This window comes from Kluyvera sp. STS39-E (assembly GCF_040932435.1).
Taxonomy (GTDB): Bacteria; Pseudomonadota; Gammaproteobacteria; order Enterobacterales; family Enterobacteriaceae; genus Kluyvera.
Window position 1 is genome coordinate 172825 of record NZ_JBFQGA010000004.1, and the last position, 115343, is coordinate 288167.

The following is a 115343-nucleotide window of genomic DNA, read 5'->3' on the forward strand; positions in this document are numbered from 1 at the left end:
TTTAAGACCGTTTATGCTGGCGAAGGATAAATCGCTAACGGCGTGATGATTGTAGGCCGGATAAGGCGTTTACGCCGCCATCCGGCAATGTGCACCCAACGCCTGATGGCGCTGCGCTTATCAGACCTACAAACATAACCGGTATGTACGCAGGCACGTGGCTATCCGGCAATGTGCTTGATGATTGTAGGCCGGATAAGGCGTTTACGCCGCCATCCGGCAATGTGCACCAACGCCTGATGGCGCTGTGCTTATCAGGCCTACAAACATAACCAATATACCGCCATCCGGCGATCTACCTGATTAACGTGGTTCCAAGCAGTTATCTTCTTTCCAGCCATACAGCCACTCGATGCCACGGTAAAATTCGGCCTGGGTTTTGCCTTTCCACAGCAGGTTACGCACCTGACGTTCAACTCCGGCCGCATGGTACAAACGTCCCATTTCACGGGTTGACCAAACGATACGCGCCGTGCGTGGAATACGCACCGACTCATACAGCGCAAACGCGTTTGCCGCATCGCCGTCGCATTGAGCCAGCGCTTTGCCGAGCGTCACCGCGTCTTCCAGTGCCATACAAGCGCCCTGCGCCATATACTGCGCCACCGGGTGCGCCGAGTCGCCGACGAGGGTGATACGTCCGTTGCCCCATTGTTCCACCGGCTCGCGGTCGGCGGTTGACCAGCGACGCCAAGAGGTTGGTTTATCCAGCATCTGACGCGGGCGCGGGTGAATGCCTTTAAAGTACGACATCACTTCTTCTTTACTGCCATCGCGCACGCCCCACTGTTCCGTTTCACGGCTGTGGAAAGTCACCACTAGGTTGTACTGCTTGCCGCCGCGCAGCGGATAGTGCACCAAATGGCAATGCGGGCCGGCCCACAGTACCGGCGCATTGATGCGCAGATCTTCTGGCATATCGTCACGTTCGATAACCGCGCGATACACCACATGCCCAGTCACGCGCGGGTTGTCCCCGAGCAGACTCTGGCGCACCACTGACTTCACGCCATCACAGCCGATAAGAATATCTGCCGTCCAGCTATTGCCCTTGTCGTCGTATACGGTGACGTCATGCTCCGTTTGACGAATATCGGTGACGTGGGTCGAAGTACGGTACTTCACCCCAGGGTGCTGCAGCGCGGCTTCCCAAACGGTGGCGTGAATATCAACACGGTGAATAACCGCGTACGGGCCGCCGAAATGATCGCGGAACGCCTGTCCGGTTTCGATGCTGATCACTTCTTCACCGTTCACGGCATCCATCATGGTGATATGGTCGGTAAAGACCGCACGCTGACGGGCAACCTCGCCGACGCCTAAGCTATCGAGCGCGGAAAACGCGTTCGGCCCAAGTTGGATGCCAGCGCCAATCTCACCGATTTCATGCGCCTGTTCGAGCAGCATGACTTGGATGCCCTGGCGAGCCAATGACAGCGCGGTAGCTGCGCCACCGATACCGCCGCCAACGATAATTGCACGGGTTACTTTAGCCATGGTATTTCTCCTTTTTGACTACGCCGGGATTTTGTCCTGCTGATTTTCGGGTGCGGCGGCAATAAACGCCGGTAGCGCGGTGCAGGCGTCATACACTGCCTTACAGCGCGGGAACCCGCTCAGATCGCAGCCAAAACGCAGTGCGTTAGCCCACTGCGGCACTAAGCAGCAATCGGCAAGCGTCGGCGTATCGCCAAAACAAAACTGCCCGGAATCGCTGCGGCGCAGCAGCTGTTCCACCGCGCTCAGCCCCTGCTGGACCCAGTGGGCATACCAGCGGTTTTTATCTTCTTCGCTCACCTTCAGCTCGTCGCTTAAGTAGCGCAATACCCGCATGTTGTTAATCGGGTGGATGTCGCAGCTGATGGCGTAGACAATTTCCAGCACGCGCATGCGCTGGGGATCGTTTGCCGGGAGCAGCGGCGTCTGCGGGAAATGTCTGTCCAGCCAATCAATAATCGCCAGCGACTGCCCCAGCGCTTCACCGTCATCGGTGATAAGCGCCGGCACCAGCCCTACCGGATTGAGGCGACGGTAATCCAGCGCGTTTTGCTGGCCTATCCGAATATTGACGCCCACGGTCTGGTAGTCGATGCCCTTCAGCGCCAGCGCGATACGCACGCGATAAGAGGCCGAACTATTATAAAAACTGTACAGCTTCATCATTCACCTCAAACAATTTTCACGGCGATCGGCGTTAAACCTTCAACATTGCCGGTGATAGTTTCACCTTTCACAACCGCGCCAACGCCTTCTGGCGTGCCGGTGAAGATAAGGTCACCCGGCTGCAACTCGAAGAAGCCGGACAGGTAGCTGATGGTCTCTTTCACGTCCCAGATCAGGTGTTCAATGTCGCTGCGCTGGCGGTCTTCGCCGTCAACCTGTAGCCAGATTGGCGCTTTCTCAAGCGACTGTACGTCGGCCACTTTATGCAGCGGGGCAATCGGCGCGGAGAGGTCGAACGCTTTGCCAATTTCCCACGGACGCCCCATCTGACGCATTTCCATCTGGCGGTCGCGGCGGGTCATGTCCAGACCGGTGGCATAGCCCCAGATATATTCCTCGGCTTTATCCAGCGGAATATTGCTCCCTTTTTTGCCAATGGCGACCACCAGCTCGATTTCATAGTGATAGTTATCAGTCTGCGCAGGATAGGCCAGATTCAGGATTTCGCCCGCGGCGACTGGCACCACGGCATCGGCAGGTTTGCAGAAGAAGAACGGCGGCTCGCGGTCGGGATCAAAACCCATTTCACGGGCGTGGGCGGCGTAGTTACGTCCCACACAGTAAACGCGGCGTACCGGGAATTGCTCATCGCTGCCCACCACTGGAATCGCGACCGGGGCCTGCGGTTCAAATACGTATTTGCTCATCTTTCTTCTCCTAATTAATAGCGTGCTTCGCGGAACAGACCCAGGGCATCCTGGACAGGTCGATCCGAGAAACTAAATAGCACGGTCTCTTCTGGCGTGTTGAAGGACACTTTGTGCCAGGTTGGCACGACAAAAATATCTTTCGCTTTAAAGCTGTAGGTCAACTCACCAATGGTGACTTCACCGCTGCCTTCCACCACGTGATAGATGGTGCTGTCAGTGGTGCGCGCCTGGCGCGATTTGAAGCCTTTTGGCAGTAGTTGCAGGAACGCGCCCATTGATGGCATCGGGTAGCCGCCGGTCACCGGGTTGACGTAGCGCATCTTGTAGCCGTCCCACTCATCGGCATCACCCATGCGGGTGAGGTCGTGCAGCGCATCGCGGCTGCGGTCGTAGCGGTAGTTGAAAATCGGCGATGAGTTGCCGGCCTGATGGCGCAGCGGCAGCATGTTGGCGGCGTAACGCGGCAGATAGTCGCCCTCTTTACGCGTCACCGGCTGCTGATCTTCCGGGTAGTCTTCGGCAAAGCCGCAGCCGAGATAGTTGACCAGCGGCAGATCCAAACCATCGAGCCAGATAACCGGTTCGTCGCCAGGGTTGCCGTGATCGTGCCAGCGCCATTGCGGGGTGAGGATAAAGTCGCCGGGACTCATCGCGGTGCGTTCGCCGTCAACGGCGGTAAACGCGCCGTGGCCTTCCACCACAAAACGCAGCGCCGATTGGTTATGGCGATGGCTTGGCGCGACTTCGCCCGGCATGATCAGCTGCAAACCGGCATACAGCGAAGAGGTGATCGATGATTGACCGCGCAGGCCAGGGTTCTCCAGCACCAGCACGCGGCGCACCGCCTCTTTCGCGCCGATCAGGTTGCCGCTTTCCAGCAGCAGCGGACGAATTTCCTGGTAATTCCAGTAGGCCGGAGCACAGTTGGCGTTCGGCGTCTTCGGCACCAAGTGATGCAGAGACTCCCACAGCGGGGTCAGGTTTTGCCCAGAAATGTGCTGATAGAACTGTTGACGATCGTGTTTTACATCCGAGGTCATTATGATTCTCCTTAACTTTTCACCGCGCCGGTTACAGGCAGCGAGTCGGGTACGCGAGGTGTTTGTCGTACTACCAGAGTCAGCAGCGTCAACATGATGGCGCTAACGGCGGCGGGGACGGCAATCACAAAGAACAGAGTATTGAATGAGAAATTCATCGCCATCATCATGCCGCCGGAGACGGAGCCGACAATGGCACCGCAGCGGCCGATTGCGTTAGACCAGCTCACGCCGGTGGCGCGGCTTTGTGTTGGGTAGAGGGTGGCGGTCAGGGCATTGAGCCCAACCTGCGAGCCGCTAATACCAATGCCGGTGCCGAAAATCGCCAGCGCCATCAGCCACAGACCGTCACCGCTCAAGCCAATCATCACGATGCAGACCGCGCCCAGCGCATAGCTGACCGCCAGCACCCAGAACGGATTGAACTTATCCATTAAAACGCCCAGCAGCAGCGCACCCAGCGTGCCGCCAATCTGGAATGCGGCAGTCACCCAAGAGGCGTGCTGGAGATCGATACCGCGATGGTTCAGCAGCGTGGGCATCCAACTGGAGAGCAGGTAGATGATCAGAAGGCTCATAAAGAACACCACCCACAGCATCAATGTGATGGTCAGCTGACGTCCGGCAAACAGTTGGCTAATGCTGCCCTTTTGCGTCGCCGCCGGTTCATCAAGCCAGAACTCGGTCTCTGCATAACGTTCACCGGTCATCGCACTGACCGTTCGCACCACCTGCGCCTGTGGACGCTGGCGACGCACCAGCCAGCGGGGTGATTCCGGAAGCACCGCCAGCAGGGCCACAAAGAGCATCAGCGGCAGTACGCCACCGAGCACCAAAATACCGTGCCAGCCAATCACTGAGACCAGCTGAGCGCTAACGATGCCCCCTAGCGCAGAACCCAGCGTGAAGCCGCAGAACATTAAGGTCACCAGCGCGCCACGGCGGCGTGACGGCAGGTATTCAGAGGTCATGGTGATGGTATTCGGCATCGCACCGCCTAAGCCTAGGCCGGTTAAGAAGCGCAGAATGATCAACATGTCTAGATTGGGAGAGAAAGCTGAGAGCAGGCTAAACAGGCCGAAAAGCGCCACGCACCATTCAATAACCCGCTTACGCCCGAGTTTGTCGGAGAGCGGGCCGCACAGCAGTGCACCGGCGGTCAAGCCCAAAAGACCGGCACCAAACAGCGGCGCGAGGTCGCCCGCGCTAAGCTGCCAATGCTCACGAATTGCCGGGGCGATAAAGCCAATCGCCGCGGTATCAAAACCGTCCAGCATTACCACGAGGAAACAGCAGAGAATGACACGCCACTGCATCTTGCCGATGGGTGCGGCGTCGATTAGCGCTTGTAGTTCAAGTCGTTGCGTCATAGGGAGGAGCCTCTGTCAGTGCAGGTTATCCACGTTGCCGTTGGCGTATAGGCCAAAGCGACTCAGAGTAAGATGTTTATTTTTTTGCTTTTATGTTGCCATATTGTGATGAATGAAATGAGTTGTACAATGGCATTTCATGCTTATCCATAACCTGGAGGTTATATCTAATGGCAGACTGGACGCAGAAGCTGAAGCTTCATCATCTACAAATGCTGGTGGCACTTGGCGAGCAGGGAAACCTCACCCAAGTGGCAAAACGCATGCATATCACCCAGCCCGCGCTGTCAAAGTGGCTCACCCAGTTTGAGGAAGAGCTGGGCATTGTGTTATTTGAGCGACACAGTAAAGGGCTGCGGGTTTCCGAAGGCGGTAAACTTCTACTGCAACACGCGCAGCGGCTGATTAACGACATTGAGCGATCGCAGTTTGAAATGGAGCGTTTTAAGCAAGGCGGGCTGGTGGGCAGTTTGAAAATCGGCTGTTCGCCGGTGGCGACGGACTGCGTTTCCCAAGCGATTTTCCCGCTGCTGGCGGAGATGCCGACGCTACACCTCAATATCGAAGAAAAAGTCATGACGCCGCTGCTGCACGATTTGCAGTCCGGGGTGGTGGACGTAGTGGTAGGACGCATCGGCGGCCGAGCGCTGGAGCTGCCGCTAAACTACGAGGTGCTCTATACCGAACCGGTGTGCTTTGTGGCGCGACCCGGGCACCCGCTAGCCAATCGCAGCAGCCTGACGTGGAACGATTTGGCCGCCTGGCGGTGGATTGTCTGGCCTAACGGGACGCCCATTCGCCAAAGCATCGACAATGCGTTGGTCGAAAATGGGGTCATGCTGCCGGAAAATATCATTGAGTCGGCATCGATGAACGTCAGCGTCAACCTATTGCAAAGCAGTGAGATGATTTCGATTCTCTCTTTACGCCTAGCCGAGCGTTATGCCAGTCAGGGGCAGTTGTCGATACTTGCCCTGCCGCGTATTGAGCAAAAAGGCAGCGTCGGCGTGTTCTGGCGTAAAAACAATCTGCCTTCTCTGGCGCTGAGCCGGTTTCTCTACTATTTGTCACATCCTGTACAGAGTGATGAGTTTTCCCGGTCAGATGCCTGATGTTCCGCTTGTCTATATCGGGTATGCTCAGAATTCATGGTGTGATCGGTAGCACACTTTAGGGTTTAATTGTATGATGAATGCATTCCACGAAAGGTGAATCCCATGCTCAAATCACTGAATATCATCTGGCAATACCTGCGTGCATTCGTCCTTATTTACGCCTGCTTGTATGCCGGTATTTTTCTTGCGTCGCTGCTGCCTATTACGATTCCTGGTAGCATTATCGGTATGCTTATTCTCTTCTTACTGCTGGGGCTGCAAATTCTGCCCGCCAAATGGGTTAACCCCGGCTGCTTCATTTTGATTCGCTATATGGCGCTGCTGTTTGTGCCGATTGGCGTCGGCGTGATGCAGTACTTCGCCCTGCTGCGTGCGGAGTTTGGCCCGGTAGTCGTTTCCTGCACGATCAGCACATTAGTGGTATTGGTGGTGGTGAGCTGGAGTTCACATCTGGTACACGGTGAACGTAAAGTGGTCGGTCAGGATGGAGCGGATAAATAATGTTGCATAATATCTGGTGGTCGCTACCGCTGACCTTGGTTGTCTTTTTTGCCGCCCGTAAGCTGGCTTCGCGTTTCAAGATGCCGCTGCTCAACCCTCTGCTGGTATCGATGGTGGTCATCATTCCTTTTCTGATGCTGACCGATATTCCGTACGAAAACTACTTTAAAGGCAGCGAAGTCCTCAACGACTTACTGCAACCGGCGGTCGTCGCCCTCGCCTATCCGCTGTACGAACAGCTACACCAGATCCGCGCACGTTGGAAATCCATTATTACCATCTGCTTTATCGGCAGTGCGGTGGCGATGATAACCGGGACCTCCGTGGCATTGATGATGGGTGCATCGCCGCAAATCGCTGCCTCTATTTTGCCTAAATCCGTCACGACGCCGATTGCGATGGCGGTCAGCGGCAGCATTGGTGGGATCCCTGCCATTAGCGCCGTATGCGTCATTTATGTCGGTATTCTGGGCGCGGTTTTTGGTCATACCCTGTTAAACCTGATGCGCATTACCACCAAAGCCTCTCGCGGCCTGTCGATGGGGACCGCTTCCCACGCCCTCGGCACCGCTCGTTGCGCCGAAATGGACTATCAAGAAGGGGCGTTTAGTTCACTGGCGTTGGTGATTTGCGGCATCATTACCTCGTTGATTGCGCCGTTTTTGTTCCCGGTTATTCTGGCCGTGGTGGGTTAAAACGCGACAAATCACACATTTTTAAATGATGTTACATACGTTGCATTAACAATGAGATATTGATCACCAATTTAGCCGTGCGCACCCCGTACACTACGATCCCATTACATTGTTATGAGGCACAACGCCATGCATCCACGTTTTCAATCTGCTTTTACGCAACTGGCGGCAGATCTGCAGACCGCTATCGCTCCGCTGCTAGCCGATCCGCACTTCTCTGCCGAACTGAGCGCCGAGCAGGTCTCATCGCTGCAAAAGGCGACGGGGCTGGACGAAGACGCGCTCGCTTTTGCGCTTCTCCCCCTCGCCGCAGCCTGCGCGCGTGCGGACCTCTCGAATTTTAACGTCGGCGCCATCGCCCGTGGCGTCAGCGGCACATGGTATTTCGGCGGCAACATGGAGTTTCTGGGCGCAACCATGCAGCAGACGGTTCACGCCGAACAGAGCGCCATCAGCCACGCTTGGCTGTGCGGTGAAAAAGCGCTGCAAGCTATTACCGTTAACTACACGCCGTGCGGCCACTGCCGTCAGTTTATGAATGAACTGAACAGCGGGCTTTCACTGCGTATTAATCTGCCGGGCCGTCAGCCGCATACGCTGCAGGATTACCTCCCAGACGCCTTTGGCCCTAAAGATCTGGATATCAAAACGCTGCTGATGGATGAACAGGATCACGGTTATGAACTGCGAGGCGATGCGCTGGCACAAGCGGCTATCAAAGCGGCGAACCACAGCCATACGCCATACAGCAAATCACCATCAGGCGTGGCGCTGGAACTGCGTGACGGGACTATTTTTAGCGGCAGCTATGCGGAAAATGCCGCCTTCAACCCGACTCTGCCACCGTTGCAAGGTGCGTTGAACCTGTTGAGCCTTAACGGTTACGATTACCCTGACATCCAGCGCGCTATTCTGGCCGAACGTGCCGATGCGCCGCTGATTCAGTGGGATGCCACAGCCGCTACATTAAAAGCGCTGGGTTGCACCAATATCGACCGCGTATTGTTAGGTTGATTATTGTAGGCCTGATAAACGCAGCGCCTTCAGGCAAGACTGATCAGAGCCGGATGGCGGCTTTGCCTTATCCGGCCTACAACTCAGACCGTCACAATGTCTAAATTTCCCGCAATCAAGCGATGGTTTCTTGCGCTTGCCAGGCGGGTAAAGTAGCCTGATGTCTTCCTCGTCCACTATTGAGTCAAGTTCATGTTAAAGCGTGTGTTATACAGCCTGTTAGTCCTGTGCGGCCTGCTGCTGATAACCGTGCTCGGTCTTGACCGTTGGATGAGCTGGAAAACCTCCCCCTATATTTACGACGAACTGCAGGATCTGCCCTACCGGCAGGTTGGCGTGGTACTCGGCACCGCCAAGTATTACCGCACCGGCGTTATCAACCAGTACTACCGTTATCGTATCCAAGGCGCGCTAAACGCTTACAATAGCGGCAAGGTGAATTATCTGCTGCTGAGTGGTGATAATGCGCTGCAAAGCTATAACGAGCCGATGACAATGCGCCGTGACCTGATCAAAGCCGGCGTTGCGCCGGAAGATATCGTGCTCGACTACGCCGGTTTTAGGACGCTCGATTCCATCGTCCGCACCCGCAAGGTGTTCGATACCAACGATTTCATCATCATCACCCAGCGCTTCCACTGCGAACGGGCGCTGTTTATCGCACTGCATATGGGCATCCAGGCGCAGTGCTACGCAGTGCCTTCACCAAAAGATATGTGGAGCGTGCGCTTGCGTGAATTCGGCGCTCGCTTCGGCGCGCTGGCTGACCTTTATCTCTTCAAGCGCGAGCCTCGTTTCTTAGGTCCGCTGATCCCCATTCCTGCCCAGCAGGAAGTTCCGGAAGATGCGCAAGGCTATCCTGCGGTAACGCCAGAGCAACTGCTGGAGTTGCAGAAGAAGAAGTCATAGTCTGCGAATTCAGATAACATAATTTAATCGATTTTCATTGCGTTAATCGTTCCTATTTGCATATTAGGTATTCCTGCGATCGCCCAATACCCACACGTATTACATGGCTAATTGTGAACCCTTTCACAACGCCTTCTCCCGCATACGCATAGCCTTTCAGATAACCGTTTCACTTCATTTGCCTTAATTAAACTAATCATTTAAGGGATCCGCTATGTCGCAACACGATTATCTGGATGAGCTTATTCCCGCCTTTACGCCGTTACTGGCGATCAAAGAGGCTTCACGCTGCCTGCTGTGCCACGATGCGCCGTGCAGTCAGTCCTGTCCGGCGCAAACTGACCCGGGGAAATTTATCCGCTCGATCTATTTCCGTAACTTCAAAGGTGCTGCCGAAACCATTCGAGAAAATAATGCACTGGGCGCCGTTTGTGCCCGCGTTTGTCCGACCGAAAAGCTGTGCCAGCGCGGCTGTTCTCGTTCCGGGATTGATACGCCAATTGATATCGCTCGTTTACAGCGGTTTGTTACCGACTTTGAGCAGCGGACAAACATGCAGATTTATCAGCCGGGGCGCAAAGATAAAGGCAAGGTCGCCATTATTGGGGCCGGTCCCGCCGGGTTACAGGCTAGCGTAACCCTCTGCAATCTCGGCTATGACGTCACTCTATTTGAAAAGGAAGTCCAGCCAGGCGGCTGGCTGCGTCACGGTATTCCTGAATTCAGGTTACCGCAGTCGGTGCTCGATACCGAGATTGCACGTATCGTCGAGATGGGGGTAAACCTCCAGTGCGGGTGTGAAGTGGGGAAAAATATCACCTTAGCGCAGCTCAAATCCGAACATCAGGCCGTGTTGCTGACCGTGGGTCTGTCGGAAGGGTCTTCGTTGCCGCTGTTTAACGACGCCAATACGGTTGAAATCGCCGTCGACTTCTTGCAGCGTGCGCGTGGCAACGGCGGGAAGATTGCTGTGCCGCAGAGCGCGCTGGTTATTGGCGGTGGCGACGTGGCGATGGATGTCGCCAGCACCCTGAAAATTCTGGGCTGCAGTTCCGTTACCTGTGTGGCGCGCGAAGAGCTCGCCGAGTTTCCGGCAAGCGTAAAAGAGTTCACCACCACCCAAGCGCTGGGCGTATCAATTATTGATGGCTTTACACCCACCGCCGTAACGGGCAATACGGTGACCTTTAAGCACGTTCGCCTACCGGGTGAGCTAACCCTTACAGCTGAACACATCATCCTCGCCGTCGGTCAACATGCGCAGCTTGATGCATTTACTGATATTCAGGTACAGCGCAATACCGTAGACACGCACCATTACCAGACCGCAGACCCCGCCCTATTTGCTGCAGGCGATATCGTCCAAGGTGATAAAACCGTGGTCTACGCCGTGAAAACGGGGAAAGAAGCCGCTCAGGCGATTCATCACTATTTAGAGGAGGCGTAATCATGCTCACCAAGGATCTCTCGATAACTTTTTGCGGCGTGAAGTTCCCCAACCCGTTCTGCCTCTCCTCTTCCCCGGTCGGCAACTGCTACGAGATGTGCGCCAAAGCCTACGATAGCGGCTGGGGCGGCATTGTGTTTAAAACCATCGGTTTCTTTATCGCCAACGAAGTGTCTCCACGCTTTGATCATCTGACCAAAGAAGATACCGGGTTCATCGGCTTTAAAAACATGGAGCAGATTGCAGAGCACCCGCTGGCGGAAAATCTGGCAGCTATTCGCCGGCTGAAACAGGATTATCCCGATAAAGTGCTGATCGCCTCGATCATGGGAGAAAATGAACAGCAGTGGCAGGATCTGGCAAAGCTCGTAGAAGAGGCTGGCGCAGATATGATCGAGTGTAATTTCTCCTGCCCACAAATGACCTCCCACGCAATGGGCAGCGATGTCGGGCAAAGTCCTGAGCTGGTGGAAAAATACTGCCGGGCGGTAAAACGGGGATCGTCTTTACCGATGCTCGCCAAAATGACGCCAAATATCGGCGACATGTGCGAAGTTGCTCTCGCCGCCAAGCGCGGCGGCGCTGACGGAATTGCGACCATCAACACCGTAAAATCGATTACCAACATCGACCTGAATCGTAAAATCGGTATGCCGGTAGTCAACGGTAAATCCAGCATTTCCGGCTACTCCGGCAAAGCGGTGAAACCTATTGCCCTGCGCTTTATTCAACAGTTGCGAACCCATCCTGAGCTGAAAGATTTCCCGATCAGCGGCATCGGTGGGATTGAAACCTGGGAAGATGCTGCCGAATTTTTACTGCTGGGTGCCGCCACGCTGCAGGTGACGACAGGCATCATGCAGTACGGTTATCGCATCGTTGAGGACATGATTAGCGGCCTGTCGCATTATCTTGCCGATCAGAATTTTGCCTCGCTCGACGAGATGGTGGGTCTTGCCAATCGCCATATCGTTCCGGCGGAAGACCTCGATCGCAGCTACATTGTTTATCCACATATTCAGCAGGATAAGTGCGTGGGCTGCGGACGCTGCTATATCTCCTGTTACGACGGCGGTCATCAGGCGATGGAGTGGAACGAAGAGACGCGAACTCCGCACTGCAACACCGAACAATGCGTCGGTTGCCTGCTGTGTGGCCATGTCTGCCCGGTTGCCTGTATTAGCCTAGGAGAAGTGGTGTTTAAACCCGGCGAGAAAGAGCACGCTGTCGCCCTTTAGCGCCCCAACTTCCGGCCCGCCACGCGGGTCGGATGGACAACACGATGAGTACACTTATCGCCATTGCGCTAACCACCGGCGTTTTGTCCGGTATCTGGAGTTGGGTTGCCGTAAGCTGGGGCTTACTTAGCTGGGCTGGATTTCTTGGCTGTACGGCTTACTTTGCCTGCCCGCAGGGCGGCCTAAAAGGACTGGGAATCTCGTTTTGCACGCTGCTTAGCGGCGTATTCTGGGCACAGGTGATTATCTATGGCAGTTCGCTGTCGCCAGCATTAACCTTTGTCGGCTACTTTCTAACCGGCATCGTGGCTTTTGCCATGTGCTTTCAGGCCAAAAACGACTGGCTCTCTTTCGTTCCCGGCACTTTTATCGGTGCCTGCGCTACTTTTGCTTGTGATGGTGACTGGCGCGCGGCATTACCCGCGCTGCTGGTTGGGCTGGTTTTTGGTTACGCCATGAAAAACAGTGGGCTGTATATTGCGGCACACACTCAGCGTTAGCCTCAGGTCACAAAAAAGCCCGGCATCAATGCCGGGCTTTATATCCTGCGTGAAATTACTTCTTCCGCGCGTACTTCAGTGAATCCAAGGCAACGGCGAAGATAATAATCGCGCCCTTGATAATGTACTGCCAGTACGGGTTAACGCCGATGTAGGTCAGGCCGTAGTTGATAACGGTGAAGATGATAACACCGGTCACCACGCCGACTACCGTGCCCACGCCGCCGCTGAACGATACGCCGCCAACCACGCAGGCCGCAATCGCATCAAGCTCATACATAAAGCCGAGGTTATTGGTTGCCGAGCCGATACGCCCTGCTTCCAACAGGCCGCCGAATGCATAGAACACGCCGGACAGGGCATAAATTACCAGCAGGTTCAGCGCGACGTTCACGCCTGATACTTTTGCCGCTTCCGGGTTACCGCCGATGGCGAAGATGTTTTTACCAAAGCGCGTTTTATTCCACAGTACCCAAACAAAGGCGACGGCAATCAGCGCGTAGAAAGTAATGTAGGACAGACGGAAACTGCCCAGCGCAATAAAGCCCTGCGCAAACGTCGAGAAGCCGCTGTCGAAACCTGAAATCGGTGAAGCCCCCACGAAGTCGTAATACAGGGAGTTGATCCCGTAAACGATAATCATGGTACCCAGCGTAGTGATGAACGGGGTTACATTCAGGTAAGCAATGATAATCCCGTTAATCAGGCCGATAACCGCGCCAATTGCGCAGACAATCAGCACCACCACAAAAATCGGCATGGTTGCCATCTCCGGGAACACCTTGTTGGCGTTCTCCATCGACTGCAGCAGCGTTGCCGCAATAACCGCCGCCAAGCCCACCTGACGACCAGCTGACAGGTCGGTCCCCTGGGTGACGATAAGACCGGCTACGCCCAGCGCGATAATGATACGCACGGAGGACTGAGTGAGGATGTTACTGAGGTTCAACAAACTTAAGAAAGTCGGGTCCTGAATAATAATAATGGCCAACAGAACCAAAAGAACGACGTAAATGCCGCCATCTTTCAGATAGCTGAGAAAGCTTTTTTTATTTAACGTACTCATGTCGAGCCCCTGCGATTAAAGATGCAATGACGCAAGACGGAGAATTTCGTTTTGCGTTGTTGTTTTCGTTTCGACAATTCCAGCAACCAGGCCATTACTCATGACAAGGATGCGGTCGGTAATTCCCAGCAGCTCAGGCATTTCAGAAGAAATAATAATAATCCCTTTATCTTTCTTCGCCAGCTCAGCGATTAATTGATAAATTTCAAACTTCGCGCCAACATCAATGCCGCGAGTTGGTTCATCAAGCATTAAAATTTCAGGTTGCGTTAACAGCCAGCGACCGATAATGACTTTTTGCTGGTTGCCACCCGATAATGAGCCAATCTGCGTGTGGTGCCCCGGTGTTTTAACACGCATAGAGTCAATAACCCATTGGGTATCGCTTTTCATGCGAGAAGTGTCGAGCAGTCCGACTTTATTTTTATAATTCTTAATATTGGAAATTAACGAGTTAAAACCAATATCAAGATAGGCGTAAATACCGGTAGAACGACGTTCTTCGGTCACCAGCGCAAAGCCGTTGTTGATGGCTTCATTGGCGCTATGGTTATTGATTTTTTTGCCGTGCAGCGTGATGGTCCCGCCCGACTTTTCACGCACGCCAAACAGCGTTTCGACGATATCGGTACGTTTTGCTCCCACCAGCCCGGCAATGCCGAGGATTTCCCCTTTGCGCAGCTGGAACGATACGTCGCGGATCGACGGCTGGCGCAGCGAGGTCAGGTGTTGTACATCCAGAATCACTTCACCCGGCGTGTTCTGCCGGTCTGGGAATCGCTGGTTCAGAGAACGGCCGACCATCATGGCGATGATCCTATCCATATCCAGCCCTTCCAGCGGCTGGGTGGCAATCCACTGGCCATCTCGCAGAACGGTGATTTCATCGCACAGCTGGAAGATCTCTTCCATTTTATGTGAGATATAAACAATGCCGCAGCCGCGATCTTTGAGCTTACGGATAATGGTGAACAGATGGTTCACCTCTTTTTCCGTGAGCGACGAGGTCGGCTCATCCATAATCACGATTTTGGCGTTATAAGAGAACGCTTTCGCGATTTCAATCATTTGCATCTGCGAAACGGATAACGTCCCAACGCGGGCGCGCGGGTCAATATCAATATCCAGCTCATCAAAGATGGCTTTGGTATCGCGATACATTTTGTCCTGATCGACAAACATGCCTTTGGTGGGATAACGTCCCAGCCACATGTTATCCATCACCGAACGTTGTAATACCAGGTTAAGTTCCTGGTGGACCATCGAAATCCCATTTTCCAGCGCTTCTTTGGCTGAATGGAAATCTATTTCTTTACCCTGAAATAAAATACTGCCGGAATCTTTTTGATAGATTCCAAATAGACATTTTAATAACGTTGATTTGCCCGCGCCGTTCTCACCCATTAATGCATGGATAGAGTGCGGACGAACTTTCAGGTTAACATTATCGAGTGCTTTTACGCCCGGGAATGACTTGTTGATCTGGCTCATTTCCAACAAGAATTCACCAGACGGCTCTCTATTATTGTTGTCCATAGTAATTGTACCTGGCTGCGATATTTCTGCGTCAGTATTTATATGGCGCACAAATGTGCGCCATATATATTTAAAGATTACTTACCGGTGAATTCGCTAAGGTTGTCTTTATCTACGCCCACGTAAGGTACGCGAACGATTTTGTTTTCAATTTTCCAGTTGGTGCCGTCAGCCGCGCCTTTACCGTCAGCGAGGTTTTTCGCCAGGTCAAAGGTCGCTTTCGCTTGGTTGTTAGCATCGTTCAGCACGGTACCGGCCATCGCACCGGATTTCACCAGCGCCAGCGCTTCTGGCAGGGCATCAACACCGAAAACAGGGATAGAAGATTTGTTGTGGGCTTTCAGCGCTTCAACCGCACCCATTGCCATGGCATCGTTGTTAGCGATAACCACTTCAATTTTGTTGGCGTTCGGGCCGGACAGCCATGCGTCCATTTTATCTTTAGCCTGAGCGGTATCCCACATTGCGGTATCCAACGCCAGCTGCTGGGTTTTCAGGCCCTTGTCGTTCAGCTCTTTGATAACGTAGGTGGTACGTGCTTCAGCATCTGGGTGGCCCGGCTCGCCTTTCAGCAGCACGAACTGCACCTGACCATCTTTGTTCAAATCCCAGTTCGGGTTTGCCGCCCAGTGTTTAGCAATCAGGTCGCCCTGAATAATGCCAGACTCTTTAGAATCAGTACCGACGTAGAACGCTTTGTCATAGCTATCCAGCGCTTTACGAGAAGGTTCTTTGTTGAAGAAGACGATTGGCACGTTCTGGCCGCGCGCTTTCTCAATCACCGTGCCCGCAGCAGCCGGGTCAACCAGGTTAATCGCCAGCGCTTTCACGCCTTTTGCCAGCAGCACGTCAATCTGGTCGTTCTGCTTGGATTGGTCGTTCTGGGAGTCGTTCATCAGCAGTTGAACGTCTGGTGCCGTTTTTGCGTCTTTTTCGATAGCTTTACGCACTACAGACATAAAGTTGTCGTCGTATTTATAGATCGTCACGCCAATACGGGTATCGGCTGCGTGCGCTGCGGCACCGAAAAACATGCTGGCCATCAGGGCAGACAGGGTTAACACCTTCTTATTCATGGTATCTCCGGTTTTATTATGCAGGGTAGTTCGGGTGATAACCGTCGGCGGGCAGCGTTAATTAAATGTTACCAGCCAACGAAATTCACTAATAAAAAATCTGTTCTTCCGTGTACAGTAACGATCCAGGCTACGCTTTAATCTGTGTTTATCGCCGAAAGGCGTTATAAAAAGTGATTAATCACCGTTACATCCTGTTCCAGCCTGATAAACGCTGCCACTATAGCCATCGTGATGTTAACAATCTGTGAATTTACTCACAGATTGAAAACGGTTACATCGGATTAACAGATGAGTTCGTGATGGGATGCACAAATTGCCGCTGAGCCACCGAATGGCGACGAACCAGCGTTGGCATAAAACAGTGAGTCGCTTCACCATCTAGCTTCCCAGCCGCCCCCAGAAGCGCCAGTTCAGTCGCTTGTTTTGCCATAGAAACAATTGGGTAGCGGATGGTGGTGAGCTGCGGATCGGTATAGCGGGCGATAGGAATATCATCAAAACCAATCACGGAAACCTGCTGTGGCACGGCAATGCCGTTGTCTTTTAGTGCACTGAGTGCCCCGGCGGCCATGTTATCGTTATAGGCAAAGACAGCGGTTAGCCCAGCGTTGCGCCCGAGCAGTTCAACCATTGCCGCCTCGCCACCCGGCATATCCGGTGAACCGGTGCCCACCCAGCTATCTGGCGCCACAATGCCCTGCTCTTGCAGCGCGCGCATCCACCCTTCCCGACGCAGATCGTTATCTTCAATCTTATGGCTGGAAGCGAGATAGCCGATGCGCTGATGTCCATGATTCAGCAGCATACGCGTGCCCATTAGCGCACCGCTGATGTTGTCGAGGCACACGCAGCGATGGGCGTAGCCCGGCACGACTCGGTTAATCAATACCATGCCCGGCATATGTGCCATAAATTCACTGAGTTCGCGGTCGCTTAAGGCCTTTGAGTGCACGATAAGTGCGCTGCAACGCTGGCGGATCAGCACCTCTATCGCGTGACGTTCTTTTTCCGCTTCGTGATAGCTATTGCCGATGAGGACATACTTTTGATGCTGCTGCGCCACCATATCCACGGCTTTCACCAGTGCACCAAAGAAGGCATCGGACACGTCCATCACCACGACGCCAATCGTGTCGCTGACCTGAGTTGCCAGCGCTTGTGCGTTGGCGTTGGGGCGATAACCTAATGCAGTAACCGTTTTCATCACCACATCACGGGTATCTTGGCTCACTAACGCGCTGTTGTTCAGCACGCGTGAGACGGTGGCAACCGACACCCCCGCCTGACGGGCGACATCACGAATGGTTGTCATACTGACCGTCCGGTAATAAATAGCCGCTATTCACGTTGCACCCCCTAGTCCAGCAAAAGCGCTATTCTGGCAGCGTCTATGCGGCAACTACGTGAGAGAGGTCACATGGCTGGAAACGGTTACACCCGTTTTGTTAATGGTTGTGATCTTGATCGTTATCTAAATGTACTGCGAAATGATATCCCTGACGCACGTGCGGTCAATTGACGCCACAGCCATTCCACCGGCCCCTGACGGAAATTGCGCAGCCAGAGCCACGAGAAAATGAGGTTAACCAGCCAGACCGGTACGACAAACGCCAGCAACGTCAGGCGGTCATACTCCATAAACAGGCCGAAGTGATAGAAGAGCGTGGTGCAGATAAGCGTTTGCAGCAGGTAGTTGGTGAGCGCCATGCGGCCTACGCAAACCACCGCCGCCGCTAGACGAAAGCGGCTAATTTGCGGCCAATAGCCATAGGCCAGCGCCGCATAGCCTAACGTCTGAATTGGGGCGCTGATTTCGCGCGGTGCTTGCAGCAAAAATGCGCACCAGCGATAGTCCCAATTAAGATGCCATTGCGCCACGATTGCCGGGAGATTAATCAACATCCCCAGCGGAATACAGATGGCCGCGCAGCGCCGGTAGTGACGGAGACTGAACTGGCCGGCCAGCCAACCGCTGCGCATTAACGCTGCGCCAATCAGCATCATTCCGGCAAGCTGCCAGCCGTACTGTGCACCCAGCGCCAGTAGGTTCGCCGACAGCATATCGCTGCGGTTGCTGATGGCTTCCATACCGCCGTTAAGTTTCCAGTAGTGTTCATACAGCAGGCTGGAGGCATCCGGTACCCATGAGCGACTCTGCCCGCTATCGGCAATAATCCCCAGCAGTATCAGCACAGCAACGCCCACCGCATAAAGCAGCACGCCGGTATTGAAAAGCGATTTGACCTCTTGCGCTTCACGCACCAATCGCCAGCACACTAGGCCGACCAGCGCGTAGGCCAGAAGAATGTCGCCATCCCAGAACAACAGTCCGTGGATAAATCCCAGCAGCGCCAATAGCGTCAGACGGCTTTGGATCCAGCGCGTCCCTCGCGGCAGCAACAATTGCAGCCCCGCACCAAACAGAAGAGCAAACAGGGTAAGGAATTTGACCTGCGCAAAGAGGTCGAGAATCGCCCACGTCCAAGCATCGCGAGAAGTGATTTCGCCATACCAAGCCGGGTTTAGATAGGCCGCCTTCGGCAGGCCGAAGGCGCTGATATTCAGCAGCAGGATACCGAGTATGGCAACGCCACGAATAAAATCTAGCGTGACGTTCCGCGCCATGTAGGTACCCTGCTTGGTGATTGATTAATTGTGGTGACGTACCGCGCGCAGGAACTCCTGGCGGGTATTCTGGCTGGATTTAAACAGCCCGCCCAGCGACGTGGTGGTAGTGGCGCTGGTCGCGTCACGAATACCGCGCGCTTTGACACAGTAATGCACCGCATCAATAGAAACCGCGACGTTGTTGGTGCCAAGCAGCGTTTGCAGCGCGGTCAGAATTTGCTGCGTCAGACGCTCCTGAACCTGCGGGCGCTGCGCAAAGAATTGCACGATGCGGTTAATTTTCGACAGGCCAATAACCGAATCTTTCGGAATGTAGGCCACCGTCGCTTTGCCATCGATAGTGACAAAATGGTGCTCGCAGGTGCTGGTCAGGGTGATATCACGCACCGTCACCATTTCATCCACTTTCATTTTGTTTTCAATGACGGTGATTTTCGGGAAATTGGCATAATCTAGGCCGGAGAAAATCTCATCCACATACATTTTGGCAATGCGCTGCGGCGTTTCCATCAGGCTGTCATCACTTAAATCGAGATTCAGCAACTGCATAATCTCAGTCATATGACCGGAAATCAGGCTTTTACGAGTTTTATTATCCATTTCGCGCACCGGCGGGCGCAGCGGCGTTTCCAGGCCACGGGCGACCAGCGCTTCATGTACCAGTACCGCTTCTTTACTCAGTGATGACATTTTTTATCTCCTGCAGGTGTGGCGCTTTGCTTTATTGGGGGGCAAAGTTTGTACTCATTGTGCGTGAGGCGACGCACAGAATCCAGTATTCGTAGTGATAATTATTGCAATCGTTATTTTCTGTCAGAGTGAGGTCGTCAGACAGTATGAGGACGGCAATGGCAAGCGGTATCACCACTACAAATGTAAACGCAAAGTTGTCTTTATGATGCAGCATATGATGGTGATGCGGAAGTGAAAGTTACTCACCGCCCATGAATTATCTGTATGATGGAATGACTAATTCTGACAAAAAACGCGAGGATCACGCATGGAAATGCTCGAAGAGCACCGCTGTTATGGCGGCTGGCAGCAGCGCTGGCAGCACCATTCCGCCACGCTAAATTGCCCGATGACCTTCAGCTTGTTTTTACCGCCTGAAGGCAAGAAATCGCCGCCGCCGGTGCTGTATTGGCTTTCGGGTCTGACCTGCAATGATGAGAACTTCACCACCAAAGCTGGCGCACAGCGGGTGGCCGCCGAGCTTGGCATAGTGTTAGTCATGCCGGATACCAGTCCGCGCGGCGAAGGCGTTGCCAACGACGCCGGTTACGATCTTGGTCAAGGCGCAGGATTTTATCTCAACGCGACCCAAGCCCCATGGTCTGCGCATTTTCGCATGTACGACTACCTGCGCGACGAACTTCCGGCGCTGGTTGAAGCACAGTTTAACGTCAGCTCCCGCCGCGCTATCAGCGGTCACTCGATGGGCGGCCATGGGGCGCTGATGCTGGCGCTGAAAAATCCCGGCCGTTATTGCAGCACTTCGGCTTTTGCACCTATCGTTAACCCAAGCCGGGTGCCGTGGGGACAAAAAGCGTTCAGTGCCTATTTGGGGGATGACAAAGCCCATTGGGCTGAGTGGGACAGCACGGAGCTGCTGCTGGCCAGCCAGCCTGCGGATGGGATTCCTATGCTGATTGACCAAGGTGATAGCGACCAGTTCCTCGCCGATCAGCTACAGCCAGCGGTGTTTGCCGAAGCCGCGCGCCAGAAAGACTGGCCGCTGACGCTACGCATTCAGCCAGGCTATGATCATAGCTATTACTTTATTGCTTCGTTTATTGAAGATCACCTGCGCTTCCACGCTGAGTATCTGCTGAAATAACGCGCGACGCCGCCCTGTCGGCAAGCGTGCGCGTAGGCCGGATAAGGCAACGCCGCCATCCGGCACCTGCTTAGGGTGCCGGATAGTGAGCCAATTAGAAGCGGTAGTCCACCGCCATAAAGTAGCGGCGGCCCTCTTCGGTATAGCTGTAATCGTCACGCTTCAGGTCTTTATCACCCAAGTTCAGCACACCGGCACGTAGCTTGACGTTTTTCGTCGCCTGCCATGCACCGCCGAGATCCCAAGTGGTATAGCCGCCAGGCGTTTTTGCCGTATCGCTGGTCGCACGCTGTTTACCGGTATAGCTTGCCGCCAGATAGAACGACCAATCTTCTACCGGCGTCCAGTCCAGACGACCATTCCCGGTATGGAACGGCAGCTCTTGCAACGGTTTATCGCCGCCGTTACTCAAATCGCGGCCATCGTTGTAGGTGTAGTTCAGCGTCATTTTCCACTCATCGCCAAACGGGACTTTCAGCTCTGATTCCACGCCGCGAATCCGCGCCTTGTTGACGTTGTAGTAGGCAAACACCGGAACACCGCCGTCAAAGCCAACAAAGTTCGGGTAGCCAGGCGCGGCATTCCTATCACGGGTGCGGCTGATGTTGATCATATCGTCAATATCGTTTTGGAAAGTGGTGACGTTCGCCTGCACGCCGTCCAGCCAACCTTCTTCACCCTGATAATACAGACCAATTTCATAGCTTTCGCTGGTTTCCGGTTTCAGGTCCGGGCTACCGACGATACGGCAACCGCCGCGGCAGGAGTTCGTCGCCCAGTCCGGGCTAAGCTGTAGCAGCGATGGCGCTTTAAATGCAGTAGCCCAGCCGCCTTTGACCGTTACCGTGTCGGTGGCGTTATAGACCAGATAAGCACGCGGGCTCCAATGGTCGCCATAGGTCTCATGGTCATCCATACGAATACCGGTGGTCAGCGCCAGCGGCTCGAAAATACGCCATTCATCTTCAATAAACAGCGCATATTGGCTGGCCGACGTTTCGCTGCTGTTGCCGCGCGTCAGGTTCACCGGATCGCTAAGCTTATCGTGACGCCATTCGCCACCGAAGGTGACCAGTTGGTTAATCACACCCAGCGGCAGCACGTATTTGCCATCGATGGTGTTGCTTTCCGAGGTAATTTCGCTGGTGTTCCCCGGGTTCTTGTTAACCACTTTTTCACCATAGTATTTCAGCTCGCTGGTGCCCAGATCCCAGCGTCCATTATGGCTTAATGAGTAGTTTTCACGCTCTAGGCGGTTACGGTCGAGCGAGTCAGAATCACGGTCCTGGCGGTCAAAGCCGTAGCCGGCGGTGATGTCGTTATTCTCGTTTGGCGTCCACGCAAACTCGACGTTACCGTCGCGGCTGGTGAAGCCTTCGATACGCGGGGTATCGCCCGTCGCCGTGGTGTTGGAAGTCTGCGGGTCATCTTTCTCGCGTTTGGCGAGGCTACCAAAGGCTTTCATCCCCAGCAGGCCGTCAATCAGCGGGCCGGAGGTATAGAACTGGCCGTTCCAAGTATCGCCGCGGTCACGATGCTCCTGAATGGTGCTGTCAGCGGTGATAGTCCCCGTCCACTTCGCACCAATTTTTTTGGTGATGATATTCACCACGCCGCCTAAAGCATCTGATCCGTACAGCGAGGACATTGGGCCGCGCACCACTTCGATACGCTCGATAGCATCTACCGGGATCCAGTTCAGGTCGAAGTCGTTGTGGCGGAATACGGCGTTACGCGAATTCACGCGCTTGCCATCGATAAGAATCAAGGTATAGCTGCTGTCAAGGCCGCGAATGCTGACGCCCTTACGGTTGTCCCCTTCATTCGTGAGCTGCACGCCCGGAACTTCCTTCAGCACGTCTTTGAGGTTTTGCACCGGTTTACGCTGCAAATCTTCTTGGGTGATGACGCTGATGCTGGCAGGCGCGTCCTTCACGCTTTGCTCGGTGGCAGCGGCTGTCACAACCATAACTTCATTATCATCTGCGGCGCCGACGGGCAGCGCCAGGGACATTACGGACGCGCACAGTCCGCCCCGAACCAAGGGGTTTAACCTAAACATTCCATTTCTCCATGAGGTTAATACTGAATTAAAACAAAGAGGTTTTACTCACACGTGCTGCTTTAAAGCCGTTGACCGACGGCCTATTTTTTTGCAGATGTGGCTAGTCCCCTCGGCCTATAATCCAATAAGGAGAGGAAGTGGCTTCATCCATTTGTATGGGCAGGATGATAAACGTAATGATAACAATTATCAATTAAGGTTGTTTAAAGTTATGTCAAGACGTAATAAACAGTATCTAGATCATAGACAGCGAGCATAAAAAAACCTCTCCGAAGAGAGGTTTTCGCTATTGCAGGTGAACGCTGAATTATTTCTTAAAGCGTTCCGGGAAGTGCATTTCGCTATAGCTAACGAAGTGCGTCCCGCGAGACAACTTATAGCCGAACCAAATAATCAGGAACAGCGGAATACCGATGTAGGTTGCCATGACGCCGCCCCAGTCAATGGTGTCAGCAAGGAACGCTTCATAGTTCTGACCCAAGGTGATAATCAGACACAGAACGAAGGCAAAAATCGGCCCCAGCGGGAAGAACCCGGAACGGTATGGCAGATTGTTCAGATCGTGCCCTTGCATCACGTAGCCGCGACGGAAGCGATAGTGGCTAATAGCAATCCCCAGCCAAGCGATAAAGCCGGTCATCCCAGAGGTATTCAACAGCCACAGGTAGACGGTTTGGTTACCAAACATCGACGTCAGGAAGCACAGGCCAGCAATCACCGTAGTGGCATACAGCGCGTTACGCGGCACACCGCCACGGGACAGTTTAGCGAAGATGCGCGGCGCTTTGCCGTCACAGGCCAGAGTGTAGAGCATACGGGTAGAAGCATACATCCCGGAGTTACCCGCCGACAGCACCGCCGTCAGAATAACCGCATTCATCACCGCCGCCGCTGACAGCAGACCCGCATGCTGGAAGACCAGCGTGAACGGGCTGACCGAGATATCCTTCACGTCGTTGCGCAGCAGGCTCGGATCGGTGTAAGGAATAATCAGGCTGATAATCAAGATGGCAAACACATAGAACAGCAGGATTCGCCAGAACACCTGACGCACCGCGCGTGGGATGTTTTTCTCAGGATCTTCAGATTCACCTGCGGCAATACCAATCAACTCGGTTCCCTGGAAGGAGAAGCCGACGATCATCGCGACACCAATCATCGCCGAGAACCCACCGGCAAACGGCGCATCGCCGGTTGTCCAGTTGCTCCAGCCGACCGGCTGAGCGCCTTTGAAGATACCGAAAATCATCATCACACCGACGATGATAAAGATAATAACGGTGGCGACTTTAATCAGTGAGAACCAGTACTCCGCTTCGCCGAAGCCTTTAACAGAGATGTAGTTCAGCAGGAAGATGACGCACAGGAACAGTGCACTCCAGATCCAGCCCGGCGTGTCCGGGAACCACCAGTTCATGACCAGCTGCGCGGCAACCAGGTCGACGGCAATCGTCACCGCCCAGTTGTACCAGTAGTTCCAGCCCAGCGCGAAGCCGAAGCCTTCTTCAACATAATTCTGACCGTAGGTCGCAAAAGAACCGGATACCGGCATATATGCCGCCAGTTCGCCCAGACTGGTCATCAGGAAGTACACCATCAGGCCAATCAGGATATAGGAAAACAGCGCGCCGCCCGGGCCCGCCTGAGAAATCGTTGCGCCGGAGGCAACAAACAGACCTGTACCGATAGAACCGCCAATGGCGATCATCGTCAGATGGCGCGCCTTGAGTTCGCGACGTAGCGCGGGCGCTTGTGTGGTTTTTGTTTCAGAACCCATGTGAAAATGCTATCCATCCAAAAAATGAGGCGCGATTGTAACAGACGATCCCGCCATCTCACGGCAGAAATGCGCAGTTATAAGAGAGCTTCATGATCGCTCTCATATTATAAGTAAACCAGTCACACCCCGATTGAGATATAGCGCTTAGGTGTTGCAGTAATGCAAAAATCGGTTTAACGCGTTGGAAAGATGCTTCTGCCGATGATGAATGCGCCATAGGGTGCGGCTTAGCGTCGGCAGTGGGATCGTGACTTCAACTAACGAACCCGCCGCCAGCTGCTCCGCTATCACGCGGCGAGACAAACAGCTAATGCCCAAATCGTGGCGTACCGCGTGTTTAATCGCCTCTGAGTTGCCAAGCTCCATCCCCATATGGAACTGTGGCAGATGAGAAAGCAGTAAATAGTCAACGATCTCCCGGGTACCGGAGCCTTTTTCACGAAGGATCCACGGCGCGGCCGCCAGCATATCCAGCGTCACCTCACCCGATAGCCAAGTACTGTTTGGGGCGCAAAAGACCACCAGCTCATCTTCAAGCCACGGCTCAGCGATGATATCTGCCGAGTGACAAGGCCCTTCAATCAGCCCGATATCCACCCGGAAATCCGCCACCGCGTTAATCACGTCTTGGCTATTGCCGACGCTCAGTTCCAGCGGCAAAGTCGGGAAATCTTTGCGATAACGGGCAATCACTCCCGGCAGAATATAGTTGCCGATAGTGCTGCTGGCATAGACGCGAATAGCGCCGTTATCTTCGCGGAACAGCTGTTCTATCTCGGTGGCCTGTTCAAGCAACGCCAACGCTCGCGGGTACAGCAGACGACCGTGTTCATTGACTACCAGTCGTTTACCGACGCGATCAAATAACTGCACGCCAAGCTGACCTTCAAGGTCAGTCAATGCCGCGCTCACCGCCGACTGCGACAGCGCAAGTCTTTGTGAGGCCTGTGTGGTCGAGCCGCTTTTTAGCACCTCGGCAAAAACTTCTAACTGACGCAGCGTGATATGCATAGTTCATCGGCCCGCTTGAGCCGCCCTTACCAGTTATTACGATTAATTATAAATATATAATCAATTTTATCTTTAAACCAGCAAAGCGTAATCTTTTACCCAGACAGAGGAGAAGGTTATGGCACAGGTCACCTTAGATACGCATCATCATCGCGGTATTAAACATTTTATTCCTGGACTGGCGCTGAGCGCCGTGATTACCGGCGCGGCGGTATGGGCTGGCAGTATCCCTGCCATTGCCGGCGCGGGGCTGAGCGCATTAACGCTGGCAATCCTGTTCGGGATGATTATTGGCAACACCGTCTATCCAAAATTATGGCAGTCCTGCGACGGCGGCGTCATCTTCGCTAAGCAGCATTTGCTGCGCCTGGGGATCATTCTGTACGGCTTTCGTCTGACGTTTTCGCAGATTGCTGACGTTGGCGTCAGCGGCATCATTATCGACGTACTGACGCTCTCCAGCACCTTTATGATGGCCTGCTGGTTAGGACAGAAAGTGTTCGGCCTTGATAAACACACCAGTTGGTTGATTGGTGCGGGTAGCAGCATCTGCGGCGCGGCAGCGGTGCTAGCCACGGAGCCGGTGGTTAAGGCAGAAGCCAGTAAAGTGACGGTCGCCGTCGCCACCGTGGTTATCTTTGGTACGCTGGCTATTTTCCTCTATCCGCTGATGTATCCGCTGCTGGCGCACTGGTTTAGCCCAGAAACCTACGGCATCTATATTGGCTCCACGATGCACGAAGTGGCGCAGGTGGTTGCCGCCGGTCATGCCATCAGCCCGGAAACTGAAAATGCAGCGGTAATTGCTAAAATGCTGCGCGTCATGATGCTGGCTCCGTTCCTGCTGATTCTGGCCGCGCGTGTTAAACAGCTGGCACCGGCCAACGCCGAGCAAAAAAGCAAAATCACCATTCCGTGGTTCGCGCTGTTGTTCATCGTGGTGGCTATCTTTAACTCGTTCCACCTGCTGCCACAAAGCGTGGTGCAGATGTTGATTACGCTAGATACCATTTTGCTGGCGATGGCGATGGCAGCGCTTGGCGTCACCACTCACGTCAGCGCGCTGAAAAAAGCCGGTGCGAAACCGCTGCTGATGGCTCTAGTGTTGTTCATCTGGCTGATTGTCGGCGGCGGCGCGATTAACTTCGCTATCCACACGATGATGGCATAATCGAGCACGACGCTCCCCGGCGAACCCGCTATACTCTCCCCTTTTGAGTATGGCGGGTTTAACTATATGAAATACATTGGAGCGCACGTCAGCGCCGCTGGCGGTCTGGCTAACGCCGCCATTCGAGCTGCGGAAATTGAAGCGACCGCATTCGCCCTGTTCACCAAAAATCAGCGTCAGTGGCGCGCCGCGCCGTTAACCACCGAGGTGATTGACGACTTCAAAGCCGCCTGTGAAAAGTATCACTACACCCCGGCGCAAATTTTGCCGCACGACAGCTACCTGATTAACCTCGGGCACCCGGTCGAAGAAGCACTGGAGAAATCCCGTGAAGCCTTTATCGACGAGCTGACGCGCTGTCAGCAACTGGGGCTGACGTTGCTGAACTTCCACCCTGGCAGCCATCTACTGCAAATTGATGAAGACAAATGTCTGGCGCGGATTGCTGAATCTATCAACATTGCGCTGGCGCAAACCGACGGCGTCACGGCGGTGATTGAGAACACTGCCGGTCAGGGCAGCAACCTTGGCTTTAAGTTTGAGCACCTGGCAGCGATTATTGACGGCGTTGAAGATAAATCCCGCGTGGGCGTATGTATCGACACCTGTCACGCCTTTGCCGCAGGTTACGATCTGCGCACCACCGAAGCCTGTGCCGAAACCTTCGCCGAGTTTGAACGCATTGTCGGTTTTCAGTATCTACGTGGTATGCACCTCAACGATGCCAAAAGCGAATTTGGTAGCCGCGTTGACCGCCACCATAGCTTGGGCGAAGGCAACATCGGTCACGATGCGTTCCGCTTTATCATGCAGGACAACCGCTTTGACGGTATCCCACTGGTACTGGAAACCATCAATCCGGATATCTGGGCAGAAGAGATTGCGTGGCTGAAGGCGCAACAGACGCAAACAGTGGAAGCCTAATCATGAATGACAGGGAAAAGCAGATACTCAAGATCCTGCGTCGCAACCCGCTGATCCAACAAAATGAGATCGCGGATATTTTGCAGATAAGCCGCTCTCGCGTGGCGGCGCATATTATGGATCTGATGCGTAAAGGGATGATCAAAGGTAAGGGCTACATCCTCACCGAGCAGGAGTACTGCGTCGTAGTGGGCGCCATCAATATGGACATTCGCGGCATTGCGGATATTCACTATCCACAGGCCGCCTCTAATCCAGGCAACATCCGCTGTTCCGCCGGCGGCGTGGGTCGCAACATTGCCCACAACCTGGCGCTGCTGGGCCGCGACGTGCATCTTATCTCCGCGGTCGGCAGTGATTTTTACGGCGAAACGCTGCTGGAACAGACCCGCCAGGCCGGTGTAAATATCTCCAGCTGTATTCGACTGCATGGGCACAGCACCGCCACCTATCTCTCCATTGCCAATCAGCAGGAAGAGACGGTGCTGGCGATTAACGACACCCATATCCTCGAGCAGCTCACCCCGCAGCTACTGAACGGCTCGAGAGAGCTGATTCGTCACGCGGGCGTGGTGCTGGCGGACTGCAATATGACGCCGGAAGCCATTGAGTGGGTCTTTACCATTGCCGATGACATTCCGGTCTTCGTCGATACCGTGTCTGAGTTTAAAGCCGCCAAAATCAAGACCTGGTTCTCGCGCATTCATACCCTGAAACCGACTCAGAAAGAGCTGGAGATCTTATGGGGTCAGCCTATCGTTTCCGAGGCCGACCGCATTCAGGCCGTTAATAGTCTGCATCAGCAGGGCATTCAGCATATTTTTGTCTGCCTAGAAGATGAGTCCGTCTTCTGCAGTGAGAAAGACGGCGAGCAGTTCGTCTTGACGCCACCAGTCCATCCCGTCGTCGATAGCTTTGGTGCCGATGACGGCTTTATGGCGGGACTGATTTACGGTTTTCTGGAAGGGAACGAGTTTCGCGAGCGTGCGAATTTCGCCATGGCCTGCGCTGCGCTGTCGCGTGCCAGCGTCAGTATCAATAACCCCACGCTCTCCGCTGACAACGCAATCTACTTATTGCAAAACGCCCAGGCATAACGCTTGGGCTTTCGCGGCTGTAATAATTACGACAGCCCGATAAAGAACCCGGCGATGGTGGCACTCATCAGGTTAGAGAGCGTCGCCGCCGCCAGCGCGCGCATCCCCAGTTGCGCAATTTCTGGTGCCCGTTGAGGGGCAACGGCAGAAAATGCGCCCACGACAACCCCGATAGAACCAAAATTGGCAAATCCACACAGCGCGAACGAGATAATCGCGATCGTCTTCACATCCAACGTACCGCCAGTCTGCAGATACGGCGAGAAGTTGAGATAAGCGACAAATTCGTTGATCGCCAGTTTCTGCCCAATCAGGCTGCCTGCCAGCGTCGCGTCGCTCCAGTCAACGCCCATCAGCCAGGCCAAAGGGGCAAGAAGCCAGCCAAAGATCCCTTCGAGCGTAGCGTGACCAAAGCCGAACCAACCACCGATGCCACCGATAATACCGTTGATCAGCGCAATAATCGCCACAAAAGCCATCACCACCGTCGCCACACCGGCGGCGATTTTCAGACCCGTCATCGCGCCGCTAGCTGCCGCTTCGATGATGCTTTTAGGCGGGGTTTCCGTAAACGACAGATTTTCAAACGTCACCTGCGTTTCTTCCGTCGCTGGGCTTAACATACGGGCGAACAGAATTCCTCCGGGGATCGCCATTAAGGATGCAGCCAACAGATAATCAATGGGTACGCCCAGACCGGCATAACCGATCATGGTTGAACCGGCAATGGAGGCCATCCCACTGCAAATAGCGGTAAATAGCTCATTACGATTCAAGCGGTTCATAAAAGGCTTAACAATCGCCGGGATCTCGTTTTGCCCGAGGAAAATGGTGGTGACCGCCACAAATGATTCGATCTTACTGATGTTCAGCGCTTTCTGGAAAATACCGCCAAGAATGCGGATTAATCCCCCCATTACACCGATGTAATACAACAAACTTACCAGCGCGGTAATAAAAATAATCGCCGGGAGTACGCGAAAGGCAAACACAAATCCAGCGCCATCAAAAACCCGATCCATTTTCGGCCCCACCAGCGAACCAAAAATAAAAGCGCTCCCGGCGTCGCTATAGGTCATGACCCTATGTACCCCCAGCGCCGCCTGCTCGGCCAGCCATTTGCCTGGCGGAAAGTAGAGCATTACGCCACCAATGGCAAACTGCAGCACCAGCGCCGCTCCAACCGTACGCAAGCTGATATGCTTTTTATTTACCGACAGCAGAAACGCAATTGCCAGTAATACCGCCATCCCCAGAACACTTCTCATTATGTCCATAATGATATTCCCATTAGGCCAGGTCTGAACTCGTTACGGGCTACTGCTCACTGCCCATCGGTGTTAACTGGCCTGTACCCTCAGATACAGACCCGATTTACAGTCAGAGATAGCGACGCACGCACGCTTCCACGAGATCCCAGAACCAGGCGGTATCAATGGTAATGCCGACCTTCGTGTTTGCAGGTTTTCCCAGTACCCCTAGCTCATCACAGACGGTACGGCCATAGCACGGCCCACTGTTAACATCGACTTCGACGTACATGTCCTGTGTTTTGATCCCCTGAGGATTAATGAGATAGCCGATACAGGTTGCGTCATGTACCGGGCCTCCGGCCAGACCATAGTTTTCGAACTGTGTTTTGAGGGTGAAATTCATGATGTCGCTGAATAACTGCCCCGCCGGACCACCTGCTTTCTCCATTCTGGCAATCACATCGGCGGTACAAACGGTCTGGTTAGTCAGGTCAAGCCCCATCATCACCAGCGGCACACCGGAGGTGAAGACCACGCGCGCGGCCTCCGGGTCAGCGAAAATGTTGAATTCGGCGGAAGGCGTAAAATTGCCCGTCCCGTAGGCACCGCCCATCAGGACAATCTCACGGATTTTCGGCAAAATGGCAGGCTGCATTCGCATCGCCACAGCAATATTGCTTAACGGACCAACCGGAACCAGCGTAATATCACCATCGCTTGCCATCAACGTGTCAATAATATATTTCACTGCATGGGTCGTTTCTGCTTCACGGGTTAGTGGTTCAAATACCGGGCCGTCCAGACCCGATTCACCGTGAATATTATCTGCGACAATCTGTTTACGCATTATTGGTTGCGGCATCCCCGCATAAACTGGCACATTAATATTGAGTTTCTGACAGACATTTAACCCATTCACTAGTGTCTTATCCAGCGTCTGGTTTCCAGCAACAATGGTAATACCCAGCAAATCAATTGCCGGGTGCCTTGCTGCCATCATTATTGCAATAGCATCGTCGTGTCCTGGATCGCAATCAAGAATAATTTTTCTTCTTTCCATTTCTTATTTCCTCTGCTCGCTGGTAGGGTATTTTCGTCTTATTAAAAGAACAAAAGCATGACGATGCTAGAATCATAACGACAGAAATCGTATGCTGAATATGAGAAATCTCATACTAGGAAAGCACAGTGAAAGAAATCCAAAATGACGTTCTCAGGCAGCAACTGATCGGCTGTTCCGGCTATACGGAGTGCTTCTCTGTTGATGTAAGGAGTGATACCCGCTTATTCCATATTGCAGCCGGAGACTACATTGTGCGGGAGGGAAACCAGCCGTCTTATCTGTTCTACTTGGCGCGCGGACGAGCCAAGCTGTACGCGACATTATCCAACGGCAGAGTGTCGTTGATTGACTTCTTTGGTGCGCGATGTTTTATCGGTGAAATTGAATTGGTTGATACCGATCACCAACCTCGCGCGGTTCAGGCAATTGAAGAATGTTGGTGCCTGGCGTTACCCATGAAACAATATCGTCCCCTGCTATTAAACGATGCTGTTTTTCTGCGCCAGCTTTGTGTCGCATTGAGCCATAAAAACTATCGTAATATTGTCTCATTGACGCAGAATCAGTCATTCCCATTAATCAACCGCCTGTCGGCCTTTATTTTACTGACACAACATGATGATCTTTATCACGAAAAACATACACAAGCAGCAGAATATATGGGGGTAACCTATCGCCATCTATTATATGTTATTGCACAATTTACGCGAGAAGGCCTATTGGTAAAACAAAAGAATGGCTATGCCATTAGAGATAAAAAGAGAATGATCGCGCTGGCGCTTGAGATGGAGCCAGAGAATAAATTTATTGATTTACTGAATTAATAATGGCGCGCCAACAGAAGTTAACGCGCCTTTATTTTATGCCAGTCCGATAAAGAATCCGGCGATGGTGGCACTCATCAGGTTAGAGAGCGTTGCCGCCGCCAGCGCCCGCATCCCAAGCTGGGCGATTTCCGGCGCACGCTGCGGCGCAATGGCGGAAAATGCCCCCACCACCACGCCGATAGAACCAAAGTTGGCGAAACCGCACAGGGCGAACGAGATAATCGCAATCGTCTTCATATCCAACGACCCACCCGCCTGCAGATACGGTGAGAAGTTGAGATAGGCCACGAACTCGTTGATTGCCAGTTTCTGCCCGATCAGGCTGCCAGCCAGCGTCGCATCGCTCCAGTCGACGCCCATGATCCAGGCAAGCGGCGCCAGCACCCAGCCAAAAATCCCTTCAAGCGTCGCGTGACCGAAACCAAACCAGCCGCCAATGCCGCCGATAATACCGTTAATAAGCGCAATAATGGCGACAAAAGCCATCACCACCGTTGCGACGCCTGCCGCAATTTTCAGGCCGGTCATCGCCCCGCTCGCCGCGGCCTCAATGATGCTTTTTGGCGGCGTTTCGGTAAATGATAGGTTCTCGAAGGTGACGGTTGATGCCTCGGTTGCCGGGCTCAGCATACGGGCAAACAGGATCCCACCGGGAATAGCCATCAGCGATGCCGCCAGCAGGTAATCAATCGGCACTCCCATACCCGCATAGCCAATCATCATCGACCCTGCGATAGACGCCATACCGCTACAAATTGCGGTAAACAGTTCATTGCGGTTCAGGCGATGAATAAACGGTTTGACGATCGCCGGGATCTCATTTTGCCCGAGGAAAATGGTGGTCACGGCCACGAAGGACTCAATTTTGCTGATGTTCAGCGCTTTCTGGAAGATACCGCCGAGGACGCGAATCAGCAGCCCCATCACGCCAATATAGTAAAGCAGGCTGATAAGCGCGGTAACAAAGATAATGGCAGGCAGCACGCGGAAGGCGAAGATAAAGCCCGCGCCGTCAAAGAGAACATCCATCTTTGGCCCCACCAGCGAGCCAAAAATAAAGGCGCTGCCTGCATCGCTGTAGGACATCACCTTATGAACGCCCAGCGCGGCTTGCTCAACCAGCCATTTTCCCGGCGGGAAATAGAGCATAATGCCGCCGATGGCAATTTGCAGAACCAGCGCAGCGCCAACGGTACGCAGGCTGATACGTTTTTTATTCACTGACAGCAGAAACGCGATTGCCAGCAATACCACCATACCCACAAGACTTCTCATTATATCCATAATGATTTTCCCTTCATGCCCGGAAACCCGGCGTAAACGCCAGGTTTTGGTATGCTTGATATTCGCGGGCGACCGCAGACTGCCCGTGAAGTTAAGTTACGCGAGGCGCTGATATTCCTTCGCGATGTCACAGGCCAGTACGGCGTTGTTGAAGACCAGTTGAATATTGGATTTCAGACTATCGCCTCCAGTGAGCTCCGCCACGCGAGCCAGCAGGAACGGCGTGCTCTCTTTGCCCACAACCCCCTGCTCTTCCGCTTCCTTCACCGCCCTGTCGATGGCGGCATTGATCTCTTCTTCCGCCATCGCAAACTGTTCTGGGATAGGGTTAGCAACCACCAAGCCACCGTTCAGGCCGGCCTGCCATTTCACCGCCATCGCCCGGGCAATCTCTTTAGCGCTGTCGAGACGAATGCTGACTTCAAACGGGCTGGTGCGGCAGAAAAATGCTGGCAACGATTTGGTTTGATAACCAATAAGCGGCACCCCATAGGTCTCCAGATATTCGGTGGTTAACCCCAGATCAAGAATAGATTTTGCCCCCGCGCAAATGACCGTGACGTTGGTATGCGCTAATTCTTGCAAATCTGCAGAAATATCAAATGAATGTTCCGCTCCGCGGTGGACGCCACCAATACCACCCGTTGCAAATACTTTAATTCCCGCCAGTGCGGCAATAATCATGGTTGAAGCCACGGTGGTTGCTCCATTTTTTCCGGCAGCGACAACGAATGGTAAATCACGGCGACTTACTTTTGTCACGTTGTGACCTTCACGGCCTAATAATTCAATTTCCGTCTTACTCAATCCGACTTTCATTATGCCGCCAATAATGGCGATGGTGGCTGGAACTGCGCCATGCTTACGAATTGTTTCTTCCACCTCAATAGCAGTTTGCGCATTTTGTGGGAAAGGCATGCCGTGAGAAATAATCGTCGACTCAAGCGCGACAATTGGTTTCTTGCTATTTAAAGCTTCCTGTACTTCAAGGGAAATCTGTAATAATTCAGATGAAAGCGTTAATTCAGACATTCTATGTTCTCCACTAACGATGTAACGTTCGAAATAGATAAATTAGGATTATTGGTATACTCACTAGCCAGCGCCATTGCGGCACAGCCCTGAGCAAATCGAACAGAGTCAATAAATGGCACGTTGTCCACCCAGCAAGAGGCCAGCCCGGCCATCATGGCGTCACCGGCGCCGGTCACATTGATGACGTTGGTTTTTATAGGGCGCGACCAGCCAGTTTCACCATGAATATCGCTGTAATATACGCCGTCGCCTCCCATGCTGAGCACCAGCCGATTAAGCCCGCGTTCATGGAACCATGCTGCGACTTTCCCAACATCTTCTCGCCCAGACAGCGCGATGCCGCTTAGCGTTTCGGCTTCCAGTCGATTGGGTTTCAGCGTGTGGATTTGGCCCAACCGCTCGCGGATTTTGACGCATTTCCATGCTGAAACCGGATCGACAAACACCGGCGTCGAGCCCGCATTTTCCACAACCCATGCCAGTGCCTCTTCGCTAATATTGCAGTCGGCGACAATCACCTTTGCACCGCGAATAAAATCAGCATGCTGCGCTAAAAACGCCGCAGAAATATGGTCGGTGATATCCATATCATTAATGGCGACCAGCATTTCACCGGTATTATCAAGCAAGGATAAATAACTTGATGTATTTTCACCGGAAACAATCTGACATTTATCAACATGTACACCTGGCTGACGGGTTTGGGCCAATAATGATTGCCCATAAAAATCACTGCCAACGGCTGTTAATAACCATGATGGTTTTCCCAGCAGCGCGAGATTATGTGCGATATTGCGCCCGACGCCGCCGGGAGTGAATTTTATTTTCCCAGGATTTGAATCCGCATAGTTTAATGACGCATGCGAATAACCAGCCACATCTATATTGGCAGAACCAATAGTGACAACATATTCCTTTTTACACATGGCACGTCCTCTGACAATAAATTGTCATGATAATGAGTTCGTTAGCAACGTTGGTATCGAAGATAGATATTAGAGCAAATGTTCATTATTAAACATGTGTTCATGATAGGCGTGTTTTAGATAAAGTAAATCCATCTCACTAAGCGAAAGTGAATAGATATGAGAGGGGTCACAGATTTTGGCTGATACTGGCTGAAAGCGAGGAGAAAATTGAAAGATAGGGCGCAAATTTTAAAAATAAAAAAAGGGCAGAGATAACTCTGCCCTTAAGGTCGAGATGAACTTACGCTTGGTTAGCGACTGCTTCCGGGCGTTTCAGCACCGCGTAAGACAGACCCGCCACCAGCGTACCGACGACAATCGCCACCAAGTAGCCCAGCACCGGCGTAATGGCGCCTGGAATCAGCAGGACAAACAGACCACCATGTGGTGCCATCAGTTTTGCACCGACCAGCATCGAGATTGCGCCGGTCACCGCACCGCCAATGATACAGCATGGCAGAACGCGCATCGGGTCACGAGCAGCGAACGGAATCGCACCTTCGGAGATAAAGCACAGGCCCAGAACCAGCGCTGCTTTACCACCTTCACGTTGACCTTTGTCGAACTTGTTGCGGGCAACCAAGGTCGCAATACCCATCGCCAGCGGTGGCACCATACCGGCCGCCATAATCGCCGCCATCGGCGCGTAGGTTTGCGTACTCAGCAGGCCAACACCAAAGGCGTATGCTGCTTTGTTCACCGGACCACCCATATCGGTACACATCATCGCACCAAGGATTGCGCCCAGCAGTACCGCGTTCGCCGTACCCATGGTTTGCAGCCAGTGGGTCAGCCAGTTCAGCAGTGCCGCAACCGGGGTACCAATCAGGTAGATCATCGCCAGACCAACAACCAGACTGGAAACCAGCGGGATTATCAGAATGGGTTTGAGCGCTTCCATGCTTGGCGGCAACTTCAGTTTGGTACTGATAAATTTCGCCGCATAACCCGCGAGGAAGCCTGCAATGATACCGCCAATAAAGCCGGAACCACCGCTCACCGCCAACATACCGCCGATAAGACCTGGGGTCAGACCCGGACGGTCAGCGATGGAGAAGGCGATGAAACCGGCCAACACCGGCACCATCAGCGCAAAGGCTGAACCACCGCCGATCTGCATCAACGCTGCTGCCAGCGTACCTTTCACTTCAAAAGCTTTAATGCCGAATGCGAAGGAGAGCGCAATACACAAACCACCCGCCACCACCATTGGCAGCATGTAAGAAACACCGGTCAGCAGGTGACGATACGCCCCGCCGCCGCTCTCTTTCTTCGCGCCTTCTGTCGATGCTTGCTGTCCGGTTGGCTGATATGGCTTAGCTTCAACCATCGCCTTATCCAGTTCCTGCGCGGTTTTCTTCAGCGCAAGGCCTGTGGTGGTGCGATACATTGGCTTACCGGCAAACTTCGCCAGATCCACTTCAATATCCGCCGCCACAATCACCAGATCCGCATCCGCCACTTCTTCCGGCGTAATCGCATTCCCGGCGCCCACGGAGCCACGGGTTTCCACTTTCACCCACAGACCGCGTTTTTTGGCTTCGGTTTCAATCGCTTCCGCCGCCATGAAGGTATGTGCCACGCCGGTTGGACAGGCGGTGACGGCAACAATACGCTTCACCGCACCGGGAGCCGTTGGCTCGGCCTGAGCCGGGGCTTCATACGGTTTTGCATGCGCTTTGGCTTCGCTCAGGAACAGCTCCGGGTGTGAAACCGCGCGGTTGATGTCGCCTAAGTAAACCTGTTTACCCACCAGCGCACTGTCCGCCGGTAAAGTAGAGCCCAAAACGACCGCCAGCTCAGCGTCATTCGGGTTATCAATCAACTCCAGACGCGCTTTTGGCGCGGCTGTACCCAGCAAGGTCTTCGCCATGTAAGCACGAGCCTGCCCGAGTTTAGCATCGATAATCAGCAGCGTTTTCATACGCCTCTCCCGCTGTTAGTTAAAGGGTTTCAGGTCGACACGCGCCATCATCGCGGCCAACTGGGTACGGTCGGTGATGCCGACGTTGCTCTGGCTAACAGCCAGCGCCGCGACTGCCGTTGCAAGACGGAGGGTATGCTCACTGGATTCACGCATCAGCAGGCCATAAATCAGGCCGCCAACCATCGAATCCCCAGCACCAACCGTACTGACAACTTCCATTGAAGGCGGTTTGGCAATCCATTCACCTGAAGCATTAACCCACAGCGCGCCTTCAGCACCGAGTGAGATAACGACGTGGGCGATACCCTGCTCACGCAGCGCGTGTGCGGCTTCAATGACATCTTTCATTTCAGGCAGCTTGCGGCCTGCCCAGATTTCCAACTCGCGACGGTTCGGTTTCACTAACCACGGCGCAGCTTTAAGGCCCGCCACCAGCGCTTCACGGCTGCTGTCGAAAATAATGCACGGACATTGGCTGCGCAGACGCGTCATCCAGTCGGTGAATGCTTCCGGGCTAACGCCAGCCGGCAGACTGCCGCTGACGCACACCATATCGAACTGACCCAGCCAGCTAAGGGAGTCGTTAACAAAACGTTCCCAGTCGGACGGCGTGACTTCAAAGCCAGAGAAGTTGAAATCGGTCACTTCGCCATCTTTTTCGGTCAGCTTAACGTTAATACGAGTACGGCCCTGTACGACCTGAAAACGGTTAGCAATGCCCAGTTCGCTGAACAACTGCTGAAAACCGTCCTGATTATCTTTGCCAAGGAAGCCGCCGACGGTCACGTCGATGCCTAAATCCTTCAGCACTTTCGCCACGTTGATGCCTTTACCTGCCGCATGCAGTCCGGTAGTGCGAACCAGGTTCACTTCCCCGCGTTCAACTTCTGGCGTAAACCCTACCAAATCATAGGCTGGGTTTAAGGTAATTGTGGCTACTCTTCTGCTCATTTATGCGCCCTCCCCTAGGCCTGAAGCAATTGCTTCGCCAATGGCGTCCAGCGCCTGACGAGCATCATCGCCCTGGGCGGTAAAGCGCAGACGATGACCTTTCTTAACACCCAGTGCGACCACCTTCATCAGGCTGCGGCCGTTGGCTGGTTTACCGCTGCCATCAAGGTTGGTCACGGTAATGTCACTTCTAAATTGTTTAATAGTGTTCACCAGCATGGTGCCCGGACGCGCATGCAGACCGTGTTCGTTACGAATCACAAACTCTTCGTTCAGCACGTCTTCAGCCGCGGCGTCATCGCTGGTCAGCAGCGCCAGCAGCGTAGCAGCATCAGCTTTCAGCAGACGTTCAGCTTTGTTATCCAACAGCAGATTTACCAAGCGATTCAGTACGGCTGTCGGCTGCGCATCGGCCATGGCAACGGTAATCAGCACGGCGGCTTGTTCTTCGCCTACGCTAAACGGCGCGGCTGCTCGGCTGACCGCAATAGCGCTGCGCAGGTTGCCTTCCGCGCTGTCGCTAAGCCAGATACCCTGGCCCAGATTCAGTGGCTGTTCGTTAATCACACGCGCCACGAAGTTGGCATCTACCGCATTTGCTTCTTTCAAACGTGCAGCATTCAGCGCCTGCAGCGCTACCAGCGAGCTGGCGGCAACATCCAGTGAAAGCGTTTCGTTATCGAGTTTCAGCGCTTCGCTAAGCTTCTCGCCCATCAGCAATGCGCGCAGCTCTTCAGCGGTGGTCGCGGTTTTCAGCTGTTCAGCTACGTCGTCATCACTCAGCACGTGCGTCAGTTGACGCAGCAGGCCAAGATGTTCGTCGGAGCTGGCGGCAATACCAATGGCGACATACGCTGTCTGCCCTTCACCCCAGGTAACACCCTGCGGAAACTGATAAACCTGTACGCCGGTTTTCAGCACCTGATCGCGGGTATCAGTAGTGCCGTGCGGAATGGCAATGCCATTGCCGAGGAAAGTCGACGTTTGTTGCTCACGCGCCAGCATGCCGGCAACGTAACCATCAGCAACATTGCCAGCGCTAACCAGCGCCGCAGCAACTTGCCGAATAGCTTCTTCTTTATTCGCGGCCTGCTGGCCCGGATGAATATCCTGAACAGTTAACTGGAACATGGTTCCCCTCGCTTTTCGAATTGAATCGATTCAGCTCTTGTGAGAAAAAACCGTCGCACTTAGCGTGATTGATGCTGAAGACGACGCTGAAACGTTTCAATAATCTTGTGCCTTTCTTAACCAGACGGCAAGCTAAGCAGCAAACTTGATCGCAAAAATCAGATCTACAGCACATTTCATTAGCATTATTGCCACAACTGCTGACGCTAAAGGTGAGCGTCGTCGAGCGCGTCAGCAAGACGTAAGCTAAATTTTTGAAATGGCCTTTTAGTTTTTAGTGCCGAATTTGATTTAGGTTACTGTTCATTTTCTGAGTCGCGGCGTAAACTCCCCCGCCTCTTCTAAAGTGACCGATAAAACAACATGCAAAACAGTACCGCCGCCACCCCACGGCGATCGTTTGATTTCACATCTTCTTCGTTCCTGATTGTCGCGTTTTTAACCGGCATTGCAGGCGCCCTACAGACACCAACGCTCAGCCTGTTTCTCAGCAACGAGGTTCATGTTCGCCCGGCGATGGTCGGATTCTTCTTTACCGGTAGCGCGGTTATCGGCATCTTCGTCAGCCAGTTTTTAGCCAGCTATTCCGATAAACGCGGCGACCGTAAAAACCTCATCGTCTTCTGCTGCTTGCTGGGCGTGCTGGCCTGCATGCTATTCGCTTGGAACCGTAACTACTTTATTTTGCTGTTTGTCGGCGTTTTTCTGAGCAGCTTTGGTTCGACCGCTAACCCGCAGATGTTCGCCCTTGCTCGCGAACATGCCGACAAAACGGGCCGTGAAGCGGTGATGTTCAGCTCGATTATGCGTGCTCAGGTTTCGCTAGCGTGGGTTATCGGACCGCCGCTAGCCTATGCGCTGGCGATGGGATTTGGTTTTACCACCATGTATCTGTCAGCCGCTGTGGCCTTTGTGGTGTGTGGCGTGATGGTTAGATTTTTCTTGCCAACCATGCGTAAGGAACAGGCCACCGTCAGCGGTGGCATTCAAGCGCCGCGCTCTAACCGCAAAGATACCCTGCTGCTGTTTGTCATCTGCACCCTGATGTGGGGCACCAACAGCCTGTATATCATCAACATGCCGCTGTACATCATCAATGAACTGCATCTGCCGGAAAAGCTAGCGGGGATAATGATGGGAACCGCCGCCGGGCTGGAAATCCCAACCATGCTGATTGCAGGTTATTTTGCCAAGCGCCTAGGTAAACGTCTGTTGATGCGCATCGCAGCGGTCGCGGGCCTACTCTTTTATATTGGTATGCTGACGTTTAGCAGCCCAATGCTGTTGCTGGCGATGCAGCTGCTGAACGCGATTTATATTGGGATCCTCGGCGGGATTGGCATGCTCTATTTTCAAGACATGATGCCAGGACAGGCAGGCTCGGCGACCACGCTGTATGCCAACACCTCGCGCGTAGGCTGGATCATTGCAGGTTCGCTAGCCGGTGTCGTGGCTGAAATCTGGAACTACCACACCGTCTTTTGGATTGCGCTGGCGCTGTGTGTCGGCACTCTGCTGTGCCTAATAAGAATTAAAGACGTTTAGGGCGCAGTCAGCATTTCAAGTTCCAGTAACCAGGTCATCGCCTCGATACGGGTTGTGCCGCACATATCACGCGCAGGCTGCAACCCTGCGCACACTTTTGGCCGTAGAGGCGAAGCAAAGATTTTACAGCGCTGGTGTTCATCGAGCTGTATGCAGGGCGTGTTGGCCGGTTTGCCGTCAGGCATGCCGGGAATCGGGCTGGAAATAGAGGGGGCAGTGCAGCAAGCGCCGCAGTCAGGACGACATTCCATCATGGGCTCTCGATTCTGGGATTAAGTCAATGGTGGCGCACAGTACCACCTTTTAGTCAGAGATGGCAAAAGCCTTTAATTCCGCTTGCCTGAAACGCCCGTCACGAGTAATTTTACGCGATATTTTCGATACCCTTTTTCACAGGATAATTGCAATGCCAAGAGCGAACGAAATCAAAAAAGGTATGGTGCTGAATTACAACGGCAAGCTGCTGATTGTAAAAAATATTGATATTCAGTCACCGAGCGCCCGCGGCGCAGCAACGCTGTACAAAATGCGTTTTTCCGACGTCAGCACCGGGCTGAAAGTCGAAGAGCGTTTTAAGGGCGATGACATGGTCGATACCGTGACCTTGAATCGCCGTTTCGTTGACTTCTCCTATATTGATGGCAACGAATACGTGTTTATGGATAAAGAAGATTACACACCGTACATCTTCGCCCACGATCAAATTGCCGATGAGCTGCAGTTCATCCCAGAAGGCGGCATGCCTGACATGCAGGTTCTGCTGTGGGATGGCCAGGTTCTGGCGCTTGAACTGCCGCAGACCGTAGATCTGGAAATCGTGGAAACCGCTCCGGGTATTAAAGGCGCATCCGCCAGCTCCCGTACCAAACCCGCCACCCTGACCACCGGTCTGGTTGTGCAGGTTCCTGAGTACCTGACCACCGGCGAAAAAATTCGCGTTCATATCGAAGAAAAACGTTATATGTGCCGCGCGGACTAATTCGCGCTCTACGGCATATCCGGCTGTGCGCTCCTTGGCGCCTGATGGCGCTTCGCTTATCAGGCCTACGGGCGCAAAAAAGGGCAGCCATTTGGCTGCCTTTTTTATGATAGTGCGCGCCTCGAGGCTCAAGGCGGCACCGGGTAAAACATGATTACAGCAGGTCGCGGAACTTGGTGGTTTTCAGCGCCAGCTCAACGCCGCGCACTTCCGCCAGACCTTTCAGACGGCCAATCGCCGAGTAGCCCGGGTTGGTTTTTTTCTTCAGGTCGTCCAGCATCTGGTGACCGTGGTCAGGACGCATTGGAATTGGGCGCAGATCGCCGGCTTTCTTACGACGCTGCTCTTCGGTCAGAATCGCGTCAACGACCGCCACCATATTCACGTCGCCCTGCAGATGCGCGGCTTCATGGAAGGTTTTCGGGTTCTCTTCACGGCAGGTAGAACGCAGGTGCGTGAAGTGAATACGGTCGCCAAAGGTTTCAATCATTTTCACCAGATCATTATCGGCGCGAACACCGTAAGAACCCGTGCACATGGTGAAGCCGTTGTTAATGCTGTTAACGGTCTCTTTCAGCCACTGCATATCTTCGATGGTAGACACGATACGCGGCAGGCCAAGGATTGGGCGCGGTGGATCGTCCGGGTGAACGGCTAAACGCACGCCCACTTCTTCCGCAACCGGCACAATCGCCCGCAGGAACACAGCCATGTTTTCACGCAACTGTTCTTTGCTGATGTGATCGTATTCCGCCAGACGCGCACGGAACTGGTCAAGGGTGTAACCCTCTTCCGCACCCGGCAGGCCAGCAATGATGTTACGGGTCAGCTTAGTGACTTCCGCTTCGCTCATGGCGGTGAAGTAGGCCTGAGCCTGACGCTGTTCTTCTTCGCTGTAGTCGTTCTGCGCGCCTTCGCGCTTTAAGATGTGCAGTTCGAATGCCGCAAAGGCAATCTGGTCAAAACGCAGTGCTTTAGAGCCATCTTCCAGCGTGTACTCCAGATCGGTACGCGTCCAGTCGAGGATGGGCATGAAGTTGTAGCACACGGTATCGATGCCGCACTCAGCCAGATTACGAATGCTCTGCTGGTAGTTGGCAATCCAAGTCTGGCACTGACCGGACGCGGTTTTGATGTCTTCATGCACAGGAATACTTTCAACCACGGACCAGGTCAGCCCTTTTTCAGCCAGTATCGCCTGACGTTGTTTGATTTCTTCAACCGGCCATACCAGACCGTTCGCAATGTGGTGCAATGCCGTGACAACGCCCGTCGCGCCAGCCTGACGCACATCATCAAGAGATACCGGATCGTTCGGGCCGTACCAACGCCAGGTTTGTTCCATTGCCTAACCCTCTAAAGTTGTTATACCAATAAAATCACTGTTAATGACGACTACCATACAGGCTAATTCTTACCGGTCAATAAATCCGCCTGGATTGATTGATCCAGCTCACACTAACGCGATAAATACGGCACACCAATTCAATTTGCTGTCATATAACTTTACACTGCAGGCGTTAATTAATCGTTAATCGGATGTATAAACAATGAATACAATAGCCTCTGCCGCCCTCCCCGCAAGCGTGCAACAGCCGCAATATGATAGACAACTGCTGCGTTCGCGGATTGTGCACTTCGGTTTTGGTGCCTTCCACCGCGCACACCAAGCGTTGTTAACCAACCGGGTGCTGAACCAGCACGGCGGAGACTGGGGTATTTGTGAAATCAGCTTGTTCAGCGGCGATGTGCTGATGAGTCAGCTTCGTCAGCAGGACCATCTGTTTACCGTGTTGGAGAAAAGCGCTGCCGGGAACCAGCCCATCATTGTGGGTGCGGTGCGTGAGTGCCTGAACGCGAAGCTGGATTCACTGGCCGCTATCATCGAAAAATTCTGTGAACCACAGGTGGCCATTGTTTCACTGACGATTACCGAGAAGGGTTACTGCATCGATCCGGCGACCGGGCATTTGGATTTCACGCAGCCGAGGATCGTCCACGATCTGCAATCACCAAGCGAACCGCATTCCGCACCGGGCATTCTCGTTGAAGCGCTACATCGTCGCCGCGAACGCGGGCTGCCGGCCTTTACCGTGCTCTCCTGCGATAATATTCCCGATAACGGCCACGTGGTGAAAAATGCGGTGTTGGATATGGCCGCCCGACGCTCTCCAGCGCTTGCCGAATGGATTGCTGAACACGTCAGCTTCCCTGGCACCATGGTCGATCGCATCGTCCCGGCGGCCACTGAAGCCTCGCTTAACGAAATCACCCGTGAACTGGGGGTGGAAGATCCGTGCGCCATCAGCTGTGAGCCGTTTCTTCAGTGGGTCATTGAAGACAACTTTGTCGCCGGGCGTCCTGACTGGGGCAGCGCTGGCGCGCAGTTGGTCGATGACGTGCTGCCGTGGGAAGAGATGAAGCTGCGCATGTTAAACGGCAGCCACTCGTTCCTCGCTTACCTAGGATATCTAGCGGGCTATGCGCATATTAGCGATTGCATGCAGGATGAATCCTTCCGTCGCGCCGCACGTCATCTGATGTTGGCGGAACAGGCTCCTACCCTGCATATTACCGGCGTCGATCTCAATGCCTACGCCGATAGCCTGATTGAACGCTTTAGCAACCCGGCGCTGCAACATCGCACTTGGCAAATCGCAATGGATGGTAGTCAGAAGCTGCCTCAGCGTCTGCTTGATGGCATCCGTATTCATCTTCAGCAGGGAAGTCACTGGCCGCTGCTGGCGCTGGCGGTTGCCGGGTGGATGCGCTACGTGAGCGGCGTGGATGATGCCGGCCAGCCGATTGATGTTCGCGACCCGCTGGCGGAGAAGATTCGCGTACTGGTCGAGGGCAGCAACGACGACAATCGCGTAGAGGCATTGTTATCACTACAGGAAATCTTCGGTAACGACCTGCCTACCCACCCTCAGTTCGTGGACGCCATCAAGCAGGCTTGGCAAAACCTTGCCCAGCTTGGCGCGCGTCAGGCGCTGCTCAACGCGCTCAATCACTAACATTTCTCTGCGTAAATGAGCCGGTTGCGGCTGGCTCATCGCAAAGCGACCCTTTTCGTTGTCGAGTCCGCGGTATAAAGTTGTCGAGTTAACACTCGTTCGTCTGGAGACTTCGTGACTAAAACCAACCTAATTACCGGTTTTCTCGGCAGCGGAAAGACCACCGCTATTCTGCATCTTCTTGCCAATAAACCTGCCGATGAAAAATGGGCTGTGCTGGTCAATGAGTTTGGTGAAGTGGGAATCGACGGCGCGCTACTGGCCGACAGCGGCGCTCTGCTAAAAGAGATCCCCGGCGGCTGCATGTGCTGCGTCAATGGGTTGCCGATGCAGGTCGGCCTGAATACGTTGCTGCGTCAGGGAAAGCCTGACCGCCTGCTGATAGAACCTACCGGCCTTGGTCACCCCAAACAGATCCTCGACCTATTGACCGCTCCGGTTTACGAGCCGTGGATTGATCTGCGCGCGACGCTTTGCGTGATGGACTCGCGCCAGCTTCTGGACGAGAAAACCGCCAACAATGAGAATTTCCGTGACCAGTTGGCTGCTGCTGACATTATTGTCAGCAACAAATCTGACCGCGCCACGCCAGAAAGCCTACAGGCCCTAAGCGACTGGTGGCAGCTAAACGGCGGTGAACGTCTGCACCTGCACACTACCCAAGGTAATATTGATGTCGCGCTGCTCGATACGCCGCGCACGAATCTAAAACAGCTTGCTGCAAGCGCGGCTCATGTGCACTCACACCCATCAAACAAAGGTTTGGGGGCCTTAAGTCTGCCGGAACATCAGCGCTGGCGCCGAAGCGTCAATCAAGGACAAGGCTACCACGCCTGCGGATGGATTTTTGATGCCGATACCCAGTTTGATACCATCGGTTTGTTAGAGTGGGCGCGGCTTGCTCCGGTAGCGCGACTTAAAGCCGTTATGCGCATTCCCGAAGGGCTAGTGCGTATCAACCGACAGGGCGCAGACCTGCATATCGAAACCCAAAACGTTGCGCCACCCGACAGCAGGATTGAGCTAATTAACGATGCTGAAACGGACTGGAATGCACTGCAATCCGCACTGTTGAAACTTCGTTTAGGTTAACAGCGCTAAGGTTGCCAGCGAGATCAACTGCAGTGAAGACGACAATGCGTACACGCTTTCCCTTAATTATTCTGCTTAACGCCGTCGGTGTGGCGTTATTCCTTTCTTGGTATCTGCCGATAAACCACGGATTTTGGTCCGTGGGAGACGTCGCCATTTTTCGCTTCTTCAACCAGGGATTAAGTGCCGACAACCTGACTTACGCGTGGTTTTTAGCGATTATCAACAACCGCGCCTTTGACGGCTGTTCATTGCTGGCAATGGGCGGTTTGATGCTGAGTTTCTGGTTAAAGGAAGATATCCAAGGGCGCCGCCGTATCGTCATTATTGGTCTGGTCATGCTGCTGGCGGCGGTCATTATCAACCAGTTGGCACAGCATTTCGTCCCGGTGACCCGCAGCAGCCCGTCGTTGTCGGTACCGGGCGCTCACCGCGTTAGCGACTACGTGGCCTTTAACACTAAAGATGGATCACGCGACAGCTTCCCCGGCGATCACGGAATGATGCTACTCATATTCGCTTCTTTTATGTGGCGCTATTTCGGCGTAAAAGCATTCCTTATTTCACTGGCTATTTTTGTGGTTTTTGCGTTTCCGCGAGTGATGATTGGCGCACATTGGTTCACCGATATCGCCGTAGGATCGCTGACCTCCGTACTGATAGGCGTACCATGGGTTCTGTTAACGCCGTTAAGCGATAAAGCCATTCGGATATTTGAGTGTAATTTACCCAAATTGAGCAAATTAAAGGCGACGAATAAATAACCGTTACCTCTGACTCCCCCGGCGAAGAATCATCCCTCTTCGCCTTTTTTTTATCTATTCCGTTTCCCCTTCATATTGCTGTCATAATATTCATGTTGATAATGAATGAGTTGCCTCTTTTTCATACGATCGTGGTGTAATTTTCGCCATTCACATTTATTAACTTTGTGTATCACATTTTCTTATAAAAAATCGGCCAAAAGCACTCGCAATGCCCCTTTCGTTAAGGTACTCTCATTTGCGTTTGTGATTTCAAAGAGCAATTATTCTGTCCATCAATAAAAGTTTTGTGCGCTGCACCACAAAACTGAATTCAAAGAATTGTCTCATTGAATGCGTGTATTTAGTCTCAGACGCGTTTGGCATTTTTTATAACGACTCCATCGTTAAGGACTTCAAGGGAAAACAACTAAAATGGTCAAATCTCAACCGATTTTGAGATATATTCTGCGAACGATTCCAGCAGTAGCAGTTGCAGTTCTGCTCTCTGCTTGTAGTACAACAAGTAATACTGCTAAAAACATGCATTCTGAGACGCATGGTGTGGGTATAGAAGACACTTCTTCACTGCAAGCCTCTCAGGATGAATTTGAAACCATGGTGCGTAACCTCGACGTGAAGTCCCGTCTGATGGATCAATACGCAGGATGGAAAGGTGTTCGTTACCGTCTCGGCGGCGACACCAAACGAGGTATTGATTGTTCAAGCTTTGTGCAGCGCACATTCCGTGAACAATTTGGTTTAGAACTGCCACGTTCCACTTGGGAACAGCAGGAAACTGGCAAGTCCGTTTCACGCAAGCAGCTCCGCACCGGTGATTTAGTGTTGTTCCGTGCCGGCTCCACCGGACGCCACGTCGGAATCTACATTGGCAATAACCAGTTTGTTCATGCATCCACCAGCAGCGGTGTGACTATCTCCAGCATGAATGAGCCATACTGGAATAAACGTTACAACGAAGCTCGTCGTGTTCTGAGTCGTTCGTAATGTCGTTTACCGTCGGTTACCCTTGGCTGGCGGTAAACATAAAAAAAGCACTGCTCCGGCAGTGCTTTTTTTATGCTTCATCATTATTCTTTTCTTTAGAGTTCCGTAGCATAGAGAAGTAGCATGTTCACTCGTGAAAGAAAGATTAACCGCCGTACTCTCCTCATCAGTATTATCACTGGTCTGTTGATTGCCCTGATAACCGGGGCAGTGCAGTTTTCTATTTTTCACCATCGCCGTGCGGAACAGTTTAATACCACCATTTCTAGCCTACAGAGCTATCTGAACAACTACTTCAGTCAGATATTGGTGACCATGGACTCCTTACAGCCGCTGACCCTAAGTCAGTGCGATGAAGTGTCCTCTGAGCTTACGGCCCGCGCTGCGTTTAGCATGAACGTAAGGGCCTTCCTGCTGGTAAAAAATCAGTCGGCCTACTGCTCATCGGCCACCGGCCCAATGGAGTTACCGCTAAAGGATTTGGTCCCCGATCTAGATTTGAGTAAAGACCACGTGATGGGCATCCTGCCCGGTACGCCGATGATGCCAAGCACCCCGGCCTTCGTCTTGTGGGTGAAAAGCCCATTGCTGGAAAACCGCGGCATTTTCGCCTCTATTAACGCCAATCTGATGCCGTGGGTGCTTTACTCATCAAAACAGACTCCCTATAACGGCGTGGCGTTAGTCGTGAACGGCAAAACGGCGATTTCGACGTTTAACCGCAAACCGATCCCTCTTTCAGAAATCACCGACACTGCGGTGAGACGCGTTAAAATTAAAGGCGTGCCGCTGGAGGTTTATCTCTACAGCAATTCAATGGGCACCGATAACTCGCTGTACTCGCTGTTGCTCGGATTAACCTGCGGTCTGTTTGCCGGGCTGCTGTGCTTGTATATTCTGACTATCCGTTCGCGCCCGGGAAAAGAGATCCTCTCCGCCATCAAACATCGTCAATTTTCCGTCGTGTATCAGCCGGTGGTCGATGCCAAACATCAGCAAATTGCCGGCGCCGAAGTGCTCATGCGCTGGTCGCATCCTACTCTGGGCAATATTCCTCCGGACGCGTTTATCAGCTTTGCTGAAGCACAGAACCTCATCGTGCCGCTCACTCGCCATCTGTTTGAGCTCATCGCCCGCGACGCACCAACGCTGAAGGACATTCTGCCACCCGGTGCCAAACTCGGCATCAATATTGCCCCAAGCCATCTGATCTCAGAGAGTTTCCAGCAAGATATCCGCCAATTGGCCGCCAGCATGCCGAACAACTATTTCCAACTGGTGTTGGAGCTAACCGAACGCGATATGCTGAATCAGGAAAAGGCAATGAGCCTGTTCACCTGGCTGCGCAGTGAAGGCATTGAGGTTGCGATTGACGATTTCGGCACCGGACATAGCGCGCTCATCTACCTTGAGCACTTTACCCTCGACTACCTCAAAATTGACCGCGGCTTCGTTAACGCGATTGGGCGTGAAACCATTACCTCCCCTGTTCTCGACGCCGTTCTAACTCTTACCCAACGTCTTAATCTGGTGACGGTGGCCGAAGGCGTCGAAACCGAAGAACAGGCGGCTTGGCTGCGTGAGCATGGCGTTGATTACCTACAGGGCTACCTAATAAGCCGTCCGCTGACTCTGCAACAATTGATAGAAGAGCATAGTAAGCCGGCAAAGTATTTCACAATTGCATGATGGTCATTTAAGATTCACTGATAATAACCCGTTCAATCAAGACCTTTAGTGGGGTAGCCAATTCGTGATCGTTGCGCGTATCTGTATTGCCCTATTGATGATGCTTAGCCTGCCTCTTCAGGCGCAGACTATCAAAGAGAGCGACGCGTTTGCGGTGATTGGCTCGCCCAAATATGCCGTCAACTTTGAACATCTCGACTACGTCAACCCCGCGGCGCCCAAGGGTGGAAATGTCACGCTCGCAGCGATTGGCACCTTTGACAACTTCAACCGCTACGCGCTTCGCGGTAATGCCGCCGCCCGAACCGATTCGCTGTATGACACCTTACTCACCACCTCCGACGATGAAGCCGGCAGCTACTATCCGCTGGTCGCCGACCATGCCCGTTATGCGGATGATTTCTCTTGGGTCGAGCTGACTATTAATCCCCTCGCGCGTTTTCACGATGGCAGCCCTATTACGGCCCGCGACGTGGCGTTCACCTTCAACAAATTTATGACCGAAGGGGTGCCACAGTTCCGCCTGATCTACAAAGGCACGACCGTGAAAGCCATTGCCCCGCTGACCGTACGTATCGAGCTGGCAAAACCAGGCAAAGAGGACATGCTGGGTCTGTTTACTCTGCCAATACTGCCGGAGAAATTCTGGAAGGATCATAAACTCAGCGACCCGCTAAGCAAGCCACCGCTGGCAAGTGGCCCCTACCGCATCAGCAGTTGGAAAATGGGGCAGTACATTGTTTACTCGCGGGTGAAGGACTACTGGGCGGCAGATTTGCCGATAAACCGGGGTCGCTGGAATTTCGATACGCTACGCTATGACTACTACCTCGACGATAACGTGGCATTTGAGGCCTTTAAGGCTGGCGCTTTCGATGTTCGCACTGAAAGCAGCGCTAAGAATTGGGCCACTCGTTACATCGGTAAAAACTTTGCTAATGGCTATATCGTCAAAGATGAGCAAAAAAACAATGCTGCGCAGGATACCCGCTGGCTGGCGTTTAACATCCAGCGTCCGGTCTTTGCCGACCGCAAGGTGCGACAGGCCGTCAGCATGGCGTTTGATTTTGAATGGATGAATAAGGCACTGTTTTACAACGCCTACAGCCGCGCCAGCAGTTATTTCCAGAATACCGAGTATGCAGCGCGTGATTACCCAAAAGCCGACGAACTTACGCTGCTAGCGCCGCTCAAAAATGAAGTCCCGCCGGAAGTGTTTACCACCATTTATCAGCCGCCGACCTCCGACGGCAGCGGTTTTGACCGCGATAACCTGTTAAAAGCCGGCAACCTGCTCACCGAAGCGGGATGGGTGCTAAAGGGCCAGCAGCGCATTAACCAAAAAACCGGTCAGCCGCTACGCTTCGAGCTACTGCTGCCCTCCGGCGGCAACGACCAATGGGTGATGCCATTCCAGCACAATTTGCAGCGCCTAGGCATCACGATGGACGTGCGTCAGGTGGATATCTCGCAGATAACCAACCGACTGCGCAAACGCGATTACGACATGATGCCGAGCCTGTGGCGAGCCACGCCCTGGCCTAGTGCCGACTTACAAATCTCTTGGTCGTCTGAATACATCAATTCAACCTATAACGCGCCAGGCGTCGCCAGCCCGGCTATCGATAGCCTAATTAAACAAATCATCCAATGGCAGGGGAATCAGCAAAAGCTCATTCCTTTGGGACGTGCACTGGATCGCGTGCTCACGTGGAACTATTACATGCTACCCATGTGGTTTATGTCCGGCAGTCGTATTGCTCACTGGGATAAGTTTTCCTACCCCAGCATTCACCCACTCTACAGTTCAGGCACGGATGCACCCGGCTTTGATACCTGGTGGTATGACGTTAATAAGGCAGCCAAGCTGCCCGCGTCCCGACGTTAAGGAGACTTTATGGGTGCCTACCTGATTCGCCGCCTATTGCTGATCATTCCGACCCTATGGGCGATAATCACCCTCAACTTCTTTATCGTGCAGATAGCACCCGGCGGCCCGGTTGAACAGGCTATCGCCGCCGTGGAGTTCGGCCATCAGGGCACGCTGCCCGGCGGCGGTGGCGGTATGAGCGGCGGCCAATCGCGCGTTGGTGTCAGCAACATTGCCGACAGCCAATACCGTGGCGGGCGCGGCCTTGATCCTGAAGTCATCGCAGAAATAACCCAGCGCTACGGCTTCGATAAACCGCTGCACGAGCGCTATTTCAAAATGATCGGCGACTATCTGCGTTTTGATTTCGGCAATAGCCTGTTTCGCAACGCCTCAGTGATGCAGCTCATGAAAGAGAGCCTGCCGGTATCCATCTCATTGGGGGTCTGGAGCACCTTAATTATCTACCTGGTATCCATTCCGCTCGGCATTCGTAAAGCAGTGTACAACGGCAGCCGCTTCGATATCTGGAGCAGTACCGGCATTATTATCGGCTACGCCATCCCGGCATTTCTGTTCGCCATCGTGCTGATCGTTATTTTCGCCGGCGGCAGCTATTACGACCTCTTCCCGCTGCGTGGGCTGGTCTCACCGAACTTTGACACCCTGCCTTGGTATCTGAAAATTACCGACTACCTCTGGCATATCACCTTGCCGGTGCTGGCAACGGTGATCGGCGGTTTTGCAGCCCTTACCATGCTGACCAAAAACGCGTTTCTCGATGAAATCAACAAACAGTACGTGGTGACCGCAAGGGCCAAAGGGGTTGGCGAAAAGCAGATCCTGTGGAAGCACATTTTTCGCAATGCCATGCTGCTGGTGATTGCCGGATTCCCCGCGACCTTTATCAGCATGTTCTTCACCGGTTCGCTGCTGATTGAGGTCATGTTTTCACTCAACGGGCTGGGGCTTTTAGGCTACGAGGCCACCGTTTCTCGTGATTATCCGGTGATGTTCGGCACGCTCTACATCTTCACGCTTATCGGCCTGCTGGTGAATATCATCAGCGACATCAGCTACACGCTGGTCGATCCGCGCATCGATTTTGAGGGCCGCTAACATGAGGCTAAGTTCCGTTAATCAAGCTCGCTGGACGCGCTTTTGTCACAACCGCCGTGGCTACTGGTCGCTGTGGATCTTTGCCGTTCTTTTTATTTGTTGTCTGTGTTCGGAGTTGATTGCCAACGAGCGCCCACTGCTGGTGAGCTATCAGGGTAGTCTGTATGCACCGGTGCTGAAAAATTACAGTGAGAAAACTTTTGGCGGTGAGTTTGCCACCACCGCTGATTACCAAGACCCTTGGCTGCAACAGCAGTTGGAAAAAAACGGCTGGGTACTGTGGGCCCCAATTCGTTTTGGTGCCAGCAGCATTAATTATGCGACGAGTATTCCCTTCCCTTCTCCGCCGTCAGCACAGAACTGGCTCGGCACCGATGCCAACGGTCGGGACGTCGTGGCGCGTATTCTCTACGGCACGCGTATCTCACTGCTGTTTGGTCTGATCTTCACCCTGTGCGCCAGCGTCATGGGCGTGCTGGCGGGCGCGATACAGGGTTATTACGGCGGGCGTGTCGATCTATGGGGACAGCGATTCATTGAAGTATGGTCAGGAATGCCGACGCTATTTTTGATTATTCTGCTCTCAAGCGTGGTGCCGCCAAACTTCTGGTGGCTGCTGGCGATTACCGTGCTGTTCGGCTGGATGTCGCTGGTTAGCGTGGTACGGGCAGAATTTTTGCGCACCCGCAACTTCGACTATATTCGTGCCGCTCAGGCGCTGGGCGTCGGCGATCGCAGCATCATGCTGCGCCACATGTTGCCAAACGCCATGGTCGCCACGCTGACCTTTATCCCGTTTATTCTCTGTAGCTCTATCACCACTCTGACCTCGCTGGATTTTCTTGGCTTTGGTTTACCGCTCGGCTCGCCGTCATTGGGTGAATTGCTGTTACAAGGCAAGAATAATCTACAGGCCCCGTGGCTTGGGATCGCCGGTTTTCTCTGCGTGGCTATCCTGCTGTCGCTGCTGATATTTATTGGCGAAGCGGTTCGCGACGCTTTCGATCCCTCTAAGGCGGTATAAGATGCAGCCATCTCTTCTGGAAATCGACAATCTCTCTATCGCCTTCCGCCAGCATAGCCAAGTCACCACCGTGGTCGAAAACTTGTCGCTGACGGTCAATGCCGGGGAAACGCTGGCATTGGTTGGCGAATCCGGTTCTGGCAAAAGCGTGTCGGCGCTGTCAATTCTGCGCCTACTGCCGGAGCCGCCGGTCAGCTACCCGACCGGCGATATTCGCTTTAACGGCGAATCCTTGTTGCATGCCAGTGCGCAAACGCTGCGCGGCGTGCGCGGCAACCGCATTGCGATGATTTTTCAGGAACCGATGGTGTCGCTAAATCCGCTGCATAACTTGGAAAAACAGCTCTACGAAGTGCTGTCACTGCACCGAGGAATGCGCAAAGAGGCCGCGCGCGGCGAAATTCTCGACTGCCTTGACCGCGTCGGTATTCGTAATGCGGCAAAACGGTTGGCGGATTTTCCTCATCAGCTTTCCGGCGGTGAACGTCAGCGTGTCATGATAGCCATGGCGCTGCTGACACGCCCGGAGCTATTGATTGCCGATGAACCGACCACCGCGCTGGATGTCTCCGTACAGGCGCAAATTTTGCAGCTTTTGCGTGAACTGCGGGCAGAGCTGAATATGGGCATGCTGTTTATCACGCATAACCTCAGCATCGTGCGCAAACTGGCTGACCGGGTGGCGGTTATGCAACACGGTCGCTGTGTAGAACAAAACGCCGCAGCCACGCTCTTCGCCATGCCTGAACATCCTTACACGCGCAAGCTGCTCGACAGCGAACCGACCGGTGAGCCAACGCCTCTGCCGCCAAACGCCGAACCGCTGCTGGAAGTTAATCAACTGAACGTCGCCTTCCCTATTCGGCAAGGCATTCTGCGCCGGGTGGTGGACAACAATCAGGTCGTGAAAGCGGTGAGCTTTACCCTGCGAGCGGGCGAAACCTTGGGGCTAGTCGGCGAGTCAGGTTCCGGCAAAAGCACCACCGGGCTGGCGCTGCTGCGTCTTATTGCTTCGCAAGGGGAGATTCGCTTTGATGGTGAAATGATTCAGGGCCGTACGCGTAAGCAGATGCTGCCGCTGCGTCACCGCATCCAAGTGGTCTTTCAGGATCCTAACTCCTCGTTGAATCCGCGTCTGACGGCGCTGCAAATCATTGAGGAAGGACTGCGCGTACACCATGCAGGACTTAGCGCAACCGAACGTGAACAACGGGTGATTCAGGTGATGCAGGAAGTTGGTCTGGAGCCTGAAAGCCGACAGCGTTATCCTGCCGAGTTCTCCGGCGGTCAGCGTCAGCGTATCGCCATCGCTCGTGCGCTGATCCTTAAACCACAGCTCATTATTCTCGATGAACCCACCTCTTCGCTTGACCGCACGGTGCAGGCGCAGATCCTCGCGCTACTCAAGGCATTACAGGAAAAGCACGGGCTAGCCTATATCTTTATCAGCCACGATTTGCGGGTCATACGTTCATTGTGCCATCAGGTTATTGTTTTGCGGCAGGGAGAGGTTGTCGAACAGGGCGAGTGTCGGCACATCTTCGCAGCACCGAAACAGGCGTATACGCGTCAGCTCATTGCGTTGAGCTGACGGTTAGAATGGGTTGTTGCCAGAAAACGGCTCAGCAATGGCCACGCCAAAATTTTTCAGACGGCAGGTCGCCGCAAACTCGTCCTGTCGTTTCACAAACAGGCACGGCTCCCCTTCACACTCAAGCACTGAGCAATCGACGGAAATATCGGTTAATGCCTGGCTTAGCGAGTGCATTACTGGCCACGCATTATCGCCGTCCGGGCTTAATAATTTAAGCGCCACCAGCGTGTTGTCATTTGACGTACCGTTTTGCGGAATCGGTTCAACTTTCGAACCTGCAAAACCCGCAGACCAACGATAGTCCTGCGGCAGTCGATGTACGATTGATAGCTGAAATGTCATTACGTTCTTCCCCGGAAGCAAAGCGCTTCACAATAATTTCACATCCATATTAACACACTGTTGACAAATCGTCCTGCATCTACAAAAAAAACGCCAGCATTCAACATTCTTCCTACGACATAGTTCGGTGTACTGATGCGTTTTCGCGCTATATGTACCCGTTTCTGTGATCTAACACAACCTTTTTATCTACAACAATGTGACTTTTTACACAAACAGATTTTACATAAAAGAAACATTACACCCTATCGGAAATGCAATTTCTGTTGATGTTTATCAAAGAAGGGGCGTTATTCGCCCCAGGAGTGAGGGGTACTACGTGTTTTTTCGCGGGCGGCTAGCGTAGAGAGAGAAGATAATCGAACCGGTGGCGCATAAGGCAATGGAAATGAGCATCGGCCAAGCGGTGGTAAAGGTGGCCATTGACAGCACGGCACCAACAATTGCGCCGATGCCGAAGCGGAACGTGCCCGCCAGCGAGGATGCGGTGCCTGCCATATGCGGGAATTCATCAAGGATCACCGCCATCGCATTGGATGAGACCATCGACACGCAGCCGATAAAGACCGCAATCCCCAGCACCAGAGACCAGAACCCCACGCCCAACAACGCGCAGAGCACCATCCATATCGCCATCACAAACTGTATCGCCAGCCCGGTACGGAACATCCTCAACGCACCGACTCGACGAACAACGCGGCTGTTAATGGTGGTCATCACAAACAAGAACACGATATTCAGCGCGAAGTAGTAACCAAAATGCTGAGGCGACACATGGTTTAATTCAATGTATACAAACGGCCCGGCGCTTAAGAACGAAAACATCGCGGCAAAGCTGAAACCGCTCGCTAACATATAGGAAAGCACGCGTTTGTGGCGGAACAGCGAGGCAAAGTTGCCCAGCGTAGTGCGCAGGTGGAACGGCTGACGCTTGTCGACGGCAAGAGTCTCATCAATAAAGAAGTAGACCATTGCCGACGCCAGCAGCGCCGCCACCGCTAAAATCCAGAAGATCGCGTGCCAGCTAAACCACACCAGCACCGCGCCACCCACAATAGGCGCAACCAGCGGCGCAATGGTGGTGACCAGCATCACGAACGACATCATTCGCGAAAACTCTTCCCTCGGGTAGATGTCGCGCATCAAGGCATTGATCACCACGCTTGCTGCCGCTGCCGCCAGACCATGGAAGAAGCGGGTCACAATCAGATAGTCGATCGTCGGCGCCAGCGCACAGGCCGCCGCCGCAGCGGCGAAAATCAACGTTCCGCCGAGAATGACTGGCTTACGTCCAAGGCTATCGGCCATTGGTCCATACAACAGCTGACCGACCGCAAAACCCAGAATATAGGTGCTGAGGGTCATCTGCGTGCTGCCTGCAGATACGCCGAATTGTTGCGAGATAACCGGCAACGCCGGAAGATACATGTCTATCGACAGCGGCATCAGCATGGCCAGAAGGCCAAGAATGAACACGATACTCAACGACGAGCGCGGCCTGGACGTCACAATCTACCTCTGGAGTTAATTAGCGTTCTGGGGCGCCAACGCTGGCAATTTCTTCTTCGGTCAACGGGCGATATTCACCCGGTTCCATGTCAGGATCGAGCGCAATGTTACCGATGCGTTCGCGATGCAGGCCGATGACCCGGTTGCCCACAGCGGCAAACATGCGCTTCACCTGGTGATAGCGGCCTTCACTGATGGTCAGACGGACTTCGGTCGGCGTGATAACTTCTAACACTGCCGGCTTCGTCAGGTCTTTTTCGTTGTGCAGTTGGACGCCTTTTGTAAACTGCTCTGCAGTATCATCGCTGACCGGATTTTCTAGCGTCACCAGATAGGTTTTCTCGCAGTGATGACGTGGAGAGGTGATGCGGTGCGACCACTGGCCGTCATCGGTCATTAAAACCAGACCGGTCGTGTCGATATCTAAACGGCCTGCCGCGTGCAGCTTGTACGCCACGGGTTCATCAAGGAAGTAAAGGACCGTTGGATGATCGGGGTCTTCGGTTGAGCAAACGTAGCCCTGAGGTTTGTTCAGCATAAAGTAGCGTGGGCCGTTCTGCTGGGTCAGCGAGTTGTCTTCATAGGCAACATCGTGTTCAGGGAGCAGTTTAAATGCCGAATCGCGCACCACTTCGCCATCGATGGTCACGTGGCTGCCGCGGATCAAACGCCCGGCAATAGCACGGCTGACGCCGAGTTGCTGAGCGATAAACTTATCAAGTCGCATGAAGTATTTTTAGCCTGTAATAGTGCTGAGTGCCGGACGACGCGTCCGAAAAAAGGGGTAGTAACAATGAATAAGTATAACGGGCTTGTCGGGTCACTCAAGTGAAAAGATTCATGGCATACTATTTGGCAGTTAAGGACAATCATCAAGATAATGACTTTTACACTACGCCCGTACCAACAAGAAGCAGTTGACGCCACCCTGGCCCATTTTCGCCGCCATACGCAGCCTGCCGTTATCGTCCTGCCGACCGGGGCGGGCAAGAGCTTGGTGATTGCCGAGCTGGCGCGGCTGGCTCGTGGGCGCGTGCTGGTACTGGCACACGTTAAAGAGTTGGTTGCGCAAAACCATGCCAAGTATCTTGCCCTCGGGCTGGAGGCCGATATCTATGCCGCAGGGCTCAAACGCAAAGAGAGCCACGGCAAAGTAGTGTTTGGCAGCGTACAGTCCGTGGCGCGCAATCTTGACCATTTTCAGGGTGAATTCTCGCTGCTGATCGTTGATGAATGCCACCGAATCAGCGACGACGATGACAGTCAGTATCAGCAAATCCTCACGCATCTTGGCAAAGTGAATCCTCACATTCGTTTGCTGGGACTGACAGCAACGCCTTTCCGTCTTGGCAAAGGCTGGATTTATCAATTCCACTACCACGGCATGGTACGCGGCGATGAAAAAGCGCTGTTTCGCGACTGTATCTACGAGCTGCCGCTGCGCTATATGATCAAACACGGTTACCTGACGCCACCCGAGCGCCTGGATATGCCGGTGGTACAGTATGATTTCAGCCGCCTGCAGGCCAACAGCAATGGGCTGTTTAGCGAAGCCGATCTCAACCGCGAACTGAAACAACAGCAGCGCATTACGCCGCACATTATTAGCCAAATTATCGAGTTCGCCCAAACGCGCAAAGGGATCATGATTTTTGCCGCCACCGTCGAACACGCCCGTGAAATCACCGGCCTGCTGCCCGCCGACGATGCCGCACTCATCACCGGTGAAACGCCAGGGCCGCAGCGCGATGAGCTGATTGAAGCTTTTAAAAACCAACGGTTCCGTTATTTGGTCAACGTTTCCGTCCTGACTACCGGGTTTGACGCCCCGCACGTTGACCTGATAGCCATTCTGCGGCCGACCGAGTCCATCAGCCTCTATCAGCAGATTGTCGGGCGCGGTCTGCGTTTAGCACCGGGAAAAACCGACTGCTTAATTCTCGATTATGCCGGTAACCCGCACGATCTCTACACACCAGAAGTCGGTTCACCGAAGGGCAAAAGCGATAACGTGCCGGTGCAGGTGTTCTGCCCTGGCTGCGGATTTGCCAATACCTTCTGGGGAAAGACTACCGCCGACGGCACCCTCATCGAGCACTTTGGCCGCCGCTGCCAGGGATGGCTGGAAGATGATGACGGTCACCGCGAGCAGTGCGACTACCGTTTTCGTTTTAAAAACTGCCCGCAATGCAACGCCGAGAATGATATTGCCGCTCGCCGCTGCCGCGAATGCGACACGGTGCTGGTTGACCCGGACGATATGCTAAAAGCGGCGCTAAAGCTAAAAGACGCACTGGTACTGCGCTGTAGCGGAATGACGCTGCAAGACGGGATAGACGAGAAAGGTGGCTGGCTGAAAATCACCTATTACGATGAGGACGGCGCCGATGTCAGTGAGCGCTTCCGTCTGCACACGCCCGCACAGCGTATGGCCTTTGAGCAACTATTTATCCGCCCCCATACCCGCACACCCGGTGTGCCGCTTCGCTGGATAACCTCCAGCGATATCATCGCCCAGCAGGCCCTACTGCGAGCCCCTGATTTTGTTGTCGCCAGACAAAAAGACCGCTTCTGGCAGGTGCGTGAAAAAGTGTTCGACTATCAAGGACGTTTTCGCCGCGCGGGTGAACTACGCTAGCCGTCAGATTGTTTCACCCACAGCAGTTCATCAACCGGGAAACCAAGGCCGCGCGCAATATTGAGATAATTTTGCTGCACCTGCGGCGGCAGCGTTGGCGTGCGAGCGAGGATCCACAGGTAGTCGCGATTCGGCCCGCTGACCAGTGCATACTGATAGTCATCGTCCAGCGCAATCACGTTATAGCCGCCATAAAACGGGCCAAAAAATGACACTTTCAGCGCGGCTGTGGTGGGCTGCTGCGTGAAGTAGGCCTTCCCTTCGCTCTCTTTCCAGACGCCTTTTTGCGGATCAAAACCGCGATTTAACACCGAAATGCCACCATCCGAACGCTTGCCGTAGGTGGCCGTCACCTGCTCAAGCCCTCGCTCAAAGCGATTGTCTAGGCGAGCGATTTCATACCATTTGCCCAAATAGCGGCTGGCATCAAAGTGGTCAATCGGAGTGACGCCTTTAGGCGGCATCGGGGAACGGCAGGCCACCAGCGCCAGTGAGAGCGCAACACCTGTAACAACGGGCCATAGCTTCATGCTATCTCCTTGCAGGATAATGATTTCATTAAGTGTAGAGGATAAAAACTGACGCGTAGGGAAACGGAAGAACCTATGCTTAGGTAAAACACGTAACGAACAGGACAGCGCCATGAACAGCAAACCAACGCTCGGAATTAGCGGGTGCCTTACCGGCGCAGCGGTACGCTTCGACGGCGGACATAAACGAATGAGTTTCATCATGGACGAACTGGCCGACTGGGTGACCTTCAAACCGGTCTGCCCGGAGATGGCGATTGGCCTACCGACCCCACGCCCGGCGCTGCGACTGGTCAACACGACTGGCGGGGAAAGCCGATTACGCTTTAGCCAGGCGCAAGATGAAGACCTCACGGAAAAGATGGCGCATTTTGCAGACGGCTACCTGCCCAGCGCCGCCGAGTTTGCCGGATTTGTGGTGTGCGCTAAATCACCAAGCTGCGGCATGGAGCGCGTGCGTCTGTATGATGAACAGGGCAATCGGGGAGCCAAAGAAGGGGTCGGGTTGTTTACCGCCGCCCTACAGCGCCGCTATCCGTGGCTGCCCATTGAGGAAGACGGGCGACTGCACGATCCGGTGCTGCGCGAAAACTTCGTCGCCCGGATCTTTGCACTGCATGAACTTAACGCGCTGCATAATGAAGGCCTTACCCGCGGCTCCCTGCTGGCTTTTCACAGCCGCTATAAGCTGCATCTGTTGGCGCACAGCCAACCGGGATATCGGAAAATTGGTCCGTTTATCGCCCGTATCCATGAATGGGACTCTCTGGAGGACTTTTTTGTCGCCTACCGCGAAAAATTGATGGCCATTTTGCAACAGCCCGCCTCCCGCAAAAACCACACCAACGTACTGATGCATATTCAGGGCTACTTCCGCGAACAGCTGAACGTTCGGCAGCGCGGAGAGCTTCGCGATGTGATCGTTAACTATCACGCCGGGCTGTTGCCAATCCTCGCTCCGCTTACCTTGTTACAGCACTATCTGGCAGAGCACCCCGACGATTATCTGCTGACGCAGAAGTATTTTTCCCCCTACCCCGACAGCCTGCGGCTACGCTTAACGGCGAATTGAGAGTCAGGTTTTCATTGCCCGAATGGGGATAGAGGGCTATAATGCCGCCCGCTTTCACATCCGTGAAGCAGATCATTTGCCTGCTGCTGGGTCGCCTGTAGCAGGATTTATATAGAGAGCTATCAATGTTTACTATCAATGCTGAAGTACGTAAAGTGCAGGGTAAGGGTGCGAGCCGCCGCCTGCGTGTTGCTAACAAGTTCCCAGCTATCATCTATGGTGGCGAAGCCGCTCCAGTTGCTATCGAACTGGATCACGACAAAGTGTGGAACATGCAGAACAACGCTGAATTCTACAGCGAAGTTCTGACCATCGTTATTGATGGTAAAGAAGAAAAAGTTAAAGCTCAGGCTGTACAGCGTCACCCGTTCAAGCCAAAGCTGTCTCACATCGACTTCGTTCGCGCTTAATCGCTAACGCGTCTTCGTGATGAAGAAACGGCTCCTTAGGGAGCCGTTTTTTTTGCCTGATGTTGCCGGATGGCGCTGCGCTTATCCGGCCTACCTGTGAGTTTACTGTCCGGTAGAGCGCAGCGCCATCCGGCACATACGCTCAAGTGCGACAGGCTATGCGCCTATTACTTACCGGAAGTACGACGCTGCAATTGATCGCGCAGGTTCGGCGGGGTTCCTTTGATGGTCAGCGTATCGGTGGCCGGATCCCAGTAGATACGTTCACCCAACAGCATGGCGTCGAAGTTAATCGTCAAGCCGCCACCGCTGCCGGCAAATTTGGTCAGTTGACGCAGCGTGCTGCGGTCGGCTGGGAAACTCTCTTCCAGCTCGTAGCCCTTCTCCGCGGTAAACTCGCTGAAACTCACCTCGCTGACGCCAGACAGTTCTTTTGACAGCGATTCCAACTCAATTTCTTCGCCCGCCTGCAGCTGCTCGTTGCAGTAGGTATACACCTGCTGGCGCACATTCTGACGCTCGTTTTTATCGAGCTGCGCTTCGGCGGCAAAGTCATCAACGGCCTGGAGCAAACCACGGTTTTGCACCTTAGCATTCAGCCCTTCGCTGGCGCCGAGGAAATCCATAAAGAAATCAGACACTTTGCGTCCAACCCGCCCTTTCAGGAAGGTCAGATAGCGGGTTGATTCCGGATTAGTTTCCCACTCGGTAAGGTCAATACGCGCCACGATATCCGCATGGTTGATATCCAGATAGTGGGTGGCGCTAATATCCAGTTGTTCGTTAACGCGCATGCTGTTTAGGTTGTTTAGCACCGTCACCAGCAGGTATTCCACCGCCAGATAGCGATAGTGGCAGAACAGCACAATGCCGCCATCAGCAAAGGGATACTTGGCCAGTTCGTCGCGCAGACGACCGGTGGCCGCACGGCTAAAGGCTAAGAAATCTTCCTCACCCTGACGCTGCAATTTTAGCGCCTGAGCCAGTTCGCTCTCTTCGTTAAACAGACCGTACGCTTTATTTTTCGCGCTATACACCCGATGAAGCTCAGCCATCATCTCTTCAACCGCAGCGGTTGGCTCCAGCAACGACTCGCGCAGCACAACGTCTAGGTTTTGTTCGTCACGTTTGACGAGCTGATGCAAAGCAATCTGGTCGATATCCAGACTCATGTTAAACTCTCCTTTAAGATCGGGTGTATTCAACCACCCCCGATGCAACAGTGCAACTCACACATTACCGCGGTCGTGGCAGTATAATGGCGAAAGGATAACGCGTTACGCTGAAAAAAAGCGGAAAAAATACTGCTGCTACGGTAATATACAGCCCTTTAATGAACGGACCGATTTCGATTTATGCCACAACAATCCCGCTATAGTGATGAACACGTCGAACAGCTGCTGAGCGAGCTCGCCAACGTACTGGAAGAACATAAGACCCCAACCGATCTGTCATTGATGGTGCTGGGTAATATGGTCACCAATCTGATTAACAGCAGCGTGGCTCCGGCTCAACGCCAGGCTATCGCACGTTCTTTCGCCCAGGCGCTGCAGTCTTCTATTAACAGCGATCCCGCGCACTAAGGGTACAAGCAACAGTTTATGGTGACTCATCGTCAGCCTTACCGAGAAAAAGTCTCCCAGATGGTTAGCTGGGGGCACTGGTTCGCCTTGTTCAACATGCTGTTGGCCATGGTGCTCGGTAGCCGCTATCTTTTTGTCGCCGACTGGCCGACGACGCTTGCAGGACGTGTTTACTCCTACATCAGCCTCGTCGGGCATTTCAGCTTCCTGGTGTTCTCAGCCTATCTGCTGATTTTGTTCCCCCTAACCTTTATCGTCATGTCCCAGCGCCTGATGCGCTTCCTGTCCGCAATCTTTGCGACAGCGGGCATGACTCTGCTGCTCATTGACAGCGAGGTCTTCACCCGTTTCCACCTGCATCTAAATCCAGTGGTGTGGCAACTGGTGATAAACCCTGACCAAAATGAGATGGCACGTGACTGGCAGCTGATGTTTATCAGTGTGCCGGTAATTTTGCTGGTCGAGATGCTGTTTGCTACCTGGAGCTGGCAAAAGCTGCGAAGCCTGACGCGACGTCGCCACTATGCGCGTCCTGTCGCTTGGTTCTTCTTCGCCTCATTTATCGCCTCCCACGTGATGTATATCTGGGCGGATGCCAATTTCTATCGCCCTGTGACTATGCAGCGCGCTAACCTGCCGCTCTCTTATCCAATGACGGCTCGCCGTTTCTTGGAAAAACATGGCCTGCTCGACGCGCAGGATTACCAGCGTCGCCTCATTGAGCAAGGCGATCCTGAAGCCGTTTCCGTTCAGTATCCATTGAGCGAGCTGCGCTACCGGGATCTCGGCGCCGGTAAGAATGTACTGTTGATCACCGTCGACGGGCTGAATTACTCGCGCTACGAGCAACAAATGCCGACGCTTTCGAGCTTCGCCGCAAGTAACGTGAACTTCACCCAGCATATGAGTGCGGGCAACACCGCGGATAACGGTATCTTTGGTCTGTTCTACGGTATTTCGCCAAGCTATATGGACGGCGTGCTCTCTGCGCGCATTCCGGCTGCGCTAATTAGTGCGCTGAATCAACAAGGCTATCAGTTGGGGCTGTTCTCCTCTGACGGCTTTACCAGCCCAATCTACCGCCAGGCGTTGCTGTCAGACTTCTCCTTGCCGCCGAGCAAGTCGCAAAACGACACACAGACCGCCAGTCAGTGGATTAACTGGCTGCAAAATAATGCTCAGGATGAGAACCGCTGGTTCTCGTGGGTTTCGTTTAACGGTACCACCGTCAGTAACGCCGAGCTCAGCGATCGTCAGTACGCCCGTGCGGCCGCTGATGTCGATACCCAGGTCGGTCGCGTGCTGGATGCGTTACGCGAGTCCGGGAAGCTTAACGATACGGTGGTTATTATTACCGCCGGCCATGGCGTCGCGTTGAATAGTCAGAAAAGTCATTCCGATTGGTCTCGTGCGCGTCTACAGGTTCCATTGATTGTTCACTGGCCGGGAACGCCAGCGCAGCGTATCGACCTGCTGACCAACCATAAAGACATTATGACGACGCTGATGCAACGCCTGCTGCACGTCAGCACTCCGGCAAATGAGTACTCTCAAGGTCAGGATCTGTTCAGTGCTACCCGTCGTCACGACTGGGTCACCGCAGCGGATAACAGTACGCTGGCGATTACGACGCCAACCATTACCGTGGTGCTCGACCATAACGGCCACTATAAAACGTGGACCGCCGAAGGTGAAAGGGAGCGCGAGCCAAAACCACAGCTAAGTTTGTTGCTGCAGGTGCTGACTGAGGAAAAACGCTTTATCGCTAACTGATTGATTAATTGTGAATCAATCGCGGGTTGCACGCTTGCAATCAAGGATAAAAGCGGTAGTATTTCTTGGGTATCGGCACGTAGCGCAGCCTGGTAGCGCATCGTCATGGGGTGGCGAGGGTCGAGAGTTCGAATCTCTCCGTGCCGACCAAAACGCTCTTACATTTCTATTTATTGTTCCCATTCAGGTTGTATTTTTACACTGTTGCGAACATTTAATAAAAAGATGGAGGCTTTCGCCTCCATTTTAGATCTAACACCTGTGAGTCGCTAACCAAGCAATCGCGACGGTGCCAAGTGCTAACCATAAGAACAGGCACAATCCGAGAAGAAGATAAAATAATCTATTCAAAAGCATCGCTTACTCTTTTGGCATGATCTGAGCATTAACAACTTTATAATCTTGGGCTTTATCTACCATCATCCGTAGTTTCCATTTGCCTTTGCACATTTCATTTTCACCACAAGTACGCCAGCCCATAGAACGAAGATAATCATTTGCTTCATTAAAGCGATGTCCGACAACAGAATCAGCCTCACTGGAGATTTGGTCTAATGATTGTGAGTATTTAGCCATTCTCTTTTCTGCCGCTTGGTTCTGTGCCTTGGTTTTGTGGACATCACAACCATTACCATCAGTCATCTGGCTACAGCCTGATTTCTCTAATTGCTTCCTGTACCCCTCACTGATGGCATGAGCCTTAGGAACCACAATCGGCAAAGCAAGCAGGGCTGCAACGACAGCGAACGTCATTTTATTCATTACCACTGCCCTCTTGAACCCGATTGGGTGGAACCGCCGCCAATATGATTGCTGCCACCTAAACCATGAGCCGAGTTGCTATTAGCGGCGTTATTGCCACCGTTCCCGGTTCCATGATCATGTGAAGAATTACCACTGTGTTCATTGTGGCCACCTCGAACAATTTCGGTAAACACACTGGCAACCGGTTTTTTTATTTGTAGGGTAGTTGTAGGTGGCAATGATTTAATAGCATTCAATCTGGCCTGCTCCATCTGATAACCCTTTACTTGTTGCGCAGTTAATTCACTTTCATCAACTCCAGTCCACACGCTATTATCAGAAAACTTAACAGAATAAGATCCACTTTGAGATTTATCTACAACTTGACCAACACTAAAATCAACAGTAGCAGAAACAGACATGGATACCAGAGAAAGGGCAAGTGCTAACTTTTTCATTTTTTAACCTTACAAATATCAGAAATAAAAGCAGATAACCAAGTAATAATAAACATCGACAACCACAACGCGCCCGCAATGGCACAGGCCCACGCGAGCACGGAGCCTATCTTGTAGCCCTCAAACCAGAGCACTGAGCCATAAAAGGCAATTGCATAAATAATGGCTGCACCAAACACCAACTGTACTAATAATGCACAGACACAAGAGATATCACTATTTAAGGAATCATAAATTTCACAAGATATTAAAATCGCGGCGCCCAAGATGATTTTTAAAACAACCAACGATAGCAAAGTATAGGGGTGAAACATTAACTATCTCTTTTAAAGAAATTAATTTCAGAATAATTATCCCAACCCTTGCATAACCTTTAACTTAATAATTTTTTTTCATTAATACACCATCACTTAAACTATTAACAAAGAAAACATAACAACTATAATTAACCAAAGGGTGAGAAACATTATTGTTATTAGTAATATTATTTACGTAGGGGGAGCAATGTAGCAATTTGTGCGGTAGTTCACTAATGAAAATGTTTCATAGAGAAACTACTGAGGGTTTGATTTTTGATAAAGAAATAAGAATTGCTTTGAGCCTGATGTAGGAAGAGTACCGGCTGATACCTAAAAAGCCGGCGCTCTCAAAAAAGGCATAAAACTAAAACAGGGGTGCTTACTGGATCCCCAGCCGCTTCGCTTCCATCGTCAAAATAAGTTCCCCGAGGGATTTATCTCCCTTATGCAAACCATCAAAAAGTTTGCCAAACAGAAAAGCACTTAGGTAATCAGCGTTTGCTGGCGAGTGCTGGGTAAACGTCAGACCTTGGGCAGAATACTCGGCGTCCGCCGCAGACTGCGCCTCTTGAATAGCTGCAGCGACCCGTTTGAGTAGCGCTTCCTCATGACGAGAAAGGATCTCGACGATCTGCTCCTGCTGCTCCTGCGTGAATTCTTGTGTCATTTCACCCTCACTTAGTTATTGCACAAACTGACGTCTATTATAAATCGTCAGCAACATCGTCGTGACGCTCGCAGTCAGATCGTATGCCGATCGCGTATCGCCAAGGACGATGGCCGCTAAGCCACCGTCATTATCATGATAATCATCTACATTAGGCAATAAACTCAATATATAGAACTATTCCTAATGAAAAACTCAGTAAAATACGATTATCATTGATATCAGGAATGGTATTCTCTCCCCTGTTGCATACTGATAAAAAGGACGAACAGTGAAAAACACACATAAGCTTGCCGCTTCATTACTCGCCATCGCCTGTGCTTCAAGCACCGCTTGGGCTGCTGAACAACCGCTGGAAAAGGTCGCTCCTTACCCGCAGGCGCAAAAAGGTATGAAGCGTCAGGTAATTCAGTTGCCGGTTCAGAAAGATGAGTCAGCTTTTAAGGTTGAGCTATTAGTTGGCCAAACATTGGAGGTTGACTGCAACCATCATCGCATGGGCGCCAAACTGGAAAGCAAAACGTTGGAAGGTTGGGGTTATGACTACTATGTAGTTGAGAAGATTAGCGGCCCAATGTCTACCATGATGGCCTGCCCCGATCAGAAAAAAACCAAGCAGTTCGTGACCGCTTCGCTGGGCGATGAGGGTATGCTGCGTTACAACAGCAAGCTGCCGATTGTGGTATACACCCCAGATAACGTAGATGTGAAATACCGCGTGTGGGAAGCACAAGAAACCGTGCAAGACGCCGTTGTACGTTAAGAGATATAACGACAGAAACAAAAAAACCGGCTCAAGGCCGGTTTTTTTATGCCAATACCTTATAGCGCGATATCTGCAACTTCTTTCACTTCTATCGGCTTCGAAGGCGTCTGCACAGCAGGTACCGGGTCGGCTTCACGCGCAATCTCATGATGCAGCCCCAAAATTTCACTGGTGTAGGCCAGCGTTTTGTCGATCAAATGCGGATTCTCGGTCAGGGTCGAACCGTAGGTTGGCACCACGGCGCGAATTTTCTCCTGCCACTCGGCGGTCTGCATTTTCTCTTTAAACACTTTTTCCAACAGATCCAGCATAATCGGTGCCGCCGTTGACGCTCCTGGAGACGCACCCAGCAGCGCGGCGACGGTACCTTCATCATCGCTCACCACTTCGGTACCCAGACGCAGGACGCCGCCAATACGCGCATCGCGTTTGATTATCTGCACGCGCTGACCCGCCTGCCACAAACGCCAGTCCTGCTTTTTCGCCATCGGATAGTAGGCACGCAGCGCCGCATGGCGATCTTTATCTTTTTGCAGCACCTGACTGACCAGATATTTGACCAGATCAAAGTTATCCAGCCCGACGTTCAGCATCGGCAGGATGTTAGATTTATTGGTGGAAGCCAACAGATCCCACAGCGAACCATTTTTCAGGAAGCGCGTTGAGAAGGTCGCAAACGGCCCAAACAGCACAACACGTTTCCCATCAATAATGCGGGTATCGATGTGCGGTACCGACATCGGCGGCGCGCCCACGGAAGCCTGGCCGTAGACTTTTGCGAGGTGATGATTCACCACTTCAGGGTTGTCGCACACGAGGAATTGACCGCCCACCGGGAAGCCCGCGTACTCTTTTGCCTGCGGGATTTTAGTCTGCTGCATCAGTTTAAGCGCCGCACCGCCAGCACCAATAAAGATGAATTTGGCTTTAATTGTCCGCTTGGCATGGCTGTTATTGGCATCAGAAACCGTGACGCTCCAACTATTGTCCGCATTGCGGCGGAAACGGCGAACCACGGTATTGAGCTGTAGCGTGAAGTTGTCATGTTTCTTGAGCGCGTTAATCATCTGGCGGGTGATTTCGCCATAGTTAACGTCGGTACCGGCTTCAGTACGGGTCGCAGCGATTTTCTGCTGCGGGTCGCGCCCTTCCATCACCAGCGGCGCCCACTGTTGAATCTGCTCGTGATCTTCTGAGTAACGCATACCGTTAAACAACGGGCTTTTCTGCAACGCACGATAACGAGCGCGCAGGAAGTTAACGTTGTCATCACCCCACACAAAGCTCATGTGCGGCACGGTGTTGATAAAGCTCTTCGGCTGCGTCAATACTCCACGCGTCACTTGGTGCGCCCAGAACTGACGGGAGATCTGGAATGCTTCGTTAATATCAATGGCTTTGTCGATGCTGACAGAGCCGTCAGCTTTTTGCGGGGTATAGTTGAGTTCCATTAGCGCCGAGTGCCCGGTTCCGGCGTTATTCCAGCCGTTAGAGCTTTCTTCCGCAACGCTCTCCATCTGCTCAACCATGGTAATCGACCAGTCTGGCTCCAGCTCCTGCAGCCATGTACCCAGCGTGGCGCTCATAATGCCGCCACCGATCAGCAATACATCCGTCTCGTGCACCGCACGAGTCTTCGCCTTATTCGCCACAGAAACCTTTTCGGTACCCGATTTCTGCACATTGGGTACAGCTCTATTTTTTTTCATCGTAGGGGGCCTTACTTGACTTGCGATATGTTACATGCAGGTAAAAACATCCGTACGGTTACGTTACCACCAGGCTGGGTAAATTTAAATATTGTTTAAAATTTAAGTTGAGTTTTGAGATCTGTTATTAAAATGTTTAATAAATGTGTACAGAAAATGAGATTTGGTACTGGTAGAGTGTGACGGGAAGCGGTATTATTCTCCCCTTTGTGATGCTACGCACGGATGCTATGGCTTATAGAAAACCGGCCATCGATAACCTGCGAATAACCTATGTCAAACACCCCCTATTCCGCTGTCGGCTCCTCATTTGCCATTTTAAAATCCCCCACGCTGTTGACGCGTGAAGTGCTGGCAGGTGTCATTACCGCACTGGCGCTGATCCCAGAGGTCATCTCATTTTCGGTGATTGCAGGCGTAGACCCGAAAGTCAGCCTGATTGCTTCCGTAGTGCTATGTCTGTCGATGTCTTTTCTCGGCGGTCGTCCGGCCATGGTCACCGCAGCTGCCGGTTCAGTGGCGCTGGTTATCGGTCCGATGGTGCACCAGCACGGAGTTGAGTACATTCTGCCCGCCGTGATCATGGCGGGGTTGATTCAGATTGTGTTTGCCCTGTGCGGCATGGCAAAACTGATGCGCTTTATCCCGGCCTCGGTGATGAGTGGTTTCGTAAACGCGCTGGGCATTCTTATCTTTTTCGCCCAAGTTCCTCATTTCTGGAGCCGTAGCCCGCTTATCGTCGCGCTCTTTGCCGCCACTATTTTGATTGTGCTGTGGCTACCGAAGGTCACCAAAAGCGTCCCTTCTCCGCTGGTCGCTGTGGTGCTATTAACGCTCTACGTCGCATTGAGTGGGCAAATTCTGCCTACCGTCGGTGACGAAGGCTCAATGTCCGGTGGATTACCTGGTTTTACCCAGTGGCTGGTGCCGTTTAACCTCGATACGCTGCAAATTATCTGGCCATGTGCGCTGAGCATCGCCTTTGTCGGACTGATGGAGTCACTGCTCACCGCCAAACTGGTGGACGATTTAACCCACACGCCATCAAACAAAACCCGCGAAAGCGCCGGGCTTGGCGTCGCCAATATTCTGGCGGGTTGCTATGGCGGCATCGCCGGCTGCGCGATGATTGGTCAAACCATCGTTAACGTTGAGATGGGCAAAGGACGTAGCCGCATTTCCACCATTGCCGCTGCGCTGGTGCTGCTGGTGCTGGTCACTGCGTTAAGCGAAGTAATGGCGATGATCCCAATGTCGGTACTGGCGGGAATTATGGTGATTGTGGCGTTTAAAACCTTTAGCTGGCAGAGCCTCCAGCCCGCAGCGCTCAAGCGTACGCCGTGGCCGGAAACCTTGGTGATGCTGGTCACCGTCGCCGCGACGGTCAGCAGCGGCAACTTAGCCATTGGCGTACTGGCCGGTATTGTGATGATGGTAGTCATCCCCGCGCGAATTAAACTGCGGGCAAAGCTTAAAGCAGAAACAGCGTCGCCAGCCCAAGAAAAATAAAGAAGCCACCGGTGTCGGTGATAGCGGTGATCATCACGCTCGAACCGACCGCCGGGTCGCGGCCAAATTTAACCATGATCATTGGGATCAGCACGCCCATCACCGAAGCCACCAACAGGTTTAGGATCATCGCCAGCGACATAACTGCGCCTAGCGCCATGTCGTCATACAAAAGCCAAGTGATACCACCCATAATGCCGCCCCAGACGATGCCGTTAATCAGCGCCACGCCCATTTCACGCAGGATCAAAAACGAGAAGTTGCCCGGTTGGATGTGCTGTAACGCGAGCGCACGCACAATCATGGTGATGGTCTGGTTACCGGTATTACCGCCGATCCCGGCAACGATAGGCATCAGCGATGCCAGCGCCACCAGCTGCGAGATGGTGTGCTCAAAGCCGTCAATCACGCGCGAGGCGATAAACGCGGTGCAGAGGTTAATCGCCAGCCACGCCCAGCGGGTTTTCACCGCTTTCAGCACCGGCGCATAAACATCTTCGTCGCTGCTCAGGCCCCCCATACGACGTAAATCGCTATCGGTCTCTTCGTAGACCACATCAACGATCTCATCGATGGTTAAACGCCCCATCAGCTTGCCTTGGGTATCAATCACCGCGGCGCTGATCAGGTTGTCACGTTCAAAGGTACGCGCGACGCTTTCTGATTTTTCATCCGGGTGGAAGGCCACCGGATCTGCCTCCATTACCTCTTGAACAAGCTTGTCGGCCGGATTGAGCAGAATCGTTTTCAGTTCCAGTTCACCAATCAGCGTTTGATCCCGCTTGATAACAAACAGCTTATCGGTGTTCTCCGGCATTTTGCCTAACCGACGGAGGAAGCGCTGTACCGAGGCCAGGGTGACGTCCGGCCGAATGGTGATCACTTCAAACTCCATGATCGAACCGACGCGGTCGTGCGCGTAATTCATCACCTGCCGTACGCGAGCACGTTCTTCAGGCGTCATCGAGGCCAGCAGGCGCCCGGTTAGGTCACGCGGCAGGTGCTGAACGAGGTAAATCTGTTCGTCAATATCCAGCGTTTGCAGTGCATCGAGCAACGCCCGGTCGCTCATATCTTCGATGAGGTCGTCCCAGACGTTCTCCGATGCTTCCAGCAACACTTTCCCGCGGCGATCGTCTTCGATCATGTTCCACAGGGCATGACGTTCTTCTGACGGCAGCGCTTCTAAAGTATCTGCAAGATCCGGCGGCTGAAGGTGCGCGACCAGCGTGCCTACTTCCGCCAGATCATCGGCCAGCGTGCTTTCATCATACTGCTCGGCGAGCGTTAATTTACCCAACAGCGCGGAAGTAATGGCCTTATCGGTGGTCAGCAACCAGATAAGGCGCATACGCTCTTCATCACGCAAGCGGGCGCTGTTCTTCTTCAACAGAGACATGAATAATCCTTATTCGGGAAGGTTCGCCCAATCGAATGAGTGGGCGCTCTAAGCATAGCGCGGGGTGATGTAAAAATAATTAAACGGGCCGCTCAAGCGTTGAAAAAAACAGCAGAGCGGCCAAAAAAATCATGCAGTTCGGGCAACTGCATCCCTCGAAGCACGTTCACGCTCTTCGCCCACCAGCTCGCTGAGCTGTCCGTTACGCATCTCCAGCAGCCTATCGGCATGGACAAAGTAGTGATCGTCATGGCTGATGGCAAAGATGGTTTTGCCCATTTGCTGCATCAGCGGCAGCAGCACCTGATAAAACTCGCGGCGGAAGTGGGGGTCTTGGTCGGCGGCCCATTCATCCAACATGATGATGTCGCGCTCTTCCGCCAGCGCCAGCAGCAGTGCCACGCGTTTTTTCTGCCCTTTCGAGAGCTTCAGGTCCAGAATACGGCCGTTATCGAGTTTGACCTTGTGAGTCATCTGCAACTGAGTCAGCCATTTATCAACCAACTGAGGGTCCGCCTGTTGACCATCCGGTCCCAGTAAATGTTCAAATAACCAGACATCGGTAAACACCGCCGAGAACAGCTTGCGGTAATCTTCTGGCTTTTCCGCGGCCAGCGGCTGACCATCAAGGAGAATTTGTCCGGAAACCGGTTGATACAACCCGGTCAGCAGCATTGCCAGTGTGGATTTACCGCTGCCGTTTCCACCAATCAGGAACACCAGCTCACCGCGTTTCAGCGTCAGATTCAGCGGGCCTACGGCGAAGGTATTATCTTCGTAGTGGAAGCTCACATCGCGCAGCTCAAGCGTCTGCCAGTTCGGGTGCGCCACCGGCTGCGGGAATGCTTCTTGGAACGGCGCCAACGAGAATTTATTCAGCTTGTTGAACGCCACCTGCGCGCTCAGTAGCGTAGGCAGAGCGCCAACGGCCGACAGCAGCGGCGTGCGCAGGAAAAGTAGCGTCAGTGAATAGGTGGCGGCGACGTTGGTATCTGCCCATCCCATGCCGTTAGCCATCCAGAATACCAGTCCAATGGCGCCCAGCATCATAATGTTCGACCAGTTGACCGCACTGAGGTGGAACGTATCCGCGCGTACGATATGGTGACGATAGGCTTTGGCATCCGGCGTAAACTGCTGCTCGAATACGTATTCCGCACGTTCACGGTTCAACGTGAGTTCTTTACGCCCTTCCAGCACCGTTTGGTAGTCGTTGTATAGGCGGTCTTCGGTTTCACGCAGAGTAGCCATATGCTTATAGACACGCGCCACCAGCATAAAGCCACCCCAGATAGTCAACGCCATCCACAGTGCGGTAATCAACAGCATTTTGGTCGACAGCAAGGCCAGATAAGCGGCAGAGCCAAAGGTCAGAATGATCCCCTGCACCAACTCCGGCAGGCGTACAAAGGCAATGGTAATCGCTCTGATATCGCTGGTCAGCCCCGCCAGCAGTGAAGCGCTACCGAGCTTTTCGACGCGCTCAACCTGAGTGTCGAGAATGCGTTTGATAAATTCACGGCGCAGGCGATAAACAAAGTGGTGCCCCAGCGTCGTCAGCGCCAGCTGAGAGCCGAGCGTCACCGCCATCAGCAACAGCAGCAGGCCAAGGAATTCCGGCAATACGGCGAAATTGGTATCTACCGTTTCAATCAGACGGACGTTGATAAAGGCGATAAGTCCGATACCCAGCGCCGCGCTGAGCAGGCTCAGCGCCATCACGCCAATAAAAGGCCAGCGGTATTGACGCCAGACGAGTAAGAGAAGTTCCATAGCAGCAACCAGGCAAGAAAAAACAGCCAGCAGTGTAAACTGCTGAGAGGTTACATCAAGAATAATTCTTATTTTTATTCGTTATCAGGTCGCACAACGAAAGGTCAGATTATAGCGCCAGGGGCCAACCTGCGGATGGTTACCCGCCTTCAGTGGTAAAACGGCATGATAAAAGAGCCGCGATGCGCCGCCCCATACCACGACATCGCCGTGTTCAAGCCATACCCGCTGCAGCGGATCGGTGCGTTTCAGGCCGCCAAACTGGAAGGTGGCGGGCAATCCGAGTGAGACTGAAACAATAGGTGCTTCCAGCCGCGCCTCATCTTTATCCTGATGCAGCGATAGCTTCGCTCCCGGCTGATAGCGGTTTATCAGGCAGGCATCGGGCTGAAATGCCGGGTATCCGGCGCGGGCAGCCGCAGCCTGCGCGAGCTTGCAAAAAACATCCGGCATCGCGGGCCATGGCTTTGCGGTCAGCGGGTCCACGGGCGAGTAACAGTAACCGCGATGGTCAGTACTCCAGCCGAGTGGGCCGCAGTTGGTCATCGCCACCGACATCGTATAGCCCCCCGGCGTCACCATCTGGCGAAAGGGCGAGAGTGTCGCCACCTGTTCAATAGCGACCAGCAGCTCGGCACTTTGCTCACGCGCTAGGCGGCGAAGGATCACCGCACCAGGCGCCAGCGGCTCTGACCACGGGGTTTCATCGGCAAATAGGTCGAGCATTATCGCGCCTTCTCGCGTTGCAACAATGCCGCCTTACGCGCCACGCCCCAGCGGTAGCCAGAAAGCGCGCCATCCCCTCTCACCACCCGGTGGCAAGGTACCAGAATAGCCAAACGATTTGCTGCACAGGCGCTGGCGACCGCACGCACGGCTTTCGGCTTGCCGATGCTTTGTGCCACTTGCTGATAGCTGCGCGTTTCTCCCGCCGGGATAGCGCGTAAAGCATGCCACACCTGCTGTTGGAATGCGGTCCCACGAATATCTAAAGGCAATGATAACGTAGACGAAGGTTGATTGAGGCTGGCGACGACATCGGCAATCTGCTGGTTAAAGGCGCTCTCCGCCAGCCTAAATTCTGCTGCCGGGAAGCTGCGCTGTAATTCGTCTACCAGTGCTTCTTCATTATCTCCAAGCAATACCGCACAAACGCCGCGTTCACTTATCGCCACCAAGCAGCGCCCCAGTGAGCACTCACCTGTCGCATAGTGTATTTGCGTCGCCTTCCCGCCCTGCCGATAGGTTTTCGCCTGCATTCCGAGCATTTCATCGGCATGTCGATAGTAGCTACTGCTGGTCGGGAATCCCGCCGCCAGCACCGCCTGAGTGACGGATTCTCCTTCACTTAACGACTCACGCAATCGGCGTGCTCGCCACGCCTGCTGCCAGGCTTTCGGTGTCATGCCGGTGACTGATTTAAACATACGGTGAAAATGATAAGGGCTGACAGCGACCGCGAGAGCGAGCGCATCAAGAGTCACCGGCGCTTCCTGCTCCAGCAATCGGCAAGCATAGGCGACTTTGTCGATTTTCTGCTGCTCGGGGGCAAGCGCATCGGGCTGGCAACGTTTGCACGGGCGAAAGCCTGCGGCCTCTGCTGCGTTCGTATCGGGATAAAAACGGACGTTTTGTCGCAGCGCATGACGCGCGCGACAGGATGGACGGCAAAAAATGCCGGTGGTTTGGACGGCAAAGACAAATTGACCGTCGGCGCTGGCGTCGCGATTAAGCACCGCTTGCCAGCGATCTTCATCGGTAAGTAACGTATGAGATGTCATAACAGGCTCCTCCCTTTAGTGTAACCATCACTGTGCCCAAAGGGAGGAATTAAAAAACCCGCAATCTTGCTTTTTAATTTTTCCCGCCGACTAGGAAGGCCTGAAACTGGGGCGACATCCACGTTTTAAACCCGTCACCTTCTTTCATAATCATATACACCGCCAGCCCCTGTTCGCGCACAACCTGCTGAGCTTTTTGCGGGCCTAATACCATCAGACCGGTATCCCAACCGTCGGCTTCCAGAGCGGTTGGCGCAATCACGGTGACCGAAACCAGTTTATGGTTGATAGGCCGTCCGGTTTGCGGGTCGATAACGTGCGAGATCCGCTGACCATCCAACTCATAGTAGTTGCGATAGCTGCCGGATGTACTGATACCGTGACCGTTGATATCAACCATGGCCTGCACCGCATTTTCTCGGTCCGTTGGTTTCTGGATAGCCACTCGCCACGGCTGACCGTCAGCATTCAGACCACGGCTGACCAACGCGCCGCCAACCGAAACCAGATAGCGGGAGATCCCTTCTTCGATCATCAACTGCGCCAGATGATCGGCGGCATATCCCTCACCGACGGTAGAAAGATCAACATACAGGTCGGGGATCGATTTTTGCAGATACTGTCTGCCTGCACGGTTGATAACCGAGAGGAACGCCAGCCCGGTTCGCGCTTTGGCGGCATCAATTTGCGCCTCGGTCGGTGTTTTGACCGGCTGCTTATCTGGGCCGAACCCCCACAGATTCACCAGCGGGCCGACGGTTATATCCATCGCCCCTTGGGTTTTATAGCCGATACGCAGCGACTCGGTGACGATATCTGCCATCGCTTCGCTGACCGGCCACGGGGTCATGCTATTTGAATGATTAAATCGCATCAGCGCTGAATCATTTTTCCAGGTCGATAGGAGCTGATCGTCACCATCGAGCAGTTTTTGCACCTTTTGGCGTAACTCATCGGCCCGCGCGTTATCGATACCAACAACGCTAACCCGCCAGAAAGTCCCCATCGTTTTGCCTTCCAGCACAGTTGCTGTCGCTTTTGGCGCAACCGGGGTGCTGGCGTTATCACAGCCCGTCACTAATAGAACGACGCTTATCAGCGCCACACGTAAAAAAGTCATTTCCATCCGTTATTACCCTCCTGCAATCGGCGCAAGAGTACACTAATTGATTAAATTTCGGCACAAAAAAAGGGGCCATTTGGCCCCTTTGTTCGGTATTAACAGTATTAGAACTGGTAAACCATACCCAGTGCAACGATGTTATCGGTAGAGATACCAGCTGCCTGAGTGAAGTCGTTTTTGTCCAGCAGGTTGATTTTGTAATCAACGTAGGTAGACATGTTTTTGTTGAAGTAGTAAGTCGCGCCTACATCAACATATTTCAGCAGGTCCTGGTCACCGTAGTTGCCGCCAGCTACACCGTTGTCGATGTTTTTGCCTTTAGACTGCAGGTAAGCGATGGATGGACGCAGACCGAAGTCGAACTGGTACTGTGCAACCACTTCGAAGTTCTGAGCTTTGTCAGCATAACCGTAAACGCCCGCGTTTGGTGAACCACCGAAACGAGTTGCGTTGTAAGTCTGGGTGTACTGAGCGGCCAGGTAGATGTTGTTTGCGTCGTATTTCACGCCACCAGAATAGGTTTCAGCACGATCGCCGTTACCGTAGATTTCGCTGGTGCCAGTGGTTACGCCTGCATCATCTTTGATTGCGAAGGAGCTGTTGTTCTGATCGGTAGTACGTTTGGAGGAGGAAATTGCACCACCAACGCTGAAGCCAGCACCGATATCATAAGTGATGGAACCGCCGAAGCCGTCACCGTTCTGTTTCAGAGCCTGACGACCGTTAGCCGTTGCGCCTTCACCAGATACGCTGCCGTTTTTACCCTGATACTGCAGAGCAAAGTTCAGACCGTCAACCAGACCGAAGAAGTCGGTGTTACGGTAGGTTGCAACGCCGTTAGCACGGGATTGCATGAAGTTGTCAGAACCGTAAGTGTCGCCGCCGAATTCTGGCAGAACGTCGGTCCAAGAAGTTACGTCGTAAACAACGCCGTAGTTACGACCGTAGTCGAAAGAACCTGCGTCAGCAACACGGATACCTGCGAAGCCTACACGAGTCCACGCCTGGTCAGCAGAACCTTCGGTGTTGTTAGCTTGGATGTTGTATTCCCACTGGCCGTAACCGGTCAGCTGGTCGTTAACCTGAGTTTCGCCTTTGAAGCCCAGACGAACGTAAGACTGGTCACCGTCATCGCCGTTGTTGCTGGAGAAATAGTGCAGGCCGTCGACTTTACCGTACAGATCTAATTTGTTGCCATCTTTTTTCTAAATTTCAGCCGCATTTGCTGCGCCCGCTACCAGCAGTGCTGGTACCAGGAGGGACAGTACTTTAACTTTCATGTTATTAACCCTCTGTTGTTATATATATGCCTTTATATATGCCACTGCTTACTGATTAACCCTCATTAATCAGTCGGCAGACCCATTGTGCTGTAAAAATTAGAATAATCCAATAGGAATATGATACGAAAAGCCCATAAGTGTTTCATTTATACGTACAAATGTTTCAAAATGTAATTTTGAGGGAACTTTTATAAGCACAAAATGCGAGGGAAAATAGCACTAATAATCAAAAGATAAAAAAATAAAATATACAAATCAATACGTTAAAAAACATATTGTGTATAGCACTGAATGACAAAACAAAACCTTCACCCATAACTAAAATAGTCAGTGCTATCATCATTAACTTTATTTATTACCGTCATTCAGTTCTGAATGTCTGTTTACCCCTATTTCAACCGGATGCTCTGCATCCGGTTTTTTTTACCTTTCTTTACGCAAACTTAATCAAGTTATGCTACCCATCACAAATTATAACGACTATTAATTAATCGCTTTGCATGTAAAATAAATTGTCTGTTCATTTCGAAATAATAATGTCTTGTTATTTCGTGCTATTTTTAAATTGCATTCGGTAAATTTTTGTACAATATATGTTTCATTGTACAAATTCCCGGCGATTTCAATTTCCCACCATGAGCTATAATGAAAGCGCGTTTCAATTTTCGCCCCCAGTGCACCGACTCCTGATGAATTCGTCGCACGGATGCATCTTGTTGGATTTTTTGTATATACTGCCAGCAGAGCAAAACAGGGTTTTACGCCTCAACGCACTATACGCTTGAGCATATCCTCATTCAGATGCCGTTATGATGGATTACACACGCCAATGAGTCAGTCCGACAAGATAAACCCGACGAAATTCACCCTCCTTCCTGGGAGCATCACGCGCTTTTTCCTTCTTATGATTGTCGTGCTCCTCGTCACCATGGGAGTGATGATTCAAAGCGCGGTCAACGCGTGGCTCAAAGATAAGAGCTATCAGATTGTCGATTTGACGCACGCTGTCCATAAGCGTATCGATACTTGGCGCTACACCACCTGGCAGATTTACGACAATATCGCCGCATCGAGCAGCAATGCCACGCCGATTGAAGGTCTACAGGAAACCCGCTTAAAGCAAGACGTCTATTATCTGGAGAAGCCCCGTCGTAAAACGGAAGCACTGATTTTTGGCTCTCACGATAGCGCAACTCTGGATATTACCCAGCGTATGTCAACCTATCTGGATACGTTGTGGGGTGCGGAAAACGTACCGTGGTCGATGTACTATCTCAATGGGCAAGATAACAGCCTGATCCTGATTTCTACGCTGCCGCTAAAAGATCTCTCCTCGGGGTTCAAAGATTCTACCGTCGGCAACATCGTCGACTCTCGTCGGGCAGAAATGCTTCAGCAGGCGAACACGTTGGATGAGCGCGAAACATTATCCTCATTGCGCCGTTTGGCATGGCAAAACGGCCGCTACTTTACGCTGCGGACCACTTTTAACCAGCCAGGCCACCTCGCAACCGTTGTTGCCTTTGATCTGCCGATAAACGATCTGGTTCCACCGACCATGTCGCTGGATAGCTTTCGCCTTGAGCCAGACCCGGCACAAGCCTCTGCGCGTGGTCAGGAAAAGGATCAAAGCGACAGCGTAGCAATTAATTTTAATAGCTCGCGCATTGAGATTGCCTCCGCACTCAACACCACCGGCATGCGTTTAGTGTGGCAAGTTCCATTTGGCACCCTGCTGCTGGATACTTTCCAAAACATCATGCTGCCGCTGCTGCTGAATATCGGCCTGTTGGCGTTGGCGCTATTCGGCTATTCCACTTTCCGTAACCTGCCAACCCGCCGTAGCTCAAATACGTCGCCGAGCACAGGCACCAATAACGAACTGCGCGTATTGCGGGTGCTGAACGAAGAGATCGTTTCCTTATTACCGCTTGGGTTATTGGTTCATGACCAAGAGTCGAATCGCACCATTATTAGTAATAAAATCGCTGACCATCTGTTGCCACATCTGAACCTGCAAAACATCACCAGTATGGCGGACCAGCATCAGGGGGTGATTCAGGCCACCATCAATAATGAGCTGTATGAAATACGTCAGTTCCGCAGCCAGGTTTCGCCGCGCACGCAGATCTTTATTATCCGCGACCAGGACCGTGAAGTGCTGGTGAATAAAAAACTCAAGCAGGCTCAGCGCCTATATGAGAAAAACCAGCAGGGTCGCGCGGCCTTTATGCAGAATATTAGCGACACGCTGAAGCAGCCGATTAAAGCGCTGGCCGCCGAAGCGACGGCTATCGACGTCTCTGAGAGCCAGAAACTGGCTAATCATGCCGACCTGCTGGTGCGGTTGGTGGATGAGATTCAGCTCGCCAATATGCTGGAAAATGACAGCTGGAAAGGCACATCCAGCCAGTTCTCCCTGCAGGAGCTGATCGATGAAGTGGTTCCAGAGGTGCTGCCATCGATTAAGCGTAAGGGCCTGCAGTTACTGATTAATAATTCACTACCGGCGAAAGAGCTGCGCTTTGGCGACCGCGATGCGCTGCGGCGCATTCTGCTGCTGCTCATTCAGTATGCCGTCACCACCACTCAGGTAGGCAAAGTTACTATCGAGGTGAACGCCGATGAGTCAGCGGAAGATCGTTTAACCTTCCGTATCCTCGATACCGGCAACGGCGTTTCGCATGGCGAAGTAGATAATCTGCACTTCCCGTACCTGAATGATACCCAGTCGGACAGCTACGGTAAGGCCAACGCCCTTACCTTCTGGCTCTGCGATCAGCTCGCGCGTAAGCTCGGGGGGCACCTGAGCATTAAGGCGCGGGAGTCACTGGGAACGCGCTATACGCTGCACGTAAAAATGGCGGTGCGTGAGGAAAATGTCGAACAGGAAGAACAGCTGCTGGATGACGTTGTCGCGATGATCGACATCACCTCCAATGAAATCCGTCACATTGTGACCCGCCAGCTCGAAAGCTGGGGAGCCACCTGCATCAGCCCGGATGAGCGCGCAACAAGTCAAGAATATGATCTGTTTTTAACAGATAATCCGTCTAATCTTACTGCTTCTGGCTTGCTTTTAAGCGATGATGAGGCTGGGATACGCAAAATTGGCCCGGGCCAGCTTCGCGTAAACTTTAACATGAGTAATGCAATGCAGGACGCCGTACTGCAACTTATTGAAGAGCAGCTGGCACAGGAAGAAGTGACGCAATCACCGCCAGGAAGCGATGAAAATGCTGAACTTCAGGCTAGCGGCTATTATGCTCTGTTTGTTGATACGGTACCGGAAGATGTTAGCAGACTGTATACTGAATCTGCGGCGAAGGATTTTGCCGCTCTGGCACAGACAGCTCACCGCCTAAAAGGGGTGTTTGCCATGCTAAATCTGGTACCTGGCAAGCAATTATGTGAAACGCTCGAACATCTTATTCGTGAGAAAGATGCTTCCGGCATAGAAAAATACATCAGCGACATTGACGCCTACGTCAAGAGCTTGCTGTAGCAAGGTAGCCTTTACATGAACAATATGAACGTAATTATTGCTGATGACCATCCGATTGTGCTGTTCGGGATCCGTAAGTCTCTTGAACAGATTGAATGGGTGAACGTTGTTGGCGAATTTGAAGACTCCACTGCGCTAATTAACAATTTACCGAAACTAGATGCCCACGTACTGATTACTGACCTCTCCATGCCTGGAGACAAATACGGTGACGGTATTACGCTTATCAAATACATCAAACGCCACTTCCCGGACCTGTCAATTATCGTATTGACCATGAACAACAACCCGGCAATTCTCAGCGCCGTGTTAGATCTCGATATCGAAGGGATTGTGCTAAAACAGGGTGCGCCGACCGACCTGCCAAAAGCGCTCGCTGCGCTGCAAAAAGGCAAGAAGTTTACCCCGGAAAGCGTCTCTCGCCTGCTGGAGAAAATCAGCGCTGGCGGCTACGGCGACAAGCGTTTGTCACCAAAAGAGAGCGAAGTATTGCGTCTGTTTGCTGAAGGGTTCTTGGTGACCGAAATTGCTCGCAAGCTAAACCGCAGTATCAAAACCATCAGTAGCCAGAAGAAATCGGCGATGATGAAGCTGGGGGTTGAGAACGATATCGCCCTGCTGAACTACCTCTCATCCGTTACGCTCTCCCCGTCAGATAAAGACTAAGCTCTTTACCCAGCCGCGCTGAGATATTGTCAGCGCTGGCACTCTAGCCGGATGGCGGCGTAAACGCTTTATCCGGCCTACAGGCGATGAACGCCTATTGTAGGCCTGATAAGCGCAACGCCATCAAGCAGTTTCGTCATTCCCGTGTTTTACGCACTCTCGCAGCATAGACCGTCAGCGTCTGTTTCAGCACGTCCAGCGTCACCGGTTTTGACAGACAGCTATCCATTCCCGATTCAAGACAACGTTGTTTCTCTTCCGCTAGGGCGTTAGCCGTGACACCAACAACCGGCAACGTCAGCCCTAACTGGCGAATACGCTGGGTCAGGCGATAGCCATCCATATTCGGCATGTTGACGTCGCTTAGCACGATATCGATATGATTTTTGCTCAGCACGTTTAACGCATCGACGCCATCGTTGGCGGTTTTGCACTGATATCCCAACGATCCCAACTGATCGGCCAGCAAACGGCGGTTGATAGGATGATCGTCAACGACAAGGATCATCATGTCATCATTGCTATCTTCCGGCTGCTCGTGCGGTGCTTGCAGCTCTGCGGCTTCACCGGTCTCCATTTTCACGCGATAAATTCGACCCAACAGGGTCATCAATTCGTGCGGTGAAACGGTACTGTGCACCCATTGACCTGGAGAATGCTCCTGAGGAATACCAATATGACGACGGCAGAATAGCACCGCGGCGCGCCCTGCCCACGGCTGGGTTATCTCATGATCGGTAATCAACAGATCGTCCGGCTCCGGCGTTTCGCCTTCATACAGGCGCACGTCCATCCCGTGATAGGTCAACAGCGTCTGAATAAACGCAGACAACGCCACGTTACGCACGGCTAACCAACAGCGTACTGCCGCCAGCCCGCCTATCATCAGCGGCGTTTGTTCTTGTTCACCGTACAGCGGAATACGCAGCGTAAACTGGCTCCCCATACCCGGCTCAGTGTCCACCGCAATGTCACCGTCCATCATATTGACCAGCTTTTCACAAATCGCCAGTCCAAGACCGGTGCCTTGGAAGTTGCGCTGCACGCCGGTTCCAACCTGGAAGAAAGGATCAAACAAGCGCACCACTTCTTTCGCCGGAATACCGACGCCTGTGTCGCGAATGCTAATGCTGAGGTAATACCCTTCGCGTTTGAGATGGAAAATAATGCAGCCAATATCGGTAAACTTGATGGCATTACTCAACAGATTGGAGATAACCTGCTGCAAACGCATAGGATCGCCCATCAGTTTCGCCGGCACATCTGGCTCAATAAAGCAGTACAGCCCCAGCTGTTTTCTCACCACCAACGGTAAATAGTTGGCCGTGATATGATTCATCACCTCTTTAGGCGAAAACTCGCGCGGCTCAATCTTGAGCTGTTCAGACTCAATTTTTGAGAAGTCCAGAATGTCGCTGATAATCTTCAGCAGCAGCGCCGATGAGTTGTTCATGGCAGTCACCAGACGGTCAACGCCCTTTGGCAACTCTTTGGTTTGCAACAAGTCGAGGTTACCAATGATCCCGTACAGCGGCGTGCGCAGTTCATGGCTGACCGTCGCCAAGAACATGGATTTCGACTGGCTAGCCTGCTCCGCCGCCTGCGCCATTTCCTGCAGCGACTCTTCCATTTTGACGCGCGAACTGACGTCAACCAGCACGCAAATCGCCACGTTTTCGTTGCGATAACGCGAATGGACAAAGCTAATCTGCAGGTTGGTATTGTTGCTGGTCAACACATCAACGAAGTTCACCTGCTGACCGCAGATAATCTGCGTCAGTCGCTGCCGGTCTTCGTGAGTCAACATATTCAGATAATTGTGCGCTAACTCGTTACTCAAGATATTGGTACCGTCTTGGGTCCTGAGAATGCAGATCCCTACCGGGGCGGAAGCAACAATTTTGCGGTTAAACTGCTCATGCTCTTCCAGACGCAACGCATCCGATTCGGCGGGCAGGAAGATACGGCGCTCATACATACGCGCCATGGTAAATAACGCAATCCCGGTTAACAGGTTCAGCAGCAACGCATTCAGCACCAGAATGCGAATGCGCTCCAGCACAACATCCAGCGGCACCGAATAGACAATATTGAGAGACGAAGGCGAAAGGGTCTTCTTCAGCACCAGCTCACGATAACCCGAGGTATAGCCAAACCACAGGCGTTCCTGAAGCGCGCGCGTAGTCAGACGCAGTTTATTATCGGGACCGGAGAGCGAAATCAACGTATTGCCGTTGTCGTCCAGAATGGAAACCCCCATCGGCATACTGCCTGGGGTAAAGAAGTTTTCCACACGAATGGTCTGTTCAACGCCGAGCAGCGCCTGCAGGCGGTTAGCCAAATACACCGGCGTCAACGCATAGAAATACCCCACGCTGTGACGCGGACCTTCGCCAACCCAGAACAAGTTGCCGCCACGTTCATCCTGCGGAGCATCGTGGTAGGCGGTAATACGCTCGTGCAGCGCTTTGAGCGCTTCGCCACGTTCGACCGGCATTTCACGCAGGCCAAAGTTGGCCATGCAAAGATTATCACTGCCGATTAAAAAGACGCGGTTGAGATCGTAGGAAGAGGAGAAATTCTCTCGCCAGTAACGTAGAAACCATGACAGCGATTCCAGCGGGCCACGCCAAGTCGTATCAAGGCTGCCGCAGTCGGAATCCGGAAACAGTGGCTCAAAATCGGGGATATCGGCGCTATCTTTTGCCAAACCAGTTGGCAGGGTACCGTTGGCCGCCGTCAGCCGATTTTCCGCAATATACTTCAGATCCTTAATGACATCGGAGGTTCGCTGGAAATATCGCTGTGCTTGGTCGGAGCTAAGGTTAAACTCTTGGCGAATTTCCGACTCTTTCTGATGCAGGGCATTCACAATATAGAATCCCGAAATCAGCGCGATAAGCAGCCAAAGCAGCAATGCCATCGCCCGGAACATGTAGCGGGAAACTTTCAGCGTGGTGCGGAAGGAAACAAGATATTTCAAAGTGGCGAAACTCCGCCGTCAAAGGCTAACAGGATGTGGTTAAGGTAGCGGGAAAAGCCCGTTACCGCAATCAGAGAGTCGCCCGACCGGACTACCGACCATCGGGATAAAAAAAGAGCCGGCATTCACCGGCTCTTTTATCTGACGTAGGCTAACGAATTACTCGTCTGCGTCTTCCGCGATATCGTCATCGCTTTCCGCTTCCGGCGCGATTTCATCATCGCCTTCCGCTACGCTACCATCGATAGCATCCAGCTCTTCGTCATCGACCGGTTCAGCAACGCGTTGCAGACCCACTACGTTTTCATCTTCCGCAGTACGGATGAGGATAACGCCTTGGGTGTTACGCCCCACCACGCTGACTTCCGAAACGCGTGTACGCACCAGCGTGCCCGCATCGGTGATCATCATGATCTGGTCGCAATCATCAACCTGCACTGCGCCAACAACGGAACCGTTACGCTCGGTGACTTTGATAGAGATAACGCCCTGCGTTGCACGAGACTTGGTTGGATACTCTGCCGCAGCGGTACGTTTACCGTAGCCGTTTTGCGTCACGGTCAGGATTGCGCCTTCACCGCGTGGAATAATCAGAGAAACGACTTTGTCTTCACCCGCAAGCTTGATGCCACGTACGCCGGTCGCGGTACGACCCATTGCACGAACGGCATCTTCTTTAAAGCGAACCACTTTACCCGCAGCAGAGAACAGCATCGCTTCGTCAGAACCGGACGTCAGGTCAACGCCAATCAGCTCATCGCCTTCGTTGAGGTTCACCGCGATAATCCCGGCAGAACGCGGACGGCTGAACTCGGTCAGCGCAGTTTTCTTCACGGTACCGCTAGCGGTTGCCATGAAGACGTTAACGCCCTCTTCGTACTCACGTACTGGCAGGATGGCAGTAATACGTTCGTTCGCTTCCAGCGGCAACAGGTTGACGATTGGACGCCCACGCGCACCACGGCTCGCTTCCGGCAACTGATAAACCTTCATCCAGTACAGACGACCACGGCTGGAGAACAGCAAAATGGTGTCGTGGGTGTTGGCCACCAGCAGGCGGTCGATAAAATCTTCTTCTTTAATACGGGCTGCTGATTTGCCTTTACCGCCACGACGCTGTGCTTCGTAATCGGTCAGCGGTTGATATTTGACGTAACCCTGGTGAGACAAGGTGACAACAACATCTTCCTGGCTAATCAGATCTTCGATATTAATATCGGCGCTGTTCGCAGTGATTTCGGTACGACGTGCGTCGCCGAACTGTTCACGAACCAGTTCCAGCTCTTCACGGATAACTTCCATCAGGCGATCGGCACTGCCCAGAATGTGCAGCAGTTCGGCAATCTGTTCCAGCAGTTCTTTGTATTCGTCGAGCAGTTTTTCATGCTCAAGGCCGGTTAGTTTCTGCAAACGCAGATCCAGAATCGCCTGCGCCTGCTGTTCAGTCAGGTAGTACTGACCGTCGCGAACGCCGAATTCAGGTTCCAGCCACTCAGGACGTGCAGCGTCATCGCCCGCACGTTCCAGCATCGCAGCTACGGTACCCAGCTCCCATGAACGCGCAATCAGCCCGGCTTTCGCTTCCGAAGGCGTTGGAGCCTGACGAATAAGCTCGATGATTGGGTCGATGTTTGCCAGCGCAATAGCCAGTGCTTCAAGGATGTGCGCGCGATCGCGTGCTTTACGCAGCTCGAAGATAGTACGGCGAGTCACTACTTCACGGCGGTGGCGCACGAAAGCAGCAATAATATCTTTCAGGTTCATGATCTTCGGCTGGCCATGGTGCAGTGCAACCATGTTGATACCGAAGGAAACCTGCAGCTGAGTCTGGGAGTAGAGGTTGTTCAGAACCACTTCACCCACCGCGTCACGTTTCACTTCAATGACGATACGCATACCGTCTTTGTCAGATTCGTCACGCAGCGCGCTGATGCCTTCAACGCGTTTGTCTTTTACCAACTCGGCGATTTTCTCGATCAGGCGCGCTTTGTTCACCTGATACGGAATTTCGTGCACAATGATGGTTTCACGACCGGTTTTCGCATCCGCTTCCACTTCTGCGCGAGCGCGAATGTAAACTTTACCACGACCGGTACGATAGGCTTCTTCAATGCCACGGCGACCGTTGATGATAGCGGCAGTCGGGAAGTCTGGCCCCGGAATGTGCTCCATCAGCCCTTCAATGCTGATGTCTTCATCGTCGACGTAGGCCAGACAGCCGTTGATCACTTCCGTTAAGTTATGCGGCGGAATGTTGGTCGCCATACCTACGGCGATACCGGAAGAACCGTTCACCAGCAGGTTAGGAATTTTGGTCGGCATGACATCTGGAATGCGCTCGGTGCCGTCGTAGTTATCGACGAAATCGACCGTCTCTTTTTCCAGGTCAGCCATCAGCTCGTGGGCGATTTTCGACATACGGATTTCCGTATAACGCATCGCTGCAGCGGAGTCGCCATCGACAGAACCAAAGTTGCCCTGACCATCTACCAGCATGTAACGCAGTGAGAACGGCTGTGCCATACGGACGATAGTGTCATAAACGGCAGTATCACCATGCGGGTGATATTTACCGATGACGTCACCCACGACACGGGCTGATTTTTTATAGGCTTTGTTCCAGTCATTGCCCAATACGTTCATGGCGTAAAGTACGCGACGGTGTACCGGCTTAAGGCCATCTCGGACATCCGGCAGCGCACGGCCAACAATGACCGACATCGCATAATCCAGATAAGAGTTCTTTAACTCTTCCTCGATGTTGACCGGTGTAATTTCTCTCGCAAGGTCGCTCATCTAACCGCTATCCCTCTACTGTATTCCCGGATTCAAAGGTCGCAAATTATAACACATCCGCGTAAAGACAGGTAAACCCATTAGCACCTGCCTGACGCTTTATTCGCGCGTCGGTGCTGATATACTCGCAGCTAATAACGAAATAAGGAGCACGAACACCCATGAATGCCGAAAAAGCTGCGGTAGCGCACAACGTTGACCACGAAGAGATCGCCAAATTCGAGGCCGTCGCGTCACGCTGGTGGGATCTGGAAGGTGAATTCAAGCCGTTGCACCGTATTAACCCGCTGCGCTTAGGCTATATCGCCGAGCGATCCAACGGCCTGTTCGGTAAGAAAGTGCTCGATGTTGGCTGCGGTGGCGGCATTCTGGCGGAAAGTATGGCCCGTGAAGGGGCGACGGTGACCGGGCTGGACATGGGATTTGAGCCGCTGCAGGTCGCGAAGCTGCACTCGCTGGAAACCGGCATTCCGGTTGATTATGTCCAAGAGACCGTTGAAGAACATGCGATGAAGCATGCTCAGCAGTACGACGTGGTCACCTGCATGGAAATGCTGGAGCACGTTCCGGATCCGCAGTCGGTGGTCAAAGCCTGCGCGCAGTTGGTCAAACCCGGCGGACAGGTGTTCTTCTCAACCCTGAACCGCAACGGTAAATCTTGGCTGATGGCGGTGGTTGGCGCAGAGTACATCCTGCGCATGGTGCCAAAGGGCACTCACGACATTAAGAAATTCATCAAGCCGGCCGAACTACTGAGCTGGGTTGACCAGACCGTATTGAAAGAGCGCCACATGATTGGCCTGCACTACAACCCAATCACCAACAGCTTCAAGCTGGCACCGGGCGTAGATGTTAACTATATGCTGCACACCACGGCAAAAGCGGAATAAGTTGAAGCTTCCAGCGGTAACGCCTGATGGCGCTGCGCTTATCAGGCCTACATATCTGCACCAACCGTAGGCCGGATAAGCCGCGTTAGCGTCGCCATCCGGCGTGACTCCGAACTTCAATGCCTGATGGCGCTGAGCTTATCAGGCCTACATATCCGCACCAACCGTAGGCCGGATAAGCCGCGACAGCGTCGCCATCCGGCATAACTCCGAGCTTCAATGCCTGATGGCGCTGCGCTTACCAGGCCTACTGTCCCCTACCAATCATTGGTAGGTTGGGTACGAGCAATTTGCGCCAAGTCATATTGCGCAACACAGCCCTTCGATGAAGAAATCAGCACTCGATCAAATTTTCATTTTTTTTTGCAAATTATTGACATCCCCGCCAGCCCTTATGCGCCGTGGACTTCGCCTTTTTTATGCTTTCACAACCTCAATTCAACATCAAAATCAACTCTTGTACTCAAAAGAATCCCTACTAGAATACTCACCATATAGCGTTCAATTAATCAACGACCCCCTACATATAGTATTTATCCACAGGTTTTACTACAACCGTTGTTGTGGATAAGCAGGGGACATTTTTCTTTTCACGGACAGGGTATAAATACATGAATCAGAGTCTGCTGGTGACTAAGCGTGACGGCCGCACAGAACGCATCAACCTCGACAAAATTCATCGCGTGCTGGATTGGGCTGCTGAAGGGTTGCATAACGTTTCAATTTCCCAAGTTGAGCTGCGTTCCCACATCCAGTTCTACGACGGGATGAAGACGTCTGACATTCATGAAACCATCATCAAAGCCGCCGCAGACCTGATCTCCAGCGAAGCGCCTGACTACCAGTACCTGGCCGCGCGCTTAGCGGTATTCCACCTGCGCAAAAAAGCCTACGGCCAGTTCGAGCCACCGGCCCTGTTCGATCACGTTAAGCGCATGGTCAATCTTGGTAAATACGACAATCATCTGCTGGAAGACTATACGGAAGAAGAGTTCAAGCAGATGGACTCGTTTATCGCTCACGACCGTGACATGACCTTCTCCTATGCCGCCGTGAAGCAGCTGGAAGGCAAATACCTAGTGCAGAACCGCGTCACCGGCGAAATTTACGAGAGCGCCCAGTTCCTCTACATCTTGGTCGCTGCGTGCCTGTTCTCCAACTACCCACGTGACACCCGTCTGAGCTACGTGAAGCGCTTCTATGACGCGGTATCCACGTTCAAAATTTCGCTGCCAACGCCGATTATGTCCGGCGTGCGTACGCCAACTCGCCAGTTCAGCTCCTGCGTACTGATCGAATGCGGCGACAGCCTTGACTCTATCAACGCCACCTCCAGCGCCATTGTGAAATACGTTTCCCAGCGTGCCGGTATCGGCATTAACGCCGGTCGCATTCGTGCGCTGGGTAGCCCAATCCGCGGCGGTGAAGCATTCCACACCGGCTGTATCCCGTTCTACAAGCACTTCCAGACCGCAGTGAAATCCTGTTCTCAGGGCGGCGTACGCGGCGGTGCAGCAACGCTGTTCTACCCAATGTGGCATCTGGAAGTGGAAAGCCTGCTGGTGCTGAAAAACAACCGTGGCGTTGAAGGCAACCGCGTGCGTCACATGGACTACGGCGTACAAATCAACAAACTGATGTACACCCGCCTGCTGAAAGGCGGCGACATCACCCTGTTCAGCCCGTCTGACGTCCCAGGCCTGTACGATGCCTTCTTCGCCAACCAGGACGAATTCGAACGCCTGTACGTGCAATATGAAAACGACAGCAGCATCCGCAAACAGCGCGTGAAAGCGGTTGAACTGTTCTCGCTGATGATGCAGGAACGCGCCTCGACTGGCCGTATCTACATTCAGAACGTCGACCACTGCAACACCCACAGCCCGTTTGACCCGACCATCGCGCCGGTACGTCAGTCTAACCTGTGCTTGGAAATCGCTCTGCCGACCAAACCGCTGGACGACGTCAACGACGAAAACGGTGAGATTGCCCTGTGTACGCTGTCAGCCTTCAACCTCGGCGCTATCGATAGCCTCGATGATCTCGAAGAGCTGGCGGTACTGGCCGTGCGTGCACTCGATGCCCTGCTCGATTACCAGGACTACCCAATCAAAGCGGCTGAACGCGGTGCGATGGGCCGTCGTACTCTGGGCATTGGCGTGATTAACTACGCTTATTGGCTGGCGAAGAACGGCAAGCGCTACTCCGACGGCAGCGCCAACAACCTGACTCACCAGACTTTCGAAGCCATCCAGTACTACCTGCTGAAGGCCTCTAACGAGCTGGCGAAAGAGCAAGGCGCATGCCCGTGGTTCAACGAAACCACCTATTCCCAGGGCATCTTGCCTATCGATACCTATAAGAAAGACTTGGATGCTATCACCAACGAACCGCTGCACCTGAATTGGGAAGCGCTTCGCGAGTCAATTAAGACTCACGGTTTACGTAACTCCACGCTTTCTGCTCTGATGCCGTCTGAGACCTCTTCGCAGATCTCCAACGCCACCAATGGCATCGAGCCGCCGCGCGGCTACGTCAGCATCAAAGCGTCGAAAGACGGCATTCTTCGTCAGGTTGTGCCGGACTACGAGCACCTGAAAAATGCTTACGAGCTGCTTTGGGAAATGCCAAACAACGACGGCTACCTGCAGCTGGTTGGCGTTATGCAGAAGTTTATCGATCAGTCGATCTCGGCTAACACCAACTATGACCCGACGCGCTTCCCGTCTGGCAAAGTGCCGATGCAGCAGTTGCTCAAAGATCTGCTCACCGCCTATAAATTTGGCGTGAAGACCCTGTACTACCAAAACACCCGTGATGGTGCAGAAGATTCACAAGACGATCTGGCTCCGTCCATTCAGGACGACGGCTGCGAAAGCGGCGCTTGTAAGATCTAATAATGATTGCCGGGCAGCGCTACGCTGACCCGGCCTTTTATTTCCGTATTAATCGGCTTACGACACAGAAGCCCTATTGACTATACGGATTTATTTTCGATGATATTGTAAGCAGGTAAGTAAACGCCATCCGGCATTACTCTCCAGACAGGATTGACATCAATGGCATACACCACTTTTTCACAGACGAAAAACGATCAGCTCAAAGAGCCGATGTTCTTTGGCCAGCCGGTCAACGTGGCACGCTACGACCAGCAAAAATATGACATCTTCGAAAAGCTGATTGAAAAACAGCTCTCCTTCTTCTGGCGTCCGGAAGAAGTTGACGTTTCCCGCGACCGCATCGATTACCAAGCGCTGCCGGAACACGAAAAGCATATTTTCATCAGCAACCTGAAATATCAGACCCTGCTGGACTCCATTCAGGGCCGTAGCCCGAACGTCGCGCTGCTGCCGCTGATTTCCATTCCAGAGCTGGAAACTTGGGTTGAAACGTGGGCATTTTCGGAAACCATCCACTCACGCTCTTACACCCACATCATCCGCAATATCGTTAACGATCCGGCGATTGTCTTTGATGACATCGTCACCAACGAACAGATCCAAAAACGTGCAGAAGGCATCTCCAGCTATTACGACGAGCTGATTGAAATGACCAGCTACTGGCACCTACTGGGCGTTGGCACACACACCGTTAACGGCAAAACTATCACCGTCGACCTGCGCGAGCTGAAGAAAAAGCTCTACGTTTGTCTGATGAGCGTTAACGCGCTGGAAGCGATTCGCTTCTACGTCAGCTTCGCTTGCTCGTTCGCCTTCGCTGAACGCGAGCTGATGGAGGGCAACGCCAAGATTATCCGCCTGATTGCCCGCGACGAAGCGCTGCACCTGACCGGCACTCAGCATATGCTGAACCTGTTGCGCAGCGGCGTAGACGACCCAGAAATGGCAGACATTGCTGAAGAGTGTAAGCAAGAGTGCTACGACCTGTTCGTGCAGGCCGCGGTGCAGGAAAAAGAGTGGGCTGAATATCTGTTCCGTGACGGCTCGATGATTGGCCTGAATAAAGACATTCTGTGCCAGTATATTGAGTACATTACCAACATCCGTATGCAGGCGGTTGGCCTGGATCTGCCGTTCCAGACCCGTTCTAACCCGATTCCGTGGATCAACACCTGGCTGGTGTCCGATAACGTTCAGGTGGCACCGCAGGAAGTGGAAGTCAGCTCGTACCTGGTTGGCCAGATTGACGCGGAAGTCGATACTGACGATCTCAGCAACTTCCAGCTCTAATGAGCCGCGTCTTTCTGCGCATCTCTGGCACACGTTTACAGTGCCAGGATGAACACCCGTCCCTGCTGGCGGCGCTGGAATCTCATAACGTTGAGGTGGAATACCAGTGCCGCGAAGGCTACTGCGGCTCCTGCCGCTGCCGTTTAGTGTCTGGTCAGGTTGACTGGCTAACCGAACCGCTAGCCTTCATTCAGCCGGGCGAAATTTTGCCTTGCTGCTGCAAGGCAAAAGGCGATATTGAAATCGAGATGTAATATCGCCTTACCCACCCCGTAGGCCGGGTAAGGCGAAGCCGCCGCCCGGCAAACTTATCGTTTACGCGCCAGCATTTCCTCGTGATGCCGTTTCTCGCCGATCATCACCACAATCAGCAGTAACACCGCCAGCACGCTGCCACCAATCATCACCATAAAGCCACCGTCCCAACCGAAGAAATCGACGGTATAGCCAACGATGGCACTTGCCGCAACCGACCCGCCCAGATAGCCAAACAGGCCGGTAAAGCCCGCCGCCGTTCCCGCCGCTTTCTTCGGTGCCAGCTCAAGCGCGTGCAGACCAATCAGCATCACCGGACCGTAAATCAGGAAGCCAATCACAATCATACAAATCATATCTACGTGCGGATTGCCCGGCGGGTTGAGCCAATAAACCACCGTAGCGATGGTCACCAAGGTCATAAAGAACACGCCTGTAGCGCCACGGTTGCCTTTAAATACCTTGTCCGACATCCAGCCGCAAATCAGCGTTCCCGGAATACCTGCGTACTCATACAGGAAGTACGCCCAAGAAGATTTATCCAGCGCGAAGTGCTTCACCTCTTTTAAGTAGGTTGGCGACCAGTCAAGAATGCCGTAGCGCAGCAGATAGACAAACACGTTCGCCACTGCGATGTACCACAGCAGTTTGTTGGGCAGGACGTATTTCATGAAGATCTGTTTGGCGGTCAGCTCTTCTTCATTCTGTTCGCTGTAATCGTCCGGATAGTCATTTTTATACTCTTCAATCGGCGGCAGACCACAGGATTGCGGGGTATCGCGCATCAGCGCAAAGGCAATGATCGCCACGACAATTGCGCCAAAAGCCGGCATATACAGCGCCGCTTTCCAGTCGTTAAACCACGCCATCCCCAGCAAGAACAGCAGCGGAGGAATACCGCCGCCAACGTTATGCGCACAGTTCCACACCGAAACGATACCGCCGCGCTCTTTCTGCGACCACCAGTGCACCATCGTCCGTCCACACGGAGGCCAGCCCATTCCCTGGAACCAACCGCAGAGGAACAGCAGCACGAACATTATCGCAATACTGGACGTTGCCCATGGCACAAAGCCCATAAACAGCATTACCGCCGCCGCCATAATCAACCCGGCAGGCAGGAATACACGCGGATTTGAGCGGTCCGATACCGAGCCCATTATAAATTTCGAAAAACCGTAGGCGATAGAGATCCCGGACAGCGCAAAACCTAAATCCCCGCGAGAAAAGCCCTGCTCAACCAGATACGGCATCGCCAGCGCAAAGTTTTTACGCACCAGATAATAGGCGGCATAGCCGAAGAAAATACCGAGGAAGATTTGCAAACGCAGGCGACGATAGTGGGGGTCGATCTCGGCTGCAGGCAGACGCGCCCGATGCGGTGAAGGTTTGAAGATACTGAGCATAATAGCCTCCGTGGCCATGTTTTTATTACCGGGTATCACTGCACCGGTTCCAGAGAGGCGCTGATGTTAAAAAATCACGGCGATTGTTACTGTGAAACAACGCACAGACTGTTACAGAAATATGACAAAATGCGTAGAAACACGCACGAAATCACGTTTTATTTTCGTTGAACGCTCGATTATGTTCGAAATCAAACAATCCACGTTATTAATGTGGCTAAATGGTAAAAAACGAACATAAGGGAACACAATGACAATCCGCGATCCCCAAGACAGCGATGTGATTATCATTGGCGGCGGAGCCACCGGAGCCGGTATCGCCCGTGACTGTGCGCTACGCGGCTTGAAGGTCGTACTGGTTGAACGCTTCGATATCGCCACTGGCGCGACCGGCCGCAACCACGGATTGCTGCACAGCGGCGCGCGCTACGCGGTGACCGACAGCGAGTCCGCCCGCGAATGTATCAGCGAAAATCAAATCCTACGCCGTATCGCCCGCCATTGTATTGAACCGGCCAACGGCCTGTTTATCACCCTGCCCGAAGATGACATGGCCTACCAGCAGCGCTTTATTAACGCTTGTCTCAATGCCGGAATTCAGGCCGACGCAATAGAACCGGCGCTGGCAAGACGCCTTGAACCGGCAGTCAATCCGGCGCTTATCGGTGCGGTTCGCGTGCCGGACGGCACCGTTGATCCCTTCCGCCTCACTGCCGCCAACATGCTTGATGCTCGTGAACACGGCGCCACTATTCTCACCGGCCATCAAGTCACGGGGTTAATTCGCCAAGGTGACCGGGTACGTGGCGTAACCCTTTATCATCCGGCCCGTGGCGAAACGCGCGAGCTGTATGCCCCGGTGGTGGTCAATGCCGCCGGGATCTGGGGACAGCGGATTGCGGAATATGCCGACTTGAGCATCCGCATGTTCCCGGCGAAAGGCTCGCTGCTGATTTTCGAAAACCGCATTAACCAGCAGGTTATCAACCGCTGTCGACCACCGGCAGACGCCGATATTCTGGTTCCCGGTGATACCATCTCGCTGATTGGCACCACCTCCACCCACATTGACTATCGCGATATTGATAGCTGCCGCGTCACCGCAGACGAAGTGGACATTCTGCTGCGCGAAGGGGAAAAACTGGCCCCGGCTATCGCCAGCACGCGCATTTTACGCGCCTACTGCGGGGTACGTCCGTTAGTCGCCAGCGATGATGACCCAAGCGGTCGCAACGTCAGCCGGGGGATAGTGCTACTCGACCACGCGGAACGTGACGGTTTAGAAGGGTTTATCACCATTACCGGCGGCAAACTAATGACCTACCGCCTGATGGCCGAATGGGCCACCGACGCCGTCTGTCGCAAACTCAATCACACTCGCCCGTGCACCACCGCCGAAACGCCGTTACCCGGTTCACAAGAACCCACGGAAAAGACGCTGCAACGGATGATTTCGCTACCCGCGCCGCTGCGCGGTTCTGCGGTCTATCGCCACGGTGACCGCACGCCATCATGGCTGGGCAACAGCCGTCTGCATCGTAGCGTGGTGTGCGAATGCGAAGCCGTCACCGCCGGTGAAGTGCAGTACGCCGTCGAGAACCTAGAGGTCAATAGCCTGCTGGATCTACGCCGCCGCACCCGCGTCGGCATGGGCACCTGCCAGGGCGAACTGTGTGCCTGCCGGGCCAGTGGCCTGTTGCAACGCTTTAACGTGACCCAAACAACCCAAACGCTGACGCAGCTATCCGAGTTTCTTAACGAACGCTGGAAAGGGGTCGAGCCTATTGCCTGGGGCGACGCGCTGCGCGAAAGCGAACTGACCCGCTGGGTCTATCTCGGACTGTGCGGTTTACAAAAGGAGCCAGAAGATGAACTTTGATTGCGCGATCGTCGGCGGCGGACTGGCAGGTTTACTCTGCGGGCTACAGCTGCAAAAATCCGGATTACGCTGCGCCATCATCAGCCGTGGTCAGAGCGCACTGCACTTCTCCTCGGGCTCACTGGATTTATTAAGCGCCCTGCCCGATGGACAACCGGTCAGCGATCCTTCGCAAGGGCTAGCACAACTGGCTGAACAATCTCCAAATCACCCTTATAGCCGTCTCGGTGCTTCCCGCGTGCTGCAATATGCCCGTCAAACCCAAGCGCTGCTGGCAGAATGCGGGATGACGATGGTGGGCGAAGCCGCACAATCTCATCAGCGGATAACCCCGCTGGGCACCCAACGGACGGCTTGGCTTAGCCCTCCGGAAGTACCGCTGGCTCCGCTTGCCGGCCAGCGTTTTTGCGTGGTAGGTATCAGCGGATTTCTCGATTTTCAACCGCATCTGGCGGCAGGAAAGCTGCAGCAGCCGGGAATACAGGTTGAAACCGCCGAGATTGACCTGCCGGAACTGGACGCGCTACGGGAAAACCCAACCGAATTTCGTGCGGTGAATATTGCCCGCGTGCTGGACAATCAAACCCACTGGTCGGCATTACATCAGGCACTGCTGCCGCTGTGTGAAGGCCACGATGCGCTGCTCATGCCCGCCTGTTTTGGCCTGCGCGACAGCACGCTGTTCGACTGGCTGAACGCGAATCTCCCCTGTCCGCTGCATTTAGTGCCCACTCTGCCGCCATCGGTTCCCGGCATGCGTCTGCATGCGGCGCTCATGCGGCAATTTGTCGCCGAGGGCGGTATCTGGATGGCGGGTGATGAGGTCAAGCAGATAGATCATGCCAACGGCACCGTCAGCGCCATCTGGACGCGCAATCACGGTGACATTCCGCTGCGCCCGCGCTATGCGGTGCTCGCTAGCGGCAGCTTTTTCAGCAACGGTCTGAGCGCCGGTAGACAAAGCATTCGCGAATCCATTATGGGGCTGGATACTCTGCAACCCACGCCGCGTGCCCAGTGGTATCGCCATGATTTCTTTGCCTCACAGCCGTGGCAGCAGTCAGGCGTCATTGTTGACGATGCCCTGCACCCTGCACTGAATGGCATTTCGTTCAGCAACCTGTTCGCTATTGGCTCAGTATTGGGCGGTTTTGATCCTATCGCTCAAGGCTGCGGTGGCGGCGTCTGCGCGGTCACCGCGCTGCATGCCGCCGAGCAGATAAATCGTTTAGCTGGAGGTCAGGCATGAGCCAGCAAAGTTTTGAAAACTGCATCAAATGCACCGTCTGCACCACCGTCTGCCCGGTCAGCCGCGTTAATCCACGTTATCCAGGGCCAAAACAGGCCGGGCCAGACGGAGAGCGGCTGAGGCGTAAAGATGGCGCGCTGTACGATGAAGCGCTGAAATACTGCATTAACTGCAAACGCTGTGAAGTTGCCTGCCCATCGGACGTAAAAATTGGCGATATCATCCAGCGCGCCCGCGCCGACTACGGTCAGCAAAAGCCGGGACTGCGCGATGCTATCCTCAGCCATACCGACCTGATGGGCACGCTTTCCACACCGTTTGCCCCTCTGGTCAACGCTGCCACCGGCCTGAAACCGGTGCAAAAACTGCTGGATGCGGCGCTAAAAATCGACCACCGCCGCAGTCTGCCGAAATATTCGTGGGGCACCTTTCGCCACCGCTATCAACGAATTGCTTCGCAACAGGCGCAGTTCGCCGAACAGGTCGCTTTTTTCCACGGTTGTTTCGTCAACTACAACCATCCTCAGCTCGGGCTGGATCTCATCAAAGTGATGAATGCGATGGGCATTGGCGTGCAGTTGCTGAGCAAAGAAAAGTGCTGCGGCGTGCCGCTGATAGCCAACGGCTTTTTCGATAAAGCCCGGCGGCAGGCACAGAGTAACGTCACCTCCCTGCGCGAAGCCATCGGCGATAAGGGGCTGCCGGTAGTGGCGACCTCCTCCACCTGCACCTTCACCCTGCGCGATGAATATCCGCACCTGCTGGAAGTGGATAATCACGACCTGCGCGACAACATCGAGCTGGCAACCCGCTGGCTGTGGCGCAGGCTTGACCAAGGCGCAGAGCTACCGCTTCAGGCGCTGCCGCTGAAGGTGGTTTATCACACGCCGTGTCATATGGAGAAAATGGGCTGGTCGCTGTACACGCTGGAACTGCTGCGACGTATCCCCGGAATTGAGCTACAGGTGCTGGAGTCCCAATGCTGCGGCATTGCCGGAACCTACGGATTCAAATCGGAGAACTACCCGACGTCCCAAGCGATAGGCGCACCGCTGTTTGCACAAATAGAAGAGAGTGATGCAGACCTAGTGATAACGGATTGCGAAACCTGTAAATGGCAAATTGAGATGTCCACCAGCAAACGCTGTGAACATCCAATTTCTCTGCTGGCACAGGCGCTTACAGCACCTGCGAATCCACCACATTAATCCAGCCGTGTTCGCTGGCAATCGGACGTCCGTTCAGCCAGCGACGCAGCATGTTTAACGCCATCATCGCACAGACTTCCTGACGCACCTCCAGACTGTGGCGCGGATTATTGATCTTTAGCTGCAGCGCGTAGGTATGTTCAGCGGTGGAGAGCGCAATATTGATGTGCTCTGATTCCAAACCGCTCACCGCCAACGCTAATCCTGCAAAGTGGCTCACCCGTCGTTCCGCCGCCCAGCGCGCGGTATGCGCCAGCGTTTCATCCTGTGGCGGCACCACTTCACTGGCCAGTAGCGGCGCACCCGCCCGGGAAAGCTGGAGCGCCAGTAGCCCGCTGGTGAACTGCTCGCTTAACGTCAGGCTGAGCTGCTTTTCTTTCAGCACCCGCGCTATCTGCGCCGGCAGCCCTTCTGTGCCTTCAAAAATCAGGTTTTCACCCGCCACTTTCTGCACTTCCGGCCACAGCGCCAGCATCGCGTCATGGTGTTCCGCAGGTCCGGTGAGTTTCAGTTCGATAATCGGCATTGAAGAGCGGTAGCCCATGGTGACACCGGGCGGCAGATCAAGATGCTGCAGGCTTTGGGCGAGGTCGCTTTCAGAACGGCCAAAGGTGGTCAAGCGCAGGCAGACCGGCGGCTCGCCGACAGGGTAACGCTTGCGGATCCGCGGCAGGATTTCACTTTCGACCATCACCTTAAATTCCGACGGCACGCCGGGGGTGAAAAACATCAGACAGCGGTTGAGCTTAACGGCGAATCCACAGGCGGTGCCGACCGGGTTATCAATCAGCTCGGCGCTGGCGGGAATTTCCGCCTGCTTACGGTTGCTCGGCGCCATGACTCGTCCACGCTCATTGAAAAAGCGCTCCATGCTCGCCAGCCACTCTTCGTGCAGAATAAGCGATTCGCCTTTGGCGGTCGCCGCCGCCAGCGCGCTTAAATCATCACTGGTCGGCCCTAGGCCACCGTTCACAATCAGGATATCCGCCTGTGTGCTGCGCTCGCGCAAAATCGCGACCAAATCATCGAGATTATCGCCAACGGTGTTACGCCGGGACAGGGGAATTCCATGCTGAAAACAAAAATCGGCAAGCCAGGCGGCGTTCGTATCGACAATCTGTCCCGATAAGACTTCGTCACCCGTAGACAGCATCTCAACCGTTATCATTACTTTCTCCAATAAAAAGAGGACGTTTTACTATAACGCAGAGAAAGAATTTAAGAAGCGAAAACTGGCGCAGCGGTGCCGCCGCGCCGGAGGGAGATTAGAACGATGCGCTCACGCCAACGTACGGGCCATCGGCCACGGTGTTGTCGCGGTGACCGTCTTTACCCGCGAGGTTCAGGTAGCGATAACCCGCTTCAATGCTGATAGGACGCATAATGGTATAGCGCGCGCCCGCATTCGCTTCGGTGTAGCTTTCGATACCGCTGGAGAGTGAGTCTGGTGAGTAGTAGTACTCGCCGAACAGACGCAGGCTATCACCGATTTTCCACTGCAGGCCGCCACCAACCGCTGCCGCATAGCCGGAATCGCTGTCGTTAGGATCGGTGTAAACGGCTTTACCGCCAACCGTCGCCATCAAAGGTCCCAGAGGGATATTCAGCCCCAAGCCCAAACCCGCAACGTCGCCGTCGTCATCGTTGTGCGTCCAGTTACCGGTTAATGCAAGACCCGCAGTCTCAGTGCCGAGGCCAAAGCCTAGGTTGGTATAATCTTTACCCGCTTGGCCGTTAAAACTAACGGCGCTCGCTGACGCCGAAACAAACATTAACCCCGCAAGGCCAAATAACACGCTTTTTTTCATCTTAATCCTTTCACGCAAATGCAAAAAATAAACGCCCACAATCTGCAGAATTGTACTGCGATACACTGAGGATTCAACGTCCTGAATAGGCAATAATCGCTAGGATTGTAACGAATTACGACCAATATATCAGCGATAATGATAATTAATATTTAATCAATTGAGTGGGGTTATTTTTCACCATTACTTTGCGTGCAGACCCACTGTGCAAGCTGAAGCCGGGAGACTTTAATCCCCGTGCCTTTCATCGCATCGGGCAAAAACAGCCAGCGGCAAGGTTGCTGGAATCCGGCGAGCCTATCCTTCGCCCAATCCGCCAGCACCGAAAAATCTATCGTCGCGTCGGCATCCACCACTGCCACCGGGCGCTGCCCAAACTCTGCATCGTCGACAGGCACAATAAAAACTTGGGATACGGCCGGATGTTGCACAATGACCCGTTCGACATCTTCCGGCTGAATACCTTCACCGCCGCTGAAAAAAAGATTGTCGAGACGGCCAATAACGCGCAGCTTGCCGTCGCACATCTCGCCGCGATCGCGGGTCGCAAACCATCCCTGTGCATTCACCAATGGGACTAATTGACCCTCGCGCCAATAGCCCGCCGCCATGCTGTTTGCCCGCAGCCAAATTTCACCGTCAACCAGCCGCAGCTCGCGACCCGGTAGCGGCGTGCCGACATCATCACCGCCATTAGCTTCACGCGCACAAACGGTAGAGGCGAACTCGGTTAGACCATAACCGCAGAAAGTGCGGATACCCTGCTGCTCCGCCTGTTCGGTGAGCGCCGCAGGAATCGCTGCGCCCCCCAACAGCACCGATTTCAGGGTGAGTGGACATGAGTCATTAAGCAGACGCCATAGCTGAGTTGGCACCAAAGATGCGTGGGAACAGTTGACCAGCGCATCAGCAAGCGCTCGCTCGCTAATCGCCATTTGACCGCCCGCCCGCAGCCAGCGCCAGAAAATCCCCTGTCCGGAGACATGAAACAGTGGCAGCGACAGCAGCCAGCAGTCTTGGCGGGAAAACGGCATCAAACTTAACACGCCTTCGGCACTAGCAAGATGCGCCGAGGCGCTGTGTACCGCTGCTTTCGGCAATCCCGTCGAGCCGGAGGTGAGCGTCATCGAGACAAAACGCTGCGCCTGCCAGGCGATTTCAGCATAACCATCGCGCATTAACAGCTGCAGCGCAGGCAACCCGTGATGCTCGGATGTTTCAAGATTGAGGCAATGGCTGAGCGTAAGTCCCGGTAACAGCTCGCCCAAAAGCGACGCAGGTAGACGCGGATTCAGCGGTAATACCCGCGCCCCGCACTGAAGCAGCGCCAGCCAAGCCAGAACTGTCTCGGGACGGTTACGCGCGCATAGCGCAACGCCGTCACCCGGGCTTACGCCCTGCGCCTGAAAACCGGCCGCCAGTTGGTCAATACGTTCGCATAACGCGGACCAACTGACGGTTTCATCATCCAGTCGCAGCGCGGGTGCCGCGCCGTACAGGGCCGCCCAATGACGCCACGGCCAGGTGTTAAATATCACAACAGCGGCTCCATATCCTCAATCGCTCCGCACGGCAGCGGGCTGTCGGGCCAGCAGCGGATAAGCTGCGTCTGCATCAGATTCAGCGTATCCAGCCCCGGCATCGTCTGCGGCGTTAGCCACGCGGCAATACGCGCCAGTTGGGTTAAGCCAAGGCTCGACTCAAGGGAGGAACTGATGACCGCCGTCAGCCCCAGCGCGTGGGCGGCAGCAACCTGCTCTTGCACCCGTGCCAGACTACCGGTGAGGGTCGGTTTTATCACCACCGCCCGCACTCCCGGCTCGGCTGCAAAACGGAAATCCGCTTCGCGTAGACTTTCATCCCAAGCAATGGCGATGCCGGTTTCGCGGGCGAAAGCACGGGAATCGTCGCGAGTTTTGCAAGGTTCTTCAAGAAAAGCGATACGCGAGCGGTAGTCCGGGTTGACGTATTTGGCGAACTGCTGGGCTTTCAGCGGCGTCCAAGCGCGGTTAGCGTCAAGGCGCAGCGTCAGCTCCGGGATAGCTTCCAACAGCAGGTTAACCACCATGCCGTCGCGCACCGCTTCATACAGCCCGACTTTAACTTTGGCAACCTTCTCGCCGGGCATCTCTGCCAACTTAAGCACCAGTTCATCCGGGTCGCCGGTGCACAGCGGCGCAGCGCGGTAGTCCGCCGCCTGCGGCAGCGCGTCGGTCATCTCCGCCAGCGCGCAGCTGACCCCGAATGCCACGGAAGGAACGTTGGGTAAAAGTACGTCGTCACCCTGTCGCCAGGCCGTGGCCCAAGCTAGCAATGCCGCTTGCGCCTCATCCAGCGTTTCAAGGCTAAATCCCGGCAGGGGGGAGATTTCTCCCCACCCATCCCGTTCGCCATCACGCAGGTACACGAATAGCCCATCGCGGGTTTTCAGTCGCCGTTCACGCAGAACCACACCCGCATCCATCGGGATCTGCCAGCGATAAACCTGCGCGCTACGCATTATGGGTTACGCTTGTATTTGCTGAAGTCTGGCTGGCGTTTTTCGTTAAACGCGTTGCGCCCTTCTTGACCTTCTTCGGTCATGTAGAACAACATGGTGGCGTTACCCGCCAGCTCCTGCAGACCCGCTTGACCATCGCAGTCGGCGTTCAGCGCAGCTTTCAGGCAGCGCAGCGCCATTGGGCTGTTTTGCAGCATTTCACGACACCAGCGCACGGTCTCTTTTTCCAGGTCGGCCAGCGGAACCACGGTGTTGACCAGGCCCATATCCAGTGCCGCTTTCGCGTCGTACTGACGGCACAGGAACCAAATCTCACGCGCTTTTTTCTGCCCAACGATACGTGCCATGTAGGATGCACCCCAGCCGCCGTCGAAGGAGCCGACTTTTGGACCAGTCTGACCGAAGACGGCGTTTTCTGCCGCGATGGTCAGGTCGCACATCATATGCAGTACGTGACCGCCGCCGATGGAGAAGCCCGCCACCATGGCAACAACCGGTTTTGGACAGGTGCGGATCTGACGCTGGAAGTCCAGCACGTTCAGGTGATGAACGCCGCTGTCGTCTTGGTATCCGCCGTAGTCACCGCGAACCTTCTGATCGCCGCCCGCGCAGAACGCTTTGTCGCCAGCACCGGTCAGGATAATGACGCCGATGTTGTCGTCATAGCGTGCATCGGACATCGCTTGGATCATCTCTTTCACCGTCAGAGGACGGAAAGCATTACGGACCTCAGGGCGGTTAATGGTGATTTTGGCAATGCCGTCGGTGGATTTTTCATAAAGAATGTCGGTAAAACCTTCGGAACAATCATGCCACTCGACTGGGGCGTACAGCATAGCTTCATCAGGATAAATCATAGCGAGTCCTATTTTCAGAAAGGCAGAATCTGCGCCAAGCACGCGACCACGCCCGCGGGATTTTCCCGGTGCGCGTTGTGCCCGGCATCACGAATAATGCGGTAAGGGAGCGAGAGTTCCTCGGCGATGGTGCGAAACTTAGCGTCACGCTCACCGCAGAGATACCAGAAAGGAACAGTACTGTGACGTAATGTCGGGCGCAGGTCATCCTGCACCGCCAGCGACGTTGCCAGCAGCATCGCGGCCAGAGCGTCGCCATCGTTATGCCGACGTCGGTCTACCAGCGCGTCGCGCTGTTCCGTCGTCAGACTGGAAAATACCGGCTGTTGATACCAAGCTTGGAAAACCTCTGCCAGCGGCTGGCTGGAGAAGCGATGCGCCCATTGCTGGTCGTTGTGCAGGCGCTGTTGACGTTCGCAGGCTTCGTTCAGGCCTGGGTGTCCTCCTTCGACGATCACCCCAGCCAAACCCTCCGGCTGCGCACGGCAGGCGTAGTGCATGGCAATCCGTCCGCCCAGCGAATATCCCACCAGCCAATAGTTCAGGATGTTGAAACTCAGCAGTGTTGCTTTAAGCCATTCGGCGACTTCAGCAAAGTTCTTCACCCGCACGGCCGCCGAACCGCCGTGACCGGGAAGATCGACATACAGCCGATTCACTTGCGTAAACGCCTCGCCAACCGGCTGCCACTCGCGATTGTCGCCGGAAAAGCCGTGCAGAAACACCAGCCACGGTTGGGCTGAGTCTACGGATTTGGCGACGGCGTGTAGCATCATAGCTGGCTGACCTGCGCCAGCAGGTGTTGCAAAGTTTGCGCGCCATCGGTGTCATTCACCACCAGCTCAATCACGGTGGTGGCAGGCGTCGTCCACGCCGTGCTTAACACCTCTTCCAGCGCATCCCAATCCTGCGGCTGCTGGTAGCGCAGACCAAACATTTTGGCTGCATGCTCAAAATGGATGTTCTGCGGCATCGTGTAAAAACGTTCGCGTTCGGGAACCGGCGTCGGCAGCAGGGAGAAAATCTGCCCGCCGTTGTTGTTGACGATAAGAAGCACCAACGGTGCCGATACCTGGCGCAGCAGAGCCAATGCGTTTAGGTCGTACAGCGCGGACAGATCGCCGACGATAGCCAAAGTTGGCCGAGCGCTGGCGCGCTGCACGCCGGCTGCGGTAGAAACGAGTCCATCGATGCCGCTGGCACCGCGGTTGCTATACACCGGATAACCCGCAGGAAGCTGTCCCAGAGCGTCAATCAGGCGCACCACTAGGCTATTGCCGACAAAAAGTTGCCCTTGATCCGGCAAGTAGCGGCGAATACGGTGCGCCAGCTGTGCTTCGCCAAAGCGTTCACTCTCTTGTGCGACCGCTTGCCAAGCCTGTCCAGACAGCGTTGGGATAACCTTCGCCCACGGCGTCCGCTTTTCAGCCGGATGTTGCTCCAGCCAGCGTTCAATATTGCACACCAGACGACGACCGCGATGGTGCGCCGGGTCGAGACGACCAGTAAGGGTATCCACCAGCCAGTATTCGTCCGGTTCGCAGGAGAGCTGCCATTGCAGCACCCGCTTGCCGGTTAAGCTGCTGCCCAGTTGCACCACAATCTGTGCCTGAGCCAACTCGTTCACGGCGGCAGGATTACCCAGCCACAGATCGGCGCAAGGCAGCGGCTGACCGGTTTGCGACAACACATCGCCAACCAACGGCCAGCCCAGCGTTTTCGCCCATTCAGCGACTAACTTGCCCTCTTCCGCGCTCATTCGCCCGGCGACAATCACACCGCGCTTCTGCCGCCAGAAGAACCAATCACGCTGAACAGCGCTTTCCTGATGCAACGTTTCGCGCAGCCAAGGCTTGTCACTTTGCCACCAGTTACCCAGCGCCTGCTGCCAGGTATGGCCGGTTTCATCCATATCGCCGTATAACGGTTCGGCAAACGGACAGTTGATGTGTACGCCACCGGAATGCAAAGAGCCTAAGGCGTCATCGATCACCGACACCAACCAGCGAGCGGGAATATCTTGGCTTGGACGCGGCAATGAAACGGTCTGCGAGGGGTGCGAGGCGAACATGCCCGGCTGGCGAATGGCTTGGTTTGCGCCACAGTCGATCAGCTCCGGCGGACGGTCCGCCGTCAGCAAAATAATTTTCTCGCCGGTTAACCCGGCTTCAATCAGGGCGGGATAGAGATTTGCCACCGCCGTACCGGACGTGACAATCACCGCCACCGGCTGCTGGCTCACTTTTGCCAGCCCTAATGCCAAATGTCCCAGACCGCGCTCGTCAAAATGGGTGTGATGGATAAAGGTGCGATTTTCCGCCGCAGCCAGCGTCAGTGGCGTCGAACGTGACCCCGGCGCAATGCAGATATGCCGCACGCCGTGACGGGTTAATGCTTCAAGGATCACCGCCGCCCAGCGTCGGTTAAATGCGCTTACTGACATGAATTTGTCCGGTATCAAATAGTGCGACTCAGTATAAATACTACGACCTAGTAGAATCTTGATATGAATCGATAATGTTCTATTCAGAGAACAGCAATGAACGCAGTCCCGCCGCTTTGTTTTCTATTTCTTGCCATTCTTGTTCGGGGTCGGAGCCTTCGACGATACCGGCGCCCGCATACAGTCGCAGCCTGTTGCCCTCAACCATCGCCGAACGCAGCGTGACGCAAAACTCGCTTTGCCGTCGCGAGAGCACCCCGGCTGACCCGGCGTACCATTCACGGGTAAAAGGTTCTTCACGCTCGATAAACGCCAGCGCCGCCGCGCGGGGTAGCCCGGCTACCGCTGCGGTTGGCTGCAGTTGTAGCAAGCAACAGGTGTCATCGGGCGTATTGAGTTCAGCCTGGATACGCCGACGCAGATGCTGAACCTTACGCAGCCGCACAATTTCAGCGGGTAAAACGTCCAGCGTTCGCGTCATTCCCCGCAGGCGCTGGCAAATATCTTCCACCACTAGGCCATTTTCGCGCTGATTCTTGTCGTCTTTCATCAGCCAGTCGCCCAGCCGCCGCGCGGTGGTGTCATCGTCATGCCCTGCAACGGTGCCAGCCAGCGCTTCGGTTTCAAGCTGCGTACCGCGCCGACGCCACAGGCGCTCCGGCGAGGAACCCAGAAACGTCCGCTGGGCATCAAAGGCCATATAGAAATGATAGCAAGAGAAATTGACCCGGCGGCTGGCAGCCATCAATGCCCCGGCGTTAAGTCCGTCGCTGAAGACAAGATCCGTCGCCCGCGCCAGCACCACCTTGGTGAATTCGCCGTCAGCAATCGCTTGGGTTGCTTGATTAACCAGCCGGCACCAGCCTGCTTTATTAGGGCGATGGGTTTCACTTTCTTGCTGTAAAGTGAATTCAAAAGAGGAGTGCGCGGCACAAAGTGAGGCCAAGCATTCGCGGGCGCGTTGGGCATCGGATTGCAACGACGTATCGCTCCACAAATTTAGCCGGAGCACCGCTCGCCCCGCTTTGCGCTGCCAGGTCAGGCGCGGCAAAAACAGCATGGCATGCTGAGGGGCAAAGGCGTTGACGCCGCAGAGATGAATGTCATCACGGGCCTGCGTCGCCAGAAAAGCATTGGCCAGCGCCAGTGATGAGAAGGTCTGCACCGCGCCAAGGGCAGCAATTTCTTCATGCCCGCTGCGCTGCTGCCAGTAAAACTGCGGCCATACCGGCTGCGCGCTAAGCCAAGCCAGCGGGTCGAACGCATCGCTAAGAGGGAATGAAACTTCAAAAATTCGCGTGCCGGGCAACGCAGGAAAATCGTCTGTCAAATGCCCTGACAGGCTCTGCAACGCCGCTAAAATCGAAAGCACGCGAACCTCCCTATCATAAAAACCACATAGTATACGGGGTACTAAGGATAAAAAGCAGTACCCACGATGAGGGAGCGAATCGCAATGATGGCAATATCACACTGATAAACAACGCCCTTTGCCTTTACTATAGACGCTAATAGTACGGGTTGCAGGACGGTTTATCGCTTAAGCTTGCAGGGCTTCTCGTGCCATGCCGACATGAGGAATGCCGTCTTCGTCATAGACATCAGTGACGGTCATAAAACCGAAGTGGGCGTAGAAGCCATGAAGATGTGCCTGTGCGCCGAGATACAGCGCGCGAGTCGGCCAACGCTGCTCGCAGGTGGCGAGCGCTCGTTCCATCAACTGATATCCCAACCGCTCGCCGCGCACCACAGAACTAACAATAACCCGACCAATCGTCACCGGCTCCAGCGCGTCGTCGCTCACCAGAATACGTGCATAGGCCACAAGCTGGTCGCCCTGCCAGCCAAGAAGGTGGCGATTCTCACCGACCAGATCGTCGCCATCGATATCGAGATAAACGCAGGTTTGCTCGACGACAAAAACCTCGCTACGCAGCTTTAGCAGTGCGTACAGTTCCGGGACGCTGAGTTCAGAATGGTGCAAATCTTGCCAGCGAATCATGGTAGGCTCCTTAAACCTTTTTTACCGCCAGGGGCGCGGCACTATGCAATTGACGTTTTTAGGTACATCTGCGGGCGTACCCACCCGAACCCGCAACGTAACAGCAATGCTGTTGCATCTGCAACACCCGACGCAGCCGGGGCTGTGGCTTTTTGACTGCGGCGAAGGGACTCAACACCAAATGCTACGCACCGCCTTCCATCCGGGAAAAATCGAGCGCATCTTCATTAGCCATTTACATGGCGACCATTTATTCGGTCTGCCGGGTCTTATCTGTAGTCGTTCTATGGCAGGCAACGTGCATCCGCTGACCATTTACGGCCCGAAGGGGCTCAGAGAGTTTGTTGAAACGAGCCTGCGCCTAAGCGGTTCGTGGACCGACTTCCCGCTGGAGATTGTTGAAATCACCGGCGGAGAAATTCTCGATGACGGCCTGCGCACGGTCACCGCTTATCCGCTAAATCATCCGGTCGAGTGTTACGGTTTTCGCATTGAAGAACATGACAAGCCCGGCGCACTCGACGGTAAACGGCTGATTGAGGCCGGCGTGCCGTTCGGCCCGCTGTTCCAGCGGTTGAAAGCCGGTGAGTCCTTGACGCTGGCCGACGGCCGGGAAGTGAATGGTAAAGACTTTATCTCACCGCCGACGCCCGGTAAAAAGATCGCCATTTTTGGTGATACCGCCCCCTGCCAGTCGGCGCTGGAAATGGCTCGTGATGTCGATCTGATGGTGCATGAAGCGACGCTCGAGGCATCGATGGCTGAAAAAGCCAACAGCCGTGGTCACTCTTCAACCGAGCAAACAGCCCAACTGGCGCGCGCGGCGAACGCCAAGCGGCTTATCGTAACCCACGTCAGTTCCCGCTACGATGCCGAAGGCTGTCGGCGTCTGCTGGCCGAATGCCACCAGCATTTTCCACAATGCGAACTGGCGGAAGATTTCGCCACCTTCACACTGTCATAACGTTTTGCCCATCGGTGCCGATAACTCTGCTATCGAGATTACGCTTTACCACGCTGAGGGCACCATGGATAACTTCCAAAAAGAGATCGACGACAGGGCCAACCTGACGCTGTCCAACCGTTTTGAGCTGTTGCTCTTTCGGCTGGGTGCCGCGTCGCAAAATGACGCCTCCGAGCTTTACGGCATTAACGTCTTCAAGCTACGGGAAATTGTCCCGATGCCGAGCTTCACCCGTCCTGCCGGAATTAAACCGCCACTGATGGGGATGGTGAACATTCGCGATCAGATTATCCCGGTTATCGATCTTGCGGCGGTCACAGGCTGTAAGCCTAAAAATGGGCTGAATATTCTGCTGATCACCGAATACGCTCGCAGCGTGCAGGCGTTTGCCGTCGAATCCGTGGAGAATATTACCCGCCTCGATTGGACGCAAATCCACACCGCTGAGAAAGCGGTCAACGGTAAGTACATCACCAGCATCGCCTGCCTTGACGATCACGTAGAGAGCAACAACCTGGCGATGGTTATCGACGTTGAGCAAATTCTCTACGACATCACCCCTGCCAACCACGACCTGCACGCCAAAGAGCTGAGTCCGCGTAAATTCAATATTAAAGCGGGCGCCACCGCCATCGTTGCCGAAGACTCGAAAGTCGCGCGTGCAATGCTAGAAAAAGGGCTGAAAGCCATGGATATTCCGGCGCAGCTGCACGTTACCGGCAAAGAGGCGTGGGAGAAAATTGAGCGACTGGCACAGGAAGCGGCGCAGGAAGGCATTCCGGTCAGCGATAAAATCGCGCTGGTGTTGACCGACCTTGAGATGCCGGAAATGGACGGTTTTACCCTTACCCGCAAGATCAAGACCGATCCGCGATTGAAAAATATTCCCGTGGTGATCCACTCTTCGCTTTCCGGCAACGCCAACGAAGATCATATTCGCAAGGTTAATGCCGACGGCTATGTTGCTAAGTTTGAGATTAACGAACTGGCTTCAGTGATTGAGCAGGTGCTCAATAAGGCTGGCGCTAAAGGGGAAAACCCGCTGCACGCGGTACGATAGCGGGCTCAATATGAACCGCCAGGTGAGCTGGCGGCTCATATTTATTTTTGTTCTACACAAAAATATCCCGCATGGCTGGTAGACTCTTTATCGTGACCGCGACCCATGACAGCACGATATAAAGGCCCGTCCGCTGTACCAACGTTCTTAAAATTAATCCCTAAAAAATCGGCATCTTTGCCAATATCCGCTGGGTTTTGCCTCGTGCTAAACAGAACGAAATCCTCATTTTTATCCTGTTGTGTTTTTGACATCGCCTTGAAGTAGGTCATGCCTTGTTTCATATCACCGTCCTTTGAGATGAACTTAGTGACCGCGTATCCGACGTTATCATCCGAGGCTTTAACATCAACCAGCATAGCTCCGTTAGCTTGCGTCTGATTATTAAAGTCGGACTCTTCAACGCAAATTAAACTCACGAGCAATTGTTCCGCTTTAACGACAGGAGACAATAATAAAAGCAGCGCCACGACCAGTTTTCGACTCATTAATATCTCGTTTTAATTTTCAAATTCCTGGCCCATTATAGCAACGTATTGGCGCTGACAACTCGCCTATCCGCTTCACCCCGCTTCCAGCATGCCAAAATTAACAATTCGTGAACGCCCCAGCTCTTTTGCACGGTAGAGCGCAACGTCGGCGGCACGCAGAAGGTTATCGCTCTGAACATGTTCCGGGAAGCTTGCCACGCCGATAGACACGTCGACATGGCCGACATCTACCCCGCCAAAACGGAGCGGCATTTCACGTACTCCGTTGAAAATCACCGTTGCACAGCGGTTTGCGGCCTCTTCATCCATATTAGGCAGCAGCACCAGAAACTCTTCACCACCGTAGCGGAAAGCCATGCCGCCATCGCGAACGACGCGCTGGATGATGGAGGCGACGCTTTTGATAACCCCATCGCCCACTTCATGGCCAAAGCGATCGTTAATGCCTTTGAAGTGGTCGATATCAATCATCAGGCAGCTTATCGGTTTCTTATTGCGGATAGCCTGGCTCATCTGAGTGCCCATAATGTCTTCCAGATGATGTCGATTACGCAGGCCGGTGAGGGGATCGTAGAGCGCTTTTTCTAACAGCGCATCGCGTAAGCGCTGGTTGGCTAATGCCAGTCCGAGCGCCTCGGCCATTAATTCGAGATAGCCACGAGAATAGGTAATGTCATCGTTTATATTCTGGAATGACAGCAAACCGATGGCCTCTCCCTGCGCGATTAGCGGGATGCACAAAGTGTGTTCCTGACACGAATCCGGCAGGTGATAACAGATAATGTCAGGTTCGCCCTGTACCGGAGGATGGCTCTGCCCGCGCCGTACCGCCCAACATTCATCCGGGTGGAAAGGTTCGCTGCTCCCCTGCGGGGACAGCCACTGCGCCACACAGCGCATCTGCCAAGGTTCACGGTCAAGAATATAGAGCCGCCCGGCGACACCCGGCGCGATGTTCGGCGCAAAAAGTTCCGCCACGTTGATGACATCGGCAAAGCTCTCGCAGCCCTGTAAACGCTGAGTCATACGCGCCAGCAGTTCGCGTATCGCCCAGTTGGCATCACGCTCCCTTTCTAACTGCTGCCTCGCCAAGCCATTTTCACGGAAAATACGGATCGCCTGCGCCATGTCCCCAATTTCATCAATCTGATTAAAATTAGGCGTTTCCACGGCGTAATCTTGCGAGGCGAGGCGATGAACCACATCGCTCAGGCGGACAACCGGTTGCAGCACCCGGCGCTTTAAAATAAAGCCGAGAACAAACAAAAAGAGCAGCGCGGTCAGCCCAACCATCACTTCGGACAGCGTGCGCAGCGTACGGGAGGCTTTGGTCGCATCGACAATCGCGCCTCGAGCCCGAGTGTCCAGCATCTGGCGGAAATGGTCTATTCGCTCCTGCGCGCGGTCGAGCTCCTGCTCATAAATTTTCCCGTAAAGTAGTGCAATAGCCTCTTTGTCGTCGCCGCGTTCGACGCTATCGAAGGCAACCTTCTGCTCATCTTGTAGCGCATCGACAATTTGTAACCCTTCATGCAGCAACGCCAGTTCTTCTCCCGAAGCCCCATTGTCTTTGAGCTTCGAAAGCCGAAACTCAATTTTATTCAGCGATGTTTCTTTCAGGCGATAGGACTTGAGCACCTCAGGGTCTTTCGCCACCACGTAAAGTCGCGCCAGATCGGACAGCGACCACGCATCGGCTTCGACCTCATCGGTAAGCTGATCGAATGTCTGTCGCTGCTCTACCGCTTGGCGTTCGGTGTTATCTGCGTTGGACGCCATCAGCATCACGATGCCGGAGGCAATGGTCAGGCATACCGTCGCGCTATAGGCCCAGTTGGTTATTGTGGCAATTCGCACCTGTAGGTTCCTTCTGCGACGGATAATAAATAAGCATGAGTAAATTATAGGAAACGTATGATTTCTCGTAAAAACAAAAGGCGGCCCTGAGGCTAATGCTGGACAGTTAGGGCGTTGAACTCAGAAGGACGGTAGGCCGGATAAGCAAAGCGCCATCCGGCACACTGCGCGCTGATTGCCGGATGGCGCTTTGCTTATCCGGCCTACGAATTTGGCTTAACTGACTGGCATTAGGCTCTGAGGCCGCCTTTTGTTATCGTCTTATCGTTACAAATCTGGAGGGTTTTTTCCCTCTTCAATAAACTCTTCGTCCAGCCCTTCCGCATTGCCAGCGTGATCTCGCCCGGAAAATAGATTCCAGCATGCTAAAAACAGCGCCGCAATCAACGGGCCGATAACGAAGCCGTTGATACCGTAAACTTCCATACCGCCAAGCGTGGTTATCAGGATCAGATAGTCCGGCATCTTGGTGTCTTTACCAACCAGCAGCGGACGCAAAATATTGTCCACCAGCCCGACAATAATCACGAAGAAGCCGACGATAAACAGCCCCTGCCACAACTGCTGAGTCGCGAAGAGGAAAATCGCCGCCGGTACCCAGATAATCGCTGAGCCGACGGCAGGAACTAGCGACAGGAACGCCATCAGCGCGCCCCATAAAACGCTGCCATCGATGCCGACAATCGCAAAAGCAATGCCGCCGAGCGTCCCCTGAACCACCGCCACCACCGCCGTTCCTTTTACCGTCGCGCGGGTCACGCCGACAAATTTGGCGAACAGATGCTGTTTGGCAAAATCAGAAAGCGGCAGCGAGTCCAGAATCTGGCGCACCAGAAACGGGCCGTCTTTGAGCAAGAAGAACAGCAGATAAAGCATGATGCCGAAGCTAATGGCAAAACCGAAGGTTCCCTTGCCGATGAGAAATGCGCTGCCTGCTAGGTACTGCCCGCCCTGGAGGGCAAATTCAGAGAGTTTTTTCTGGATTTGCGCAGCGCTATCCAGATTATGCTCAATCAAGAACCCTTTGGCCCACGTCGGAAGATGAGAAAAAATACTGGCGACAACTTCAGGAAACTGAGTGGTGTTCTCCTGCAATTTGGTGTCAACCACGCTCAGTTCAAGCGCCAGCGAAGACAAAATAACCATCAGTGGAATAAACACAATCAGACAAATAATGCCGATGGTCAGTAACGACGCCAGCCCGTTGCGATCGCCGAGCGCGCTGCGCAGTTTATTTTTTATCGGGTTAAAGACAACGGTTAATACAGCGGCCCATAAAATGGCGGAGAAGTAAGGGGACAGCACATCGAAGAACGCCCAAGTGACGAGGGCAAGAATGAAAATGAAAAAACCTTTGGTCAGTCCGTTAAAGCGCATTGGTGGATCCTGTCGCGTGGAAACTGTCACGACTATAGAGGCGTTTAGAGGGATTTACCAATTTCTGGCCCGCTCCCCGTTAGCTTTCGGAATTGATGCTCCCTCTTTAATCCTGCTACCGCCCGAATCGCTATATAGACAAATAGGCAGGGCTATCAGCCGACTAGGAAACTGATACTCTGATTATTGGCTCAGGCCACGTCAGACATGTTACGCCATGCCTCACGCTGTCTTACGTAACTTTCCGCACAGCCGTGACGTCAGGCATCAGCATGGCGCCATCCTCCGCCAGCAATGCCATCCGAGGCACCGGCTTTCCCGAACGCTTATCCACCAGCACCGAATGTTCCTCGCCGGGTGCAAACAGATGCTGTTCGCCCCACTGACGCAGGGCCACAACGATGGCAAAAAGGCCTTCCCCCTGCGGTGTCAGAATATATTCCTGATAAGCCGTGCCGTCCGAAGCGTCCCGGCGGGCAAGAATGCCCGCATCGACCAGCTTGTGCAGCCGATCGGAGAGGATATTTTTCGCCATCCCGAGGCTGCGTTGAAAATCGCCAAAACGGCGCATGCC

At 53.6% G+C, this 115343-nt stretch carries 98 protein-coding genes, 1 tRNA gene and 1 pseudogene (2 of these 100 only partly in view); 44 read left to right on the forward strand and 56 right to left on the reverse strand.

The window, feature by feature from the left end; all coding sequences use genetic code 11:
- Positions 1-46, forward strand: partial view of a M24 family metallopeptidase gene (locus AB4K05_RS10185; RefSeq protein ID WP_368479868.1) — the final stretch only. Its footprint begins 1337 nt before the window's first position; the window shows 46 of its 1383 coding nt (coding positions 1338-1383); the start codon falls outside the window, past its left edge; it ends in the stop codon at positions 44-46.
- Between the two features lie 257 nt (positions 47-303).
- Here the strand turns inward: AB4K05_RS10185 and AB4K05_RS10190 are convergent, their stop codons facing one another.
- The 5 genes from AB4K05_RS10190 to AB4K05_RS10210 are packed head-to-tail and all read right to left on the reverse strand — an operon-like array spanning position 304 to position 5283.
- Entirely contained in the window at positions 304-1497 is a 1194-nt protein-coding gene (locus tag AB4K05_RS10190) for a 3-hydroxybenzoate 6-monooxygenase (protein WP_368479869.1), read from the reverse strand.
- Positions 1498-1515: 18 nt separating this feature from the next.
- The gene (maiA, locus tag AB4K05_RS10195) at positions 1516-2160 is read right to left on the reverse strand and encodes a maleylacetoacetate isomerase (protein ID WP_368479870.1); all 645 of its coding nucleotides are present in this window, start codon (positions 2158-2160) and stop codon (positions 1516-1518) included.
- Between the two features lie 8 nt (positions 2161-2168).
- On the reverse strand, positions 2169-2870 hold the full coding sequence (locus tag AB4K05_RS10200; protein WP_368479871.1) for a fumarylacetoacetate hydrolase family protein: 702 nt from the start codon (positions 2868-2870) through the stop codon (positions 2169-2171).
- Between the two features lie 14 nt (positions 2871-2884).
- Positions 2885-3913, reverse strand: a complete 1029-nt coding sequence (gene gtdA, locus AB4K05_RS10205) for a gentisate 1,2-dioxygenase (protein ID WP_368479872.1) — start codon at positions 3911-3913, stop codon at positions 2885-2887.
- An 11-nt stretch (positions 3914-3924) separates the two neighbouring features.
- Complete coding sequence (locus tag AB4K05_RS10210; protein WP_368479873.1) at positions 3925-5283, reverse strand: MFS transporter; 1359 nt, start codon at positions 5281-5283, stop codon at positions 3925-3927.
- Between the two features lie 170 nt (positions 5284-5453).
- Between AB4K05_RS10210 and AB4K05_RS10215 the strand changes: the two genes are divergently transcribed.
- The 8 genes from AB4K05_RS10215 to AB4K05_RS10250 all read left to right on the forward strand — a co-directional run bounded on the left by AB4K05_RS10215 (position 5454) and on the right by AB4K05_RS10250 (position 12702).
- Positions 5454-6395: a LysR substrate-binding domain-containing protein gene (locus tag AB4K05_RS10215; protein WP_368479874.1), complete on the forward strand. Its 942-nt coding sequence runs from the start codon at positions 5454-5456 to the stop codon at positions 6393-6395.
- Between the two features lie 105 nt (positions 6396-6500).
- Positions 6501-6899: a CidA/LrgA family protein gene (locus tag AB4K05_RS10220; protein WP_368479875.1), complete on the forward strand. Its 399-nt coding sequence runs from the start codon at positions 6501-6503 to the stop codon at positions 6897-6899.
- Positions 6899-7594 carry a CidB/LrgB family autolysis modulator gene (locus tag AB4K05_RS10225; protein WP_368479876.1) on the forward strand — a complete coding sequence of 232 codons (696 nt, stop codon included), beginning with the start codon at positions 6899-6901 and terminating at the stop codon, positions 7592-7594. The genes AB4K05_RS10220 and AB4K05_RS10225 overlap by 1 nt, the downstream gene beginning before the upstream one ends.
- Positions 7595-7723: 129 nt before the next feature.
- A complete protein-coding gene (gene cdd, locus AB4K05_RS10230; RefSeq protein WP_368479877.1) occupies positions 7724-8608 on the forward strand; it encodes a cytidine deaminase in 885 nt (294 codons plus the stop codon).
- A 192-nt stretch (positions 8609-8800) separates the two neighbouring features.
- Positions 8801-9517 (forward strand): outer membrane permeability protein SanA, encoded by a 717-nt coding sequence (gene sanA, locus AB4K05_RS10235; RefSeq protein ID WP_368479878.1) that lies wholly within the window; start codon positions 8801-8803, stop codon positions 9515-9517.
- Positions 9518-9731: 214 nt separating this feature from the next.
- Positions 9732-10964: an NAD(P)-dependent oxidoreductase gene (locus tag AB4K05_RS10240; RefSeq protein ID WP_368479879.1), complete on the forward strand. Its 1233-nt coding sequence runs from the start codon at positions 9732-9734 to the stop codon at positions 10962-10964.
- A gap of 2 nt (positions 10965-10966) precedes the next feature.
- A complete protein-coding gene (gene preA / locus AB4K05_RS10245) occupies positions 10967-12202 on the forward strand; it encodes an NAD-dependent dihydropyrimidine dehydrogenase subunit PreA (RefSeq protein ID WP_368479880.1) in 1236 nt (411 codons plus the stop codon).
- A gap of 44 nt (positions 12203-12246) precedes the next feature.
- Positions 12247-12702, forward strand: a complete 456-nt coding sequence (locus AB4K05_RS10250) for a DUF1097 domain-containing protein (RefSeq protein WP_368479881.1) — start codon at positions 12247-12249, stop codon at positions 12700-12702.
- A gap of 55 nt (positions 12703-12757) precedes the next feature.
- On the opposite strand, the gene mglC is transcribed toward AB4K05_RS10250, so the two are convergent.
- The 6 genes from mglC to folE form a co-directional block, all read right to left on the reverse strand.
- Positions 12758-13768, reverse strand: coding sequence for a galactose/methyl galactoside ABC transporter permease MglC (mglC, locus tag AB4K05_RS10255; protein ID WP_052285156.1), 1011 nt, complete (start codon positions 13766-13768; stop codon positions 12758-12760).
- Positions 13769-13783: 15 nt separating this feature from the next.
- The gene (gene mglA, locus AB4K05_RS10260; protein ID WP_368479882.1) at positions 13784-15304 is read right to left on the reverse strand and encodes a galactose/methyl galactoside ABC transporter ATP-binding protein MglA; all 1521 of its coding nucleotides are present in this window, start codon (positions 15302-15304) and stop codon (positions 13784-13786) included.
- A gap of 77 nt (positions 15305-15381) precedes the next feature.
- On the reverse strand, positions 15382-16380 hold the full coding sequence (mglB, locus tag AB4K05_RS10265; RefSeq protein ID WP_368479883.1) for a galactose/glucose ABC transporter substrate-binding protein MglB: 999 nt from the start codon (positions 16378-16380) through the stop codon (positions 15382-15384).
- Between the two features lie 274 nt (positions 16381-16654).
- Positions 16655-17695, reverse strand: a complete 1041-nt coding sequence (gene galS, locus AB4K05_RS10270) for an HTH-type transcriptional regulator GalS (protein WP_368479884.1) — start codon at positions 17693-17695, stop codon at positions 16655-16657.
- Positions 17696-17850: 155 nt separating this feature from the next.
- Complete coding sequence (yeiB, locus tag AB4K05_RS10275) at positions 17851-19008, reverse strand: DUF418 domain-containing protein YeiB (RefSeq protein WP_368479885.1); 1158 nt, start codon at positions 19006-19008, stop codon at positions 17851-17853.
- 24 nt (positions 19009-19032) lie between these two features.
- Positions 19033-19701 carry a GTP cyclohydrolase I FolE gene (gene folE, locus AB4K05_RS10280; RefSeq protein ID WP_368479886.1) on the reverse strand — a complete coding sequence of 223 codons (669 nt, stop codon included), beginning with the start codon at positions 19699-19701 and terminating at the stop codon, positions 19033-19035.
- Positions 19702-20011: 310 nt separating this feature from the next.
- Here folE and fghA point away from each other — a divergent pair, with 310 nt between their 5' ends.
- Positions 20012-20848, forward strand: a complete 837-nt coding sequence (gene fghA / locus AB4K05_RS10285; protein ID WP_368479887.1) for an S-formylglutathione hydrolase — start codon at positions 20012-20014, stop codon at positions 20846-20848.
- Between the two features lie 94 nt (positions 20849-20942).
- Here the strand turns inward: fghA and cirA are convergent, their stop codons facing one another.
- The 3 genes from cirA to yieE all read right to left on the reverse strand — a co-directional run bounded on the left by cirA (position 20943) and on the right by yieE (position 25704).
- A complete protein-coding gene (gene cirA, locus AB4K05_RS10290) occupies positions 20943-22910 on the reverse strand; it encodes a catecholate siderophore receptor CirA (protein WP_368479888.1) in 1968 nt (655 codons plus the stop codon).
- 310 nt (positions 22911-23220) lie between these two features.
- The gene (locus AB4K05_RS10295) at positions 23221-24690 is read right to left on the reverse strand and encodes an amino acid permease (RefSeq protein ID WP_368479889.1); all 1470 of its coding nucleotides are present in this window, start codon (positions 24688-24690) and stop codon (positions 23221-23223) included.
- 147 nt (positions 24691-24837) lie between these two features.
- Complete coding sequence (gene yieE, locus AB4K05_RS10300) at positions 24838-25704, reverse strand: DNA-binding transcriptional regulator YeiE (RefSeq protein WP_368479890.1); 867 nt, start codon at positions 25702-25704, stop codon at positions 24838-24840.
- Between the two features lie 118 nt (positions 25705-25822).
- Here yieE and AB4K05_RS10305 point away from each other — a divergent pair, with 118 nt between their 5' ends.
- The 3 genes from AB4K05_RS10305 to AB4K05_RS10315 all read left to right on the forward strand — a co-directional run bounded on the left by AB4K05_RS10305 (position 25823) and on the right by AB4K05_RS10315 (position 28896).
- Positions 25823-26875 carry a YeiH family protein gene (locus tag AB4K05_RS10305; RefSeq protein WP_368479891.1) on the forward strand — a complete coding sequence of 351 codons (1053 nt, stop codon included), beginning with the start codon at positions 25823-25825 and terminating at the stop codon, positions 26873-26875.
- Positions 26876-26941: 66 nt separating this feature from the next.
- Positions 26942-27799: a deoxyribonuclease IV gene (nfo, locus tag AB4K05_RS10310; protein WP_368479892.1), complete on the forward strand. Its 858-nt coding sequence runs from the start codon at positions 26942-26944 to the stop codon at positions 27797-27799.
- 2 nt (positions 27800-27801) lie between these two features.
- Complete coding sequence (locus AB4K05_RS10315) at positions 27802-28896, forward strand: sugar kinase (RefSeq protein ID WP_368479893.1); 1095 nt, start codon at positions 27802-27804, stop codon at positions 28894-28896.
- 26 nt (positions 28897-28922) lie between these two features.
- Here AB4K05_RS10315 and AB4K05_RS10320 read toward each other — a convergent pair whose 3' ends face one another.
- Both AB4K05_RS10320 and rihB read right to left on the reverse strand, forming a co-directional pair.
- Positions 28923-30173 carry a NupC/NupG family nucleoside CNT transporter gene (locus tag AB4K05_RS10320; RefSeq protein WP_368479894.1) on the reverse strand — a complete coding sequence of 417 codons (1251 nt, stop codon included), beginning with the start codon at positions 30171-30173 and terminating at the stop codon, positions 28923-28925.
- A gap of 103 nt (positions 30174-30276) precedes the next feature.
- Complete coding sequence (gene rihB, locus AB4K05_RS10325) at positions 30277-31209, reverse strand: ribosylpyrimidine nucleosidase (protein ID WP_368479895.1); 933 nt, start codon at positions 31207-31209, stop codon at positions 30277-30279.
- Between the two features lie 128 nt (positions 31210-31337).
- On the opposite strand from rihB, the gene AB4K05_RS10330 reads away from it, so the two are divergent.
- Positions 31338-32036 (forward strand): transcriptional regulator YeiL, encoded by a 699-nt coding sequence (locus AB4K05_RS10330; protein ID WP_368479896.1) that lies wholly within the window; start codon positions 31338-31340, stop codon positions 32034-32036.
- A gap of 36 nt (positions 32037-32072) precedes the next feature.
- On the opposite strand, the gene AB4K05_RS10335 is transcribed toward AB4K05_RS10330, so the two are convergent.
- The 6 genes from AB4K05_RS10335 to fruB form a co-directional block, all read right to left on the reverse strand.
- Positions 32073-33323 carry a NupC/NupG family nucleoside CNT transporter gene (locus AB4K05_RS10335; protein ID WP_368479897.1) on the reverse strand — a complete coding sequence of 417 codons (1251 nt, stop codon included), beginning with the start codon at positions 33321-33323 and terminating at the stop codon, positions 32073-32075.
- 96 nt (positions 33324-33419) lie between these two features.
- On the reverse strand, positions 33420-34355 hold the full coding sequence (locus tag AB4K05_RS10340; protein ID WP_368479898.1) for a pseudouridine-5'-phosphate glycosidase: 936 nt from the start codon (positions 34353-34355) through the stop codon (positions 33420-33422).
- Positions 34343-35284 carry a pseudouridine kinase gene (locus AB4K05_RS10345; protein ID WP_368479899.1) on the reverse strand — a complete coding sequence of 314 codons (942 nt, stop codon included), beginning with the start codon at positions 35282-35284 and terminating at the stop codon, positions 34343-34345. Before AB4K05_RS10345 ends, AB4K05_RS10340 begins: the two co-directional genes overlap by 13 nt.
- A 283-nt stretch (positions 35285-35567) precedes the next feature.
- Positions 35568-37250 (reverse strand): PTS fructose transporter subunit IIBC, encoded by a 1683-nt coding sequence (gene fruA / locus AB4K05_RS10350; protein WP_368479900.1) that lies wholly within the window; start codon positions 37248-37250, stop codon positions 35568-35570.
- Between the two features lie 15 nt (positions 37251-37265).
- Positions 37266-38204 carry a 1-phosphofructokinase gene (fruK, locus tag AB4K05_RS10355; protein WP_185666893.1) on the reverse strand — a complete coding sequence of 313 codons (939 nt, stop codon included), beginning with the start codon at positions 38202-38204 and terminating at the stop codon, positions 37266-37268.
- A complete protein-coding gene (fruB, locus tag AB4K05_RS10360; RefSeq protein WP_368479901.1) occupies positions 38205-39335 on the reverse strand; it encodes a fused PTS fructose transporter subunit IIA/HPr protein in 1131 nt (376 codons plus the stop codon). It lies immediately after the preceding gene.
- 363 nt (positions 39336-39698) lie between these two features.
- Here fruB and setB point away from each other — a divergent pair, with 363 nt between their 5' ends.
- Entirely contained in the window at positions 39699-40880 is a 1182-nt protein-coding gene (setB, locus tag AB4K05_RS10365; protein WP_368479902.1) for a sugar efflux transporter SetB, read from the forward strand.
- On the opposite strand, the gene AB4K05_RS10370 is transcribed toward setB, so the two are convergent.
- A complete protein-coding gene (locus tag AB4K05_RS10370; protein WP_368480156.1) occupies positions 40877-41131 on the reverse strand; it encodes a YkgJ family cysteine cluster protein in 255 nt (84 codons plus the stop codon). The genes setB and AB4K05_RS10370 overlap by 4 nt on opposite strands.
- Before the next feature lie 155 nt (positions 41132-41286).
- Between AB4K05_RS10370 and yeiP the strand changes: the two genes are divergently transcribed.
- Complete coding sequence (gene yeiP / locus AB4K05_RS10375) at positions 41287-41859, forward strand: elongation factor P-like protein YeiP (protein WP_061279423.1); 573 nt, start codon at positions 41287-41289, stop codon at positions 41857-41859.
- A 154-nt stretch (positions 41860-42013) separates the two neighbouring features.
- Here the strand turns inward: yeiP and uxuA are convergent, their stop codons facing one another.
- Positions 42014-43204 carry a mannonate dehydratase gene (gene uxuA, locus AB4K05_RS10380; protein WP_368479903.1) on the reverse strand — a complete coding sequence of 397 codons (1191 nt, stop codon included), beginning with the start codon at positions 43202-43204 and terminating at the stop codon, positions 42014-42016.
- Positions 43205-43409: 205 nt separating this feature from the next.
- Here uxuA and AB4K05_RS10385 point away from each other — a divergent pair, with 205 nt between their 5' ends.
- The 9 genes from AB4K05_RS10385 to yejF all read left to right on the forward strand — a co-directional run bounded on the left by AB4K05_RS10385 (position 43410) and on the right by yejF (position 55012).
- Entirely contained in the window at positions 43410-44876 is a 1467-nt protein-coding gene (locus AB4K05_RS10385; RefSeq protein WP_368479904.1) for a mannitol dehydrogenase family protein, read from the forward strand.
- Positions 44877-44990: 114 nt separating this feature from the next.
- Positions 44991-45968, forward strand: coding sequence for a GTP-binding protein (locus AB4K05_RS10390; RefSeq protein ID WP_368479905.1), 978 nt, complete (start codon positions 44991-44993; stop codon positions 45966-45968).
- A gap of 44 nt (positions 45969-46012) precedes the next feature.
- Positions 46013-46732, forward strand: a complete 720-nt coding sequence (locus AB4K05_RS10395; RefSeq protein ID WP_368479906.1) for a phosphatase PAP2 family protein — start codon at positions 46013-46015, stop codon at positions 46730-46732.
- Positions 46733-47146: 414 nt separating this feature from the next.
- A complete protein-coding gene (mepS, locus tag AB4K05_RS10400; protein WP_368479907.1) occupies positions 47147-47719 on the forward strand; it encodes a bifunctional murein DD-endopeptidase/murein LD-carboxypeptidase in 573 nt (190 codons plus the stop codon).
- A gap of 123 nt (positions 47720-47842) precedes the next feature.
- The gene (locus AB4K05_RS10405) at positions 47843-49408 is read left to right on the forward strand and encodes a cyclic di-GMP phosphodiesterase (protein ID WP_368479908.1); all 1566 of its coding nucleotides are present in this window, start codon (positions 47843-47845) and stop codon (positions 49406-49408) included.
- 97 nt (positions 49409-49505) lie between these two features.
- Entirely contained in the window at positions 49506-51296 is a 1791-nt protein-coding gene (locus AB4K05_RS10410) for an extracellular solute-binding protein (RefSeq protein ID WP_368480157.1), read from the forward strand.
- 9 nt (positions 51297-51305) lie between these two features.
- Entirely contained in the window at positions 51306-52397 is a 1092-nt protein-coding gene (locus AB4K05_RS10415) for a microcin C ABC transporter permease YejB (protein ID WP_368479909.1), read from the forward strand.
- Position 52398: 1 nt separating this feature from the next.
- Complete coding sequence (locus AB4K05_RS10420; protein ID WP_368479910.1) at positions 52399-53421, forward strand: microcin C ABC transporter permease; 1023 nt, start codon at positions 52399-52401, stop codon at positions 53419-53421.
- A gap of 1 nt (position 53422) precedes the next feature.
- Complete coding sequence (gene yejF / locus AB4K05_RS10425) at positions 53423-55012, forward strand: microcin C ABC transporter ATP-binding protein YejF (protein WP_368479911.1); 1590 nt, start codon at positions 53423-53425, stop codon at positions 55010-55012.
- Between the two features lie 3 nt (positions 55013-55015).
- On the opposite strand, the gene AB4K05_RS10430 is transcribed toward yejF, so the two are convergent.
- The 3 genes from AB4K05_RS10430 to rsuA all read right to left on the reverse strand — a co-directional run bounded on the left by AB4K05_RS10430 (position 55016) and on the right by rsuA (position 57593).
- A complete protein-coding gene (locus tag AB4K05_RS10430; RefSeq protein WP_368479912.1) occupies positions 55016-55357 on the reverse strand; it encodes a YejG family protein in 342 nt (113 codons plus the stop codon).
- 315 nt (positions 55358-55672) lie between these two features.
- Positions 55673-56866, reverse strand: a complete 1194-nt coding sequence (locus AB4K05_RS10435) for a Bcr/CflA family multidrug efflux MFS transporter (protein ID WP_368479913.1) — start codon at positions 56864-56866, stop codon at positions 55673-55675.
- Between the two features lie 19 nt (positions 56867-56885).
- Entirely contained in the window at positions 56886-57593 is a 708-nt protein-coding gene (gene rsuA, locus AB4K05_RS10440) for a 16S rRNA pseudouridine(516) synthase RsuA (protein ID WP_368479914.1), read from the reverse strand.
- A 153-nt stretch (positions 57594-57746) separates the two neighbouring features.
- On the opposite strand from rsuA, the gene AB4K05_RS10445 reads away from it, so the two are divergent.
- Entirely contained in the window at positions 57747-59504 is a 1758-nt protein-coding gene (locus AB4K05_RS10445) for a DEAD/DEAH box helicase (protein ID WP_368479915.1), read from the forward strand.
- On the opposite strand, the gene AB4K05_RS10450 is transcribed toward AB4K05_RS10445, so the two are convergent.
- Positions 59501-60034, reverse strand: a complete 534-nt coding sequence (locus tag AB4K05_RS10450; protein WP_368479916.1) for a lipocalin family protein — start codon at positions 60032-60034, stop codon at positions 59501-59503. The two genes, AB4K05_RS10445 and AB4K05_RS10450, sit on opposite strands and share 4 nt — an antisense overlap.
- A 112-nt stretch (positions 60035-60146) precedes the next feature.
- On the opposite strand from AB4K05_RS10450, the gene AB4K05_RS10455 reads away from it, so the two are divergent.
- Both AB4K05_RS10455 and rplY read left to right on the forward strand, forming a co-directional pair.
- Positions 60147-61106 (forward strand): YbgA family protein, encoded by a 960-nt coding sequence (locus AB4K05_RS10455; RefSeq protein ID WP_368479917.1) that lies wholly within the window; start codon positions 60147-60149, stop codon positions 61104-61106.
- A 125-nt stretch (positions 61107-61231) separates the two neighbouring features.
- On the forward strand, positions 61232-61516 hold the full coding sequence (rplY, locus tag AB4K05_RS10460) for a 50S ribosomal protein L25 (RefSeq protein WP_368479918.1): 285 nt from the start codon (positions 61232-61234) through the stop codon (positions 61514-61516).
- A 167-nt stretch (positions 61517-61683) separates the two neighbouring features.
- On the opposite strand, the gene yejK is transcribed toward rplY, so the two are convergent.
- Positions 61684-62688 carry a nucleoid-associated protein YejK gene (gene yejK, locus AB4K05_RS10465; protein ID WP_368479919.1) on the reverse strand — a complete coding sequence of 335 codons (1005 nt, stop codon included), beginning with the start codon at positions 62686-62688 and terminating at the stop codon, positions 61684-61686.
- A gap of 183 nt (positions 62689-62871) precedes the next feature.
- On the opposite strand from yejK, the gene AB4K05_RS10470 reads away from it, so the two are divergent.
- The 3 genes from AB4K05_RS10470 to AB4K05_RS10480 all read left to right on the forward strand — a co-directional run bounded on the left by AB4K05_RS10470 (position 62872) and on the right by AB4K05_RS10480 (position 65022).
- On the forward strand, positions 62872-63099 hold the full coding sequence (locus AB4K05_RS10470) for a YejL family protein (RefSeq protein WP_061279439.1): 228 nt from the start codon (positions 62872-62874) through the stop codon (positions 63097-63099).
- Between the two features lie 18 nt (positions 63100-63117).
- The gene (yejM, locus tag AB4K05_RS10475) at positions 63118-64872 is read left to right on the forward strand and encodes an LPS biosynthesis-modulating metalloenzyme YejM (protein ID WP_368479920.1); all 1755 of its coding nucleotides are present in this window, start codon (positions 63118-63120) and stop codon (positions 64870-64872) included.
- A 73-nt stretch (positions 64873-64945) separates the two neighbouring features.
- A tRNA-Pro gene (locus AB4K05_RS10480) sits at positions 64946-65022 on the forward strand.
- A gap of 210 nt (positions 65023-65232) precedes the next feature.
- Here AB4K05_RS10480 and AB4K05_RS10485 read toward each other — a convergent pair.
- The 4 genes from AB4K05_RS10485 to AB4K05_RS10500 form a co-directional block, all read right to left on the reverse strand.
- Positions 65233-65634, reverse strand: a complete 402-nt coding sequence (locus tag AB4K05_RS10485) for a hypothetical protein (protein ID WP_368479921.1) — start codon at positions 65632-65634, stop codon at positions 65233-65235.
- The gene (locus AB4K05_RS10490; protein WP_368479922.1) at positions 65634-66074 is read right to left on the reverse strand and encodes a hypothetical protein; all 441 of its coding nucleotides are present in this window, start codon (positions 66072-66074) and stop codon (positions 65634-65636) included. The genes AB4K05_RS10485 and AB4K05_RS10490 overlap by 1 nt, the downstream gene beginning before the upstream one ends.
- A complete protein-coding gene (locus AB4K05_RS10495; protein ID WP_368479923.1) occupies positions 66071-66388 on the reverse strand; it encodes a hypothetical protein in 318 nt (105 codons plus the stop codon). Before AB4K05_RS10495 ends, AB4K05_RS10490 begins: the two co-directional genes overlap by 4 nt.
- Before the next feature lie 364 nt (positions 66389-66752).
- The gene (locus AB4K05_RS10500) at positions 66753-67040 is read right to left on the reverse strand and encodes a hypothetical protein (RefSeq protein WP_368479924.1); all 288 of its coding nucleotides are present in this window, start codon (positions 67038-67040) and stop codon (positions 66753-66755) included.
- A 271-nt stretch (positions 67041-67311) separates the two neighbouring features.
- On the opposite strand from AB4K05_RS10500, the gene eco reads away from it, so the two are divergent.
- A complete protein-coding gene (gene eco, locus AB4K05_RS10505) occupies positions 67312-67803 on the forward strand; it encodes a serine protease inhibitor ecotin (protein WP_368479925.1) in 492 nt (163 codons plus the stop codon).
- 59 nt (positions 67804-67862) lie between these two features.
- Here eco and mqo read toward each other — a convergent pair whose 3' ends face one another.
- On the reverse strand, positions 67863-69515 hold the full coding sequence (gene mqo, locus AB4K05_RS10510) for a malate dehydrogenase (quinone) (protein WP_368479926.1): 1653 nt from the start codon (positions 69513-69515) through the stop codon (positions 67863-67865).
- A 273-nt stretch (positions 69516-69788) separates the two neighbouring features.
- On the opposite strand from mqo, the gene AB4K05_RS10515 reads away from it, so the two are divergent.
- Positions 69789-71024, forward strand: a complete 1236-nt coding sequence (locus AB4K05_RS10515; RefSeq protein ID WP_368479927.1) for a SulP family inorganic anion transporter — start codon at positions 69789-69791, stop codon at positions 71022-71024.
- Here AB4K05_RS10515 and mgtE read toward each other — a convergent pair.
- The 6 genes and pseudogenes from mgtE to AB4K05_RS10545 all read right to left on the reverse strand — a co-directional run bounded on the left by mgtE (position 70987) and on the right by AB4K05_RS10545 (position 78380).
- Positions 70987-72423, reverse strand: a complete 1437-nt coding sequence (gene mgtE / locus AB4K05_RS10520; protein WP_368479928.1) for a magnesium transporter — start codon at positions 72421-72423, stop codon at positions 70987-70989. The two genes, AB4K05_RS10515 and mgtE, sit on opposite strands and share 38 nt — an antisense overlap.
- Before the next feature lie 129 nt (positions 72424-72552).
- Complete coding sequence (locus AB4K05_RS10525; protein WP_368479929.1) at positions 72553-74196, reverse strand: multidrug ABC transporter permease/ATP-binding protein; 1644 nt, start codon at positions 74194-74196, stop codon at positions 72553-72555.
- Positions 74197-74280: 84 nt separating this feature from the next.
- Positions 74281-74922, reverse strand: coding sequence for a DNA oxidative demethylase AlkB (gene alkB, locus AB4K05_RS10530; RefSeq protein WP_368479930.1), 642 nt, complete (start codon positions 74920-74922; stop codon positions 74281-74283).
- The gene (ada, locus tag AB4K05_RS10535) at positions 74922-75977 is read right to left on the reverse strand and encodes a bifunctional DNA-binding transcriptional regulator/O6-methylguanine-DNA methyltransferase Ada (RefSeq protein ID WP_368479931.1); all 1056 of its coding nucleotides are present in this window, start codon (positions 75975-75977) and stop codon (positions 74922-74924) included. Before ada ends, alkB begins: the two co-directional genes overlap by 1 nt.
- 73 nt (positions 75978-76050) lie before the next feature.
- Positions 76051-77103: an FAD:protein FMN transferase ApbE gene (apbE, locus tag AB4K05_RS10540; RefSeq protein ID WP_368479932.1), complete on the reverse strand. Its 1053-nt coding sequence runs from the start codon at positions 77101-77103 to the stop codon at positions 76051-76053.
- A gap of 101 nt (positions 77104-77204) precedes the next feature.
- A pseudogene (locus tag AB4K05_RS10545) lies at positions 77205-78380 on the reverse strand (porin OmpC).
- 832 nt (positions 78381-79212) lie between these two features.
- On the opposite strand from AB4K05_RS10545, the gene rcsD reads away from it, so the two are divergent.
- Together rcsD and rcsB are read left to right on the forward strand one after the other, a co-directional pair.
- On the forward strand, positions 79213-81888 hold the full coding sequence (rcsD, locus tag AB4K05_RS10550) for a phosphotransferase RcsD (protein WP_368479933.1): 2676 nt from the start codon (positions 79213-79215) through the stop codon (positions 81886-81888).
- 15 nt (positions 81889-81903) lie between these two features.
- Positions 81904-82554 carry a response regulator transcription factor RcsB gene (gene rcsB / locus AB4K05_RS10555; RefSeq protein ID WP_061284000.1) on the forward strand — a complete coding sequence of 217 codons (651 nt, stop codon included), beginning with the start codon at positions 81904-81906 and terminating at the stop codon, positions 82552-82554.
- A gap of 136 nt (positions 82555-82690) precedes the next feature.
- On the opposite strand, the gene rcsC is transcribed toward rcsB, so the two are convergent.
- Positions 82691-85537 carry a two-component system sensor histidine kinase RcsC gene (gene rcsC / locus AB4K05_RS10560; RefSeq protein WP_368479934.1) on the reverse strand — a complete coding sequence of 949 codons (2847 nt, stop codon included), beginning with the start codon at positions 85535-85537 and terminating at the stop codon, positions 82691-82693.
- Positions 85538-85696: 159 nt separating this feature from the next.
- Positions 85697-88333, reverse strand: a complete 2637-nt coding sequence (gyrA, locus tag AB4K05_RS10565; RefSeq protein WP_368479935.1) for a DNA topoisomerase (ATP-hydrolyzing) subunit A — start codon at positions 88331-88333, stop codon at positions 85697-85699.
- 161 nt (positions 88334-88494) lie between these two features.
- Between gyrA and ubiG the strand changes: the two genes are divergently transcribed.
- From ubiG to yfaE, 4 genes are all read left to right on the forward strand, one after another.
- Positions 88495-89223 carry a bifunctional 2-polyprenyl-6-hydroxyphenol methylase/3-demethylubiquinol 3-O-methyltransferase UbiG gene (gene ubiG / locus AB4K05_RS10570; RefSeq protein ID WP_368479936.1) on the forward strand — a complete coding sequence of 243 codons (729 nt, stop codon included), beginning with the start codon at positions 88495-88497 and terminating at the stop codon, positions 89221-89223.
- 611 nt (positions 89224-89834) lie between these two features.
- The gene (gene nrdA / locus AB4K05_RS10575; protein ID WP_368479937.1) at positions 89835-92120 is read left to right on the forward strand and encodes a class 1a ribonucleoside-diphosphate reductase subunit alpha; all 2286 of its coding nucleotides are present in this window, start codon (positions 89835-89837) and stop codon (positions 92118-92120) included.
- Between the two features lie 162 nt (positions 92121-92282).
- Positions 92283-93413, forward strand: a complete 1131-nt coding sequence (gene nrdB / locus AB4K05_RS10580) for a class Ia ribonucleoside-diphosphate reductase subunit beta (RefSeq protein WP_368479938.1) — start codon at positions 92283-92285, stop codon at positions 93411-93413.
- The gene (gene yfaE, locus AB4K05_RS10585; protein WP_368479939.1) at positions 93413-93667 is read left to right on the forward strand and encodes a class I ribonucleotide reductase maintenance protein YfaE; all 255 of its coding nucleotides are present in this window, start codon (positions 93413-93415) and stop codon (positions 93665-93667) included. The genes nrdB and yfaE overlap by 1 nt, the downstream gene beginning before the upstream one ends.
- A 54-nt stretch (positions 93668-93721) precedes the next feature.
- Here the strand turns inward: yfaE and glpT are convergent, their stop codons facing one another.
- The gene (gene glpT / locus AB4K05_RS10590; RefSeq protein WP_368479940.1) at positions 93722-95074 is read right to left on the reverse strand and encodes a glycerol-3-phosphate transporter; all 1353 of its coding nucleotides are present in this window, start codon (positions 95072-95074) and stop codon (positions 93722-93724) included.
- Between the two features lie 250 nt (positions 95075-95324).
- On the opposite strand from glpT, the gene glpA reads away from it, so the two are divergent.
- From glpA to glpC, 3 genes are read left to right on the forward strand one after another with little or no spacing between them, the layout of a single operon-like run.
- Positions 95325-96953, forward strand: coding sequence for an anaerobic glycerol-3-phosphate dehydrogenase subunit A (glpA, locus tag AB4K05_RS10595; protein ID WP_368479941.1), 1629 nt, complete (start codon positions 95325-95327; stop codon positions 96951-96953).
- The gene (gene glpB, locus AB4K05_RS10600; protein WP_368479942.1) at positions 96943-98202 is read left to right on the forward strand and encodes a glycerol-3-phosphate dehydrogenase subunit GlpB; all 1260 of its coding nucleotides are present in this window, start codon (positions 96943-96945) and stop codon (positions 98200-98202) included. Before glpA ends, glpB begins: the two co-directional genes overlap by 11 nt.
- Positions 98199-99410, forward strand: coding sequence for an anaerobic glycerol-3-phosphate dehydrogenase subunit GlpC (gene glpC, locus AB4K05_RS10605; RefSeq protein ID WP_368479943.1), 1212 nt, complete (start codon positions 98199-98201; stop codon positions 99408-99410). Before glpB ends, glpC begins: the two co-directional genes overlap by 4 nt.
- Here the strand turns inward: glpC and AB4K05_RS10610 are convergent.
- The 9 genes from AB4K05_RS10610 to AB4K05_RS10650 all read right to left on the reverse strand — a co-directional run bounded on the left by AB4K05_RS10610 (position 99382) and on the right by AB4K05_RS10650 (position 109020).
- Entirely contained in the window at positions 99382-100578 is a 1197-nt protein-coding gene (locus tag AB4K05_RS10610; RefSeq protein ID WP_368479944.1) for a nicotinamide mononucleotide deamidase-related protein YfaY, read from the reverse strand. The genes glpC and AB4K05_RS10610 overlap by 29 nt on opposite strands.
- Before the next feature lie 97 nt (positions 100579-100675).
- Positions 100676-101218 carry a YfaZ family protein gene (locus tag AB4K05_RS10615; protein WP_368479945.1) on the reverse strand — a complete coding sequence of 181 codons (543 nt, stop codon included), beginning with the start codon at positions 101216-101218 and terminating at the stop codon, positions 100676-100678.
- Between the two features lie 170 nt (positions 101219-101388).
- Positions 101389-102756 carry an o-succinylbenzoate--CoA ligase gene (menE, locus tag AB4K05_RS10620; protein ID WP_368479946.1) on the reverse strand — a complete coding sequence of 456 codons (1368 nt, stop codon included), beginning with the start codon at positions 102754-102756 and terminating at the stop codon, positions 101389-101391.
- Positions 102753-103718: an o-succinylbenzoate synthase gene (gene menC / locus AB4K05_RS10625; protein ID WP_368479947.1), complete on the reverse strand. Its 966-nt coding sequence runs from the start codon at positions 103716-103718 to the stop codon at positions 102753-102755. Before menC ends, menE begins: the two co-directional genes overlap by 4 nt.
- The gene (menB, locus tag AB4K05_RS10630) at positions 103718-104575 is read right to left on the reverse strand and encodes a 1,4-dihydroxy-2-naphthoyl-CoA synthase (protein ID WP_368479948.1); all 858 of its coding nucleotides are present in this window, start codon (positions 104573-104575) and stop codon (positions 103718-103720) included. The genes menC and menB overlap by 1 nt, the downstream gene beginning before the upstream one ends.
- A gap of 14 nt (positions 104576-104589) precedes the next feature.
- On the reverse strand, positions 104590-105351 hold the full coding sequence (menH, locus tag AB4K05_RS10635) for a 2-succinyl-6-hydroxy-2,4-cyclohexadiene-1-carboxylate synthase (RefSeq protein ID WP_368479949.1): 762 nt from the start codon (positions 105349-105351) through the stop codon (positions 104590-104592).
- Positions 105348-107018: a 2-succinyl-5-enolpyruvyl-6-hydroxy-3-cyclohexene-1-carboxylic-acid synthase gene (menD, locus tag AB4K05_RS10640; RefSeq protein ID WP_368479950.1), complete on the reverse strand. Its 1671-nt coding sequence runs from the start codon at positions 107016-107018 to the stop codon at positions 105348-105350. Before menD ends, menH begins: the two co-directional genes overlap by 4 nt.
- A 79-nt stretch (positions 107019-107097) precedes the next feature.
- A complete protein-coding gene (menF, locus tag AB4K05_RS10645; protein ID WP_368479951.1) occupies positions 107098-108390 on the reverse strand; it encodes an isochorismate synthase MenF in 1293 nt (430 codons plus the stop codon).
- 168 nt (positions 108391-108558) lie between these two features.
- The gene (locus tag AB4K05_RS10650; protein ID WP_368479952.1) at positions 108559-109020 is read right to left on the reverse strand and encodes a GNAT family N-acetyltransferase; all 462 of its coding nucleotides are present in this window, start codon (positions 109018-109020) and stop codon (positions 108559-108561) included.
- Positions 109021-109063: 43 nt separating this feature from the next.
- Here AB4K05_RS10650 and rnz point away from each other — a divergent pair, with 43 nt between their 5' ends.
- A complete protein-coding gene (rnz, locus tag AB4K05_RS10655) occupies positions 109064-109984 on the forward strand; it encodes a ribonuclease Z (protein WP_368479953.1) in 921 nt (306 codons plus the stop codon).
- Positions 109985-110048: 64 nt separating this feature from the next.
- The gene (locus AB4K05_RS10660) at positions 110049-111044 is read left to right on the forward strand and encodes a chemotaxis protein (RefSeq protein ID WP_368479954.1); all 996 of its coding nucleotides are present in this window, start codon (positions 110049-110051) and stop codon (positions 111042-111044) included.
- A gap of 41 nt (positions 111045-111085) precedes the next feature.
- On the opposite strand, the gene AB4K05_RS10665 is transcribed toward AB4K05_RS10660, so the two are convergent.
- The 4 genes from AB4K05_RS10665 to AB4K05_RS10680 form a co-directional block, all read right to left on the reverse strand.
- Entirely contained in the window at positions 111086-111532 is a 447-nt protein-coding gene (locus AB4K05_RS10665) for a hypothetical protein (protein WP_368479955.1), read from the reverse strand.
- A 75-nt stretch (positions 111533-111607) separates the two neighbouring features.
- A complete protein-coding gene (locus AB4K05_RS10670; protein WP_368479956.1) occupies positions 111608-113392 on the reverse strand; it encodes a diguanylate cyclase in 1785 nt (594 codons plus the stop codon).
- A 267-nt stretch (positions 113393-113659) separates the two neighbouring features.
- Positions 113660-114769, reverse strand: coding sequence for an AI-2E family transporter (locus tag AB4K05_RS10675; protein WP_368479957.1), 1110 nt, complete (start codon positions 114767-114769; stop codon positions 113660-113662).
- A 232-nt stretch (positions 114770-115001) separates the two neighbouring features.
- Positions 115002-115343 carry the 3' portion of a winged helix-turn-helix transcriptional regulator gene (locus tag AB4K05_RS10680; protein WP_368479958.1) on the reverse strand. Its footprint extends 105 nt past the window's final position, so only the last 342 of its 447 coding nucleotides appear in the window; its start codon lies off the right edge, out of view; its stop codon occupies positions 115002-115004.

Coding starts and splice junctions, on each gene's coding strand:
- AB4K05_RS10405 (WP_368479908.1), top strand. CDS start 47,843: ATGTTCACTCGTGAAAGAAAGATTAACCGCCGTACTCTCCTCATCAGT.
- AB4K05_RS10385 (WP_368479904.1), top strand. CDS start 43,410: ATGAATACAATAGCCTCTGCCGCCCTCCCCGCAAGCGTGCAACAGCCG.
- AB4K05_RS10320 (WP_368479894.1), bottom strand. CDS start 30,173: ATGGACATAATGAGAAGTGTTCTGGGGATGGCGGTATTACTGGCAATT.
- preA (WP_368479880.1), top strand. CDS start 10,967: ATGCTCACCAAGGATCTCTCGATAACTTTTTGCGGCGTGAAGTTCCCC.
- yejM (WP_368479920.1), top strand. CDS start 63,118: ATGGTGACTCATCGTCAGCCTTACCGAGAAAAAGTCTCCCAGATGGTT.
- AB4K05_RS10335 (WP_368479897.1), bottom strand. CDS start 33,323: ATGGATATAATGAGAAGTCTTGTGGGTATGGTGGTATTGCTGGCAATC.
- fruA (WP_368479900.1), bottom strand. CDS start 37,250: ATGAAAACGCTGCTGATTATCGATGCTAAACTCGGGCAGGCTCGTGCT.
- ada (WP_368479931.1), bottom strand. CDS start 75,977: ATGACATCTCATACGTTACTTACCGATGAAGATCGCTGGCAAGCGGTG.
- mglC (WP_052285156.1), bottom strand. CDS start 13,768: ATGAGTACGTTAAATAAAAAAAGCTTTCTCAGCTATCTGAAAGATGGC.
- nrdA (WP_368479937.1), top strand. CDS start 89,835: ATGAATCAGAGTCTGCTGGTGACTAAGCGTGACGGCCGCACAGAACGC.
- AB4K05_RS10615 (WP_368479945.1), bottom strand. CDS start 101,218: ATGAAAAAAAGCGTGTTATTTGGCCTTGCGGGGTTAATGTTTGTTTCG.
- AB4K05_RS10220 (WP_368479875.1), top strand. CDS start 6,501: ATGCTCAAATCACTGAATATCATCTGGCAATACCTGCGTGCATTCGTC.
- menH (WP_368479949.1), bottom strand. CDS start 105,351: ATGATGCTACACGCCGTCGCCAAATCCGTAGACTCAGCCCAACCGTGG.
- AB4K05_RS10410 (WP_368480157.1), top strand. CDS start 49,506: ATGATGCTTAGCCTGCCTCTTCAGGCGCAGACTATCAAAGAGAGCGAC.
- fruB (WP_368479901.1), bottom strand. CDS start 39,335: ATGTTCCAGTTAACTGTTCAGGATATTCATCCGGGCCAGCAGGCCGCG.
- cirA (WP_368479888.1), bottom strand. CDS start 22,910: ATGTTTAGGTTAAACCCCTTGGTTCGGGGCGGACTGTGCGCGTCCGTA.
- yeiP (WP_061279423.1), top strand. CDS start 41,287: ATGCCAAGAGCGAACGAAATCAAAAAAGGTATGGTGCTGAATTACAAC.
- maiA (WP_368479870.1), bottom strand. CDS start 2,160: ATGAAGCTGTACAGTTTTTATAATAGTTCGGCCTCTTATCGCGTGCGT.
- AB4K05_RS10525 (WP_368479929.1), bottom strand. CDS start 74,196: ATGGAACTTCTCTTACTCGTCTGGCGTCAATACCGCTGGCCTTTTATT.
- AB4K05_RS10495 (WP_368479923.1), bottom strand. CDS start 66,388: ATGTTTCACCCCTATACTTTGCTATCGTTGGTTGTTTTAAAAATCATC.
- rsuA (WP_368479914.1), bottom strand. CDS start 57,593: ATGCGACTTGATAAGTTTATCGCTCAGCAACTCGGCGTCAGCCGTGCT.
- AB4K05_RS10415 (WP_368479909.1), top strand. CDS start 51,306: ATGGGTGCCTACCTGATTCGCCGCCTATTGCTGATCATTCCGACCCTA.
- rihB (WP_368479895.1), bottom strand. CDS start 31,209: ATGGAAAGAAGAAAAATTATTCTTGATTGCGATCCAGGACACGACGAT.
- gtdA (WP_368479872.1), bottom strand. CDS start 3,913: ATGACCTCGGATGTAAAACACGATCGTCAACAGTTCTATCAGCACATT.
- fruK (WP_185666893.1), bottom strand. CDS start 38,204: ATGAGCAGAAGAGTAGCCACAATTACCTTAAACCCAGCCTATGATTTG.
- AB4K05_RS10315 (WP_368479893.1), top strand. CDS start 27,802: ATGAATGACAGGGAAAAGCAGATACTCAAGATCCTGCGTCGCAACCCG.
- AB4K05_RS10190 (WP_368479869.1), bottom strand. CDS start 1,497: ATGGCTAAAGTAACCCGTGCAATTATCGTTGGCGGCGGTATCGGTGGC.
- AB4K05_RS10295 (WP_368479889.1), bottom strand. CDS start 24,690: ATGGGTTCTGAAACAAAAACCACACAAGCGCCCGCGCTACGTCGCGAA.
- sanA (WP_368479878.1), top strand. CDS start 8,801: ATGTTAAAGCGTGTGTTATACAGCCTGTTAGTCCTGTGCGGCCTGCTG.
- AB4K05_RS10240 (WP_368479879.1), top strand. CDS start 9,732: ATGTCGCAACACGATTATCTGGATGAGCTTATTCCCGCCTTTACGCCG.
- AB4K05_RS10250 (WP_368479881.1), top strand. CDS start 12,247: ATGAGTACACTTATCGCCATTGCGCTAACCACCGGCGTTTTGTCCGGT.
- cdd (WP_368479877.1), top strand. CDS start 7,724: ATGCATCCACGTTTTCAATCTGCTTTTACGCAACTGGCGGCAGATCTG.
- AB4K05_RS10470 (WP_061279439.1), top strand. CDS start 62,872: ATGCCACAACAATCCCGCTATAGTGATGAACACGTCGAACAGCTGCTG.
- AB4K05_RS10210 (WP_368479873.1), bottom strand. CDS start 5,283: ATGACGCAACGACTTGAACTACAAGCGCTAATCGACGCCGCACCCATC.
- yejF (WP_368479911.1), top strand. CDS start 53,423: ATGCAGCCATCTCTTCTGGAAATCGACAATCTCTCTATCGCCTTCCGC.
- yeiB (WP_368479885.1), bottom strand. CDS start 19,008: ATGGCGCGGAACGTCACGCTAGATTTTATTCGTGGCGTTGCCATACTC.
- glpT (WP_368479940.1), bottom strand. CDS start 95,074: ATGCTCAGTATCTTCAAACCTTCACCGCATCGGGCGCGTCTGCCTGCA.
- AB4K05_RS10660 (WP_368479954.1), top strand. CDS start 110,049: ATGGATAACTTCCAAAAAGAGATCGACGACAGGGCCAACCTGACGCTG.
- AB4K05_RS10200 (WP_368479871.1), bottom strand. CDS start 2,870: ATGAGCAAATACGTATTTGAACCGCAGGCCCCGGTCGCGATTCCAGTG.
- mglB (WP_368479883.1), bottom strand. CDS start 16,380: ATGAATAAGAAGGTGTTAACCCTGTCTGCCCTGATGGCCAGCATGTTT.
- AB4K05_RS10610 (WP_368479944.1), bottom strand. CDS start 100,578: ATGATAACGGTTGAGATGCTGTCTACGGGTGACGAAGTCTTATCGGGA.
- glpB (WP_368479942.1), top strand. CDS start 96,943: ATGAACTTTGATTGCGCGATCGTCGGCGGCGGACTGGCAGGTTTACTC.
- glpA (WP_368479941.1), top strand. CDS start 95,325: ATGACAATCCGCGATCCCCAAGACAGCGATGTGATTATCATTGGCGGC.
- fghA (WP_368479887.1), top strand. CDS start 20,012: ATGGAAATGCTCGAAGAGCACCGCTGTTATGGCGGCTGGCAGCAGCGC.
- menB (WP_368479948.1), bottom strand. CDS start 104,575: ATGATTTATCCTGATGAAGCTATGCTGTACGCCCCAGTCGAGTGGCAT.
- mgtE (WP_368479928.1), bottom strand. CDS start 72,423: ATGTCTCTGTTGAAGAAGAACAGCGCCCGCTTGCGTGATGAAGAGCGT.
- setB (WP_368479902.1), top strand. CDS start 39,699: ATGCAAAACAGTACCGCCGCCACCCCACGGCGATCGTTTGATTTCACA.
- AB4K05_RS10450 (WP_368479916.1), bottom strand. CDS start 60,034: ATGAAGCTATGGCCCGTTGTTACAGGTGTTGCGCTCTCACTGGCGCTG.
- ubiG (WP_368479936.1), top strand. CDS start 88,495: ATGAATGCCGAAAAAGCTGCGGTAGCGCACAACGTTGACCACGAAGAG.
- AB4K05_RS10305 (WP_368479891.1), top strand. CDS start 25,823: ATGGCACAGGTCACCTTAGATACGCATCATCATCGCGGTATTAAACAT.
- yfaE (WP_368479939.1), top strand. CDS start 93,413: ATGAGCCGCGTCTTTCTGCGCATCTCTGGCACACGTTTACAGTGCCAG.
- menC (WP_368479947.1), bottom strand. CDS start 103,718: ATGCGTAGCGCGCAGGTTTATCGCTGGCAGATCCCGATGGATGCGGGT.
- nfo (WP_368479892.1), top strand. CDS start 26,942: ATGAAATACATTGGAGCGCACGTCAGCGCCGCTGGCGGTCTGGCTAAC.
- AB4K05_RS10430 (WP_368479912.1), bottom strand. CDS start 55,357: ATGACATTTCAGCTATCAATCGTACATCGACTGCCGCAGGACTATCGT.
- galS (WP_368479884.1), bottom strand. CDS start 17,695: ATGACAACCATTCGTGATGTCGCCCGTCAGGCGGGGGTGTCGGTTGCC.
- AB4K05_RS10650 (WP_368479952.1), bottom strand. CDS start 109,020: ATGATTCGCTGGCAAGATTTGCACCATTCTGAACTCAGCGTCCCGGAA.
- AB4K05_RS10500 (WP_368479924.1), bottom strand. CDS start 67,040: ATGACACAAGAATTCACGCAGGAGCAGCAGGAGCAGATCGTCGAGATC.
- rplY (WP_368479918.1), top strand. CDS start 61,232: ATGTTTACTATCAATGCTGAAGTACGTAAAGTGCAGGGTAAGGGTGCG.
- AB4K05_RS10395 (WP_368479906.1), top strand. CDS start 46,013: ATGCGTACACGCTTTCCCTTAATTATTCTGCTTAACGCCGTCGGTGTG.
- AB4K05_RS10340 (WP_368479898.1), bottom strand. CDS start 34,355: ATGTCTGAATTAACGCTTTCATCTGAATTATTACAGATTTCCCTTGAA.
- glpC (WP_368479943.1), top strand. CDS start 98,199: ATGAGCCAGCAAAGTTTTGAAAACTGCATCAAATGCACCGTCTGCACC.
- alkB (WP_368479930.1), bottom strand. CDS start 74,922: ATGCTCGACCTATTTGCCGATGAAACCCCGTGGTCAGAGCCGCTGGCG.
- mqo (WP_368479926.1), bottom strand. CDS start 69,515: ATGAAAAAAAATAGAGCTGTACCCAATGTGCAGAAATCGGGTACCGAA.
- AB4K05_RS10490 (WP_368479922.1), bottom strand. CDS start 66,074: ATGAAAAAGTTAGCACTTGCCCTTTCTCTGGTATCCATGTCTGTTTCT.
- AB4K05_RS10665 (WP_368479955.1), bottom strand. CDS start 111,532: ATGAGTCGAAAACTGGTCGTGGCGCTGCTTTTATTATTGTCTCCTGTC.
- AB4K05_RS10675 (WP_368479957.1), bottom strand. CDS start 114,769: ATGCGCTTTAACGGACTGACCAAAGGTTTTTTCATTTTCATTCTTGCC.
- AB4K05_RS10420 (WP_368479910.1), top strand. CDS start 52,399: ATGAGGCTAAGTTCCGTTAATCAAGCTCGCTGGACGCGCTTTTGTCAC.
- AB4K05_RS10485 (WP_368479921.1), bottom strand. CDS start 65,634: ATGAATAAAATGACGTTCGCTGTCGTTGCAGCCCTGCTTGCTTTGCCG.
- gyrA (WP_368479935.1), bottom strand. CDS start 88,333: ATGAGCGACCTTGCGAGAGAAATTACACCGGTCAACATCGAGGAAGAG.
- AB4K05_RS10215 (WP_368479874.1), top strand. CDS start 5,454: ATGGCAGACTGGACGCAGAAGCTGAAGCTTCATCATCTACAAATGCTG.
- menD (WP_368479950.1), bottom strand. CDS start 107,018: ATGTCAGTAAGCGCATTTAACCGACGCTGGGCGGCGGTGATCCTTGAA.
- AB4K05_RS10515 (WP_368479927.1), top strand. CDS start 69,789: ATGTCAAACACCCCCTATTCCGCTGTCGGCTCCTCATTTGCCATTTTA.
- rnz (WP_368479953.1), top strand. CDS start 109,064: ATGCAATTGACGTTTTTAGGTACATCTGCGGGCGTACCCACCCGAACC.
- yieE (WP_368479890.1), bottom strand. CDS start 25,704: ATGCATATCACGCTGCGTCAGTTAGAAGTTTTTGCCGAGGTGCTAAAA.
- nrdB (WP_368479938.1), top strand. CDS start 92,283: ATGGCATACACCACTTTTTCACAGACGAAAAACGATCAGCTCAAAGAG.
- mepS (WP_368479907.1), top strand. CDS start 47,147: ATGGTCAAATCTCAACCGATTTTGAGATATATTCTGCGAACGATTCCA.
- apbE (WP_368479932.1), bottom strand. CDS start 77,103: ATGGAAATGACTTTTTTACGTGTGGCGCTGATAAGCGTCGTTCTATTA.
- uxuA (WP_368479903.1), bottom strand. CDS start 43,204: ATGGAACAAACCTGGCGTTGGTACGGCCCGAACGATCCGGTATCTCTT.
- folE (WP_368479886.1), bottom strand. CDS start 19,701: ATGTCATCACTGAGTAAAGAAGCGGTACTGGTACATGAAGCGCTGGTC.
- AB4K05_RS10345 (WP_368479899.1), bottom strand. CDS start 35,284: ATGTGTAAAAAGGAATATGTTGTCACTATTGGTTCTGCCAATATAGAT.
- mglA (WP_368479882.1), bottom strand. CDS start 15,304: ATGGACAACAATAATAGAGAGCCGTCTGGTGAATTCTTGTTGGAAATG.
- AB4K05_RS10445 (WP_368479915.1), top strand. CDS start 57,747: ATGACTTTTACACTACGCCCGTACCAACAAGAAGCAGTTGACGCCACC.
- AB4K05_RS10225 (WP_368479876.1), top strand. CDS start 6,899: ATGTTGCATAATATCTGGTGGTCGCTACCGCTGACCTTGGTTGTCTTT.
- rcsD (WP_368479933.1), top strand. CDS start 79,213: ATGAGTCAGTCCGACAAGATAAACCCGACGAAATTCACCCTCCTTCCT.
- AB4K05_RS10370 (WP_368480156.1), bottom strand. CDS start 41,131: ATGGAATGTCGTCCTGACTGCGGCGCTTGCTGCACTGCCCCCTCTATT.
- yejK (WP_368479919.1), bottom strand. CDS start 62,688: ATGAGTCTGGATATCGACCAGATTGCTTTGCATCAGCTCGTCAAACGT.
- rcsB (WP_061284000.1), top strand. CDS start 81,904: ATGAACAATATGAACGTAATTATTGCTGATGACCATCCGATTGTGCTG.
- AB4K05_RS10455 (WP_368479917.1), top strand. CDS start 60,147: ATGAACAGCAAACCAACGCTCGGAATTAGCGGGTGCCTTACCGGCGCA.